The following is a 107,123-nucleotide window of genomic DNA, read 5'->3' as shown; positions in this document are numbered from 1 at the left end:
GCCGTCCAACGCTTGATCTCTTCTTCCATTACCGCGCTCATTCGTGTCTCCTTGGAAAGGTTACACCTGAGCAGGAAATCACTGGGTCATTACATGGACACGCTCAACCGCCTGCACGACCGGCTGCACGCCTACGGCGACCTGGTCTTCGGCGTCGAGCGGATCGACCTGGCCGACGGCACGCTGACGATGCTGGGCGATGCGATCTTCGAAGTGGCCGAAGCCGCAAGCGACCTCATGGACAAGGTGGCCGGCCAAGCGCTTCCCGATGCGTCCAGGCGGCGAAACCACGTACGCGAGGCGCCGGCGGTCTACGGCGTACCGGCCAGCCCGGGCCTGACGCGTGATGCAGCCATGCCGATGCTGCCGCCGCCCGCGGACGCGGGCTGGCGCCCGCAGGCGGCCACCCGCCACTGATCGGGCAGGGCGCGGTGCCGGGCTCGGTCACGATCCCCGGCACCGCGTTCGTGCGATCCGTAGGCGTTTGTGTAGGCACAAAAACCGGGGTCAGGTTCGCCTACCGGCGGCCCCGCCGGACGGACCGATGGGCTGCTGGCGCGAGCGCCAGCCAGTTGGCTTGCTGGTCTCCGCGCGGGTAGGTTGCCAGCCCGGGCCCGCGATAGTCGGTACTGGGCAAGGGGTGCGGGCTGGCCTATATTCCGGCCGTGCCCAGGAAGGACTCAGGGGGAGTCATATGGATATCGACCAGCGCCGCACCACCCGCGGCATGCATCTCGGTTCTGGCGTGAGCGCCAAGCCGCCCACACCCGCCTGGCGGGGTAGCCAAGCGAAGGGCCTCGCAGCCCGCGCTGTCGTCCTGATGCTCGTCCTGCTGGCTGGGTGCTTGCTCCCCGCCGGCGCCGCGTTCGCGCAAACCACGGTGAAGTACATCCACACCGATGCGCTGGGCTCGGTGGTCGCGGTGACCGACCAGAACCGGAACGTGCTCGAGCGCCGAGAGTACGAACCCTACGGCCAGCAGCTCATACCGGCGCTGGCGGACGGGCCGGGCTACACCGGGCACGTGCAGGACGCGGCGACCGGCCTGACGTACATGCAGCAGCGCTACTACGATCCGCAGCTGGGAGTGTTCCTAAGTGTCGATCCTGTGGCGGCTTACCAGAGTCCGACAAGTCAGTTCCACCGCTACCGTTACGCGAACAACAACCCCTACAGGTTCACCGATCCGGACGGGCGAGCCGTCGAGACACCATGGGACATGTTCAGCTTTGGCGTTGGGGTTCATAGCCTTTCTGGGAACTTGCGGGAAGGGAACTGGGGAGCTGCTGGGCTCGATGCCGTAGGTGTCATTGCCGATGGTGCTGCTGTACTGCTACCGGGTTTGCCCGGAGGGGCAAGCGTAGGAATCAAAGCTGCAAGAGGCGCCGATGCAGCAATCGGTGCCGTCAATAGGACTGGTGCTGCTGCAGATGGTGCAAAGGGAGCAGATTTCGTCGTGACCCCGGGTGGTACGGCAGTTCCTACAAGTCAATCGCGCATGACGGATGGATTCGAGGCCGCGGGTATGCAGGGCACGCCGCTTCCAGACGGAAAAGGCACGTCCTATACCATGCCGGATGGCATGAATGTTAGGGCGATGGAACCATCTGGCCAGGCGCCACGCCGCGCATCGTTCACGAATTCGAACGGGGGACCCGTGACGCCAGACGGGAAAGTTCCTCAGCCGCCGCGTGGAGCCTCAGCTGCTGAGAGGCGCGATTACGTCCGTGATCGAACCCATGTGGAGCAGAACAAATGAGCAGTGTGGTACCTGCCATTCAAGCATTCATGAGCAAGTTGCCAGCTGCGATTCTCAACATCGAGTGGAACGGAGCAAGTCTTATAGTCGGCGGGCTCGGTTGGAGCCTTGCGGTCACAAGCCCATGGAGAGTTGTCGCCGAAGAGCGGATGTTGCTTGGGTCGGATGATGCTACCCATGAGTTGGTGGTCGAGCTTCTTCAGGACAAGATGGTGATTGGGTGCGAGACCCAGGGCCGGCACGCACCGCTCGATCTCGCTTTGATGCTTGAAGGCGGGAAGGTGCTAGAGGTGTTTTCAGTGGCGTACTTGGAGCCTTGGACATTGTCGTTGTCCGGCTCAGGTGTGTATGTGGCCTCTCCGTCAGAGTGACCTCTCGCCAACATCACGCACTTCGAACTCATGATAATTCTGCCCTTGTCGGAGCCAGGCATGAGGCTGAAAACCGGGGTCGGGTTCGCTTTTCGGACAGCTCGCGTGGCGAGGGGAAGGGCGCGCGGCCGCGCAGCGGACAAAGCCGTGGGTCTTGCCCCGTTTGGGCCGCCCCGATTCCGCCGTCCCGCGGCGGTGACCTGCCAGGCGATCCTCGGCGGCGCCGTGGCGGTGCGCGACCTCCTCGACCCGCGGAAACCGGGGTCAGATTCGCTTTTCGGCCGGCCTGACCTGCCGAATGCTCCGATGTGCTCCGGCTCCATCGATCAAGGCCACCCAGGCGCGCGGCCCCACGGGCCGGCGCCAGTGGCGCGCCGGGCTCACGCCATCCGCGTCGGCGTGGCCAAGCGGCCCGGTTGAAGCATCGCCAGCATTTCGCCACCATCTGCTCTGCTCGCCCCTGGCGGATGGGGAGCAAGGTCATCTCGTTCAAGTGCCCGCTTCGAGTCGTGATCGAGTGGAGGAGGCCCGCAGATGTTCAGGGCGGCGATGTCCATCGCGATCGCGGCTGTCGGACTGATGGGTTGTGACCGGGCGGAAGTGGTAGACGGTGGCACTGGCCGGTACACGCATGTGGATGTGCACTATCGAAGCTTCGATTCTCTCGCGCCCGTCTCGTACTCGAAATCCGACCTAGTCAGCCGGGCCCCGGTGAAGTTCAGCACGGATGACACCGCGACGGTAGACAGGCTGAACTCGGCGATTCCGAGCCAATGCCGTCAGGTTCGAGCACCGGTCGAGTCGTCGCTTGACTACTACTTGCTGGTCGAATTCTTCGATGGAGATCGGCTGAAGAAGGAGTTCGGGGCATCCGGGCTCCATTTCGTCGAGAAAGATGGCGTCTCGGAACGGGTGTGCGAGCTTCTTCCGGGTGATCGACAGCAGCTGGCCGAGGTGCTTGCAAGCTTCTCTGCTGCAAACTAGCGGGTCGATTCGGCGGATTCGCCTGACATCGCCTGCGGATGTCGCGTTAGACAACACCATCCAGGTGCCCAGGCGCATCGCCGGAGCAGCGATCCCGGGGGGCATAGAATGCCCTCAGAGCCGCGCGGGAGTGCCGGGATGAGTAGCCTCAGTCAGCAGGTCCACCAATTGGCCGACCAGTTGCCGCCGGAGGCGACCTGGGACGACGTGATCGAGCAGGCGCGCTTCCGCAAGGCGGTGCAGGAAGGCGTTGCGGCAGCCGACCGCGGCGAATTCGCCAGCGACGAAGATGTGTGGCGCGTCTTCCGGAAGTGGGGCGTGGACGTTGAAGGGCGGCGGGACTGGTTGGACGGGGACTGATCCGGAAAGGAAACGGACGGCGAACAGACCGCTTGGACAGGAGGCTTGCCATGCTCGCGAAACTGACCTCGAAGAACCGGATCACCCTGCCGAAAGCGGCCGTTGCCCAGGCGGATGCCGCGGAGTACTTCGCCGTCACCGTCGAGCAGGGCCGGATCGTACTCACGCCGGTGCGTGCGCAGCAGGCCGAGGCGCGCGACAAGCTGGAACAGCTCGGCATCGAGGAGCAGGATGTCGAAGATGCCATCGCCTGGGCCCGCCGATGAGGCGGCGCATGCGGCAATCGTGTCATGGATATCGAGAAGAGCAATGAACGGATCCAGCGCTTCGTCGATTGGGACGGCCCGACGCCGACGTCAAGGGACGGGATTAGGATGCCCATGGCAACACCCTTCGGAGGCTCAGCCATGTCTGCCCAGACACTACGCCAGCAAGTGCATCGCATCGCGGATGAGCTGCCGCCCGAAGCGACATGGGATGACGTGCTGTGTCAGGTCGAACTGCACGCCTCCATCGAGCGCGGTTTGGCGCAGGTCAGGGCGGGCAACACGATCCCGGCTGAAGACGTGCGGGCGCAGCTGCAGGCCGAACTGAAAGCCACGCAGTGAAGGCTGTTCCGGACGGAGGGGGTGGTGATCCGCCCGGAGTTCGCCAAGCGAAAAGGAAGCAAACCCGCACGCGCTAGCCGGTTTCCCGGGGCCGTCCCAAGTGGCACTTGGGCGTTCGCGCAATGCAGGGTCGCCCGCAGGATAGCCCACCCCGGTCGCGCGTGTACAGCCGGTATCTGCCTGCAAATCAGCTCGCCCCCTGCCATGCCTGCCAAAGATCATCCCAGGGATGTCCGGACCCAAAAAAGAGACGCCCGCGCGAGGCGGGCGTCGGGCCGGGGATGCTATCCCCGGCGGTGTTAGGCGCTCATTCTTGCACAACGATCTGACTGGCATTGCTGCCGCCGACTACATGAGCCCGGGTCCCTAGCGGCTCCAGGCGTGGGCTGAGGGAATCGAGGAAAGAAGCGAAACCCGGACCGAGCGTGATAAATACGGTGGTGACCGCCGTGGGAGGCTGCACGATGAGAAGACGGATTGCTGGCTTGATGGTCGCGCTGATGATCGCTGTGTCACCGGAGCTGGCGCGCGCTGCGGAGCCTCCAGCGCTGCTGGGAACCTGGTCGGCCGACGTGTCGCAGCTGCCGATGCCGCCCGAGGCACGCCCGAAGCGGGTCTTGATCTCCTTCGATGAGGCGGCCGGCGGTGCAAGGAAGATCAGGGTGGAGATCGTCCAGGCCGACGGGCAGGAGCGGATTTCCGAAGCCATCGTTCCGCTGGACGGAAGCACCGCCGCGATCGAGGGCGATCGCCTGGAAGCGGATGCCATTGCCGTGAAGCAGGCCGTCGCCGACGTGCTGGTGATGGCTCTGGCCAAGGGAGGTGTTCCGGCGTCGACTCGAGTCTATGCGGTGACCGCGGACGGGGAGCGGATGGTCGAGACGGCCGTGCATTTCGACGCAGACGGCAAGGCGGTCATGCGGACGTTTCTCTTCCGTCGGGTTGCCGCACGAAGCGACTGACAGAAGCTTCGTGCCAGTTCCGCCGTTCGCCCCGGGCGGATTGGCCGAGGGGACGTAGCGGTAGCTACGCTCAGGGGGTCGCTTGGCAGGCGGCCCACCTGGCCTGGTCGGCCACGGGGCCTGAAGTGATCTGATGCACCTGCCGCCCTTCGGGGCCTTCCGTCACGCAGAACGCACCCAGGTAGGAACGGTTGTTCCAGTGCGCCCCGTCCTGGATGTAGGCATTTATGAAGGCCGAGTAGCGCTTACCCGGCTGGACGGGTGCGGCTTCGACCAGCGCTTCCGCCCCCTCGGGCTGGGCGCCATATGGGAGGCACTGCGCCGGGTCCAGCATGACGGGCGGCATCCTGCCGGCCAGCGACCAGACCTCACGCACCACGTTCTCAGACGCGTCCAGCTCGGACACCACCATCGCGCCGAGCTTGATGGGGTAACGGCGCGCCTCGCGGGTATCGGCAACGCCGAAGCAGGGCAGCCCGCCCTGGTCCTGGATCGACATGTGGAGCATGCGTTGCCGGGCCTCGCAGGCGGGTGCGAAGAGCGCCAAGGCGCAGGCGAACAGGAGGCTGTTGCGTCTCATCCGGCAGGTGCCGATCCGATCAGCCCGCACCCGTCGGCGACTTGAAGCTCGATGGTAGCGAGCCGTTCCTGGCTCTCGGAGACATGCCAAAACGCGCCGAGCCCCGTCCTCTTCTCCAGCATGTAGACATCGAAGGAAGCCGTAACGAACTCGTCGACGGCGCTCTGGCCGGCAAAAAACCGCCCGAGCAGCTCCAGGTGATGGCGATGGAACGCATCGATGACGGGGAAGAAGAAAGATGGTCGAAGTCGTTTGTTGAACGCATGACATGCGGCTTCGTCTGGGGTGCCTTCCCGCATGGAAAAACGCGAGCCGATCGGTTCGATGATCTCGCACTCAATCGAGTCCGCCCTGATAAAAACGCAGTGCAGGGCGAACCCGTCGCAGCCAGGCAGCGTAAAGAAGAGATTGCCGGTGGACTCGCTTGGCGGGGCGCCGCTTCGGGCGCGCACCGCCTTCGCGTCTCGCGCAACCTGCAGCAGATCGATGGGCTGGCCCATGCGTTCTTGATGGGCGAACAGCCGCTGGAAGCAGGCCGCCAGGAACACGTCGCCGGAAACGGCGATTGCGCCGTACTTCCAGGGGTAGACCTTGCGATAGTTGCGGAGCACCAGGTCCGGCGGCCCCTGGTTTGACACCCGCGACAGCACTGCGCAATGATCCCCGGCGAGGATCAGGTGATCCTGCGCATCGGCGGCGACGATCAGCGTCATTGCTGTCAAACTCCATGGAAGCGCATCGCAGATAAGGGAACTATCTCATGCCTGGTAACTTCATCGTCAAGGCCAGCCAGCACCCGTTTCTGGCTGGAGAGAGCAGGCTCGTCGGCGTTCCGAGCCTGCCGGACACCCGGATCAAACTATTCGACGAAGGCTTCGTCCTGAAGGACAAGGCGACGGGCGAGCCGCTGCCCAACGTGCCTTACCGCATCCTCCTCAAGGACGGCAGCTACATGCAGGGCGTTACCGACAAGCTCGGACGCACTTTCGTCGTGGGCACGGCGGAGATCGAAACGCTGGTTCTGGAAGTGAAGGAGCACTGAGCCATGAGCACCGCGCCCGCCAGAGCCCTGTATCGCCGAATCGCGAATTCCGTCACCTCGCCAATAACGAACATAAGGCGCCGGGAAGTCCTGCTGGATAGACCGGCGGATGTATTACATGCGGACGCCGTAGAACTCGCGCCAGAAATCCTCGATGAGGATGGCGAGGTAGTCGACGGCTCGACCGAGTCGCAGGCCATTCCGCACAAGCACCCGATGGTCAAGGTCGAGCCCGCCACCAATCGCATCGCCCACCGGGAGGTCAAGGTCCGGGTCTGGAGCGAGGGACGCCCCGATGACCACCATGCCGGCAGGACGGTGACGTGGTCGATGGCCCCGCTGTTCGTGCGCCCGGTCGAAGAAGGCGAAGAGGAAAGCGATCCCGCTTTCCGGGGAGACTGGGCACAGGCGGCCGCCGGGCATCGCGACCGCTTCGAGGCTCCGGCAGAGTTCGCAGCCTCTGGGTTCAGCCGCATCGACCAGGAACAGGCCACGACTACGGTGAATGCCACCGGTCATACAGCCATCCGCGTCAACCTGCCGCCCATTGCGTTCAACGCGGCGCGCATCAGCGTGCAGCTCGAGGGTGAGGAGGCCGCGGTCGAGCTGATCGATCTCGAGGTGCCGGGGATCATCGTGATCGATCCGGGGCATGGCGGTGAGACTGATAGGCCAAGTTCAAGCGCCAACAACGCCACGTCCCACACCAGTGGAATTCTGGAGAAGGATCTCGCGCTCGATTTCGGTCTACGGGTCAGGACGGCCCTCCGTGCCCTGCGGGTCGGGGAGGATCGGAACCTATGGGTTCACTTGACTCGCGACGATGACACGAACATCGCCGGAGCAGAGCGCGCGAACCTCGGTCGCGATGTGGGTGCGGATGTCCTTGTGAGTATCCATTTCAACGGTTTCAACGGGGTCGCGAGAGGGACCGAAACCCTGGTGAGGCGACGCAGCGACAACGTGAACTACGATGAAGATGTCGCGCTGGCACAGCGGTTGAACGATGCGGTATACGGCGCCATTCTTGCTCGTGATGAGGGCGCGATAGATCGCGGGATCAAGGAGCGCCAGCTCGCCGTCTTGAGCGACGGCGATCTTGGGAACACCGCTGCTCATCATCCTTTGCGCTCCGCGCTGCTGGAGGTTGAGTTTATCGACAACGAGACTGTGGATGAGCTGCTCAGCATCAATGAAAACCACGAGCAGGTAAGGCAGGAAATTGCAGACGCCATCGCGAATGCCCTGGTCGATGACCTGATGAAGAGCTCATGATCACGCTTCGGTTCATTGAAGCAAGGTTGCTGGAGCGCGCTTTGCCCGTGATCGCCGCGATCGCTCTGGTTTTGCTGTTGGGGTGCACGCCAGGGGTCGGTCCGATTGAGCATCCGCCCACAGAAGCTGGGCAGGCAGCCGACTCTCCGCGAGCTGAACCAACAGAGGCGAGATCGCATCGTTATCGATTGGCCCCCGCACCCCATGATGAAGAAGCGATTCGGGACAAGTCGACGCCGCCGCCCTTGGTGCTGCGCGGTCGCGGGACTGCCGGAAAGATAGTGAATCGTCAGGGCGAGACGGTCATGGATGCGGCTAAGAGCGGGTCTATTTATGGGCTCGAGCTAAGCCCAAGTCGAGACAAGGCCCTCGTGTACTTCGGAGATGCGAATTACACGGTTCTTGATACGGACACGCTAGAGGAAGTGGCAGATCCACCGGCCAAGCCACCCAGATATCAGGACGCCACCGGATTCAGCTGGTGGTTTCTCGATGATGGCCGCCTGATAGGGCAGGCAGACCTGCCGTCAACAGACACGGCAGGGAAGACGGCCGCTGATATCGAGTCACTGCTGCCCCGGAGCACGTTGATCTATGTCTATGAGTTTGAAAGCGACTCACTTGCCTCTGTGGAGATCGATGGCCAGTTGCCCTCCATCTTCTCCATACACGAGATTCTTGGGGAGAAGATCATCCTGTTGACTCCGGATACCGAACTGCTGCACGCGGCGCTCGTTCGAGATACAGGGATCTGACCGTCCGGGTACACCGATGACCTTTCGGATACCGCTCTCGGGCACTTGAACGAGAAACACGGAAAAGAAGCGCTGGAGCGTGTGCGTCGAAAAAGCGGAGGGGCAAAGTCGTTTCGATCACACGATTGAACTGGTGGACTTCCAGTTGAAGGAACAAACGGGGGATGGCGGACTCTAGCCCGCGCTCGCGGGCCTACCCCTCGCCTGCTTCGGTGGTGCGCACCAGCGCCTGCAGGTCTTCTTCGAGCTGCGAGATGCGCGCCGCGAACTGGGTCGTGGCGCCCGGACCCAGGTGCGCCATGCCGTCGAGCAGTTCCGACAGCCGCTGCAGGCGCTGGCGCTGGTCGCGCATCTCGAGTCGGGTGCGCTGCTGATTCAGGTCGGTGGGATCCGACTGGTGGTGCTCCCGGCGCCAGCGTTCGCGCAGCACCAGCAGCAGGCGCCCGGCCATGCGCTGGTCGGCGTCGCTCCACGGAATGCTGGCGCCGCGCACCGTCTCGCTCCAGGCCGCGAAGCTGGCACGCGGGCCGATGTGCTGGCCGTCGGGATCCACGGTGAACGGCTGGTCGGGCCGGCCGGCCCAGCGCACTTCCTGGATCTGTTCGCAGCGGAAGAAGCACAGCCACTCGCCGCGCGCCGCGTCGAGCGGAAGCGCCAGGGCCCCGGCCAGACCGCCGGCGGCGTCGGGGCCGTCGGCCCAGTCCGCGGCGTTGGCGGTCGCCACCGGCCCCGCGCCGCCGTCCCGGCGCAGCCACGCCAGGAGTCCGGGAACGGCTGCCGCGGCCGGGGCACGCCCCGCGCTGTGCCACTCGTCGTGCAGCCACAGCCCGGCGCCGTCGCAGGGCAGGGCGCGGCGCAGCAGGTCGAGTTCGGTAGGCAGCGCCAGCCGCGCATCGCCGGCGTTGGCCAGGCGCAGCCCCAGGGCATCGCGCACGGCACGGGCGCCGTCCTCGGCAGCCACGGCGGCGCGCTGTTCGCGCGCGGCGATCCGCATCGAGACGAACAGCCCGAACATGTCGGCCACCGCGCGCACGCCCGGCGGCACCAGCCGCGGGCTGCGGTGGTGGCAGGCGATCAGGCCCCACAGCCGGCCGCCGGCGGTGATCGAGATCGACATCGACGCGGCCACGCCCATGTTGCGCAGGTATTCCAGGTGCACCGGCGACACGCTGCGCAGCGCCAGCTGGCCCAGGTCCAGCGGTGCGCCGTCCGGGCCGCGGTCGGGCAGCACCGGAACCGGGGCGTAGCCGGCGTCCGGAATCACCCGGATGCGGTTGCGCAGGTACAGCTTGCGCGCCTGCGCGGGAATGTCCGAGGCCGGATAGCGCAGGCCCAGGTAGGCGGGCATCTCCGCGGCGCAGGACTCGGCGATCACCTCGCCCGAGTCGTCGTGGCGGAAGCGGTACACCATCACCCGGTCGTAGCCGGTGAGCAGGCGGACCTGCTCGGCGACGCGCTGGTGGAAGTCGTGCTCGTCGTCGGTGGCGGCAACGCGCGCGATCATCGCCTGGCCCACCACCGCGGGCGAGCGCTCGCCCGCGCCCGGCGGCTGCGGCTCGATCTCGATGTGCACCAGCCCGCCGGCGACGTGCACGCTGAGGTCGCACAGCTGCGCGCCCGGCCCGATGTTGCCGACCGCGGCGCGCTGCGCGGGCCCGTCGGGCTCGCCGAAGCCGATGGTTTCCGACAGCGACTGCACCAGGTCCTCGGTGAGGAACTCGCGCAGCGAGCGCCGCGGCATGTCGGCGGCGGCGATGCCGGTCAGCGCCTCGATGTTCGCGGACACGTGGCGGATGCTCCAGTCCGGCAGCGCGCAGCTGATCAGGTAACCGTGCGGCTGGATCGCGCCGCTCAGGTGGATGGGCTCTTGGGCACAGCGGGCCAGGGCCTGGTCGAGATCCGGGCTCATGCCTGTTGTCGCTCCATGCCGGGGTGGGTCGATGCGAGCGCACGGCCGAAGCAACGATCCGCGAGCGCGAACGCAGCGAGCGCGCCCTGCGTGATCAGTGCCTGCTCCCGGGTGTCCTGAGGGTCGAACCGGGCCAGGCACGCCTGGACCGTCGGCCAGTCTTCGCTGACGGCATGGCGTGCAAGGAATGTGGCGCCGCGGTCGCCGTCGAAACCGAGCAGGCGCACATCGCGCAGCAGCCGGCGGGCGCCGATGCTGCTGCCCGCCATCACGTACTGCCAGCCGGCCCGTTCGCCGTGTCCGCGCACCCGTGGCGCGTTGGCGGCCGGTGGCAACGGCATCAGCCCGAGTGCGGCCAGGTCGGTGGCGAGCCAGGCCGACAGCCGCGGCGCGCACTGCAGTGCGCGTTCGAAGTCGCCGGCGAAGCGGTGCATGCCGCGGAGGTAGCCGGCATAGGTGGCGCGGTCGCGCATCCCGCCCGCGAACCGCACATCGAGACGGGCGTGAGCGGCGGAAGTGGCGAGGCGCAGGGCATGCCGGGATGAAGGCGGTATGGCGGCGGCAGTCATCCGGAAAGCATAGCGAGGAGAGTTCCGCTACGAATTCATCTTGGTGACTCGATCTTCATGATGGCCTTGCCGGCGCGGCTCCCGCCGGCATTCCGGCGTATAACGCATCTTCTACCGCGCCGGCTTCCGCGTGCATGGCACCTCCTGCGAGGGGCGTGGCGCGTGGCGGCCTTACTCCTTGACCACGCCCTGGCGCTTGCTCGCGGTGTGCTGCATCAGCTTGTCGGTCCAGGCGATGCCGACCGCGGAGAAGATGAAGATGGTGTGGATCACCGCCTGCCACAGCACGCCGTCGGCGCTGTAGGTGGTGCAGGTGCGGGCCGAGTCGCCGCCGGCCGCGGCGTAGGCGCGCGCGACGTCCAGGGCTTCCATGGTCCCGCACAGCGGCAGCCCGCCCACCATGCCGGCTTCGATGAAGGTCTTGAGCAGGTGGATCGAGCTGATGCCGATGATCGCCATCGCCAGCTTCACCTTCAGCACGCTGGCGTTGACGTGGCTCAGCCATTCCGGCTGGTCCGGGTGGCCTTCCAGGCGCAGCCGCGACACGAAGGTCTCGTAGCCGCCCACGATCACCATCACCAGCAGGTTGGAGATCATCACCACGTCGATCAGGCCCAGCACCAGCAGCATGATCGCCTGCTCGGACAGGTTGTTGACGTCCTGGATCAGGTGCCAGAGTTCCTTGACGAACAGGAACACGTACACGCCCTGGGCCACGATCAGCCCCAGGTACAGCGGCAGCTGCAGCCAGCGCGAGCTGAAGATCAGCGCGGGCAGCGGGTTCAGGCGGGGCTGGGAGGGGGTGGGCATGGTTGCACCGGCGCAAAGCGCGGCAGCGTAGCGGGCGGCGGGGGCCTTGCCAAGCGCGCCGGCCCGGCGGGCGGGTGCCCGCCCCGCCGCCAGGGTGCCCCGCGGGCAATGGCGGCCCCCGCGCCTGGCTTCGGCCGCGCCCGGCCAGTCGGGTCAGTCGGGCCAGTCGGTCCGCCCAGTCCGCCCAGTCCGCCCTGTCCGGCCAGCCCGCCCGGCCCGGCCGGGCGATGCCGGCCGCGCGGCCGCCGCGGCGCCGATTGCCTACAATGCCCGCCCCCGTCCCATCCCCGGCAGGCGCGTGCGGTTTCCAGACTATCCCTTCACCGGGCAGCGCCTTGAAGTCCGCCCGGGCATCGCCATGCACTATCTGGACGAGGGCCCGCGCGACGGCGAGGTGGTGCTGATGCTGCACGGCAACCCGTCGTGGAGCTTCTACTGGCGGCACCTGGTGCTGGGCCTGCGCGATCCGGGGCTCGGCAAGGGTTATCGATGCATCGTGCCGGACCACGTCGGCATGGGCCTGTCGGACCGGCCGGGCGACGGCCCCGGCGCGGCCCCCGGCTATCGCTACACCCTGCAGTCGCGCATCGAGGACATCGAGACCCTGCTGGCGCACCTGGGCATCGACGGCCCGCTGACCCTGGCGGTGCACGACTGGGGCGGGATGATCGGTTTCGGCTGGGCGCTCGGGCGCAGCGAACGGGTGCGGCGGCTGGTGATCCTCAACACCGCGGCGTTCCCGCTGCCGGCGGCCAAGCCGATGCCCTGGCAGCTGTCGCTGGGGCGCGACTCGCGGGTCGGCGGCTTCATGATCCGCGCCTTCAACCTGTTCGCGCGCGGTGCGGCCTGGCTGGGCACCGAACGCCGGCTGCCGGCGCCGGTGCGGCGCGCCTACATCGCCCCCTACCAAGGCTGGCGCAACGCCATCTCCACCCTGCGCTTCATGCAGGACATCCCGCTGGGCGAGGGCGATGCGGCCTGGCCGCTGCTGGTCGAGTCGGCGCGCCGGCTGCCCGGGTACGCGGACCGGCCGGCCTTCATCGGCTGGGGCCTGCGCGACTTCGTGTTCGACCGCCACTTCCTCGACGGCTTCCGCGCCGCGCTGCCGCAGGCCGAGGTGCACGCGTTCGAGGACGCCGGCCACTACGTGCTCGAGGACCGCCACGAGCTGCTGGTGCCGGAGATCCGCGGCTTCCTCGGCCGCCACCCCCTCTAGACCCGTCTGGCGCGTCAGTGCGGCGGCGGCTGGATGACGGCCTCGCCGGCGGCGGGCGCAGGTGTGGCCGCGGCGTCGTCGGGGACCACCGCGACCAGCACCGTGGCCGGGGTGCGCCAGTCCGCGGCCGTGAGCAGCGGCAGCCCGTGCGCGAGCCGCGCGCGGTCGCACTGCGGGCTGGCCGCGCCATGCTCCCAGGAAGCCGGCACCTCCCGGCACACGCTCGGCCGCAGCGGATGGATGGTGCAGCGCGAACGCACGCCGATCTCGGCATCGAGCGCCACGCAGCGCGGCTGCCGCGCCCAGGTGCCGCGCATCGCCAGGCGGTGCGCGTCGAGCGTTTCGGTGAGTTCGGCCGGCACCGTGCCGCCGAGTTCGGGCGCCGCTTCCGACCAGTGGAAGCCCACCCGGAACCAGGCGCAGCAGGCGCCGCAGGACAGGCAGGGATGCGACATGGTGGGCGCGGCCGGCAGGAAAAAGTCGCGCGATTCTGCCCGGTCCGCGGCAATTCGCAAGGGGGCCGGGCGCGGGGTGGGGCGGGTAAGCTGTGCGGGTGACGATGCCAGCCGATCCGGCGCCCGCCGGCGCCCCCCCAGACGCGCCCTGCAACATCGCCGCGGCGCTGCCGCGGCTGGCCGCCGAGCGGCCGCAGCAGGTGGCGATGCGCTGCCCCGGGAGGGGCGGCCGCTACCGCGTCGAACTGACCTATGGCGAACTGGACCGCCGCAGCGATGCGATCGCCGCCGGCCTGGCCCGGCACGGGATCGGCCGCGGCACCCGCACCGTGGTCATGGTGCGGCCCACGCCGGAGTTCTTCCTGCTGATGTTCGCGCTGTTCAAGGCCGGCGCGGTGCCGGTGCTGGTAGATCCTGGCATCGACCGCGCGGCGCTCCGGCAGTGCCTGGACGAGGCCGCGCCGGAGGCGTTCATCGGCATTCCGCTGGCGATGCTGGCGCGGCGGCTGCTGGGCTGGGCGAAGACGGCGCGGGTGCGCGTGACCACCGGGCGCCGCCCGTGGCTGGCCGATGCCGCGCTGGCGCGGGTGGAGCGCGCGGGTGCCGGTGCCGGGCCGCAGCTCGCCCACACCGCGCCCGACGAGGTCGCAGCGATCCTGTTCACCAGCGGCTCGACCGGGGTGCCGAAGGGCGTGGTGTACCGGCACCGCCACTTCGTGGCGCAGATCGCGATGATGCGCGAGGCGTTCGGGATCGTGCCCGGCGGCGTGGACCTGCCGACCTTCCCGCCGTTCGCGCTGTTCGACCCGGCGCTGGGGCTGACCTCGATCATTCCCGACATGGATCCCACCCGCCCGGCCCGCGCCGACCCGGCGAAACTGCACGCGGCGATCGAGCGCTTCGGCGTCGACCAGCTGTTCGGTTCGCCGGCGCTGATGCGGGTGCTGGCCGAGCACGGCGCACCGCTGCCGGGGCTGCGCCGGGTCACCTCGGCCGGCGCGCCGGTGCCGGCGGACGTGGTGGCGGCGATGCGCGCGCTGCTGCCGGAGGGTGCGAGTTTCTGGACCCCGTACGGCGCCACCGAGTGCCTGCCGGTGGCGGTGATCGAGGGGCGCGAGCTGGTCGCGCTGGCCGCGCGCACCGCGCAGGGCGCCGGCACCTGCGTGGGCCGGCCGGTGCCGCCCAACGCGGTGCGCATCATCGGCATCGACGACGGCGCGATCGAACACTGGGCCGCAGCGCTGCCGCTGCCGCCCGGGCAGGTGGGCGAGATCACCGTGGCCGGCCCCACCGCCACCGACGGCTACTACAACCGCGATGCGCAGACCCGCCTGGCCAAGATCCGCGAGGCGCTGCCCGGCGGCGGCGAGCGCATCGTCCACCGCATGGGGGATCTCGGCTATTTCGACGACGCCGGGCGGCTGTGGTTCTGCGGGCGCAAGACCCAGCGGGTCGAGACCGGCGCCGCGATGCTGTGCACCGAACAGGTCGAGCCGATCTTCAACGGCCACCCGGCGGTGCGGCGCAGCGCGCTGGTGGGCAACGGCCCGCGCGGCAGCCAGCGGCCGGTGCTGTGCGTGGAACTCTTGCAGCGGGCGCCGCGCGCGGACCGTGTGCGCATCGCCGGCGAACTTCGCCGCATCGCCCAGGGCCATGCGCAGACCGCGATGATCGAGGACTTCCTGTTCCACCCGCGGTTCCCGGTCGACATCCGCCACAACGCCAAGATCGGCCGCGAGCGGCTGGCGGCCTGGGCGGCCACCCGCCTGCACCCGGCGCCACCGGAACGCGAGGCAAGCACGAGATGAGAATACTGGTCACCGGCGGTGGCGGCTTCCTCGGCCAGGCGCTGTGCCGCGGCCTGGTCGAGCGCGGCCACGAGGTCGCCAGCTTCAACCGCGGCCACTACCCGGCGCTGGACGCGCTGGGCGTGCGCCAGCTGCGCGGCGACCTGGGCGAGGCCGATGCGGTCCTGGCCGCCGCGCGCGGCATGGAGGCGGTGTTCCACAACGCCGCCAAGGCCGGCGCCTGGGGCAGCCACGCCAGCTACCACCGCGCCAACGTCGCCGGCACCGCGCACGTGATCGCGGCCTGCCGCGCGCACGGCATCGGCCGGCTGGTCTACACCTCCACCCCCAGCGTCACCCACCGCGCCACCCATCCGGTCGAGGGCGGCACCGCCGACACCGTGCCCTACGGCGAGGATCTCAAGGCGCCCTATGCCGCGACCAAGGCCGTGGCCGAGCGCGCGGTGCTGGCGGCCAACGGGGCGGGGCTGGCGACGGTGGCGCTGCGCCCGCGGCTGATCTGGGGGCCGGGCGACAACCAGCTGCTGCCGCGGCTGGTCGAGCGCGCGCGCGCCGGGCGCCTGCGCTTCGTCGGCGGTGGCGACAACCGCATCGACACCACCTATGTGGACAACGCCGCGCAGGCGCATTTCGACGCGTTCGAACACCTGGCGCCGGGTGCGGCCTGCGCCGGCCGCGCCTACTTCATCAGCAACGGCGAGCCGATGCCGGTGCGCGAGATCGTCAACGCGCTGCTGCGCGCCGCCGGCGCCCCCGAGGTGACCGGCACGGTGCCGTTCCGGGTGGCCTATGCCGCCGGTGCGCTCTGCGAGGGCCTGTGGCCGCTGCTGCGGCTGCGCGGCGAGCCGCCGATGACCCGGTTCCTGGCCGAGCAGCTGGCGACCACCCACTGGTACGACATGGCGCCGGCCACCCGCGACTTCGGCTACCGGCCGCGGGTCGGCGTTCACGAGGGTCTCACGAGGCTGAAGGCGTGGTGGGACCGCGATGCCGCCGTCACCCGCTGACCACCGGGCCCTGGGGATGATCCGGTCACGCCACTAACGGCTCCCACCGGAGATTCGAGATGCTGAGTTACGCCGTCATCTTCTTCATCATCGCGATCATCGCCGCCGTGCTCGGTTTCAGCGGTATCGCCGGCGCCGCCACCAACATCGCCTGGATCCTGTTCGTCGTGTTCCTGATCCTGGCGGTGGTGTCGATGATCCGCGGCAGGAAGGTCTGACGCAGCAGCGCCGGACCGTGGAGGGCCCGCCGGCACAGGCGGGCCCTTCCTTTTTTCCGGAACCGGCGTTGGCGGCGATGGCTACAATGCCGGCATGGCCACTCCCCCCCCGAACACGCCCCTCGGCGCGCTGCGCCCGCTGGCCGGCCGCGCGCTGGAAGCCGCGCTCAACCGCGCCCTGGCCCTGGACCCCGCCACCCGCGACGCGCTCGCGCCGCTGGCCGGCCGCAGCGTCGCGCTGCGGCTGGACGCGCCGGCGCTGGCGCTGCGGCTGACGATCGCGGACGGGCGGATCGCGGTGGGCCCGGCGGACGCCGCGGGCGAACCGGACCTGTCGGTGCGCAGCACCCTCGGCGGGCTGCTCGCGCAGCTGCCCGGCATGCTGGGCGGCGCCGAGCGCGGCGCGGCCGCGCCGGTGGGGCGGGTGCGGATCGAGGGCGATGCGGAACTGGCGCGGCAGCTGCAGCGCCTGGCGCAGCGCTTCGATCCGGACTGGGAGCGGCCCTTCGCCAGCGCGTTCGGCGACGTGGCGGGGGTGCAGATCGCCCGCGCCATCGCCGCTGCGCTGCGCGGCGCGCGCGCCACCGGCGACAGCCTGGCGCGCAGCGCCGCGGAGTACCTGACCGAGGAATCGCGCGACGCGGTCGGCCGCGAGGAACTGCACGCGTTTCTCGACGACGTGGACGCGCTGCGCGACGACGTCGAACGGGTGGCGGCGCGGGTGCGGCGGCTGCAGGGCGCCGCCGGGGGCGCGGCGGCGGAACGCCCGGCGTGAGCGCGCTGCTGCGCGCCGCGCGCATCGGCCGGGTGCTGCTGCGCTACCGGCTGGACGCGCTGCTCGACCAGACCCCCGCCGAGCGCTGGCTCAAGCTGATGCGGCCGTTCGTGCCGCGCGCCAGCCGCGAGGTGGAGGCGATGCCGCGCGGCGCGCGGTTGCGCATGGCGCTGCAGGAGCTGGGGCCGATCTTCGTCAAGTTCGGGCAGATCCTCTCGACCCGGCGCGACCTGGTGCCGCCGGACGTGGCCGAGGAGCTGTCGCTGCTGCAGGACCGGGTGGCGCCGTTCGACGGCGACGCCGCGCGCGCGATCGTCGAGCGCGCGCTGGAGCGCGACATCGGCAGCGCCTTCGCCGCGTTCGACACCGTGCCGCTGGCCTCCGCATCGATCGCCCAGGTGCACGCGGCGACGCTGCACGGCGAAGGCGGCGCGCCCGGCCGCGAGGTGGTGGTCAAGGTGCTGCGGCCGGGCATCGAGAAGCAGATCGCCGCCGACGTGGGGCTGTTGCGCAACGTCGCGGCGCTGGTCGACCGCACCCATCCCAACGCCGACAAGATCCGCCCGCGCGAGATCGTCGCCGAGATCGAGAACACCCTGGCCGCGGAGCTCGACCTGCAGCGCGAGGGCGCCAACGCCTCGGTGCTGCGGCGCAACTGGCTCGACTCGGCCGACCTGTACGTGCCCGAGGTGATCTGGACCCACACCGCCGAGCGGGTGCTGACCCTGGAGCGGGTGCGCGGCATTCCCAGCGACGACGTCGCCGCGCTCGATGCCGCCGGCATCGACCGCAAGGCGCTCGCCGCCAAGGGCGTGCGGGTGTTCTACACCCAGGTGTTCCGCGACAACTTCTTCCACGCCGACGCCCACGCCGGCAACATCTGGGTGGACCAGGAGCGCCGGGAGAACCCGCGCTTCATCGCCCTGGACTTCGGGATCATGGGCCAGCTCTCCAGCGAGGACCAGTACTACCTCGCCGAGAACTTCATGGCGATCTTCAACCGCGACTACCGCCGCATCGCCGAGCTGCACGTGCAGGCCGGATGGATGCCCGCGCACATCCGCATCGACGAACTGGAGGCCGCCGCGCGCTCGGTCTGCGAGCCGTATTTCACCCGCCCGTTGTCGGAGATCTCGCTGGCCGAGGTGCTGGGCAAGCTGTTCCGCACCGCGCAGCGCTACGAGCTGACCCTGCAGCCGCAGCTGATGCTGCTGCAGAAGACCCTGCTCAGCATCGAGGGGGTGGGGCGGCTGCTGGATCCGAAGCTGGACATCTGGGCGGTGGCGCGGCCGGTGCTCGAGCGCATCCTGGTCGAGCGCTACAGCCCGCAGCGGCTGGCCGGGGAGTTCCGCAAGCGGCTGCCGGAGCTGATCACTCGCGCGCCGGACATGCCGCGGCTGCTGCACACCTGGCTGACCCAGCAGGTCGAGGGCCGCCACGAGCTGCGCCTGCGCTCGCACGACCTGGCCGAACTGACCCAGGTGATGCGGGCGCTGCAGCGGCGCACCGTGGCGGCGATCCTCGGCACCGGGCTGCTGATCGCGGCGGCGGTGCTGTACGCGCTGGAGGCCGGCGGGCCGAGCCTGGCCGGGGTGCCGGCCGCGGCCTGGGTGGCGGGGCTGGGCGGGCTGTGGGCGCTGCTCGCGGCCTGGCCGCGCAGGTAGCGCATGCGGACGCTCCTGGCCGGCGTCGGGCCGGCATGAGCGCCGCCGTGCCCCCGGCGCTCGGCGTGCTGCACGCCGACGATCTGCTGGCCGTGGTCGACAAGCCGGCCGGGATGATGGTGCACGACAGCCAGCTGGCCGGCGGCGAGACCGACTTCCTGGTCGATCACGCGCGCAGGCTGTTCGGCCGGCCGGTGTTCCTGGTCCATCGCCTGGACCGCGCCACCAGCGGCTGCCTGCTGCTGGCCTTCGACCGCGACGCCGCCGGCACGCTCGGCGAGCAGCTGATGGCGCGCACCGTGGAGAAGCACTACCTGGCGGTGTGCCGCGGCTGGCCGGAGGCGGCGTTCGAGATCGACCACCCGCTCGATGGCGGCCCCGGCAAGCGCCTGCGCAAGCCGGCGCTGACCCGCTTCGTGCGCCTGGCCACCGCCGAGCTGGCGCTGCCTTCGGCGGGGTTTCCGACCTCGCGCTACGCGCTGCTGCGGGCGACGCCGGAGACCGGCCGCTTCCGCCAGATCCGCCGCCATCTCAAGCACGCCTCGCACCACCTGATCGGCGACACCAGCCACGGCGACGGCCGCCACAACCGCCATTTCCGCATGCTCGGAGTGCACCGCATGCTGCTGCACGCGCAGCGGCTGTCGTTCCTGCATCCGGGCGACGGGCGCCGGGTGACGGTGGAGGCGCCACCGGACGCGCAGTTCGCCAGGGCGCTCGAGTTCTTCGGCGCCCCGGCCGCGTAGGCGCACCCGCCCGGCCGGGCGGGGCCCGGCTGCGGGGGTTGCGAGCCGGGAGCGGCGGAGCGAGTTCCGCTCAGCGGGGGACGGGCGGCCGCCGGAGCGGCCGCTGGATCACTTCGTGGCGTCCAGCTCGCGGATGTCCTGCTCGAGCTGCTGCAGCATCGGCATCACCAGCTGCTGCACCGCGACCATGGTGTTCTGCATCAGCTGCGGCATCTTGTCGAGCAGCTTCTGCCCGGCGGGGCTGGCGTAGAACTCGATCATCGCGTCCACGTCCTCGGGGCTGAAGGTCTGGGCGTAGATGTCGCTGTACAGCGGCTCGAGCTTGTCCCAGGTCAGGGTCTCGGCGATCCGCTGGTTGGAGCGGGCGACGACCGCGTCGAGCCGGGCGCGCTCCTCCTTGCCCAGTTCCTCGCCGGCGGTCAGCTGGGCGACCATCTGCTGCTGCGAGGCCTGCACCTGCGGCAGCATGGTCTCGACCGTCTGGCGGGCGCGCATCACCTCGAGGAGGCGGTCCACCTGGGCCTCGCTGGGCTGCTGGGCGAACGCCAGCGGGGCCGTCAACAGCAGCGCCATCAGCGCAAGTACGCGGGACATCTGCCTCATCGGGCCTCTCCTGGCTGGTCGGACCGGCATGGTCGATCCTGTGCCGCGGCGCGTCAACACGGCGCCATGGCGGGGTGACTACAATCCTCCGCGGAGGTGACATGACCGAGCCGATGCCAGAGATTCCCGAGCGCGAACTCGTCGAACGCTTCGTGCGCTCGGGCGGGCCGGGCGGGCAGAACGTCAACAAGGTCGCCACCGCGGTCGAGCTGCGTTTCGACATCGCCCGCTCGCCGTCGCTGCCCGAGGCGCTGCGCGAGCGGCTGCTGGCGCGGCGCGACCGCCGTGTCACCGACGACGGCGTGCTGGTGATCAGCGCGCAGCGCTTCCGCACCCAGGAGCGCAACCGCGAGGACGCGCGCGCGCGCCTGGACGCGTTCATCCGCGCCGCCCTGCAGCCGCCGCGGCCGCGCATCGCCACCCGCCCCAGCCGCGCCGCCAAGCGCCGGCGCCTGGAGGGCAAGCGCCAGCGCAGCCGGATCAAGCAGGGGCGCTCCTCGCCCGACCTGGAGTGAGCCCTTGGAGCGAACGCCGCCGTTGACCCCGCCGATCCCGCCGTCGATGCCGCGGGTCCGGCCCAATGCCTTCGCCCGCTGGGTGGGGCGCAGCGTGCTGCGGCTGGGCGGGTGGCGGGTGGTCGGCACCCTGCCGGATGTGCCGAAGCTGGTGCTGATCGCCGCGCCGCACTCGTCCAACTGGGACGGCCTGTGGGGGTTCGCCGCGAAGCTGGCGATGGGGCTGGAGGTGCGGGTGCTCGGCAAGCGGCAGCTGTTCTGGTGGCCGCTGGGCCCGCTGCTGCGGCGGCTGGGGGTGATCCCGATCGACCGCAGCGCGCCGCAGGGCACGGTGGGCCAGGCCGTCGAGATGCTGATGCGCGCCGACCGGATGTGGTTCGCGCTGGCTCCGGAGGGCACCCGCAGGCGCGTGCAGCGCTGGAAGACCGGCTTCTGGAAGATCGCCCACGCCGCACGGGTGCCGATCCTGCCGGCGTACTTCCACTACCCGGAGCGGGTGATCGGCATCGGCGAACCGTTCCACGTCGGCGACGACGCCGAGGCCGACATCGCCCGCCTGCGCGAATGGTACGCGCCGTGGATGGGCCGCAACCGCGGCACCGTGTGATCGCGGCCCGGCGCGCTCATCGTTCCGAGTGCCCGCTCTCGTAGTAGTCGCCGCGCACGAACAGGTCCGGCTTGATCAGTTCCACGAAGGCCCGCGCCTGTGGCGAGAGGTACTTGCCCTTGCGCACCACCACGCCGTAGCTGCGCTGCGGGAACCATTCGGCCACCGAGCGCGCGACCAGCTGCGCGCGGTCCGCCTCGTTGAGGCAGATCGCGGTGACGATGCTGATCCCCATGCCCATCGCCACGTAGCGCTTGATCACCTCCCAGCCGCCGACCTCGAAGGCGACGGTGTAGGGCACCCGGTGCTGGTGGAACACCATGTCGACCAGGCGGTAGGTGGTCAGGCGCCGCGGCGGCAGGATCAGCCCGTAGGGCGAGAGGTCCTCCAGTGCCAGCTCGGGCTTGTCCGCCAGCGGGTGGCCGGGCGGCACGATCAGCATCGGATCGAAGCGGTAGATCGGCGCGTAGTCGAGGTCGGCGGGCACGTCGAGCATCGACCCCACCGCCAGGTCGGCGGCATCCGAGCGCAGCAGGTCCAGCCCGCCGGCGCCGGTCACGTTGTGCAGGCTCAGGTGCACCCCGGGCTGGGCCCGGCGGAAGCTCTCGATGATCGGCGGCAGCAGGTGGAGGATGGTGGAGGTGCCGGCGGCGATGTGCAGTTCCCCCGCGTCCAGCCCGCGCAGCTGCTGCTGGAGGGCGGCGTGCAGCCCGTCGATGCCCTCCACCAGCGGGCGGGCGAGCTCGTAGAGGGCCTCGCCCTCGCGGGTGGGCAGCAGCCGCCGGCCGCTGCGCTCGAACAGGCGGACCCCCAGGTCCCGCTCCAGCGCCTGCAGCTGCAGGGTGATGGCCGGCTGGCTGACGAACAGTGCCTCTGCGGCCCGTGAGACGGAGCCGAGCCGGGCGGTCTGGCAGAACGCCCGGAGCGGCTTCAGCCGGTCGCCCTTGTAGGCGAACCGCGGCGTCCTGGCGGGCGTCTTGGCCATGGTTTTAACAAGTATTAGTTGATCTAATGGTATGCATTGAGAAAACTGTGTTGTCAAATACAGTACCGAGGCGGATGGTCATCTTGCAGCGCAACAATCGCAGGAGACCCCCAGATGTCCGCCGTACTCAAGGAACAAGCCCGACCCGAGGAGCAGCCCGTCCCCACCGGACCGGCCGCCCCCGCCGCGATCGCCTTCACCGCCGCGGCGCCGCCATCCGATCTGCTCGGGGCCCCGGTCCAGCAGTTCCTGGCCGACCTGCACCGGCGCTACGAGCCGCGCCGGCAGGAGCGGCTCGCCGCGCGGCAGCGGCGCCAGGCCCGCTTCGACGCAGGTGAATTGCCCGACTTCCGCGACGACACCCGCGCGATCCGCGAGGGCCAGTGGCGGGTCGCCGGGCTGCCGGACGCGCTGCGCGACCGGCGCGTGGAGATCACCGGGCCGGTCGATCCGAAGATGGTCATCAACGCGCTCAACTCCGGCGCCAGCTGCTTCATGGCCGATTTCGAGGATTCGACCGCCCCGACCTGGCACAACCTGCTGACCGGCCAGCGGGCGCTGCGCGAGGCGGTCGCCGGGACCCTGGCATTCACCAGCGAGACGGGCAAGCGCTACGCGCTGCGGCCGAGCGCCGAGCAGGCGGTGCTGCTGGTGCGGCCGCGCGGCTGGCACCTGGACGAGAAGCACGTCCTGGTCGACGGCGCGCCGATGTCGGCGGCGCTGTTCGATGCCGCGGTGTTCGCCTTCCACAACGCCGCCGCGCTGGCCGAGCGCGACCGCGGCCCCTACCTGTACCTGCCCAAGCTCGAGTCGATGGAGGAGGCGCAGCTGTGGCAGGACGCGCTGTCGCACATCGAGGCCGCGCTGGGCCTGGCCCACGGCCAGATCCGGGTGACGGTGCTGATCGAGACGCTGCCGGCGGCGTTCGAGATGGACGAGATCCTCTACGCGCTGCGCGACCGCGTCGCCGGGCTCAACTGCGGGCGCTGGGACTACATCTTCTCCTTCATCAAGACCTTCCGCCGGCACCGCGAGCGGGTCCTGCCCGAGCGCGGCCAGGTGACCATGGCCCAGCCGTTCCTCAAGGCGTATTCGGAGCTGCTGATCCAGACCTGCCACCGCCGCGGCGCCCACGCCATGGGCGGGATGGCGGCGCAGATCCCGATCGCCGGCGACGAGACCGCCAATGCCCAGGCGCTGGCGCGGGTGCGCGCCGACAAGCTGCGCGAGGTGACCGCCGGCCACGACGGGACCTGGGTCGCCCACCCGGCGCTGATCCCGGTGGCGCGCGCGGTCTTCGACGAGCGCATGCCGACCCAGCACCAGCACCACGTCGGCCGCGAGGACGTGCTGGTGGTGCGCGAGGACCTGGTGCAGGCGCCGCTGGGCACGATCACCCGCGCCGGCTTCGAGGGCAACGTCGAGGTCTGCGTGCGCTATCTCGCCGCCTGGCTCGACGGCAACGGCTGCGTGCCGATCCACTGGCTGATGGAGGATGCCGCCACCGCCGAGATCGCCCGCGCCCAGCTGTGGCAGTGGCTGCACCACGCCGACGCCGAGGAGGGCGACCCGGCCGGCGACGGCCCGGCGCGTGCGGGGCTGTCCCTGGACGACGGCAGCGCGGTCGACTGGGTGCTGTTCGAGGCGGCCCTGCTCAATCTGCCCTCGCGCCTGGCCGGGCAGCCGCTCCCCGGCGCCGGACGCGTGCCCGAGGCGATCGCGCTGCTCGAAGCGCTGACCCGCAGCGAGACCCTCGCCGACTTCCTGACCCTGTCCGCCTGCCAGCGGCTCGACTGAGCGCACCGCGCCGTCGCCCCGCCCGCCATTCAACGAGGATCCGAACATGAGCCAGCACCTGCGTACCGCCGAAGACATCGCCGCCGACTGGGCCGACAACCCGCGCTGGACCGGCATCACCCGCCCGTACTCGGCCGAGGACGTGGTGCGCCTGCGCGGCACCGTGGCGGTCGAGCACTCGCTGGCGCGGCTGGGCGCCGACAAGCTGTGGCGCAGCCTGCAGACCGAGGACTTCGTCAACGCGCTCGGCGCGCTCACCGGCAACCAGGCCATGCAGCAGGTCAAGGCCGGGCTGAAGGCGATCTACCTGTCCGGCTGGCAGGTGGCGGCCGACGCCAACATCGCCGGCGAGATGTACCCGGACCAGTCGCTGTACCCGGCCAATTCGGTGCCGCAGGTGGTCAAGCGGATCAACAACACCCTGCTGCGCGCCGACCAGCTGCACCATGCCGAGGGTGACGACAGCATCGACTTCCTGCAGCCGATCGTGGCCGACGCGGAGGCCGGCTTCGGCGGCGTGCTCAACGCCTTCGAGCTGATGAAGGGGATGATCGAGGCCGGCGCGGCCGGCGTGCACTTCGAGGACCAGCTGGCCTCGGTGAAGAAATGCGGCCACATGGGCGGCAAGGTGCTGGTGCCCAGCCGCGAGGCGGTGGACAAGCTGGTGGCGGCGCGGCTGGCCGCCGACGTGTGCGGCGTGCCGACCATCCTGATCGCCCGCACCGATGCCGAGGCCGCGGACCTGCTGACGTCCGACATCGACGACAACGACCGCCGGTTCTGCACCGGCGAGCGCACCGCCGAGGGGTTCTACAAGACCCGCAAGGGCCTGGACCAGGCGATCAGCCGGGGCCTGGCGTACGCGCCGTACGCCGACCTGATCTGGTGCGAGACCGGCAAGCCGGACCTGGCGTTCGCGCGCCGCTTCGCCGAGGCCATCCATGCGAAGTACCCCGGCAAGCTGCTGGCCTACAACTGCTCGCCGAGCTTCAACTGGAAGAAGAACCTGGACGACGCCACCATCGCCCGCTTCCAGAAGGAGATCGCCGCCTACGGCTACCGGTTCCAGTTCATCACCCTGGCCGGCTTCCACGCGCTGAACTACTCCATGTTCAATCTCGCCCACGGCTACGCGCGCCGGCAGATGAGCGCGTTCGTGGAGCTGCAGGAGGCGGAGTTCGACGCCGCCGACCGCGGCTTCACCGCGGTGCGCCACCAGCGCGAGGTCGGCACCGGCTATTTCGACACGGTGACCCAGACGATCCAGCGCGGGCAGTCCTCGACCACCGCGCTGAGCGGCTCGACCGAGGAGGAGCAGTTCGAAACCCGGGCGGCGTGAGCGCAGGCGGGGCCTATGGGCCCCGCGACGCACCGGCACGCCCGGCCGCGCGGATCGCCGCGGAGCGGCGGATCGCCACTGGCGCCTCGCCCCCGGCGGCCGCGGCCCATCCGCCGCGGCCGCCGGGGGGGGGGCGCCGCTACTTGCGGATCTGCGGCTCGTGGGTCTCCAGCGCCTCGGCCAGGCCGGGCACGCCCTCGGCGCCCGCCGGCACCGTGATGCTGGAGCCGGCGAAGTCCTCGCCGATGGGCTGGGCCCGCCCGCCCAGGCAGGTCGAGAGGAAGCCCTCGGCCACGGCGTTGAAGGCCTTGCTGTTCTCGGGGCGCGCGAACCCGTGGCCTTCGTCGGGAAACAGCACGTAGGTCACCGGGATGTCCTTTTCCTGCATCGCCGCGACGATCTGATCGCTCTCGGCCTGGACCACGCGCGGGTCGTTGGCGCCCTGGCCGATCAGCAGCGGCCGGCTGATCCGGTCGACGTGGGTGATCGGCGAACGGTCGAGCAGCAGCTTGCGCCCCTCCTCGGTACGCGGGTCGCCCACGCGCCGGTACCACTGCTCCATGAAGCTGGCCCAGTACGCCGGGAAGGTCTCGAACAGGGTGATCAGGTTGGACGGCCCGACGATGTCCACGCCGCACTTGAACGCTTCCGGGGTGAAGGTCATGCCCACCAGGGTGGCGTAGCCGCCGTAGCTGCCGCCCATGATCGCGACCTGGTCCTCGGTGGTGACGCCCTGCTGCACGGCCCACTGCACCGCGTCCATCAGGTCGTCGTGCATCTTGCCGGCCCATTCGTGGTTGGAGCGGTTGACGAAGTCCTTGCCGAAGCCGGTGGAGCCGCGGTAGTTCACCTGCAGCACCGCGTAGCCGCGGTTCGCCAGCCACTGCGGCCAGGCGCTGTAGCCGTAGCTGTCGCGCGCCCACGGACCGCCGTGCACGAACAGCACCATCGGCACCGCCGCGTCGGGGTTGCCGTCGGCGTCCGGGTCGGCATGCGCCGGCAGGGTGAGGTAGCTCACCAGGTCCAGGCCGTCGCGCGAGACGATCTCCTGCGGCCATTGCGGCACCAGCGGCTGGCCGTCCAGGGCCGGACGCGAGGAGAACAGCTCGGTCAGTTCGCCGCCGCCCTCGCCGCCGCGGTCGTAGCGGTAGTACACCGCCGGCCGTTCGGCCGCCGAGTAGGTGACGATCCAGGTGCTGTCGTCCTGGGTGCGCGCGCTGACCGAGGCCACGCCCGGCCCGATCGCCTCGAGCTTCTCCAGGTCCGCGGCGATCGCATCGTCGATCGCGGTCCATTCCTCGCGCAGGTAGTTGGACGATGCCGCCTGCACCTCGCCGGTCACCGGGTCGGTGAGCGCGTCGTCGACGTCGGCGCGCGGGTTCTCGAACACCACGGTCTTCTCGCCCGAGTCCATGTCGACCGCCACCAGCGCGGTGGTATTGCGCTCGCGCGATTCCAGCAGGTAGGCGGTCTCGCCGTCGGTGGTGAAACCGACGTAGCTGGTGCTCAGGAAATCGTCGAAGGGAATCTCCTCGGCCAGTTCCCAGCCGCCTTCGCCGTCGGGGCGCAGCACGTCCTGGCCGCCGTCGTCGCGCGCGCGCATCGCCAGCCGCACTTGGTAGTCGGCATCGGCCAGGTAGCCGGCGAACTGCTCGGTATTCTCCTCGACCAGGGTGCGCTCGCCGCTGGCCAGGTCGACCCGGTAGAGATCGTGCCACTGCGGGTCGCGGTCGTTCATCGACACCAGCACCGATTCGGGGTGCAGGTGGCTGACCCCGCTGACGAACGCGCGGGTGTTCTCGAACGGGGTCAGGTCGCGGCTCTCGCCGCTTTCCAGGTCGACCGCGTACAGGTGGAAGTTCTCGTCACCGCCCGAATCGCGCAGATAGAGCAGGGTATCCGGCTGGTGCGCCCAGAAGTACTGGCGGATGCCGCGGGCATCGTCGCTGGTGACCGCGCGCGCCGCGTCGACGTCGTCGGCCGGCGCCACCCAGACGTTGAGTACCCCATCGACCGGGGCGATCCAGCTCAGGTAGCGGCCGTCCGGGCTGATCTGCACGCTGGCGCGCTCGGGGTTGCCGAACAGCGCGTCGCGCGGGATCAGCGGTACGTCTTCGAGGTTGGTGGGCGCGGCGGCCGTTGCCGGCGCATCGGCCGCGGCGTTCCGCGCGGGCTCCTCCTGTCGGCCGCCGCAGGCGGCGAGGGCGAGGGCGAGGCTCGAGGCCAGGATCAGGCGGCAGGACATGGCGGTTCCCCAGACATTCGCTTCGGTAACGCCAACGCTAGCGCGCTGCGGCGCGCGGTGCGTTCGCAGCGCGTTAAATCGTGCAGTGACTGATGGCAGGGTCACCCGGTCCGGTGGTCGTTCCGGGGCCGCCACCGGCCCGCCCCGCAGCGCGGAGCCTGCTCCACGCTGCGGGGTTCGCCGGGGCGAGGGGTATGGCGACGGCGGCCCTCGCCGGAGCCGTCTACTTCCTCACTTCCTGGGTGTGGGCCTCGAGCGCCTCCGCCAGGCCCGGGACGTCCTCGGCGCCGGTCGGGACGGTGATGCTGGAGCCGGCGAAATCCTCGCCGATGGGCTGCGCCCGCCCGCCGAGGCAGGTGGACAGGAACCCTTCGGCCACCGCGTTGAAGGCCTTGCTGTTCTCCGGGCGCGCGAAACCGTGGCCCTCGTCGGGAAACAGCACGTAGGTCACCGGGATGCCTTTCTCCTGCATCGCCGCGACGATCTGGTCGCTCTCGGCCTGCTTGACCCTGGGATCGTTGGCGCCCTGGCCGATCAGCAGCGGCCTGGAGATCCGGTCGACGTGGGTCAGCGGAGAGCGCTCGGTCAGCCAGGCCTTGCCTTCCTCGGTGCGCGGATCGCCCATGCGCCGCGCCAGCTGCTCGAAGAAGCTGGCCCAGTACGGGGGGACCGTCGCGAGCAGGGTGTTGAGGTTGGCGGGGCCGACGATGTCGACGCCGCAGGCGAAGGTGTCGGGAGTGAAGGTGAGGCCGACCAGGGTGGCGTAGCCGCCGTAGCTGCCGCCCATGATCGCGACCCGGTCCTCGGTGGTGACGCCCTGCTGCACGGCCCATTGCACGGCATCGATCAGGTCGTCGTGCATCGTGCCGGCCCACTCGCCGTCGCCGGCATTGGTGAAGTCCTTGCCGAACCCGGTGGAGCCGCGGAAGTTGACCTGCAGCACCGAGTAGCCGCGGTTGGCGAGCCACTGGTTGTAGGTGGCGTAGCCGTAGGAGTCCCGGCCCCAGGGGCCGCCATGCACCAGCAGCACCATCGGGGTGGGCGCGTCCGGCTTGCCGTCGGCGTCGCCATCGGCATGCGCGGGCAGGGTGAGGTAGCTGACCAGGGTCTTGCCGTCGCGCGAGGCGATCTCCACCGGCCATTGCGGGACCAGCGGCTTGCCGTCCAGCGCCGGCCGCCCCGAGAACAGCTCGGTCAGCTCGCCGCCGCCGTCCCCGTCGCGGTCGTAGCGGTAGTACACCAGCGGCGACTCGGCGGCGGAGTAGGCGACGATCCAGGTGCGGTCGTCGAGGGTGCGGGTGTTGATCGAGACCTCGCCCGGGCCGATCGCCTCCAGCCGCTCCAGGTCGGCGAGGATCGCCGGGTCCAGCACCGCCCATTCCTCGCGCAGGTAGTCGACCGCGACCGCCTGCACCTGGCCGCTGCGCGGATCGGACAGGCTGCCGCCCAGATCCACCCGCGGGTCCTCGTGCACCAGGGTGCGCTCGCCGCTGGCGGTATCGATGGCGTACAGCGCCGCGGTGTTGCGATCGCGCGAATCCATCATGTAGAGCGTCCCGCCGTCGGTGGTCAGGCCGCCGGGCGAGGTGGTCAGGGCATCCTCGAATGGAATGCTGTCGTGCTCGACCCAGCCGTCGCCTTCGCGGCGCAGCACGTCGCTGCCGCCGTCCGGGCGCGAGCGGGTGGCATAGCGCAGTTCGAAATCGGCATCCGCCAGGTAGCCGGAGATCTGCTGCGTGTTCTCCTCCACCAGGGTGCGCTCGCCGCTGGCCAGGTCGACCAGGTAGAGGTCGTGCCACTGCGCATCGCGATCGTTCATGCCGACCAGGACCGCGTCGGGGCGGCGGTGGCTCAGCCCGGAGACCTGCGCCGTGGTGGCCTCGAAGGGCGTCAGGTCGCGGCTCTCGCCGCTGGCCAGGTCCACCGCGTAGAGGTGGAAGTTCTCGTCGCCGCCGGTGTCGCGCAGGTAGAGCAGGGTATCGGGGCGGTACGACCAGAAGTAGTTGCGGATGCCCCGTGCCGTGTCCTGGGTGACCGCGCGCGCGTCGCCGGGACTGTCGGCCGGCGCGACCCAGACGTTGAGCACGCCGTCGAGCGGCGCCACCCAGCTCAGGTGGCGGCCGTCGGGGCTGAGCTGGACGTTGGCGCGTTCCGGGTTTCCGAACAGGGCGTCGCGCGGGATCAGCTCGACCTCTTCGATCGAGGTCACGGCTGCTGGCGCATCCGACGCCGTTTCCGGGGTGTCGCTGGCGGGGCTGCCGCAAGCGGTCAGGGCGGTCGCGGCGCAGGCCGCAAGCAGGAGGGTTCGCATCGGTCGGGTCCCTGGAGTCGGCGCGAAGGTGTCGCGGCGTCCGCTACAGCCTAGCCCACCCGCCGGCGGCGGTGTTCCGCCGGCGTTAAAACCCCGGCATGACCGATGGCATGGCGCGTGGCCCTGCTCCGGCGCTTCAGCGTCCGGTGGCGCCGGTCCCGCTCAGGCGGCCAGGGCGGCCGGGCTGCGGTCCAGGCTGCGGTAGCCCAGGGCCTCGCCCAGGTGCGCGGTGGCGATCTCCGGGCTCCCGGCCAGGTCGGCGATGGTGCGCGCGACCCGCAGGATGCGATGCATCGAGCGGGCCGACAGCCGTAGCGATTCGACCGCCTGTTCGAGCAGGCGCTGGTCGCGTTCGCGCAGGCGGCAGCTGGCCATGGTCGCGGCCTGGTCGAGCCGGGCGTTGACCGTGCCGGCGCGCGCCGCCTGGATCGCGCGTGCGGCCGCGACGCGCTCGCGGATCGCCGCGCTGGGTTCGCCCTCCGGCGCATCCGGACGCAGCTGCGCCGCGGGAAGCCGCGGCACGTCGACGTGCAGGTCGATGCGGTCGAGCAGCGGCCCCGAGATGCGCGCGCGGTAGCGCCGGATCGCATCCGGCCCGCAGCTGCAGCGCCCGGAGGCGTCGCCCGCCCAGCCGCAGGGGCAGGGGTTCATCGCCGCGACCAGCTGGAAGCGCGCGGGGAACTCGCTCTGGCGTGCGGCGCGGGAGATCGTGACCACGCCCGATTCCAGCGGCTCGCGCAGCACCTCGAGGGCGCGGCGGTCCCACTCCGGCAGTTCGTCGAGGAACAGCACGCCCTGGTGCGCCAGCGAGATCTCGCCGGGACGCGGCTCGGCTCCGCCACCGACCAGCGCCACCGCGCTGGCGGTGTGGTGCGGCGCGCGGAACGGGCGTTCGCGCCAGCGCGCCGGGTCCAGCCCGCGGCCGCTGACCGAGGCGATCGCCGCCGCTTCCAGCGCCTCGGCGTCGGACGCGTCCGGCAGCAGGCCCGGCAGGCGCGATGCCAGCAGGGTCTTGCCGCACCCCGGCACGCCGACCAGCAGCAGGTGGTGGCCGCCGGCGGCGGCGATCTCGAGCGCGCGCCGCGCCTGGGCCTGGCCGCGGACGTCGCGCATGTCCGGCCCGGGGGAGCGCACGGCTTCCGGCGCCGCTGCGCGCGGCAGCTCGCGTCCGCGGGCGAGCAGGGCGCAGACCTCGAGCAGGGTGCGCGCGCAGCGCACGTCGACCTCGGCCGCCAGCGCCGCCTCGGCGCCGTTGCCCGCCGGCACCACCAGCCCGCGCCCGGTCGGCGCCACCGCCAGCGCCGCGGGGAGCGCGCCGTCGACCGCGCGCAGCTCGCCGGTCAGGCCGAGTTCGCCGATGAATTCGCAGTCGCGCAGCGGCTCCATCGGGATCTGGCCGCTGGCGGCGAGGATCCCGAGCGCGATCGGCAGGTCGAAGCGGCCGCCGTGCTTGGGCAGGTCGGCGGGGGCGAGGTTGACGGTGATGCGGCGCTGCGGGAATTCGTACTGGGCGCACTGGATCGCGGCGCGGACCCGGTCCTTGGCCTCGCGCACCGCGGCTTCGGGCAGGCCGACGATCGACATCGACGGCAGCCCGCCGCCCAGGTGAACCTCGATCTGCACCGGAGGGGCCGACACCCCGGCACGCGCGCGTCCGTGCACGAGTGCGAGTCCCATGGCGGCGGCGGCTAGTGCTGCTGGGCGACCGTCGGGTGGTCCTGCTTGGCCAGCTCGGCCTCGAGCCACTGCACCGCCTGCTCCAGGGCCTCGAGCTTCTCGCGGGTGCGCAACAGCACCGCGCGCTGCACCTCGAACTCCTCGCGGGTGACCAGGTCCAGCTTGGTCAGCCCGGACTGCAGCACCGCCTTGAAGTTCTCCTGCAGCTCCTCGCGGCTGTCGCGCATGGCCGGCGGTACCAGGCCGCTGAGGCGGCGGGCCAGGTCGTCGATGTGGTTGAGGTCGATCATCTGGTGCTTACTCCTGCGGCAATGCGCCAAGCATCGCCCGCCCCGGTGCGGTCGCGCAGTCGGGCGGGGGCGCGCCGCGACGTAGGAAAAATCCGACAGCAGGGTCGGTGGAGGGCGCGCATTGTAGCCGTTCGTGCCCGCTGCGGGGCGGTGGCGGTATGCTGCCGGGATTCAGGATGGAGACCACGTGATGAAGCTGGTCATGGCGATCATCAAGCCGTTCAAGCTCGACGACGTTCGCGAGGCGCTGGCCGAGGCGGGCGTGGCCGGCATCACCGTCACCGAGGTCAAGGGCTTCGGCCGGCAGAAGGGCCATACCGAGCTCTATCGCGGCGCCGAGTACGTGGTGGACTTCCTGCCCAAGCTGAAGCTCGAGATCGCGGTGGCGGACGAGCAGGCCGAGATGGTGGTGGAGGCGATCCTGAAGTCCGCCAACACCGGCAAGATCGGCGACGGCAAGGTGTTCGTCTACGACCTCGACCGCGCGGTGCGGATCAGGACCGGCGAGCTGGATGCCGACGCGCTGTAGCGGCACCTGCCGCAGGGCCCAGTGGGTGCAGGCGGCCACCGGGTGATTCGCGCCTGAACCGGCGGACCGAGGGGGATTGTGCCATTCGGGCTGCCATGCTATTGGCGCGGCCGGGATCCCGGGTTACCCTCTGCGGCCACTCGGCAAGGAACGGGGTTCACGATGAAGATGGCAGTGAGGGCGGCCGGCCTGGCCGCGATGCTCGCTTCGGCGGCGCTGTTGGCCAACGAGACCGAGCAGGTGCTGGTCGAAACGGATGCGCGCGCCATCGTCGCGCAGCAGCAGGAGATCCGCAGCGATGCGGTCGCGCGGACGGGCCGCTACAAGGACATGGACGAGCGCACCCGCACCGAGCTGCTCGCCAAGCAGGATCGGGTGTTCGCCCTGCTGGAGGGCCGCGAGCGCTCCACGGATCTGCCGCCGGGCGACCAGACGGCGTTGTTCAATTCCCTGGAATCGATCTCTGCGATCGTGAACAACGCCGAGGACGAACGCATGGTCTGCGAGCGCATCCGTCCGACCGGCAGCAACATGAGCCAGAACGTCTGCAAGACGGTGGCCCAGCGGCGCGCGGAGCGCGAAGCCGCGCGACAGGCCACTTCGATGCGCAACGTCAAGTGCCGCACGTCGTGCCGCGAAAGCCAACGAGTGGAAGGCTGGTAGGCGGAATCTGTCACTTGGGGCGGTGCGGCCGATAACCGAGCCGCCCCGCCGCGTCGGCGTCGTCTGAGCCAAATCCTCGCGCGGGCATCCACTAGCGCCGTGTGAAGACTGCCGTCCAGCGTCGGCGTTTTGTTAGCGGTCGGCGTGTCCGGCCCTATGGTCGGGCAGGCGTCAACTCGTCGGGCCGTTTAGTGCAGCTTCGACGAATGGCGGTAGCGCTTGCGCGCCGCGGTGGATGGAAACGCTGTAGTAGCGGGTCTCGAACGCCCGCTCGGCCGCGGCCTGCTCCCGGAACCCGAAGCCTCCCGACTTGCGCGCCAGGGTGCAGCTCCACCAGCCGGTGGGGTAGCAGGGCTGGGGGAACGGCAGGGTCTGGAAGGCGGTGAAGCCGGCCTTGGTCATCTCCGCGCGCATCTGCCGGATCAGCTCGAGCAGGGCCAGCGGCGACTCGGACTGCTGCACCAGGATGCCGTCCTCGCGCAGGGCGCGGAAGCAGCTTTCGTAGAAGGCGCGGTTGAACAGGCCCTCGGCCGGGCCGACCGGGTCGGTCGAGTCGACGATGACCACGTCCAGGCTGGCCGGCGCCGCGTTGCGCATCCAGGCGACGCCATCGTCGAACAGCAGCTCGGCGCGCGCATCGCCATTGGACTCGCACAGCTCCGGGAACCACTTCTCGGCCATGCGCGTCACCTGCTCGTCGATGTCGCACTGCACCGCGCTCGCCACGCCGCGGTGCCTGAGCACCTCGCGCAGGGTGCCGCAATCGCCGCCGCCGATGATCGCCACCTGCTTCGGATCGGGATGGGTGAACAGCGCCGGGTGCGACATCATCTCGTGGTAGAGGAAATTGTCGCGCGCGGTCAGCATCACCGCGCCGTCGATGAGCATCAGGTTGCCCCAGTCGGTGGTTTCGTAGATCTCGATCTTCTGGAATTCCGACTGCACCTCGTCCAGCTTGCGCACGATGCGATAGCCGATCGCCGAGCCGGTCGGCTCGAACTGCTCGTGGATCCAGGCGGGGTCGGTCATGGCGGATTCCTGTGGTGAAGCGGCACCGCGCCCGAGGGGCCGGCCGGTTGGGGCGGCAATTGTAGCCAAGTCGCTGCCGCCCAAGGAGCAGGCGGCACCGGCCGTGCCGGCCGTCCAGGCTGGTTCCGGTGGCCGCGCGTGGGTTCACGGCAACCTCATCACCGCGGTCGCCTACTCCACGATGTCGGACTGGATCTTTGCACGCATCGCGTCGTGGGGCCCGAATCGAGGCTCTCGCGCCATCGCGATGAACAGTAGCCCTGGTTCCGCAGCGAATGCGATGGGGGTCACAGTAGTGGCCCGGGAATGCAGTCACCGTTGCCGTAGAGGTTGCTCCGCGGATCCAGGCACACATTCGATTCACCGGGCCGAGGCCGGCCGGGCACGCTGCAATTCGTCGTCGGCACGTGTCATCCAGGCAGGCGACAACGCATTGCGATCCTCACTTCCCACCCGCTGTCGTGGGTGCGACCGGCGCCGCCAAAGCGCGTGCCACCAGACCGGAATCCTTCCGGCCAACCGCACCGAGCCAGATGCCACCGGATGACCCGGTGGACGCCCGCAACCGGCGAGACGGCATCGGGCGCTGTCTACGGCAGTAGACGCCACAGTCCCCCGCCGATCGGCTTCCGTCATCCCGGCGACGCATTGCTGCGACCGCTCGTTCTCCTGTTCGAGGTGAGCGGACTCGCGAACAGGAAACCAACCGATGAACATCACCATGAAACTCCTGCCCTTGGCGCTGCTGGCGCTGAGCCAGAGCCTGCTGGCGCAACAACTGCCCGGCGCGGGTAGCCAGTTGAAGCAGGTTCCGGCGCCGCCGGAAGTACGGAAAAGCGAACCGGAGATGCGCATCGAGGAAGCGACCACGCCGACGGTTGCCGGCGCCGACACGGTCCGCGTGCTGGTGACCAGGCTGGAGATTTCCGGCGCGCGTGTCTACACCGAGGCCGAGTTGATCGCGATCGCGGGCTTCACCCCGGGCGTGAAACTGACGTTGTCTCAGTTGCAGGCCATGGCCGCGCGCATCACCGAGCACTACCGCGCGAACGGCTACTTCGTCGCGCGCGCTTATCTGCCGGCGCAGGACATCTCCGACAACGTCGTGACCGTCGCGGTCAGCGAAGGCAACTACGGCGAGGTGATCCTGCGCAACCAGACCAACCTCGCCGACGGCCTTGCCAACGGGCTCCTCGGCGGGCTCGAAAGCGGTGAGGCGATCGAGCTCGACCCGCTGGAAAGTCGTCTGCTGCTGCTCTCGGATGTTCCGGGCGTCGAGCTGAGGTCGACGCTGGTGCCGGGGACGGTGCCGGGAAGCTCCGATCTGATCGTGGAGCTTACCCCCGGCCAGCGCGTGACCGGCAGCATCCATGCCGACAACGCCGGCAACCCGTACACCGGCGAGTACCGGCTGGGCGCTTCGGTGAATCTCAACAACCCGCTCGGACGCGGCGACGTGGCCTCGCTGCATCTCCTGACCTCGGGCTCGGGGCTTCAGTACGGCCGTGCGTCCTACCAGATGCAATTCGGCCGGGCGACCGCCGGCATCGCCTACAGCCGGCTGGATTACGAGCTCGGTGAACAGTTCGAGTCGCTCGGCGCCGATGGAACCGCGGAAGTCGCCAGCATCTTCGGCGCCTACCCGCTGGTCCGGTCGCGCGACACCAATCTGTATCTCGGGCTGGCAGCCGAGGACCGCACTTTCCAGGACCGGATCGACCTGGTCCCGAGCGTGACCGACCGCGAAGCCCGGGTATGGACACCGAGCCTGTACGGCAACCGGCAGGACGGCTTCGGCGGCGGCGGCTACAGCACCTTCATCCTCAGCTACTCGCGGGGCTCGCTCGACATCCTGACGCCCGCCGCTCTCGCGGCCGACGCGGCCAGCGCGCGGACCAACGGATCGTACGGCAGGCTCTGGTTCAACGCGACGCGGCAGCAGCGGGTCACCGATAGGCTGTCGCTGCATGCCTCGTTCAGCGCACAGCGCGCGTCGCAGAACCTCGATCCGTCGGAAAAGATGGTGCTGGGCGGCATCGCCGGGGTGCGCGCCTATCCGCAGGGCGAGGGGTTCGGCGACGAAGGCTATCTGGCGACGCTGGAAGGCCATCTGCTCCTCGCGGGATGGTCCGAGCGGATCCCGGGCCAGGTACACGTGCTGGGCTTCGTCGATGGCGGACGCATCACCGTCGACAAGGATCCCTGGTTCGCCGGGGACAACCACAGAACGCTCAGCGGCGCCGGCATCGGCGCCACCTGGAGCGAGTCTGGCAGCTTCGCGGTCCGGACCTACTACGCGGTAAAGCTCGGCAGCGAGGACGCGATCTCCGCGCCCGACAAGTCGGGACGCTTCTGGATACAGGCAGTCAAGCATTTCTGATCGATCGGTCAGCCCCTTACAGCCGGGTCCGAAGGGCCCACGAGGATCCACCCATGAACTGCACCCATCGATCCATCCGCGAAGACCGCTTCGTTCACCCGGGCACAGTCGGCGCGACGCCCACGCGCGCAGATTGCGAACGTGGCACGAGGCGCTTCGCGGTCCACGTGCTGTCCGGCTCGCTGATGCTGGCCATCGCCACGGCGGTGCAGGCCGGCCCCGGAGGCGGCGTGGTCACCGCGGGCGAAGGCACCATCTCCAGGAACGGCGCCAATACCACGATCCACCAGTCGACCCAGGGCATGGCGATCAACTGGCAGAGCTTCAACATCGCTGCCGGCGAAACCGTGCAGTTCGTGCAGCCCGGTACCAGCTCGGTGGCGCTGAACCGCGTGCTGGGTGCCGATCCGTCGGTGATCCTCGGCACGCTGAAGTCCAACGGCAAGGTCTTCCTGCTCAATCCCAATGGAATCCTGTTCGGCAAGGGCTCCTCGGTTAGTGTCGGCGGTCTGGTCGCGTCGACGATGGGCATCAGCGACGCGGATTTCGCGGCCGGAAACTACGCGTTCACCAATGCGGGCGCCGGGTCGATCGTGAACGAGGGCGCCATCCACGCCTCCAACGGCGGCTACGTGGCCTTGATGGGTCGAAGCGTCAGCAATCGGGGCGTGATCTCGGCGCGCCTGGGCAGCATTGCGCTGGCGGCCGGGGCGGCGGTCACCCTGGACGTGGCGGGCGACGGACTCTTGAGCGTCTCGGTCGCCACCGGAGCGGTCGACGCACTTGCCGAGAACGGCGGTCTGATCCGCGCCGATGGCGGCCACGTGCTGCTCACGGCGCAGGCCGCCGGCAACCTGCTGCATACCGTGGTCAACAACACCGGCATCGTCCAGGCGCGGTCGATCGAGAGCCGGGGCGGAACCATCCTGCTGCTGGGCGACATGCAGACCGGCACCGTCAACGCTGGCGGCGTGCTGGATGCCAGCGCTCCGACCGGCGGCAACGGCGGATTCATCGAAACCTCTGCGGCACGGGTCAATGTGCGCGGCGACGTGCGGGTCACCACCGCTTCGATCGGCGGAGACACGGGTCAGTGGCTGATAGACCCCCAGGATTTCACGATCGGCAGCGCCCCCGGCGACAACATCGCCGGCCCGACACTGTCGGCACAGCTCGTGACCAGCAACATCAGCATCACCACCGCTGGACCGGGCACCGGAAATGGCGACATCTTCGTCAACGATGCGGTGAGCTGGTCGGCCAGTGGCGACCCCACCACCCTGACCCTGACTGCCGATCGCAACGTCGACATCAACGCGGCGATCACCGCTACCAACGGCAACCTGCTGGTGTGCTGCGGCCAGGACGTCAACGTCAACGCGGCGATCACCACGACCAACGGCAGCGTCCTGCTGGCCGCCGGGCGCGACGTCAACCAGCGGGGGGACATCACCGTGACCGATGGCAACCTGATGATGTGCGCGGCCGACGACGTCAACATCTTCTCGGCGATCACCCTGACCCGTGGCACCTCGGACCCCACCCGCAGCCTGGCTTTGCCGCTGGGGTTGACCCTCAGCGCCGACACCGACGGCACCGGCCCGGGGATCGAGGGCGGTACCGTGGTGTTCGACCCGCTGGCCCCGCCAGCGACGGTGACCGCCGCTCCCGTCACCGTCTACTACAACCCGATCTCGTACACTGCGGCGACCGATTACTCCACCAGCTTCACCCTGACCGAAGGCGCCGCGCTGCGGCAGTTCATGCTGGTGTTCGCGGCCGGTGGCGACAAGGACTACGACGGCACCACGATCACGACGTTGTCCGGGCTCAAGGGCGACCCGGGCGGCGTGACGCTGGTGGCCGGGCCTGGAAGCAGCGCCAACTTCGATTCCCCGGAGGCCGGGACGGGCAAGGCGATCACCTTCACCGGGTACACCCTGGCCGGCACCGACGCCGGAGCCTATGCCCTGCCGGTCAACTGTTGCGGCCCCGTCGTGGCGCACACGACGGGCGACATCGCCGCGGTCGTCGCCCCGCCGCCGACCACCCCGCCGCCGACGACACCGCCGCCGACCACGCCGCCGCCGACGACACCGCCGCTCACCCCGCCACCACGAAGCGCGCCGCTGCCGAACGCGACGCCGTGGAATTCGGCGCCGGCCAGCTCGCGGATCTTGGGCGTACCGCAGTCGCTGCCATCGCTGCCGCCTCCGCCGCTGGCAACGCTGGTCGAGGTCGCGCCGGAAGCGCTGCCGCCGATGGTGCTGGAAGTGACTCCGGAGTCCCTCCCGGACGCGGACGCGCCTTACGTCGCGCCGGTGCGAGTGCCCAAGCCGTACCGGAACTGATCGATGCACGGCCCCACGCCCCGATCGAGCTCGCAGGCGCGCCCCGCAGCCCCGGCTCGCGCGGCGCTTGCCCGGGCGATTGCGATGGTGGCCCTGATCGGGGTACCGGCGAGTCTGGCCGTGGCGGTGAGTCCACAGGCGGGTCGGGACGGCACCGGCGCACCGCACAGCGCCGGCGCCGCGGGACACGTCGGCGGGGAGCGGGCTGCGCTTCAGCCGCGGCTGGCGCGGTTCCAGCAGCAGCCAGTGTCGCCCGAAGTCCGCCACATCGCGCACTGGGCGCTGGATTCTGGCGACAACGGCGGGCTGCCGTACCTGATCATCGACAAGGCCGGCGCCCGCGTGTTCGTGTTCGATGCCAGCGGCCGGCTCCAGGGCGCGGGGCCCGCGTTGCTTGGCATGGGCGTCGGTGACGTCGCCGTCGAGGGCCTCGGCGCACTGCGGCTTGCGGCGATTCGGCCGCAGGATCGCATCACGCCGGCGGGTCGTTTCGTCGCCTCGCTGGACCGGGACCTCAAAGGCCAGGAAATCATGTGGATCGACTATGACGACGCGCTCGCGCTGCACCGGGTGGCGAAGGGGCAGCCCAGCGAGCGGCGCGCCGAGCGGCTGCAAAGCCCGACCGTGGCGGACAACCGCATCTCCTACGGCTGCATCAACGTTCCGGTGCGCTTCTATGAGGAAGTGGTCAGTCCGGCGTTTCAAAGCACCGGCGGGGTGGTCTACATTCTTCCGGAAGTCGGCCAGGCACGCGACCTGTTCGGGTCGTATGACGTCCGCGTGGCTGCGGAAGCGGGTGAAATGCCGCGCTGACCGTCCGCCCTGTCGCCAGCCGCCGGCGTCCCTGCCGACGGCGCAGCGACGCCGGAGCGGCGAGGAACTCGCCGATCTCCGGCGTGCGCCTCAGCTGGTTTGGGCCGGGCGGCCCCTGGCGCTGGATTCGGGCCAGGGGCACAAGACGACGCCAGAGTCTGGCGCGGCGCCATCCGGGACATCCGGGGCACTGCCGTGGCAATCCGGCTAGCATTCCGCAGGGAATCGGAAGACGGGACGGACCATGGCATCGACGCGGGCGCACCGCGACCTGGCGCGCCGCCTGGAAGAGCAGGCGGTCCGCGCGCCGCGCGCCTATCTCGCGCGGCTGGCGCTGCTGGCGGCGCTGGGCTACGGGCTGCTGCTGGCGCTGCTGGCGATCGCCTTCGGGCTGCCGCTGCTGATGCTCTGGCACGCGCTGGTCAACGGCGCCGGCGGCGGTCCGCACCTCGCCTATGCGGTGCTGTTGCCGCTGGTGTTCGGCGCGGTGCTGCTGCGGGCGCTGTGGATCCGCCTCGGCGTGCCGGAAGGCTACGTGCTCGGCCCGGGCGAGGCGCCGGCGCTGCAGCAGGAAGTCGAACGCCTGCGCCGGGCGTCGGGGGCGCCGCCGTTGCACGGCATCGTCATCGACGGCGAGCTCAATGCCGCGGCGGCCAGCGTGCCGCGCGCGCTGGGCTTGCTCGGCCATCGCCACTACCTGGTGCTCGGGCTGCCGCTGATGCAGTTGTTCGACCGCGAGGAGCTGGCGGCGGTGATCGCCCACGAGTTCGGCCATTTCGGCGCCGGGCACGGCCGCTTCGGCGGCTGGATCTACCGCGTGCGGATGAGCTGGTACCGGGTGCTCGACGGCCTGGCCGGCAGCGGTTTCATGTTCAGCCGGCTGCTGTTCAAGTTCTACGAATGGTACGTGCCGTACTTCAACGCCTACAGCTTTGCGCTGGCGCGCCGCCACGAATACCAGGCCGATGCCGCGGCGGTGGCGGCGGTGGGACCGGAGGCGGCGGCCAGCGCGCTGATCCGCCTGGAGCTGGGCGCGCGGCGCCTGCACGGCCGGTTCTGGCCGCGATTGTTCGAACGCGCGCGCGCGCAGGGGCATCCGCCCGCCGGCGTGCATGCGCCGCTCGTGGAGGCGCTGCGCGCCGACGCGCCGGCCGACCTCGAACGCGTGCTCGAGGCCGCCGCGCGCGACACCGATCCCGACGACACCCACCCGACCCTGCCGCAGCGCCTGGCGGCCATCGCGGCCGCGCCGCACCTGCGCCGGCGCGGACCGGCGGCGGCGCCGGCGCTGCTGGGCGCGACGCTGCTGGCCGAGATCGAGCGCGGGTTGGACGGGTACTGGCGCGAGCGCCATCGCGCGCAATGGCGGGAACGCTACGAGGCGGCGGCGCCGGAGCGCGCGCGGCTGGCGGCGCTGGAGGGGGCGGGCGCGCCCACTGCGCAGGAGCAGCTGGAGCACGCCCGGCTGGTGGAGGCGTTGCGCGTCGACTTCGACGCCGAGCCGCTGTACGCACGGCTCATCGATGCGCACCCCGACAGCGCCATGGCCCACTACCGCGCCGGCGTGCTGGCGCTGCGCCGCGGCGACGCCGCGCTGGGCGGCGCCCGGCTGCGGCGGGCGGTGGCGCTGGATGCCGGCGCGGTCCGCCCGGTGCTGGCGGATCTGGAGACCCTGGCGGGCGATCCCGACCTCGACGCGGCCTGCGCCGAGACCGTGCAGGCCTTGCGCGATGAACTGGCCCCGGCCGCCGCCGAGCTCGCGGCCCGCGACGCGGCGGCGGCGGACGACGAACTGCTGCCGCACGGGCTCGACGCCGCAGCGCTGGCGGCACTGGCCGGGGCGCTTGCCGCGCAGCCGCGCGTCGCCCGCGCCTGGCTGGTGCGCAAGCGCATCGAGATGGCCGAGGCGCAGGCGCATTTCGTGCTGCTGCTGGACTGGCGCGGGCCGGTGGCGGGGGAGGAGGCCGGGCTGCGGCAGCTGGTGGCGGCGCTGTCGCTGCCGGGCAGCTTCACCGCCTTCACCGGCAGCAACGAGCGCGTCCTGGCGCGGCGGGTGCGCGCCCTGTGCGGCGCGCCGGTCTACCGCAAGGGCACGCGATGAGGGCGGCGCGGCGGCGACGCTAGAATGGGCGCCCCGCGCCGTTCCGGATGTCCCCATGCCCAGCTGGTCGCCCGACCGCGCCCGCAAGACCTATTCGATCCCGCACTGGTCCGAGGGCTACTTCGACGTCGACGACCGCGGCCGCGTGGCGGTGCGGCCCGGCGGCAGCGACTCGGCCATGCTGGCGCTGCCCGAGGTGGTGGACGCCGCCATCGCGCGCGGCGCGCAGCTGCCGCTGCTGGTGCGCTTCCCGCAGATCCTCGGCGATCGCCTGCGCACCCTGCAGGAGGCGTTCGCCCAGGCCCAGGCCGACTGGGACTACTCCGGCGGCTACACCGCCGTGTACCCGATCAAGGTCAACCAGCACCAGGGCGTGGCCGGCACCCTGGCCTCGCACGCCGGCGAGGGCTTCGGCCTGGAGGCCGGCAGCAAGCCCGAGCTGATGGCGGTGCTGGCGCTCAGCCGGCCGGGCGGCGTGGTGGTCTGCAACGGCTACAAGGACCGCGAGTACATCCGCCTGGCGCTGATCGGCCGCAAGCTGGGGCTGCAGACCTTCATCGTCATCGAGAAACCCTCGGAACTGCCGCTGGTGCTGGACGAGGCGGCCGCGCTCGGCGTGGCGCCGGTGCTCGGGGTGCGCATGCGCCTGGCCTCGCTGGGCGCCGGCAAGTGGCAGAACAGCGGCGGCGACAAGGCCAAGTTCGGGCTTTCGCCGCGGCAGCTGCTCGATCTGTGGAAGGCGCTGCGCGATGCCGGCATGTCAGACGCGCTGCGGCTGCTGCACTTCCACATGGGCTCGCAGATCTCCAACGTGCGCGACATCGCCAACGGGATGCGCGAGGCGACCCGCTATTTCGTCGAGCTGTCGCGGCTGGGCGCCCGCATCACCCACGTCGACGTCGGCGGCGGCCTCGGCATCGACTACGAGGGCACGCGTTCGCGCAGCTACAACTCGGTCAACTACGGCATCCGCCAGTACGCCGGCAGCATCGTCCAGCCGCTGGCCGACGCCTGCGCGCAGTACGGTCTGGCCCCCCCGCGCATCGTCACCGAATGCGGCCGGGCGATGACCGCGCACCACGCGGTGCTGGTGGCCAACGTCTCCGAGGTCGAGGTGGCCCCCGAGGGCCGGGTGCCGGACGCGCACGACGACGAGCCCGCGGTGATCCGCCACCTGCGCGAAATCCACGACGAGCTCGCCACCCGGCCCGCGGTGGAGCTGTTCCACGAGGCCCAGCACCACCATGCCGAGGGCCTGGCGCTGTACGCGCTCGGCCAGATCGACCTGGTGCACCGGGCCCGCATCGACGACCTGTTCTACGCCATCGCCCATGCGGTGCGCGGGCGGCTGAGCTACGACGAGAAGAGCCACCGGCCGCTGCTGGACGAGCTCAACGAGCGCCTGGTGGACAAGTACTTCGTCAACTTCAGCGTGTTCGAGTCGATGCCGGACGTGTGGGCGATCGACCAGGTGTTCCCGATCGTGCCGATCGCCCGGCTCGACGAGGCGCCGGACCGGCGCGGGGTGATCGCCGACCTGACCTGCGACTCGGACGGCAAGATCGACACCTACGTGGAGAACGAGGACCTGGACAGCTCGCTGCCGCTGCACGCCCCGCGCCCCGGGGAGTCCTACCGGCTCGGCTTCTTCCTGGTCGGCGCCTACCAGGAGATCCTCGGCGACATCCACAACCTGTTCGGCGACACCGACGCCATCGAGGTGCGCGCCGAGGACGATGGATTCGCGATCCAGCAGCAGCGCCGCGGCGACACCACCGACGTGATGCTGGACTACGTCGGTTACCGGCTGTCCGACCTGCGCGCCAGCTACGCCGCGCTGGTCGATCGCGCATCGCTGCCGGAAGACGAGGCGCAGCGCCTCAAGGCCGCGCTGGAAGCGGGATTGACCGGCTACACCTACCTGGACGACACGCCGGCGCCCTGAGCGGGTAGCCCGCTCCATCGCCGTCGCCGGCCCGGCGCCTCGATGCCGACCGCGGTGGCACGCAGCGGTGCGCCGGCGCCGTCGATGGCCGGCCATGCCCGGCCTATGCTCGGGGCCAGCCCGTCTCCCTTCTGCCACGGAGTTCCCGCATGCGCGCCTTCCATCCCGCCTCCCGCACCGTGCTGCACCTGGCTGCCGCACTGGCCGCCGCCTCGGCCCTCGCCGCCGGCTGCGCCCGGCCCGCTACGCCGGTCGCGCAGCAGGCCGCGGCGGAGCCGGGCGCCGCGGCAGCGGCAGCGCCGCCCGCGGCGCACCCGGATGTGCATCGCTTCAGGATCGGCACCCTCGACGCCGCGGTGCTGCGCGATGGCGACATCCGCTTTCCGAACGACGGGGCGATCCTCGGCCAGGGGCGGCCGAAGGCGGACATCGACGCCGTCCTCGCCGCGGCCGGCGAACCCGTGGACGTCGTGCACCTCAGCGTGCAGGCGCTGCTGGTGCGCAGCGGCGATCGCGTGGTCCTGTTCGATACCGGCGCGGGCGACGCGGCGTTCGCCGATGCCGGCCGCCTGCCGCGGTCGTTGCGCGCGGCGGGCGTGGAGCCGGCTGCGGTCACCGACATCTTCCTCAGTCACGCGCATGCCGACCACGCCGGCGGGCTGCTCGACGCGGAGGGCGCGCCGGCGTTCGCCAACGCGCGGATCCGGATGGCGGCACCCGAATGGCAGGCGCTGCAGGCGGATGCGGGGCGCGCGGCGCTGGCGACGGCGATCGCGGCGCAGGTCGAACCCTTCGACCCCGGGGTGGAGGTGCTGCCGGGCGTGACGGCGGTTGCGGTCGCGGGCCACACCCCCGGCCACAGCGCCTACCAGATCGCCGACGGCGCGGCGCGCCTGCTCTACATCGGCGACAGCGCCCACCACCACGTGGTGTCGGTGCAGCGGCCGCGGTGGACGATCCAGTTCGATGGCGATGCGCAGGCGGCCGAGGACAGCCGGGAAGCGCTGCTCGCGCGCGCCGCCGACAGCGGCATCGCCGTGCAGTCGCCGCACTTCCCGTTTCCGGGGCTGGGGCGGGTCGCCCGCCGCGACGGCGCCTTCGCCTGGGTGCCGGAACCCTGAGCCCCGCCGCTGCGCGCCCGCTCAGGCGTCGCGGTGGATCTGGAAGCCCGCGAACGACTGGCTGACCGGCATGACCTCGAGGCGGTTGATGTTGAGGTGCGGCGGCAGGTTGGCGACCCACCACAGGGTCTCGGCGATGTCCGCGGCGGTGATCGGCCGCGCCCCGGCGTAGAGCGCGTCGGAGGCGGAGACGTCGCCGCCGGTGCGTACCAGGGTGAACTCGGTCTCGGCCAGCCCCGGCTCGATCGAGGTCACGCGCACGCCGGTGCCGTGCAGGTCCGAGCGCAGCCCCAGCGAGAACTGGGTGACGAAGGCCTTGGTGCCGCCGTAGGCGTTGCCGCCCGGGTAGGGATAGCTGCCGGCGATCGAGCTGACGTTGAGGATCGCGCCGCGGCGGGCGATCAGCCCGGGCAGCAGCGCATGGGTGAGGGTCACCAGGGCGGTGACGTTGGTGTCGATCATCTGCCGCCACTGCGCCAGGTCGGCGCGCTGCGCCGGGGCGGTGCCGAGCGCCAGGCCGGCGTTGTTGACCAGCACGTCGATCCCGCCGAACCCGGCCGGGATCGCTTCCAGCGCGTCCGCCATCGCCGCCGCGTCGCGGATGTCGAAGGCGCAGCCGTGCACGCGCTCCGCGCCGTGCGCGTCGACCAGCGCCTGAAGCCGTTCGGCGCGGCGCCCGCAGGCCACCACGCGCCAGCCCGCGGTGGCGAAGCGCTCGACCGCGGCCCGGCCGAAGCCGGAGGTCGCGCCGGTGACGAGGATCGTTTGCTGTTCGCTGGCGTCGCGCATGCGCCGATTGTAGACGCGGCCCCGCGGAGATGCTTTCGCGACCGCAGGCGATCCGGAGCTTCGGGGGCCGCCCGTCGCGCGCCTCGCGGGTCGGCGTCACCCGACTCGGCGCGGTGCCGCGCGGGAAGGCGGGTTGCGTGGCGGCGCTTCGTCAACCGGCGCCGCTTGGTCCTGGCCCGCCACGACGCACGCCGGATCCTGCCGGAGCCTTCCTGGCGGCGCCGGGCGGCTCCGTGCGGCCCTTGCCCGCGGGGCGGACGCCGGCAGCCGCCATGGCCGCGCGGCGGCGCCCGGTCGCGCCCTTGCCGCGGGTGCGGGCGCTGGCGGCGCGGTGCTTCTCCAGCATCGCCTCGGCCAATACCACGTCCTCGCTGAGGATGCCGGCGGCGCGGGCGATCGCGATGCGCGCCGCGGTGCGGTTCTCGTTGGGGTTGGCCTGCAGCAGTTCGCGGATCGCCTCGCGCACCGCGGCTTCCGCGTCGCGCTTGAGGGTCAGGTCCTCGGCCTGCCGGAACAGCGCCAGCAGCACGTCGACCACGGGTTTGATGAGGACGGCTTCGATCGGCATGCGGGCGCTCTCCGGTGGTGCGCCAGCTTGCTCCGCGCGGCTCTCAGCGCCCGCGACCGCGGGCGACCGGCTTCACGGTTCCGCGGGGACCCGCAGGTAGCTGCCGTCCAGCGCCGCGCCGCAGCCCGGCGTCGTGCCCGCCACCGTGACCAGGTCCGGGGCGAAGCTCATCCGCAGCGCGCAGTCGCCGGCCTGGAACCCGCCCGCGCCCACCTGCTCGATGAATTCGCCCTCGGCCAGCGGTGCGGCCCCGTCGCCGGGCAAGATGCGCAGGCGGTAGCGCCGCTGCCCCAGCAGCTCCATCGACAGCGTGGCCGCGCCCTCGACCGGTCCGGCGGCGGTGTGCCGCCGGTACTCGCCCGGCAGCAGCAACAGCGGCCTTCCCGCGGCCAGCCGCGCCCGCAGGGCTTCGCGGCGGGTCCGGTAGGCGGTGTCCAGGCAGCGCACCGTGGTGCAGGGGTCGCGACCGGATTGGCGCCACTCGCGCGCCTCGGCCTCGACCGCGGCCGGGTCGTCGCTGCGCAGCAGCAGGTCGTGCTGCAACGCCCGCACCTCGGCATCGATGTCGCGCAGTTGCGCATTGCCGCAGATGGCGCGCTCTGTCCGGTCGGCGGGCGCGCCGCAGTCGGGTGCCTGCGCCGCCGCGGTCGGGGCGGCCGCGCAGGCTGCCAGGCACCACAGGAAACGCATCACGAGGCGGGGCCTCTGCGCGCTCCTTCGCCGCACCGGGCTCATTGCACCTTGATCGCCATCGCCGGCAGGCCGCCGGCGCCGAGCTTGCGCTTGGCCTCGGCCAGCTCGGTGGCGGTGCCATAGGGCCCCATGCGCACCCGGTACAGGGTGCGGCCGTCGATCTGCGCCGACTCCACCCGCGCGCTCAGGCCGAGCAGGGCGATGCGCGCCTTCAGCGCCTCGGCATCGCCGGACGCGCCGAATGCCCCGGCCTGCAGCAGGTAGCGCGCCGAGCTTTCGGCGGCCGCCGCCGGTTCCGGGGTGGTCGTGGGCGTGGCGATCGCGGCGGTGCCGGCATCGGCCGGTTCGGCGGCGTCCTCGTTGCGGCGGGCCTCGGCCTGGCGCGATTCCTCGGCGCGGGCGCTGGCGGCCAGTTCGGCGTCGGTCATCGGCACTTCCTGCCCGGGCAGCAGGGTGTAGAAATCGTAGTCGGCGCCGGGCTCGGGGAGCGGCGCGTCGCCCTGCGGCGGGGCATCGGCAGGCAGCGGGGCGCTGTCGCCCTCGTCGCTGCTCGCCGCCGGCGGCTGCGCGTCGGGGTTCGGGCGCGGCCGGTAGAAGCCGTCCTCGCCATCGGATTTCAACAGGCGCGGCGCCGCCAGGACCACCACCACCGTCAGCACCACGCCCAGCACCATCCAGGCCCAGCCGGGGAGCCCGCCGTTGCCGCCGCTGTTGCGTCGTGCCTGAGACTTGCCGCGTTTGACTGCCACTATTCCGGATTCCGTTGGGTGGGGCCGCTGGCGACCGCCGCGGCCTGCGCGCCGGGCGCGAGCGATCGCGCAAGTGTATGACGAAGGCCGTGGAGGCGAAGTGCGCCAGCGCCGGCGCGGCGGCGCCGGCCGGCCGCCATGCGCGGGGCGCGGCTCACATCTGCTCCGGCGCGGCCACGCCCAGCAGCGCCAGGCCGTTGGCCAGCACCTGCCTGACCGCCAGCGCCAGCGCCAGGCGCGCGTCGCGCAGGTCGGCCTCGTCGACCAGGAACTGGTGGTCGTTGTAGTAGCGCTGGAACGCCTGCGCCAGCTCCAGCAGGTGCGCGGCGAGCAGGTGCGGTTCGAGCTGGGCGCCCGCGGTCTGCACCGTCTCCGGCCAGCGCGAGAGCTCCGCCAGCAGTTCGCGGGTGGCGGGATTGTCGACGTCCTGCGGCTGCGCCAGGCCGTTGCCGAGATCGAACCCGAGGCCGCGCTCGCGCAGCTGCCGCAGCAACCCGCAGATGCGCGCGTGCGAGAGCTGCACGTAGTAGACCGGATTGTCCAGCGACTGCGAGCGCGCCAGGTCGATGTCGAACACCAGCTGCGAGTCCGGCCTGCGCGCCACCAGGAACCAGCGCACCGCGTCGCGGCCGACCTCGTCGATCAGGTCGCGCAGGGTCAGGTAGCTGCCGGCGCGCTTGGAGATCTTCACCTCCTCGCCGCCGCGCATCACCGTGACCATCTGGTGCAGCACGTACTCGGGATAGCCTTGCGGGATGCCGGCATCGAGCGCCTGCAGGCCGGCCTTCACCCGCGCCAGGGAGCCGTGGTGGTCGGCGCCCAGTTCGGTGATGGCGCGTTCGTAGCCGCGCTGCCACTTGGACAGGTGGTAGGCGACGTCCGGCACGAAATAGGTGTAGCTGCCGTCGGACTTGCGCATCACCCGGTCCTTGTCGTCGCCGAAGTCCGTGGTGCGCAGCCACAGCGCGCCGCCCTCCTCGTAGGTGTGGCCGCCCGCGACCAGGCGCCGTACCGTCTCCTCGACCTTGCCGTCGGAATACAGCGACGACTCGAGGAAGTACACGTCGAAGTCGACCCCGAACGCCGCCAGGTCGGCGTTCTGCTCGCGCCGCAGCCAGGCCACGGCGAAGCGCCGGATCGCGTCCAGGTCGTCGACGTCGCCGGCGGCGGTCACGGTCTGGCCGTCGAGTTCGACCGAGGCGCGATCGAGGTAGGCGCGGGCGACCTCGCGGATGTAGTCGCCGCGATAGCCGTCCTCGGGCCAGCCCGGGTCCTCCGGGGTGGTGCCGCGCGCGCGCGCCTGCACCGACCTGGCGAGGTTGTCGATCTGGGCGCCGGCGTCGTTGTAGTAGAACTCGCGCGCCACGTTCCAGCCGTTGGCTTCCAGCACCCGCGCGACGCAGTCGCCGATCGCCGCCGCGCGGCCGTGGCCGACGTGCAGCGGGCCGGTGGGATTGGCCGAGACGTATTCGATGCCGGCGCGGCGACCGCCGCCGGCATCGCCTCGGCCGTAGGCGTCGCCGCGTTCGTGCACCTCGCGCAGCTGGCGGTTCCAGGCTTCGCCGGCGAGCCGGAAATTGATGAACCCCGGCCCGGCGATCTCGATCGCCGACACCAGCCCGGCGCCCTGCATCGCCCCGACCAACGCCTGCGCCAGCGCGCGCGGGTTGCCGCGCGCCTGCCTGGCCAGCAGCATCGCCGCGTTGGTGGAGAAATCGCCGTGGCTGCGATCCTTGGGCCGCTCGACCACGAACTCGGGCACGGCGAGGTCGGACGGCAGCGCGCCAGTGTCGCGCAGCGAGGCGATGCCCTGTTCGATCAGGGCGCGGAGCTGGGATTTCACGGAGTGTCGGCGGCGTCGCGGGGCCGACCATTGTAGCCGAGCGGCGGGCGCGACCCGGATGGCGGGCCGGCGGGGCGGGACCGCGGCGGGGGCCGCGGGACCGGGCGGCGGCGCCGGGCCCCGAATGGCCAGGCGCCGCCAGCCCGGATGCCGGCCGACGGGCATCGTTCCGGTGCCGACCGCGCGACCCTCGAGCAGTCGACACGCTCCTGCTGCGGGCAGCGGAGTCGGTGGCCGGCGTGGCGCTACACCCAGCCGCGTGCGGCCAGCGAGACCGGCGCGCCGTCGCCGATCACGAAATGGTCGAGCAGGCGCACGTCGACCAGGGCCAGGGCCTGCTTGAGGCGGGCGGTGACGGCGCGGTCGGCGGCGCTGGGCTCGCGGCAGCCGCTGGGGTGGTTGTGGCCGACGATCAGCGCCGCGGCGTTGTGCGCCAGCGCGCGCCGCACCACCTCGCGCGGATGCACCTCGGCGCTGTTCACGGTCCCGTTGAACAGCTCCTCGAAGGCGAGCGCCCGGTGGCGGTGGTCGAGGAACAGCACCGCGAAGACCTCGTGCGCCCGCGCGCGCAGGCGCTGGGCGAAGTAGCGCCCGGCGGCGGCCGGATCGGTCATCGCCTCGCCGCGCGCCAGGTCCGCGGCCAGGTAGCGGGCGCACAGCTCCAGCGCCGCCGCCAGGCGCGAGGCGCGCGCCGGCCCCAGGCCCGGCAGCTCCGCGAGCTCGGCCGGCTCGCGCTCGAGCAGCGCGCGCAGCGGGCCGTGCGCCCCGAGCAGCTCGCGCGCGGTCGTCACCGCGTCGCGGCCGCGCAGCCCGGAGCCCAGGAAGATCGCCAGCAGTTCGGCGTCCGAGAGCACCCCGGCGCCCCGAACCAGCAGCTTTTCGCGGGGGCGTTCTTGGCTGGGCCAGTCGCGGATGTGCATGGCGGGCTCCGGAAACGGGCCGGCCCTGGCGGGCGCGGCACCAGGCATGCGAAGGGCGCTGACGGCCGGACGGCATCACGACAGGGGATGAGCCGTGAGACCGGAGCCGGGGAGCTGCGCCCGGCCGCCAGCGCGCTTCATTTCACGGCAGCCGGGGCGGCCGCGCAGCAGGGGCTTGCCGTGCCATCGGGTAAGCTGGACCCCCGCGCACCCGTAGGACTTTTCCCACGCCGATGGCCGCCGACCCTTCCAGCCTCAGCGGGCAGCGCGTGCTGCTGTGCGTGAGCGGCGGTATCGCCGCGTACAAGGCCCCCGAACTGGTGCGCCGGCTGCGCGATGCCGGGGCGGTGGTGCGGGTGGCGATGACCGAACACGCGCAGCGCTTCGTCGGCGGTGCCACCTTCCAGGCGGTGTCCGGCGAGCCGGTCCGCACCTCGCTCTGGGATGCCGCCGCCGAGGCGGCGATGGGGCACCTGGAGCTTGCGGCCTGGGCCGACCGGGTGCTGGTGGCGCCCGCCACCGCCGACATCATCGCGCGGCTGGCCCACGGCCTGGCCGACGATCTGGTCGCCACGCTGTGCCTGGCCACGGAGGCGCCGCTGGCGATCGCGCCGGCGATGAACCACCGCATGTGGCGTCACCCCGCCACCCGCGCCAACGTCGCGACCCTGCGGGGATGGGGCGTCCAGGTGATCGGCCCCGACGACGGGCCGCTCGCCGAGGGCGAATCCGGACCCGGGCGCCTGCGCGAGCCCGGCGCGATCGTCGCCGAACTGGCCGCGGCGGCAGGATGAGCGGCGCGCTGGCGGGCAGGCGCGTGGTGGTCAGCGCCGGGCCGACCTACGAGGACATCGACCCGGTGCGCTTCATCGGCAACCGCAGCAGCGGCAAGATGGGCTTCGCCGTGGCCGCCGCCGCGGCCGCGCGCGGCGCCGAGGTGGTGCTGGTGGCCGGCCCGGTGCACCTGCCCGCGCCCGAGGGGGTCCGCCGCGTCGACGTGCGCTCGGCCGCGCAGATGCGCGAGCAGGTGCTGGCGGCGCTGCCGGCCGAGGTGTACATCGGCGCCGCGGCGGTCGCCGACTATGCGCCGCGCAGCATCGCCCGGGGCAAGATGAAGAAGACCGGCGCCACCCTCACCCTCGAGCTGGTGCGCACGCCGGACATCCTCGCCGGGATCGCGGTCCACCCGCGGCGGCCGACACTGGTGGTCGGGTTCGCGGCCGAGACCGACGACGTCGAGCGCTACGCCCGCGGCAAGCTGGTGGACAAGAAGCTCGACATGATCGCCGCCAACCGCGTCGGCGTGCCCGGCAGCGGCTTCGAGTGCGACGACAACGCGCTGAGCGTCTACTGGCCGGGGGGGGCGCGCGAACTGGGCCCGGCGCCGAAGACGCAGCTGGCCGATGCGCTCCTCGACCTCATCGAGACGCGCCTGCAGGTACAAGGCTGCGCCTAGCCGTACATTCATGCCGCGCCGCGGCCGCTTCGACACGGAAACCCGCCGATGCAGCACACGCTCCAGGTCAGATGCCTCGATCCACGCCACGGCGGCGAATGGCCGCTGCCGCGCTACGCCACCGAAGGCAGCGCCGGCCTGGACCTGCGCGCCGCGCTCGACGCGCCGCTGACGCTGCAACCCGGCGATGCCGAGCTGGTGCCTTCCGGGATCGCCATCCACCTCGCCGACGCGACGCTGTGCGCGGTGGTGCTGCCGCGCTCCGGACTGGGCCACCGCCACGGCATCGTGCTCGGCAACGGCACCGGGCTGATCGACTCGGATTACCAGGGACCGCTGCTGATCAGCGTGTTCAACCGCGGCCGCGAGGCCTACAGCATCGCGCCGGGCGACCGCATCGCCCAGCTGGTGGTCCTGCCGGTCGTGCGGGCCACCCTCGAATTGGTGGATACTTTCGTCGACAGCGCGCGCGGCGCGGGCGGCTTCGGCCACACCGGCACCCGCTGACCAGGGGAGAGAGATGAGCGAGACGCAACCGCACAAGGCGCGCCAGACACTGGCGCAGATCCGGCCCTACCTGCCGTTCCTCGCGGTGCTGCTGGCGGCACTCGCGCTGTGGCTGGCGTGGAGCGGCTGGCGCCAGATGCAGGGCGACGCCAACCGTGCCGCCCTGGAGCAGACCCGCGACGCCACCGTCGACGCGACGGCGAGGGCGCTCGCCGGCGACCTCGAGAACCTCACCGGCCGCCTGCAGTCGGAGCGGGTGCAGCGCGCGCTCGCCGCCGACGACCTGGAAAGCGCGGCGGCGGCGCTGGCCGCCGACTGGCCGGGGCTGGAGGAAGCGGCGATCTACCTGCCCGACCTGGAAAGCGTCTATGCCGGTCTGGACGAGGGCGGCTTCGGCCGCGCCGCGGTGCTGGAAAGCGCGCTGGTCGAGGACCGGCCGGTGACCTGGGTGATCCGCGAGGCGGACGGCCCGCGGGTGGCCCTGGCCGCGCCGGCACGCGCCGGCGAACGGCTGGTCGGGGTGGCGTTCGTGCGCCTGCCGATGGCGCGCGCCACGCTGCCGCTGCAGCACGCCCATCTCGACGAGGGCAGCATGTACCTGGGCCTGCGCCAGGGCGGGGTGACCCTGCTCGAGCGCGGCAACCCGGAGTACATCGAGGCCGCCGAACGGATGGCCACCGCCGTGCCCGGCACCGGGCTGCGGGTGGTCGCGGCGTCGCCGCGGGCGGTGGCCGCGCCATTCGGGCTGGCCGGGATTCCCGCCTTCGCGGTGGCGGCGGTCCTGCTGCTGCTCGCGTTCTTCGTCTGGCGGGTGCTGCCGGGGATGGCCCGCGAGGCCAGCGCCGAGGACGACCAGTCGCCGACCCTCACCCAGGCGCTCACCGAGCCCACCGCCGAGCCGGCGGCCGCGAAGCTGGAGGTGCGCGACGCGCCGAAGCCGGCGCCGGTGCGCATCGACCGCGGGATCTTCCGCGCCTACGACATCCGCGGCGTGGTCGGCGAGTCGCTCGATGCCGGCGTGGCCGAACTGATCGGCCAGGCGATCGGTTCGCTGATGCGCGAGAAGGACCTCGGCGACATCGTGATCGGCCGCGACGGCCGGCTGTCCGGGCCGGACCTGGTGGCCGGCCTGGTCGAGGGCCTGCGCAAGGCCGGGCGCAACGTCATCGACATCGGCATGGTGCCGACCCCGGTGGTGTACTTCGGCGCCTTCCAGCTGCGCACCGGCTGCTGCATCTCGGTCACCGGCAGCCACAACCCGCCCGACTACAACGGCTTCAAGATCGTGGTCGGCGGCGAAACCCTGTCCGGCGACGCCATCACCGACCTCTACGCCCGCATCGCCGAGGACCGCCTGCACACCGCCAAGGCGCCCGGCGGCCTGTCCGAGCGCGACATCGCCGACGACTACGTCGACCGCATCGCCAACGACGTGCAGGTCGACCAGCGCCTCAAGGTGGTGGTCGACGCCGGCAACGGCGTGGCCGGCGAGATCGGCCCGCGCGTGCTCGAGGCGATCGGCGCCGAGGTGGTGCCGCTGTACTGCGAGATCGACGGCACCTTTCCCAACCACCACCCCGACCCCAGCGATCCGCACAACCTCGAGGACCTGGTGCGGATGGTGCAGCGCCTCGACGCCGACCTGGGCATCGCCTTCGACGGCGACGGCGACCGGCTCGGCGTGGTGACCCGGGAAGGCGACAACATCTATCCCGACCGCCTGCTGATGCTGTTCGCGGCCGACGTGCTCGAGCGCAACCCCGGCGCGGTGATCGTGTACGACGTCAAGTGCAGCGGGCGCCTGCCCGGCCACATCCTGCGCCACGGCGGCAGCCCGCTGATGTGGAAGACCGGCCATTCGCTGATCAAGGCCAAGATGCGCGAGACCGAGGCCGAGCTTGCCGGCGAGATGAGCGGCCATTTCTTCTTCCAGGAACGCTGGTACGGCTTCGACGACGGCATCTACGCCGCCGCGCGGCTGCTGGAGATCCTCGCTTCCCGCGACGAGGCGCCGGGCGAGGTGCTGCGCGCGCTGCCCAACGGCGTGTCCACCCCGGAGATCAAGGTCGAGGCCCCGGGCGGCGACCCGCACGCGTTCGTCGAGCGCTTCCACGACAGCGCCCGCCTCGAGGGCGCGCGGCTGTCGACCATCGACGGCGTGCGCGCCGACTGGGCCGACGGCTGGGGCCTGGTCCGCGCCTCCAACACCACGCCGGTACTGGTGCTGCGCTTCGACGCCGACGACGAGCAGGCGCTCTCGCGCATCAAGGAAGCGTTTCGCGAGCAGCTGCTGGCGGTGGATCCGCAGCTGCAGCTGCCGTTCTGAGCGTTCGGCGCGATCCGACTCGAAGATCGACCGAGCGGCCTCGGTGGTGAAGATCGGCATCGAGGCGCGCAACCTCCTCGTGGAGGTAGGCGATCACGACATCGATTGCAGGCTCGGCGGAATCGCCCCCGCGCAATCGAACTCGCAGTTCGTACGCAAGGCCTGACGGCCGGCGCGGGCCGGGAGATCCGCCCGGTCGGAGAGCGCGGGCAGGCGCGAAGCCCGGCTGCTGGGCCGAACGACGATTGTTTGTGCGCCGCGCCGCGAAGGCTGGCGGTTTTCCTACACCGGGTTCCGCCACGCGCCGACGGCGACGCGCCTGCCCCCACGCGAGGATGCGGCATCGCCTCCGTCACGGGTATCGATCGTGCGCCAGCCGTTCGCCGCGTTGTTGTCGCTGCTGCTTTGGACCGTCGTGCCGGCGGTATCGGCCGCCACGCCGCCGCGGCTGATGCTGGCGACGCGCTACGAGCCGGGCCTCCAGGTGGCCGACTACTGGGTCAGCGAGAAGCTCGACGGGGTGCGCGGGCGCTGGGACGGGCGCGCGCTGTGGACGCGCGGTGGAAACCCTGTCGACGCACCCGCCTGGTTCACCCGCGGCTGGCCGGCCGAACCCATGGACGGCGAACTGTGGATCGGCCGCGGCCGCTTCGAGGAGGTCAGCGGACTGGTGCGCGCTGGCGCGGCGGATGCCGCCGCCTGGCGGCGGGTGCGTTTCATGGTGTTCGACCTGCCGCAGGCCGGTGGGGCATTCGGCGGGCGGGTGGTGCGCATGCGCGAGTTGACGCACGCCGCGGGCGTCCCCTGGCTGCAGCCGGTCCCGCAGCGGCGGCTGCCCGATGCCGCGGCGCTCGAGGCGCGGCTGCGGGCGGTGGTGGCCGCCGGCGGCGAGGGGTTGATGCTGCACCACGGTGAAGCCCGCTACCGGGTGGGGCGTAGCGATCGCCTGCTCAAGCTCAAGCCGTTCGACGACGCGGAAGCGCGCGTGGTGGCGCACCTGCCCGGCCAGGGCAAGTACGCCGGCATGACCGGTTCGCTGCTGGTCGAGCGCGCCGACGGGATGCGTTTCCGGCTCGGCAGCGGCCTGAGCGACGCGCAGCGCGCGGCGCCGCCGCCGATCGGCAGCCACGTGACCTACCGCTACAGCGGGTTGACCGTGAACGGGGTGCCGCGTTTCGCCAGGTTCCTGCGGGTGAGACCGGAGTTGCCGCCGGCGGATCCGGAGTGAGCGGAGTGGTGGCGGCATCCGTGGGGGAGATCCGCGCGCAGGGATTCCTAGGTTGCGGCATCTCGCCCGAGACCAGGGCGGCGCGGGTCTTCGCGGCGATGGGCCGCTCCTGCGGGAGAACCGAGCCGCCGCGGGAACGGGTGGCGTCAGCCCTGGTCCGAGCCGGGGCGCTTGATCTCGCGGTAGCGCTCCAGCGCCTGTTCGAGATCGTCGTTGAGGTTGGCCTGTTCGCCGAGCTGCTGCTCCAGGATCGTCTGCTGGCGCAGCAGGTCGGCGTGCTGGCCGACGATGCTGTCGAGCAGCGGCTTTCGCACCGGCTGTTCCTGCAGTTCCAGCTCGGCGGCCTGGCGCAGCAGGGTCAGCAGGCTCTGGCGCAGGTTGCCCACGCCCATGCGGGAGGTCTTGACCGATTCCTCGACCAGGGTGATGCGCTCGCCGTAGGCGCGGCGCAGGTCGTCCTCGGTGGCGTAGGAATCCACCATCGCCAGGTCGCGGCGGCGGGCTGCGGTCTCGGCGTCGGCTTCGGCGGCGGCCTGCTGCGCGGCGCGGCGGGCGGCGGCGCGCTCCTCCTCGCTCATCGCCCGGTCCACCTCCGCCCGGCGCAGGCCGGTGGCGGCGCTGATCTCGGTCCGGGCGCTGTCCACGGCCGAGGCCGGCAGGGCGTCGCCGCAGACCTTGCGGCCATCCTCCTCCCAGCAGTACAGCCGCTTGGCCTGCTGGCCGCCGCGCTGCGCGCCGGCGGCCACGGGCGCCAGCAGCATCGCGAGGCAGGCGATCTGGATCAGGTTCTTCATCACGCTCCCGTCCCCCCGGTCGGTCGAATGAGTGGCGTCAGTCGCAGCCATAGCGCTCGCGGTAGCCGCGCAGCCGGCCGTGTTCGGCAGACAGTGTCGCGCTTTCGGCGGCGAACGCAAGCAGATCCGCCAGCGTTGCGACGGCGATCACCGGGATCCCGTGCGCCTGGGCGACCGCCTGGGCGGCCGAGCGGCGCGGACGGGCGTGCTCGTCCATCACTTCCTGGCGGTCGAGCGCGATCGCGATCCCGGCCGGCCGGCCGCCGCCGTGCTCGATCAGCGCCAGCGCCTCGCGGATCGCGGTGCCGGCGGTGATCACGTCGTCCACCACCAGCACCCGGCGGCCTTCGAGCGGCGCGCCGATCAGGGTCCCGCCCTCGCCGTGCGTCTTGGCCTCCTTGCGGTTGAAGGCCACCGGCAGGTCGCGGCCGCGCCGCGCGTACTCGCAGGCCAGCGCGGTGGCCAGGGGGATGCCCTTGTAGGCCGGGCCGTACAGCAGGTCGAACGCCGGCGCGGCGGCGTCCACGGCATCGGCGTAGCACCCCGCCAACTCCGCCAGTGCCGCCCCGGAATCGAACCGGCCGGCGTTGAAGAAGTAGGGGCTCGCGCGTCCGGACTTCAGGGTGAATTCGCCGAAGCGCAGGGCGTCGGCACGCAGGGCCAGCTGAAGGAAACGGGTCCGATGGTCGCTCATGCGCCGCATTCTCCCATGCCCAGGCGCCGGACCAGCAGGTGCTGGGGACCGGCGCTGCCGCCCTGGTGGAGTTCGCCGGTATCGGTGAAGCCCGCGCCGAGATAGGCGCGCACCGCGGCGCGGTTGGCGGCGTGCACGTTGAGCAGCAGCAGGCGCCGTGCCGGGCGCCGCCGCTCCAGGTCCGCGCAGCAGGCGGCGACCGCACGCGTCCCCAGGCCGCGGCCCTGCACGCAACGGTCCAGCACCAGGCTGCGCAGGCTGACCACGGCGCGGCCGGGCCACCGGCGCGCCGCCACGGTCAGGGCGTAGTCGAGCCGGTAGAAGCCCACGACCTCGTCGCCGAGCAGGATCGCCATCGCGTCGCAGCGCGGCTCGACCAGGGCGCGGCCGACGTTCAAGGCGATGTCGCCGACGTAGCGCTGCTGGCCGGCCGCGAGCCGCAGGCGCCGCGCGGCGTCGGCCTGGGCCGGCGCCAGCCGCGTCACGCGCAGTTCGGAAGACCGGTCCATGGCCGATCATACGGCCGCCGGGGCCGCGCGCGAATCCGGTAGGCTTGGCGCCGGACCCCGGCTTGCGTCATCCCATGAGAATCATCAGTTTCAACGCCAACGGCCTGCGCTCGGCCGCCACCAAGGGCTTCTTCGACTGGTTCGCCGGGCAGGATGCCGACGTCCTCTGCGTGCAGGAGACCAAGGCCCAGGAGCACCAGCTCGCCGGCGATGCGTTCCGCCCGCCCGGCTACAACGTGGTCTTCCGCGACGCCATCACCAAGAAGGGCTACAGCGGGGTGGCGATCTACAGCCGCCGCCAGCCCGACGAGATCCTGCCTGCCCTCGGCTGGGCGCCGTTCGACGACGAGGGGCGCTATCTGGAGGCGCGCTTCGGCAATCTCAGCGTGGTCTCGTTCTACATCCCCTCCGGATCCTCCGGCGAGCTGCGCCAGGGCTTCAAGTTCGAGGTGATGGAGTGGCTGCGGCCGATCCTCGACCAGTGGCTGGCGAGCGGCCGCGACTACGTGCTGTGCGGCGACTGGAACATCGTCCGCGCCCGCAACGACATCAAGAACTGGACCGGCAACCAGAAGAACTCCGGCTGCCTGCCGCCGGAGCGCGCCTGGCTCAACGGCATGATCGCCGACGCCTGCGGCGACGGATCGCCGCAGCCGGCGCACGGTTGGGTCGACAGCTTCCGCGCGCTCAAGCCCGACGCGGTGGAATACACCTGGTGGAGCCAGCGCGGCGCGGCGCGCGCCAACAACGTGGGGTGGCGGATCGACTACCAGCTGGTCACGCCGTCGCTGCGCGAACGGCTGGCCGGCTGTTCGGTCGCCCGCGAGCCACGCTTCTCCGACCACGCGCCCTACATCGTGGACTACCGCGAATGACGGCGGGCGGCAGCGGCGCGGTCGCGCCCTCCTACAAGGGCTGGGCCGGGATCCGCCGCGCCTTCGGCACGCCCTCGGCGCTGACCATGCTGCTGCTCGGCTTCGGTTCCGGCCTGCCGTTCCTGCTGATCGCCTCGATGACGCTGTCCACCCGCTTGCGCGACGTGGGCCTGGACCTGGGCAGCATCGGGCTGATCAGCCTGGCCAGCTTCTTCTATCTGCTCAAGTTCCTGTGGGCGCCCCTGATCGACCGCTACGCGTTCCCGCTCACCGCGTTCCTCGGCCGGCGGCGGTCGTGGCTTCTGGCCTCGCAGCTGCTGGTGGCGGTGAGCCTCGGGGCGCTGGCGCTGTCGCGGCCCGAGATGGGGGTCACCACGCTGGTGCTGTGGGTGCTGATCGGCTCGTTCGCCGGTGCCACCCAGGACTCTGTGGTGGATGCCTACCGCATCGAGGTCGCGCCGGCGGCCGCCCAGGCGGCGCTGGCGGCCACCTACACCCTGGGCTACCGTTTCGGCCTGATTCTCGGCGGCGCCGGGGCGTTGTACCTGGCCGAGTTCCAGGGCTGGCAGTGGGCCTACATGGCGATGGCGGCGCTGATGGCGCTGCCGATCGTCACCACCCTGGTCTGCCGCGAGCCGGTCGCGCCGGAGGCCACGGTGGTGCGGCGGATCGATTTCTTCGGCGCGTTCTGGCAGCCGTTCACCAGCTTCTTCTCGCACAACGGACTGCTGCTCGGGCTGGCGCTGCTCGCCTTCGTCGGGCTGTTCAAGTTCCCGGATCAGGTGATCGGGGTGATGGCCGGTCCGTTCTACCTCGACTCGGGCTACACCAAGGCCGACATCGCCACGGTGTCCAAGCTCTACGGGGTGTGGCTGGGAATCGGCGGGGCGTTCCTCGGCGGCGTGTGCGTGGCGGCGTTCGGGTTCCGCCGGATGCTGTTCCTGGCCGCGCTCGGGGTGGCGCTGTCGAATCTCGCGTTCCTGCTGATGGCACAGTACCCGGCGCAGATCTGGGCGTTCTACGCGGCGATCAGCGCCGACAACCTGTTCCAGGGTTTCGCCGGGGTGGTGCTGGTGGCGTTCATGTCGTCGCTGACCGACCGCAACTTCACCGCCACCCAGTACGCGCTGCTGGTGTCGCTGGCCAACCTGCCCGGCAAGTTCGTCGGCGGCGTCTCCGGATTCATCGTCGAGGCGAGCTCCTACAGCACCTTCTTCCTGCTCAGCGCGCTGACGGTGGTTCCGACCTTGCTGCTGCTCGCCTGGCTATGGCAGCGTATCGTCGAGCCGGTCCGGGAAGCCGGCGCGGCCGCCGCGGGCGGCGGGAGCGGCGCATGACCGACATCGTGCTCAGGGACGTCGACGACATCCTCGCCGACCGCATCCGCAGGGTCGCCGACCGCCGCGGCTGGGACCTGCCGCATACCCTGCTGCACCTGCTCGAGCGCGGCCTGCACGTGTGCGAGGACGAGGGCGCGGTGCGCTTCGACAGCGACGAATCCGAGGTGCTGCAGCAGGCGCTGGAGGCGTTGCGCGGCGTGCCGGACGATCCGGGCTACTCGCTGATCGGCCGGGTCCGCCCGCCGCCGGGGCGCGAAGGCGCCGAGAGCTGACGCCCGGATCCGCCCGGGCCGCCGCGGAACGGCGGGCACCGGCGGGGATCGGTTACGCTGCCCGCAACGCAACCGGAATTCCGAAGACATGGCCGACACCGAGCTGCGCATCGCGCTGCTGATCGATGCCGACAACGCCCCCTCCAGCAAGATCGAGCCGATCCTGACCGAACTGGCGCGGCACGGCGTGGCCAACGTGCGCCGCGCCTACGGCAACTGGAAGAACCCGCATCTCAAGGGCTGGGAGGAGGCCCTGCACGCCTACGCGATCCGGCCGATCCAGCAGTTCGCCTACACCAGCGGCAAGAACGCCTCGGACATGGCGATGGTGATCGACGCCATGGACCTGCTGTACGCGCGCACCCTCGACGGCTTCGCCATCGTCTCCAGCGATGCCGACTTCACCCCGCTGGTGATGCGCCTGCGCAACGAGAACATGCGCGTGTTCGGTTTCGGCCAGGAGAAGACCCCGGCGCCGTTCGTGAAGGCGTGCTCGACGTTCCTCTACGTCGAGAAGCTCGGGGTGTCGGACCAGGAAGACAGCGTGCGCGCGACCCGCCCCAAGCGCAGCGAGGACCTGCTGCGCGACGCCAATCTGGTGCACCTGTTGCGCAACGCGGTCAGCGCCACCGCCGACGATTCCGGCTGGTCGCACCTGGGCGTGGTCGGCAGCCACATCCGCAACCAGACCTCCTTCGACGAGCGCAACTACGGCTACCGCAACCTCAGCGCGCTGATCGAGGCCACCGGCCTGTTCGAACTGCGCCGCGAAGGCCAGATGGTGGAGATCCGCGAGCTGCCGAAGGCTGCGGCCAAACCCAAGTCCCGCTCGCGTGGGCGCAAGAAGGTCGCGGCGTAGCGCCGCCGTGGTGCTTGCAGGGCGCCTGCTCGCCTGGCCGATGCGCCCCGCCCGGCGCGAGACTTCCCGGCCGCGGCCGCCGCGCTAGACTGGAACCGATCCCATGCCATCGGGTCGGGGGGGCACGACCACCATGACGCTGCACCCGGTCGCACTCACGCCGGCCCTGATCGTCGAGGACGACGATGGCGATCGGCGGCGGATCCAGGGGCTGCTCGAGGGCCTGGTCGCTGGCGACCGCATCGACTGGGCCGGCGATCTGGCCTCGGCACGCGCCCGGCTCGCCGGTGGCGGGTATGCGCTCGCCCTGGTCGATGTGCAGCTGCCCGACGGATCCGGCATCGATCTGATCGGCTGGATCGGCGCGCATGCGCCGCATACCGCCGCGGTGATCGTCTCGTCCTGGGCGGCCGAGGACACCGTGCTGGCCGGCATCCGTGCCGGCGCCATCGGCTATCTGCTCAAGAGCGGCAGCGACGAGGAGCTGCGGATCGCATTGCGCAGCCTGGCGCGCGGTGGCGCGCCGGTCGATCCGCTGATCGCGCGACGGATCCTGGAGATGGTGTCCGCCGTGCCCCCCGCGCGCGGCGATCCGCACGGGCCGGAAGCCGCGCCGCCGCCGTTGTCGGGCCGCGAATCCGAGATTCTCCACCTGGTCGCCCGCGGACTGAGCAACCGCGAGATCGCCGAGGTACTGGACCTGTCCCGGTTGACCATCGAGGGCTATACCAAGGGGATCTATCGCAAGCTTGCGGTGGGCTCGCGTACCGCTGCGGTATTCGAGGCAAGGTCGCTGGGCCTGCTGGAGTGATGCGCGGCGCGGGAGGTTCGCGATGGCTGCTCCGCTGGCTGAGCCTGGCCTTCCTGATGGGTGCGCTCGGCCTCGCGTGCGCCCAGGCACCGGTTCCGGACGCGCGAACGCTCCGGCACGCCGAAGCCGTCCGCGGTACCTGGAGCGATACGGCACCGCCCGAGCAAGGCTGGGTGCCGGTCGAGCTGATGGACGTCTGGACCACCCGCTGGCCCGGCCACGACGGCGTGGTCTGGTATCGCATGCGCTGGCACCAGGACCACGCCGGGCCGACCGGCCTGCTGGTCGAGTACGCGAGCATGGCCGGCGCGGTGTACGTCAACGGCAGCCTGGTGGCGCGGGATGCGCACCTGGCCGAACCGCTGTCGCGCACCTGGGTGGCGCCGCGGTACTTTCTGCTGTCGCCGCCGCTGCTGCGTACCGGCGAGAACACGCTGCTGGTGCGGGTGTCGGGCCTGGCGGCCTATCAGCCCGGCTTCGGTACGGTGGCGCTGGGCGCCCCCTCCGCCGTGCACGCGCAGTACTCGCGCGAGCACGCGCGCCGCTACGACATCAAGCTGGTGAATCTCGGGATGACCGTCGTGCTCGGCGGGGTGTTTCTGATGATCTGGCTGCTGCGGCGGCAGGACAGCGTGTACGGCTGGTTCGCGCTGACCGAACTGTTCGCCGCGCTGTACGCCGCCAATTTCCTGGTGTCCAGCCCCTGGCCGTTTTCCACCACCGACGGCTGGCAGGCGTTCATCGCCGCGATGTACGTCTGCGCCGGCGCGAGCTACGCGATGTTCCTGCTGCGCTACTGCGAGCGCCGGTTTCCGCGGCTGGAGCGGGCCATGGCCCTGCTCTGCGGCGCGGCACTGGCGGCGGCCCTGCTCGCGCCGGGCTGGATGGGGCCGGGGCGCACCCCGTGGATCGTCGTCGGGGCCCTGTTCTACTACGGCTCGATCGGCTTTTTCCTGGTCCAGGCGTGGCGCCGCCGGCGGGTCGACACCACGGTGCTGGCGCTGTGCGTGGTCACGCCGGTGCTGGTGTCGTTCCACGATTTCGCGCTGTTCATGGGCTGGGCACGCGGCGATACCTACCTGCTCGGGCTGACCTCGGTGTTCACTCTGCTCGGCATCGGCTTCGTGCTCGCCTATCGGTTCGTCAGCGCGATGCGCCGCGTGGAGGGGTTCAATGTCGAACTGGGACAGCGGATCCGGCAGGCGACGGAGGAGTTGGCGCAGTCGCTGACGCGGCAGCACGCGCTGGAGCTTGCGCACAGCCGCGCCGGCGAGCGCCTGCAGCTGGTCCGCGACCTGCACGATGGATTCGGCGGCACGCTCGTCGGGGCGATCGCCCGACTGGAGCAGGCGCCGCAGGAGCTGCCTCCGGCGGCCGTCATGGCGATGTTGCGCGAGATGCGCGACGACCTCCGCCTGGTGATCGACAGCACCGCGCGCGAGTGCGGGGATCTCGAGGGCCTGATCGCACCCCTGCGCCACCGGAGTGCGCAGCTGCTGGAGGCGGCGGGCATCGACGCACGCTGGCATCTCGAAGGCCTGGCGGGCGCGGCGCTGGAGAGCCATCGCGCCCTGGATCTGCTGCGTCTGCTGCAGGAGGCGCTGACCAACGTGTTCCGGCACAGCCGCGCGCGGCGCGTCGACGTACGGCTGGTCCGCGAAGGCAGCCGGGTCCGGGTGGAAGTGCGCGACGACGGGTCCGGCATGGCGGCGTCCCCGGCGCCGGGCGGCGCCGGGCTGGCGAGCATGCGGCAGCGCGCCGCACGGCTCGGCGGAGCGCTGCGCGTGGATTCGAACGCGGCGGGCACGGTCGCGACCTTCGATTTCCCGCTGGCCGCGCCGCTGGCGCCCGGGGTCCAGACCCCCTGATTTCGGGGATAGGCGTCCCCCGGGGGTGTGGGGACACTGGCGGCATTCCGCTAGGGGGGCGGGTCGGTGCGGCGTGCTCCCTTCATCGCCCAGGGGTGCCTCCGTGTCGAACTCATGTCTCCGGGCCGTGCGCCCGCTCGTTCTCGGGGCGGCCGTTGCGGCAAGCCTCGCGTCGCTTCCAGCCGCGGCCGGGGTCACCTGCCAGCTGCTCGACCCCGACGGCAATGCCATCGGCGACGGTGGCGCCGATGCCGGAAACGACCTCGGGGGCCAGGCGAACGCGCTCGCCTGCGGCCGCAACGCGCTGTCCGCGCCCGGCGCGACGGCGGTGGGCGCGGATGCGCTCGCCAGTGGCGCCGGATCCGTCGCCCTGGGGCGTGAGGCGCGGGCCGAGGGGACCGTGAGCCTGGCGCTCGGGAATGGATCCCGCGCCTCGCATTTCCGGACCATCGCCCTGGGCGGGGCGGCCCAGGCGCTGAACTGGGGTGCCGTCGCCGTGGGTGGCGCCAGCGAGGCCAGCGGACTGTTCACGGTGGGGATCGGGCAGGGAGCGCTCGCCCACGGCGACAACAGCGTCGCCCTCGGGGGCTTTCTGGGCGATTCGTCGAGCCAGACCCGCGTGGAACTCTACACCCGGAGCCTCGCTGTCCAGGCGGTCGCCCTCGGTGCGGCCGCCTTCGGCGGCGCCGAGCGGGCCACGGCGCTGGGCACCGCAAGCCAGGCGCGCGGCGCGCGCAGCGTGGCGCTGGGCGCCTACTCGGCGGCGGACGAAGCCGATGTCGTCTCGCTGGGCCACGGCGCGGACGACCTTGACCATCTGGGCGTCGCCTACGGTACCGCGCTCACCCGGCGGCTGGTCAACGTGGCCGACGGCATCGCCGCCAGCGACGCGGCGACGCTGGGCCAGCTGCAAGGCATGGCCGGCGCGCTGGGCGGGGGTGCCGGCTTCAGCGGCGGCGTGTTCAACGCGCCCAGCTACGTCATCCAGGGAACGAGCCACGCCGACATCGGCTCGGCCTTTGCCGGGGTGGATGCCCGGCTGTCGTCGTTGCAGGACCAGATCGACACGATCGAGCTGACGCCCGGCCCGCAAGGCCCCGAAGGCCCGCAGGGGCCCCAGGGTCCGGTGGGGCCGGGGAGCGAGCTGGCCGCCGAATACGACGATCCGGGCCGCGCAGTGATGACGCTCGGCGGGAGTCAGGGGACGCGAGTGGCGAATGTCGCCGACGGGGAGGCTCCGGGGGACGCGGTCAACAGGGGGCAGATGGACGCCGGCGATGCGGCCACGCTGCAATCGGCCAATGGCTACACCCGGGCCAGCGCCGGGCGCACCCTGGACTCGGCGAATGCATACGCGCGGGGGACCGCGGACGCCGCGCTGCGTGCGGCCAACGAGTACACCGACAGCCAGCTGGCGATGATCGACGACCGTTTCGAGGGGTTCGCCGCCGATGTGGACGCGCGGCTGCGGGGGGTGGACCAGCGCCTGGACCGGATCGCCGCCATGAGCGGTGCGATGTCGGCCGCGGCGATGAACACCGCCGGCCTGGCGGGGCGCAACCGTCTCGGTGTCGGCGTCGGCACCCAGGGCGGCGAGGATGCGTTGGCGATGGGCTACCAGCGCCTGCTGGGCCGGCGGATGAGCGTTTCGCTTTCGGCCGGGTTCGCAGGTGGCGACAGCACCGCGGCCGCGGGCGCCGGCATCAGCTGGTAGGCCTGTCGGCCTGCCACCGCCGTTGCGGGCATTGCGGAGAAGGCCGGCCAGGAGCCTCTCGCGGCGGCGATCGATCCGTCGCGCGGGAGGGATGAGGTGATCCAGAACCCGGGGAGCGCGGGGGGCGGATCAGTAGAGATCCACCGGATCGACGTCCAGCGACCAGCGGGTGCGGCGCGCTTCGGGGAGTGCGTGGATGGCCGGCAGGGCGCGATCCAGCGCCAGGTGCAGGTCGCGGCGCTGCAGCGCCGACAGCGGCAGTTGTGCGCGGTACATTCCGGCGCGGCGCGCCATCGGCGCCGGCAGCGGCCCGTGCAGGACCAGGCCCCCGTCGACGCTGTCGCCGGATCGGGATGCGGCCTCGGCGAGCAGTGCACGCGCGCGCTGCAGGAACGCCATCGGCGGGTCCGCATGCCTGGACTCGGCGCGCAGCAGCGCCATGTGTGCGAACGGCGGGAACCCCGCTTCCTCGCGTTGCGCCAGCTCGCTGGCGGCGAAGGCGTGGTAGCCGCCGTTGATCAAGGTCTGGAGCAGCGGGTGGTCGGGATGATGGGTCTGCAGCAGCACCTCGCCGGCGCGCTCGGCGCGGCCGGCGCGGCCGGCCACCTGGATGAGCAGCTGCGCGAGCTTTTCGGCGGCGCGGAAATCGGCCGAGAACAGGCCCTCGTCGATCCCCACCACCGCCACCAGGGTCAGCCCCGCCAGGTCGTGGCCCTTGGCCAGCATCTGGGTGCCGACCAGCAACCCCGGGCGCTCGCCCAGGGTCTCGAAATGCTTCTGCAGGGCGTCGCGGCGGCGGGTGCTGCCGCGGTCGATGCGCAGCACCGGCACGCGTGCGCCGAAGCGCTGCATCAGCATCTCCTCCAGCCGCTCGGTCCCGACGCCCTGCGGCTGCAGCGCCAGGCCGGCGCAATCGGGGCAGGCCGGCGGGGCGGCCTGGCGATGGCCGCAATGGTGGCATTGCAGCCTGCGGCCGCCGCCGTGCACCGTCATCGCCGCGTCGCAGCGGCGGCACTGGGCGCTCCAGCCGCAATCGTGGCACAGCAGCACCGGTGCGTAGCCGCGGCGGTTGCGGAACACCAGCACCTGGCCGTCGGCCGCCAGCGCGGCATCGATCGCTTCGAGCAGCTCGCGCGACAGCCCGTTGTCGAGCGCTCGCTTGCGCACGTCGAGCACCCGCACCGGGGGCGGCCGGGCGTTGCCGGCGCGCTGCGAAAGCCGCAGGTGCAGATAGCGCCCGCTGCCGGCGTTGTGCAGCGACTCCAGCGATGGCGTGGCGCTGCCCAGCACCACCGGGACCTCCAGCGCCCTGGCGCGGACCAGGGCGAAGTCACGGGCGTGGTAGCGGATCCCGTCCTGCTGCTTGTAGCTGCCGTCGTGTTCCTCGTCGACCACGATCAGTCCGGCCTCCGGCAGCGGCGTGAACACCGCCGAGCGGGTCCCCACCACCACCCGCGCCTCGCCGCGCAGCGCCGCGCTCCAGACCCGGGCGCGCTCGGCGTCGTTGAGCCCCGAGTGGAGCGCATGCACCGGCACCCCGAGGCGGGCACGGAAGCGCGCCAGGGTCTGCGGGGTCAGGCCGATCTCCGGCACCAGCACCAGCGCCTGGCGGCCGCGCGCCAGGCAGTCGGCGATGGCGTGCAGGTAGACCTCGGTCTTGCCGCTGCCGGTGACGCCGTCGAGCAGTAGCGGTGCGAAGCCCGTGCTCGCCAGGACCGCGCCGATCGCCCGGGCCTGTTCGGGATTCGGCTCGGGTCCCGCCCCGGGCGCCGGCGCCAATTGCGAGGCCGGCACCGCGACCCGCTCGACCAGCCCGCGGCCGGCGAGGGTGCGCGCGGCGCCGCGCCAGCCTTCGAGCAGGTCGTCCAGCGCTTCCTCGTCGCGCGGGGCGGCGTGCAGCAGGTCGGCAAGGCGCTTGGGCCGCCCCGCGCGCATCGCCGCCTGGGCGGTGTTGCCCGCCTCGGTCAGCCGCCACGCCCAGGTGCGGGTGTCGGGCTGCGGCTCGCCGCGGCGCAGCGCAGCCGGCAGCGCGGTGGCGAGCACCTCGCCCAGCGGTGCATGGCAGTAGCGCGCCAGCCACTGCAGCGACGCGAACAGCTCCCCGTGCAGCAGCGGTTCCGGGTCGAGCCGCTCGAGCACCTCGCGCAGCTCCGGTGCGGCGGGGTCGGCCGGGCCGGTGGCGGCCACCACCCCGACCAGTTCGCGCGGCCCGAAGGGGACCCGCACCCGGCAGCCCACCGCCGCCTGGTCGGCGCGCCAGGCCGGCGGGGCACGGTAGTCGAACAGCCGCGGCAGCGGCAGCGGCAGGGCGACGCGAAGCACGGCTTCGACGGCTGCGGGGACGGCAGGCATCGCGCCAGTCTATGGGTTTTCGGGGCGCGACCCGACCCCCCCGGGCCCGCCCCGAGTTGCGGGCCAATGCTCCATCCGGCTGTGCGTTGTTGCGTGCAAGCCCCGGCCGCCAAAGAAGATTTCCCGTTATCCACACAACTTGTGGATAACCCTGTGCATGGCGGCCTCTCGGCGGGCCGTGCAGCCATCACGCATCGCGTGAACGCGATCTTGGCGAAAAAAGCGCCACATCTGGATATTCCTTTCTTATCAACGCGTTGGCCGTGAAACAGTCCCGAAACAATGCGTTCGGGCCGCGTGCAGGCGGCGTGGATGACGGTCGCGTGACCGCTGTGCACAACCGTTGTCGGCCGCCCCTGCCCGAGAGCGGTTTCCGGGCAGATGTCAAGGGCGCCGTGGCCGCGATGCGTGGCTATCATGCGGGCGCGATGACGCCCACCCACCCCCATTCCCGACTGTGACCGACGTCGCAACGGACTCCGCCGCGGTGAGCGCGTTCCTGCGCGGCGTCGAGCGCCGCGCCGCGGTGTTCGCGCACCTCCAGGGCGGCGATGCCGGGGCCGGCGATGCCGCCCTGGCCGCGGCCATGGAGACGTTCCGCGACACCGCCGCGCGGACCCCGTTCGGCGACTGGCCGCGCCGGTTCTGGGCGCAGCTGCTCGCCGCGCCGCCGCTGCGCGAGGCGCCCGCGGCGGCGCAGTGGCCCCCGCAGTTCGCGGCGCTGGCCAGGGTCGGGCACGGCCCGCGCGCCGCGCTGCTGCTGCGCCTGGTCGCCCATGTCTCCGAAGCGGAAGCGGCGGCGGTCCTGGGGATCTCGCGCCCGACCTACCGCCTGGCGCTGCGCCGGGCGCTGCCACGCGACGACCAGGGCCAGCCGGATGCCGGGTCGTGGCGCGCCCTGGGCGAGGCGGCGCAACAGGCGGTGCGGCAGTTGCCGCCGGCGCGCCTGGCCGAACTGGCGCGGATGCGCGAGGCGGTCCTGGCGGGCCGCGCCTACCTGCCGACCCCGCAGCGCGATGCCGTGCCTGGCGCCGCGCTGCGTCCGCGCTGGCTGTGGCCGGCGCTGGGTGCGGTGGCGCTGCTGACGCTGGCGGCGCTGGCGGCGACGTTCGTCCTGCCGGGGGCGGGGGGCGGTTCCGCCCCGCCCCCGGGAATCGTCTCCGAGCCGCTGCCGCCGGCGGAGCCGCCCGCCGCGGTCTACGACGCCGAGATCGCGCTGCTGACCCATCCCGACTTCGAACTGCTGAGCGCCGATGGAGGCGATGCCGCCGCCCGCGACCCCGCCTTCCATGCCTGGCTGGCGGTGCTGCTCGAGCGCGGCGGCGACCAGGACATCGCGCGCCCGCAGCGCGACGAGACCCCGGCCGATTCCGACCAGGCCACCCTCGAGCCGGCCGATGCGCGCTAGCCTGGTCGCGGCCGCGCTGGCGCTGCTGCTGGCTCCGGCGGCGCTGGCGCTGCCGCCTGCGCTGCAGCGCCACGCCGCTGCGCTGCCGTCCGCCGAACGGGCGCGGCTGGCCCAGCGCCACGCCCGGATGCGGGCGATGTCGCCGCAGCAAAGCGCCGAGCTGCGCCGGCGCGTCGCCGAATGGGATGCGCTGCCGCGGCAGGTGCAGCGCGAGCGGCGCGACGCCTGGGCGGCCTGGCAGGCGCTGCCCGAATCGGAGCGCGAGCGCCTGCGCGAGGCCGCGCGCACCTACGCCGCGCTCCCGCCCGAGCGGCAGCAGGCGCTCAACCAGCGCTGGGCCGAACTCGACGGCTACGAACGCGCCGGCTGGATGCTCGGGCCGGACCTGGGGGCCGACTGGCCGCAGCTGCACGGCCTGTTCGCGCTGGTCCCCGAATCGGAGCGCGCCCCGCTGCTCGAAGCGCTGCGCGGGCTCGGCGCCCGCGGCCGCGCCGACCTGGCGGTGCTGGCGCAGCGCATCCCGCCGGAACGGCGCGCCGATCTGCGCCGAGCGCTGCTGACCACACCGCCCGAGAACCGCGGCGCCTGGCTGCGGCGCCAGGTCGGCCCGGCGCCGTGAGCGGTCGCCGCCGCGCCGCTACATTCCCGCGATCGCGTACAGCCCGGTGCCGAGCGCCACGAACAGGAACATGAAGAGATAGATCTGGCCGAGGATGCAGTACTTGAGCAGGGTCTTCAGCCAGCCCTGCCGGTACACGCGCCGCTGCATCAGCAGCAGATACAGCGGCATCGATGCCAGCAGCAGGGCCTGCAGCCAGCTGACCGGGTGGATCGCCCAGGGCAGCGCCGGTGCCAGCCAGCCGCCCAGCAGCGCCAGCGCGAAGACCATCAGCAGCGCGAGCATCAGGAACGCGTGGCTGTAGAGCGCGACCACCACGTGTTCCAGGTAGGTTCGGGGATGGCGCACGTAGAGCAGCTTCAGCAGCGCGGCGAACAGCGGCACCAGGATGAACAGCGTCATCGGTGCGGCGCCGATCAGGGTGCGGGCCATGGCGGCGGCGCCGTCCCGGCGCGCGGAGTAGGCCTCGAGGTTGCGCTCCAGGCGCGCGTCGAAGCCGTCCTCGTCGCGCGGTTCCGGCTCCGCGCCCGCAGCGCCGTCGGCCCCATCGCGCGCGGCGCGCTCGAGCCGGCGGCGGCGGGCCGCCGCTTCGGCGTTCACCACGCGCTCGGCCGCGGCGATCCGCGCGCGCGCCGCGTCCGCCGCGTCCGCGCCCAGCGCCGCACGCTCGGCCGCGAGGCGTTCGAGTTCGCGATCGCGCAGCGCATCCACCGCCTCCACGGTCGGTGCCGCGGCGAAGCCGGCGCGGTCGATCTCGTAGGTCTCCACCGCGCTGGTCTCGGTGGCCCTGGCAGCGTCCTGCGGGGCGAACGCATCGCCGATCGCCAGCTTGGCCACGAACACGGTCAGCAGGCTGAGGATCACGAACAGGCGCATCGGCGCGACATAGCGCACCCGGTGCCCTGCGAGATAGCGGTTGGCCACCCGCCCCGGCACGAACATTTCGCGCAGGGTGCGGAAGATCCGGCCGTCCAGGTGCCAGAACGACTCGAACACCTCCTCGATCGCATGCCCCAGATGCCGGGTCGGGCTGTGCTCGGACTGCCCGCACAGGTGGCAGAACGCGCCCTGCAGGGCGGTGCCGCAGTTCTCGCAGGCGCGCAGCGGCGCGGGAGCGTCCGGGGACGGGCTGGGGACGGACATTCGCGGGGTTCCCTGGCATGGCCGCGCGGACGGGCATGCGTTCGTAGGCCTGGCCCATTAAGATAGCGGCCCGCCAGGACCCGGCGCCAGCGCCCGACATCCGCTCGGCCGCGCGGCCGCAGTCCGCAACGGACTTCCCCATGTCCCCGTCCGCTCCCGCCGCGCCGCGCTTCGGCAGTGAAGTGCGCACCACCGCCGTGTTGGCCGGGCCGCTCGTCGCCGGCCACGTCGCCACCGGCATGATCGGCCTGGTCGACAGCATGATCGCCGGGCGCCACGGCACCACCACCCTGGCCGCGGTCTCGGTGGGCACGGCGATGTTCTGGCTGCCGATCATGATCCCGATGGGCACGCTGATGGCGCTGCCGCCTTCGGTGTCGCAGCTCGACGGCGCCGGCCGCCGCGGCGGGATCGGCGCGCTGTTCCGGCAATCGCTGTGGCTGGGCCTGGCGCTGGGGCTGCTGCTGTTCGTCTTCATGACCTTGAGCGTGCACGCGCTCGCGCCGCTGGGCATCGCCGCGGGCATCCGCCCGGGTGCCGCCGAGTTCCTGCACGCGATCCGCTGGGGCGTGCCGGCGCTGACGCTCTACTACTGCATGCGCTATCTCAGCGACGGCCTGCACTGGACCCTGCCGACGATGCTGTTCGGCTTCGGCGGCCTGCTGCTGCTGGTGCCGGTGGGGATCGTGCTCACCTTCGGTCTGTACGGGCTGCCGGAACTGGGCGCGGCCGGGATCGGTTATGCCTCCTCGGTGATGCTGTGGGCGCAGGCGGCCGGCTTCGCGCTCTATCTCGCCCGCGCACGCCGCTTCGCCGACCTCGGCCTGTTCGCGCGTTTCGACCCGCCGCGCTGGGCGCCGATCCGCGAGATGCTGCGCGTCGGCCTGCCGATCGGGGTGACCGTGGCGATGGAGGGCGGGCTGTTCATCGCCACCGCGCTGCTGATCGGCCGTCTCGGCGAGGTGCCGGCGGCGGCGCACCAGATCGCGATCAACGTGGCGGCGCTGTGCTTCATGGTGCCGTTCGGCCTGGCCGAGGCCACCACGGTGCGGGTGGGGCACGCGATCGGCGGCGGGCTGGGGGCGCCGGGCGTGCGCCGCGCCGCCTTCGCCGGGCTGGCGCTGGTGCTGGGCACCCAGACCCTGACCGGCATCGGCCTGCTGACCGGCAACGAATTCATCGCCGGTCTCTACACCGGCGACGCCGCGGTCGCGGCCCTGGCCGCCTCGTTGCTGCTGCTGGCGGCCGCCTTCCAGTTCCCCGACGGCATCCAGGTGCTGTCCGCGGGGGCGCTGCGCGGGCTCAAGGACACCCGGGTGCCGATGCTGCTGGCGGCGCTGGCCTACTGGGGCGTGGGCATGGCGCTCGGCGCCGGGCTGGGCCTGGGGCTGGGCTGGGGGCCGCGCGGGATGTGGATCGGGCTGATCGCCGGCCTCACCGTGGCGGCGCTGCTGCTGGGGTTGCGGTTCCTGCGCAGCAGCCGGCGGGTGGCCGCGCCGCCAGGCACGGTGACCTCCGGCGCATGAATCCCCGGCGCCGGACGGCTAAGCTGTGGCCAGACCCGATCTCTTTCCGGAGCACAATCCGATGAACGAACCGCGCCGTCGCGGTCCCGTGGCCCGCCTGCTGGGGGGCATCTGGGATGCGATGAACTTCACCCGGCGGCTGGTGTTCAACCTGCTGTTCTTCGCTCTGCTGCTGTTCGTGCTGGCGGTGCTGGCGGCCGGCGACACCACCCGTCCGATGCTCGACCGCACCACCCTGGTGATCGCCCCGGAGGGGCGCATCGTCGAGCAATACACCACCGACCCGGCCTCGCGCGCGCTGGCGCGCATGCTCGGCGACGACAGTGCGCCGGAGGTGCAGCTGCGCGACCTGCTGCGCGCGATCGAGGCCGCCGCCGCCGACGAGAACGTCGAGCGCGTCTACCTGCGCGTCGACCGGCTGCAGCCCTCCGGCATCGCCATCCTGCGCGAGGTCGCCGGCGCGCTGCGCGACCTGCGCGCCGGCGGCAAGCAGATCGTCGCCTACGGCGAGTCGTTCTCGCAGGGCGCCTATCTGCTGGCGGCGCAGGCCGACGAGATCTACATCGACCCGATGGGCAGCGGCGTCGGCCTCGAGGGCTTCGCCAGCTACGGGCCGTACTTCGGCGAGGCCCTGCAGGACAAGCTCGGCGTCGACGTCCACGTGTTCAAGGTCGGCGAGTTCAAGTCGGCGGTCGAGCCCTACGTGCTCAACGCCGCTTCGCCGGAGGCCAAGCAGGCCGACCTGTACTGGCTCAACGACCTGTGGCAGCGCCACCTGGCCGACATCGCCGAGGCGCGGGGGCTGAGCGTGGAGCAGCTCGAGGCCGGCATCGACGGCATGGCCGACGGCGTCGCCGCGCTCGGCGGGGACCTGGCGCGCTACGCGCTGGAGCAGGGCCTGGTCGACGGTCTCAAGACCAGCCGCGAGGTCGAGGACCTGCTGGTCGAGCGGGGCGTGGCCGACGAGGACGCCGAGGCCGGTTTCCGCAGCGTCGACCTGGACGGCTACCTCGCGCACGTCGACGGCGGCCTGCCGCGCACGCCACGCGAGCGCCAGGTGGCGGTGGTGGTGGCCGAGGGTGCGATCAGCGACGGCATCCAGCCGCCGGGCAGCGTCGGCGGCGAATCGACCGCGGCGCTGCTGCGCGAGGCGCTAGAGGACGAGCACGTCAAGGCGGTGGTGCTGCGGGTCAACTCGCCGGGCGGTTCGGCCTATGCCTCCGAGCAGATCAACCGCGAAGTCGTGGCGTTGAAGGCGGCCGGCAAGCCGGTGGTCGCGTCGATGGGCCACGTGGCCGCCTCGGGCGGCTACTGGATCAGCATGAACGCCGACCGCATCTTCGCCGATCCGTCGACCATCACCGGATCGATCGGGGTGTTCGGGCTGTTCCCCAACATCACCCGCACCCTGGATCGCATCGGCGTGCATACCGACGGCGTCGGCACCACCCGGCTGGCCGGCGCGTTCGACATCACCCGGCCGCTGGAGCCGGACGTGGGCCGGTTGATCCAGGCCAGCATCGAGAAGATCTACAACGATTTCGTCGACAAGGTCGCCGCCGGTCGCGGCGCCCGCCCGGCGGCGATCGACCGGGTCGCGCGTGGCCGGGTATGGAGCGGTGCGCAGGCCAGGGACCGCGGCCTGGTCGACGAACTCGGCGGCTTCCGCGCCGCCATCGCCGATGCCGCGCGCCGCGCCGAGCTCGGCGAGGGCGACTACCGGGTCCGCTACATCGAGAAGGAGGCCTCGCCGTTCGCCAAGTTCATGGCCGACCTGGCGGGCACCCGCGCCGGCGCGGTACTGCTGCGCGATGCCGGCCTGGCGCAGCTGCTGCTCGCCCGCACGGTGCCCGAGCTCGAGCGCCACGTGCGCGTGTTCGAACAGGCGCTGGCCAACGATCGCGGCGTCGCGGCGCGCGGCATGGCCTACTGTTTCTGCCCGGTGTTCTGACCACCCTCGCGATCGGGTTTCCGCGGCGCCCGGCCAACGCCGGGCGCCGTCCGTTGCGGTCCCGTGCGGGTCAGCGCCTGACGTCCAGGCGCTCCTCGCGCGCGCAGGCCGCGATCTCGTCGGCCGAGGCCAGATGCGCGTCGCCCGGCTGGGCGTGCTTGAGGCAGGCCGCGGCCAGCCCGAAGCGCAGCGCGCCGCGGTCGTCCATGCCGGTGAGCAGGCCGTGCAGCACCCCGGCGGCGAAGGCGTCGCCGGCGCCGATGCGGTCGACGATCCCCTCCAGCTGGCGCGCCGGCGCGCGTTCCACCCCGCCGCCGCGGGCCACCATCAGTGCGCCGAGCGAGTGCCGGTCGACGCTGTGCTGGACCCGCAACGTGGTGGCGATACGCTGCAGCCGCGGAAACGCGGCGAAGGCGCGGGCGGCGGCCGCGACGATGCGCGTCTCGTGGTCGTCCGCGGCGGCCGCGGGGTTCTCGCCCAGCACCACGCCGATGTCGCGGTGGTCGGCGAAGGCGAGGTCGGCCTCCGCCAGCAGCTGCTGCAGGATCGCCGCCGGGTCGCCGTCCCACGCGGCCCACAGGCGCGGCCGGAAGTTGCCGTCGAACGACACCAGCGCGCCGGCGGCGCGGCCGGCGCGCGCGGCGGCGATGGCCGCCTCGGCCGCAGGTTGGCCGAGGGCGGGCGTGACCCCCGACAGGTGCAGGCAGTCGACGCCCTCCAGCAGCGCCGGCCAGTCGTGGCCGGTGGCCGGGGCCGTGGCGAACGCCGAGCCGGCGCGGTCGTACAGCACCTCGCTCGGGCGCAACCCGGCACCGGTGGACAGGAAGTAGAGGCCCATGCGCCCCGCAGCGCGGCGCACCGCGCCGGTGTCGACGCCGTGGCGGCGCAACTCCCCAAGCGCGGCGTCGCCGAGCGCATCGTCGGAGACCGTACCGGCGAGCGCGGCGGCATGCCCCAGGCGCGCCAGCGACACCGCCACGTTGGCCTCGGCCCCGCCCACGTGCACGTCGAAGCGCGGCGACTGCAGCAGCCGTTCGCGGCCGGGGGCGCCGAGCCGCAGCAGCAGCTCGCCGAAGCAGAGGATCCGTCGTTGGGTCATGTCGTCTCCGATGCCGCGGGACCGGCGCGTGGGACCGCCCGGAAGCCTTGCCGCAACGCAGCATGCTTCGCCGACGGAGTTTTGCTACGGTTTTGACCAGCGGTGTCATTCCGGCCGCAGACCACACGATAGCAAGCGGGTTCACCCAGTCAAGAACCGCCACACAGAGCGGAACGACGCCAGAGGAGGGGATGCAATGCGGTATCGACTCGAGACAAAAAAGACACCGGTTACCTTGCTGGCTGCGGCGATCGGCGTGGCGCTGCAGGTCGCTGCCGCCACGGCCCTGGCGCAGCAGCCGCCGCAGCAGCAGCCCGACCAGGCCCCGGCCACGCCGGCCGCCAGCCCGGCGCCGGACGCCACCGAACTGGACGCCATCCAGGTGGTCGGCTACCGCGCCAGCCTGGTCCGCGCGCTGGATCTCAAGCGCGACAGCGTCGGCTCGATCGATGCGATCGTCGCCGAGGACATCGCCGACTTCCCCGACCAGAACCTGGCCGAGTCGCTGCAGCGCATCCCCGGCATCACCATCACCCGCGACTCCGGCGAGGGCCGCAACATCTCCGTGCGCGGCCTGTCCGGCGAATTCACCCGGGTCCGGGTCAACGGCATGGAGGCGATCGCCGCCACCGGCGGCGAGGGCGGCCCCAACCGCGGCCGCGATTTCGACTACAACGTGTTCGCCTCCGAGCTGTTCAACTCGATCATCGTCCACAAGACCGCATCGGCCGGCCTCGACGAGGGATCGCTGGGCGCGGTGGTCGACCTCAACACCGGCAACCCGTTCGGCTACGAGCACGGCCGCACCTTCGTGGTCTCGGGCGAAGGCCAGTACAACGACGTCACCGAGGACGCCGGTCCGCGCGCGGCTGCGCTGTTCGCCTATCGCGATCCAGGAGACGTCTGGGGGGTGTCGTTCTCGGCCGCCTATTCTGACAACACCACGCAGGAACTCGGCCAGAACACGGTGCGCTGGCAGCAGGCCGAGTTCCGCTCGGTGGGGGGCGTGGTGTGCGCCGACAACCCGGCCGACCCAGGCTGCGCCGAGGTCGCCGAAGCGTTCCATCCGCGTATTCCCCGCTACGGCATGATCGAGGTCGAGCGCGAGCGCCTCGGGCTCACCGGCAGTTTCGAGCTGCGGCCGAGCGATTCCACCCGGCTCAGTGTCGATGTCCTGCATTCCAAGCTCGACGCGGCCCGTCGCGAGAAGTGGCTGGAGGTGCTGTTCCGCGGCAACGAGGACGGCATGGACGTCACCGACTACGCCATCGACCCGGTCACCAACAACCTCGACATGATGGAGGTCGACAACGCCTGGGTGCGCTCGGAGAACTTCGAGAAGGCCTGGACCACCGAGTTCACCCAGTGGAGCGTCGATCTCGAACAGCACTTCACCGACGCGGTCTCGGGTCACATGATGATCGGCCGCTCGACCTCCAAGCTCGAGTTCCCGCACGAAATCACCTTCATGTACGACGACCGCGACTACGACGGGTTCGTGTACGACTACACCGACGACGAATACCCGGTGATCGCGTACAACGGCGCCGACGTCAACGATCCGGCGATCTTCCAGATGTCGGAGTTCCGCGACCGGCCGAGCCGCACCGACCATACCTTCGACACGGTCTCGGCCGACGTGGAGTGGGCCTTCAGCCCTTCCTACTGGCTGCAGGCCGGCGCGACGTACCGCAAGTTCGAATTCGAGACCTGGGGCGGCATCCGCGATTCGGGCGTCTGCGCGGCCGGGCTCTACGACTGCGATCCGGACGGCGACGGCGTCGACGACTTCTACGGCATCCCCGCCACCGGCGATCTGTCGGAAGGCTATCGTTTCGACGACGACACCGGCCCGGGCTCGACCACCCAGTGGGTCGTGCCAGACCTCGATGCCTGGAGCGATTTCATCGGCCTGCGCGGCCTGCCGATGCGCCTGGACCAGGGCAACGTCCGCGGTGTCGTGGAAGAGGACATGGCGTATTTCCTGCAGTTCAACGGCGCCACCGAACTGGCCGGGCGCGACCTTCGCTTCGACCTGGGCGTGCGCTACGTCGAGACCGACCAGTCGTCGGGCGGCTACAACTCGGGCGTGTACGTGATCGTCGACCGGCCCACCTACACCGACACGCTTCCTTCGGCCAACTTCGCCTGGTCGCTCACGCCGGACCTGATCTGGCGCGTGTCGGCGGCGAAGGTGATGACCCGGCCGGGGTTGGGCAGCCTCACCCCTGGCGGCAGCGTCGACAGCTTCAACTACCGCGTCTCGTTCCAGAACCCGTTCCTCGATCCGACCCGCGCCAGCGCCTTCGACACGGCATTGGAGTGGTACTTCGCGCCGGAGTCGATCCTTTCGCTGGCGGTGTTCTACAAGGACATCGACTCGCGACCGATCCGCACCGAGCGCACCGGTACCTACGCCTCCACCGGGCTGCCGCTGTCGCTGCTGGTGCCGACCTCCCCGGCCGAGCAGGATCCGGAAGGCCGGCCGTGGACCATTTCCACCGTCGACAACGGTCCCGGCGGCAAGCTGAAGGGCTTCGAACTCGGCTTCCAGATGCCGTTGTCGCTGTTCGCCGAGGGCGTGCCGCTGCTGCGCAACATGGGCGTGATCGGCAATTACACCTGGGTCGACTCCGAGGTCGATTACACCTTCGGCGACGAAATCGTGACCGAACGCCTGTTCGGCCTGTCGAAGAACTCGTACAACTTCACCCTGTTCTACGAGAACCAGCGCTTCGACGCCCGCGTTTCCGCGGCCTATCGCAGCGACTACATCGACGGGACCAGCGGCACCGGCAACCGCTTCGAGGGCTACGAGGGCACGTTGAACGTGGACGCTTCGCTGGGCTACAAGTTCAACGAGCGCTTCGAGATGACCCTCGAGGGTCTGAACCTGACCGATGACTACCAGGACCGCTGGACCGATATCACCGCCCGCCGGCGCTACGAGTACGACCACACCGGCCGGGTCTACAAGCTCGGGTTCCGCTACCGGTTCTGAGCGGCCGCCACCGCCGGGCCCCCGGGCCCGGCGGAGCACGCGGTTCGCAGCCGCGGGCATGGTCGTCCTGGCCGCCGCCTCCGCGTCCGCGGCGGTGCCGATGGCGGCCTCCCCGGCGCCGGAGCGGGATGGCCCGGGGGCCCGGGTGCTGGTGTTCACCGCCACGCGCGGCTGGCGGCACGACTCCATCGGGCAGGCGGTGGAGACGCTGCGCGGCCTGGCCGGCGAAGCCGGGCTGCGATTCGCGCATACCGAGGATCCGGCGCGGTTCACCGCGGCGGAACTGGCCCGCTACCGCGCCGTGGTGTTCGCCAACACCACCGGCGACGTTCTCGACGAGGCGCAACAGGCCGCGCTGCAGCAGTTCGTGCGCGCGGGAGGCGGCTTCATGGGCGTGCATTCGGCCGCGGACACCGAACACGGCTGGCCGTGGTACGGCGAGCTGGTCGGCGCCTGGTTCGAGAGCCATCCGCCCGGACTGCAGACCGCGCGCGTGCGCTTCGTCGATCCGCCGGGAGCGGCGGACGGGACCTGGCGGGTCACCGACGAGTTCTACAACTTCAAGCGCGATCCGCGCGACCGGGTCCGGCTGATCGCGACGCTGGCGAGCGGCGACTACGAGGGCGGCACGATGGGCGTGGACCACCCGATCGCCTGGTGCCGGGAGTTCGACGGTGGCCGCAGCTGGTACACCGGCCTGGGGCACGCCCCGGGCCTGTACGCCGACCCGGTGTTCCGCGCGCACCTGGCGCGTGGCCTGCGCTACGCGGCCGGCGCCGACGACGACTGCTGATCGCGCGGCGGGGCAGGACCGCAGCGGTCATGCCCGCTGCAGCGCGCCGTCTTCGCCCCGGTGCAGCGTCGCGTGTTCCCCGGCCTCCAGCACGACGGCCAGCGCGCTGCCGCGCCACGAGACGCGGTACTCGCCGCCGCGATCGCTGGTCAGCCGCGCCGAATCCAGCGCGCCGTCGCGCCACGCCAGGTCCAGTCGCGCGGCGCCGCGCAGGCGCGCGCCCTCGAAGCGCCCGTTCGGCCACCGCGGCGGCAGCGCCGGCAGCAGGAAGATCTCCCCGCCCCAGTCCTGCACCACCATCTCGGCGATGCCCGCCGCACCGCCGAAGTTGCCGTCGATCTGGAACGGCGGGTGTGCATCGAAGAGATTGGGATAGGTCCGCGCATGGCTGAGCAGCATCTCCAGCACGCGGTAGGCATGGGCCCCGTCGCCCAGCCGCGCCCACAGGTTGATGCGCCAGCCGATGCCCCAGCCGGTCGCCTCGTCGCCGCGCAGCCGCAGCGAGGTGCGCGCCGCGGCCGCCAACCCTGGGGTGTCGCGCACGTTGATCGCGTGCCCCGGGTGCAACGCATACAGGTGCGAGACGTGGCGATGATCCGGCTCCGGAGCGTCGAGGTCCCAGTCCTGGCGCCACTCCTGCAGCTGGCCGCCACGGCCGATGCGGTCGGCGGGCAGCCGCGCCGCGGCCGCGTCCGCCCGTTCGACAAGCTCGCGATCGACCTTCAGGCGCATCGCGGCCTCGGCGAACTGGGCGAACAGATCGCGCAGCAACTGCGAGTCCATCGCCGGCCCCGCGCACAGCGACGAGCCGTGCGGGTGCCGGTTCTCGGGGGACAGCGAAGGATTGGTGACCAGCTCGCCGGTGGCCGGGTCCTCGACCAGGAAGGCCAGGTAGAACTCGACCGCGCCGCGGAACAGCGGATAGATCCGCCGCAGGTAGCCGGGGTCGCGGCCGTAGTCCCAGCGATCCCAGAGATGTCGCAGCAGCCAGGCGCCACCCATCGGCCACAGGCCGAAGCGCGCGCCGTCGATCGGCGCGGTCTGCCGCCACAGGTCGGTGTTGTGGTGAACCACCCACCCCGGGGCGCCGTACATCCGGCGCGCGGTGCGCGCGCCGGCCTCGGCCAGCTCGAACACCATCCGTTCCAGCGGTTCCACGCACTCGGGCAGCGCACCGACCTCGGCCGGCCAGTAGTTCATCTGGGTGTTGATGTTGAGCGTCCACTTGCTCGACCACGGCGGGTCCTGCAGGTCGTTCCAGATGCCCTGCAGGTTGGCCGGTTGCGACCCGGGCCGCGAGCTCGAGATCAGCAGGTAGCGCCCGTACTGGAAATACAGCGCCGCCAGCGCCGGGTCGTCCTCGCTCGCGAACCGCTCCACCCGTTCGTGCGTGGGGCGCTCGGCGGCAGGGGTGCGGCCCAGGTCGAGCGTGACGCGGCGGAACAGGCGCCGGTGTTCGGCGACATGCTCGCTGCGCAGCGCCTCGTAGCCGCGCGCGGCAGCGGTTTCGATCTGGTGGCGGGTGATGGCTTCGGGGTCGCCGCTCACATCGTCGTAGCGCACGTGGCTGGTGGCCAGCGCGATCATCAGCACGATCTCGTCCGCACCTTCGAAACGCAGCCGCCCGTCGCGGACCGCCGCGCGGCCGCCGCGTTGCAGCAAGCGGGTGCGCACGGCGAAGCGCAGCGCGCCGGCGATGCCGTGGCGGCTGCCGTTGCGGCCGGCCAGCAACAGCCCGTCGGGCGAGGCGGTCACGGTATGGTCCAGGTCGCAGGTCGCCGAGAGCAGGCCGGTCAGTCCGCCGGGCCGATCGCATGCGAGCCGCATCACCACGCACCGGTCCACCGCCGAGACGAACGTTTCGCGCACGTGCGTCGCCGGGCCGGCGGTGAAGCGCGAGCTGGCGATCGCGGTGTCGAGGTCGAGCGTGCGCGAATAGCCGGCGACATCGTCGATGCCGTCGAAGTCGATCCACAGGTCGCCGGGCGCCTGGTACGGCATCTGCCGCAGCGGCACCGCCATCAGGGTGTCCGACGCCAGGGCCTCGGCCTCCGCGTAGCGGCCGGCGAAGATCAGCCTGCGCACCTCGGGCAGCGCCGCGCGCGCGCGGGGATTGACCGCATCGTGCGGACCGCCGGCGAACAGCGTGTCTTCGTTGAGCTGCAGCCGCTCCCGGGCCGTGCCGCCCCAGACCATGGCGCCGATCCGGCCGTTGCCCAGCGGCAGTGCGTCGACCCATTGCCGTGCGGGCACCCGGTAGCGCAGCTGCAGGTCCTGCGGGGTCATCGGCACGAATCCCGCTTCGCCGCGGCCGGCCGCGGCCGCAGCCGCAGCCGGCAGCAGCCCGAGCGCCGCCGAACCGCACGCGGCCTGCAGCATCCGGCGTCGGGAGAGATCGAGCATCGCGGGCCTCCTTGGGAACGGTGGTCGTGGACCGATGGCGGGCGAGAGGCGGGCGGGCATCGGCGAGCCGCCCGGCAGGATCGCCGCCCTACATCGTGCCGCGCTGGATGAACGGAGCGCGCTGGTACAGCGCACGCTCGGCACCGCGCGGATCGTGCTCTAGCCGGGGGGCGGCGCCGAAGACCATCGTCTCGCGGCGCGCGAGCGAGTAGGGCGTCCAACCGGCGGTCGCGCCGCTGCGCGGGTCGCCGTCGCGCGCGAATGCGAGCAGCGCACCGCTCATCGCGTCGGCGACCCGCCGCGCGTCCGCTGCCGTTCCGGTCCGCGATCCCGGTCGGGCGATGTTGTCGAACACCAGCGGGATGTCGAGCGTATGGAACGCGCGCAGGCGCCGGCCCTCGTCGGTGTCGGGGTACCAGTCGAGCTGATAGGCCCAGGTCGGGGCGGCGCCCTGCGCCTGGCGCGCGCGCGCCTCCGCCTCCTCCACCGCGCCGCGCCAGGAGCGCCCGGCGGTGGTGGCGGCGAAGAACACTTCCGACGGGGTGTAGTCGGGATACAGCCGCCGGTACTCGGCGACCACCACGCCCGGGTCGAGGTCGACGTACTGCTGGGTGCGCAGCTTCGCCGGCAGCGACTCCCAGGTCAGGGCGAAGTTGTCCGCGTCGCCGCCTAGGAAGGCGCGGGTCTCGTCGCGGGTGTTGCCGATCACCATCGGCACGTCCGCCGACTGCGGCGGGGCATCGGGCCAGAACGGATGCCGCGGCAGCGAGACGGTATCGACCACCGGGCCGAAGTACAGGCTGCTGTCCTCCACCCGCGACGGGTCGCGCACCGACTGCGCATCGAGCAGTGCCTGCAGCGGCAGGGTGCGCAGCCGGTCGAGATCGGCCGGCGCGATCGCGAGCGCGTCGAGGAACAGCTGCGCGCGCTGGGTCGCCGCGCGCGGCCCGGCCGCGGTCACCTGCTGGCCGCTCATGGTCCAGGCGCGATGGAACAGGCCGCGCGCGGCCGGCATCGCCATCAGCGTGGCGATCTTGGCGCCGCCCCCCGATTGCCCGAACAGGGTGACGTTGCCGGCGTCGCCGCCGAACTCGGCGGCGTGTTCGGCCACCCAGCGCAGCGCCTGCACCAGGTCGAGCTGGCCGACGTTGCCCGAGTGCGCGAGCGACGCGTCGCCGAGGTCGCGCAGGTAGAGATAGCCGAAGGCGTTGAGCCGGTGATTCAGCGTCACCACCACGACGTCGCCGCGCCGGCACAGGTTGCCGCCGTCGTACAGCGGGTCGCTGCCCGAGCCGTTGTCGAAGCCGCCGCCGTGGAGGTAGACCAGGACCGGGCGGCGGGCGCCGTCGCGCAGGCCCGGGGTCCACACGTTGAGGAACAGGCAGTCCTCGCTGCCCGGGCCTGCGGCGCTGCGCTGCGGCGCCGGCGCGCCGTAGGCCAGCGCGTCGCGCACGCCGCGCCACGGTGCCTCCGGCAGGCCCGGCTGGAAGCGGCGCGGGGCGGTGTCGGCGCCATAGGGCACCCCGCGGAACACGTGCACGTCCTGCTCGATCGCGCCGCCGATGCGGCCGCCGCGGGTGCGCGCGGTGGTGGTGCGCGCCGGGGTCGCGAATGCCGCCGGCGCCGGCAGCGCGGCGGCGGCCGCCACCGAGACCGCCGCGCCGAGCAGTCGGCGGCGATGCGGGTCATGGGGCCGCTGTAGAAAGCCCGGGGGGAAACCGTTCATGGGCGGGCCTGCTCCTGGATCCAGTCGATGGCGAGCCGCGGCCAGGCCGCGAGGGCGCCGTGGGCCGCGCGCGTGCCGAAGCCGTGGCCGCCGCGGGGAAAGACATGCAGGGAAGCTGGCACCTCCGCGCGCAGCGCTGCGGCGTGGATCGCCAGGCTGTTGGCGACCGGCACCGCGTCGTCGTCCTGCGCGTGCAGCACGAACAGCGGCGGCGTGTCCGGGCCCACGTGGAGGTCCGGCGAGTAGCGCCGCTCGCGCGCGCGGACGTCGCCGTTCCCTGCCGAGGCGTCGAGGATCTCCCGCCGCGAGCCGGCGTGGGCGACGTCCGGCGCCATCGAAATCACCGGATAGACCAGCAGCGCGAAATCCGGGCGTGCCGACCGGCGGTCGATCCCGTCGACCGGGGCGTATGCGGCCGTTCGCGCGGTCGCCAGCCGCGCGGCGACGTGGCCGCCGGCGGAGAAGCCCATCACCCCGACGCGCTGCGGGTCCAGGCCGAGCGCGGCGGCGCGTTCGCGGATGATGCGCAGCGCCCGCTGCGCGTCCGCCAGCGGGGCGTCGGCGCCCTCGAGGTGGCCGTCGCCCGGCAGGCGGTAGCGCAGCACGAACAGGGTGATGCCGGCGGTGTCGACGAAGTCGGGCACCAGCGCGGTGCCTTCCTTGTCGAGCACGACCCGCACGTAGCCGCCGCCGGGGATCACCAGCAGCGCGGTGCCGTGACCGCACGGGGGGCGCTGGCGACCGCCGTCGCTCCCGCAGGCGGGCGCGTACACCGCCAGGTAGGGGTCGCGCACGTGCTCGATGAAGCGGTCGGGCACCCGGGGATCGGCGCTGCGTTCGACGATGCGCTGGGCCGGGACGCCGGCCGTGCCCGCGCCCGCCCCGGCGGCGGCGGATCGCGCCGGCCACAGCGCGATCCGCGATGCCCGTTCCTGCGCGGTTTCGGCGCCCGGCGCCCACCCCTGCGCGCCCGCGGCCACCGGCGGCAGGCACAGCGCGAGGGCGAGCGCCACCGCGCGGATGCGCCCATGCCGCCAAGGCCGCCGTTGCGAACGCGAAGCGCCGCCCGTCATCGTTCCGCTCCGGCGCTAGCGCAGCGGTTCGCCGCGCGGCAGCGGGCGCAGCGGCTCCATGGTCTCCAGGTCCCAGTCGGCCTCGACGAACGGCTGGCGGGTCTGGGCATGGTCGGGATAGCCGCCGACCGCCCGCTCGCTGTCGATGATCGCGCCGCGCGCCTCGATGACGTCGGCGACGATGCGCCGGTCGATCTGGTCGCGGTCCCAGGGGCGCGCGCCGGCGTCGGCGATCACCGCATCCTGCACCCGGGCCGCCGGCAGCGGCTCGACGCCGAACGGCAGGTCCGGCGCCCGCCGCAGCCGGACCAGCCCGGCCGGCGCCGTGGTGTAGCGGCCGGTCTGCGGCAGCGGTTCGCCGATGCGGTCGACCACCAGGTTGTCCTCGGCGTACAGTTCCACGTCGCCGGAACCGCCGAGCATGAAGAACGCCAGCTCGCCGGTGTCCGGGCCGGCGCGCATCACGTTGCCGCGCAGCACCATCTGCCCGGGTTGGTAGGGCTGGTGGCCGATCCACTCCTCGGCGATCAGGTTGTAGTGCACCGCCTTCTGGCCGGGGTTGTAGATCAGGTTGTTGATCACCTGGCCGCGGGCGCCGCCCTTAAACAGCGGGTTGCGCTCCATGTTGTGGGCGTACAGGTTGCCGACGATCAGCACGTCGTTGACGTGGTCGTGGATCAGCGAGCCCTTGGAGTGCTCGCCCTTGGGGTGTACCGAGTCGGCCAGGCCCTCGGCGAGGATGTTGTTGCTGAAGGTGATCCGCCGCGATGCGTTCCGCAGCCATTCCTCCGGGGTCTCGCCGGCGAAACGGGTGCTCGAGGCGGAGAGGTTCTCGTCGGTGGCCCAGGTCAGCGAACAATGGTCGACGATCACGTCGCGGGCGCCGCGCACCGTGGTGATGGCATCGAAGTCGGGGCCTTCGCGCTTGGCCCGCCCGGCCTCGCCGGGGCGCACGCGGATGTGGCGCACCACCACGTCGTGGGCGGCGATCACCAGGCCGCCGCGGATCAGGGTGATGCCGGGCTGGGGCGCGGTCTGCCCGGCGATGGTCAGGAAGGGCTCGTCGATGCGGACCGTCTCGACCCCGAGATCGATCACGCCGCCGACTTCGAACACCACGATGCGCGGGCCGGTGGCCTGCACCGCCTCGGTGAACGAGCCGGGCCCCTTGGCGTCGAGGGTGGTGACGCGGATGATCCGCCCGCCACGCCCGCCCGGCGTGTGCGCGGCCCAGCCCTGCGCCCCGGGGAACGCCAGCGCCCGGTCGGCGGCGGGCGCCGCGTGCGCCGGCGCGAGCAGCGCGGCCGCGAACAGCATGGCGAGGACGCGCGGCAGCATCGCCGGCGCTGGTGTGATCGACTGCATGGTCTCCCTCCGGATCGTGGAACCGCCGTCCGTGCCGCCAGCTTATGCCGCACTGCACATTGAAAATGACACCGGTTTACCATATACGAACATCGGAGGGCGGCGCCATGTGCACCGCAACATCGGCAGGCAGGGAGAACACGGACTTGAGCAACGGCAACGACAGCGCGGCGAACGCTCCGCGCCAGGGACAGGACGCGGAGGCGATCGCCGGCGCGTTCGTGCGGGCGCGGCTGGCGGGGGCGGCGCTGCCGGCGTTCCCCGGCGAGATTCCCGCGGACCTGGTGGCGGCCTACGCGGTGCAGGACCTGGCGATCGCGCGGTGGCCGGACGAGGTGGTGGGCTGGAAGGTCGGCTACATCCAACCCGCGCGCCGCGACGGCTCCGGCGACGAGCGCCTGCTCGGGCCGATCTTCCGGCGCAACCTGTGGCAGGTCGAGGACGCGGCGCGGCCGGTGGAGCTGCCGGTGTTTTCCGGGGGCTTCGCCGCGGTCGAGGCCGAGTACGTGCTGCGGCTGCTGGAGGACGCGCCGCCGGACCAGACCGACTGGACCCCGGAGCAGGCCGCGGCGCTGCCCGCCAGCCTGCACACCGGCATCGAGATCGCCAGCAGCCCGCTGGCCACCATCAATGCGCTCGGCCCGCGCGTGGTGGTCTCCGATTTCGGCAACAACAACGGGTTGGTGATGGGCCGCGAGATCCACGGCTGGCGCGGCATCGCCGAGGCGGACCTGGTGGCTTCCACCTGGATCGAGGAAGAATGCGTCGGCCGCGGCGGCGCCACCACCCTGCCGGGCGGGCTGCTGGCGGCGTATGCGTTCGCGCTGTCGCGCTCGGCCCGGCGCGGCCGCCCGCTGCGCCGCGGCGAGCTGATCGCGACCGGCAATGCCACCGGCATCCACGACATCGCAGTCGGACAGGCCGCCCGGGTGGAGTTCGAGCAGTGCGGCACGATCGAGGGGCGCGCGGTGGCGGCGCGGGAGCGGACGTGATCGACAGGCGCCGCTTCCTTGCCGCCGGACTCGGCGCTGCCTGCGCGCCGCTGCTGCCGCGGTCCGCGCAGGCGGGTGCGCCGGGGCGGCTCACCGCCACCGACGTGCACGTCGACGGCTACCCCACCGTCGAGGCGGTGAAGTGGATCGGCCAGGTCCTCGAGCGCGAGACCGGCGGCCGCCTGCGCATCCGCCTGTACCACTCCGGCCAGCTCGGGCGCGAATCGGAGGCCATCGACATGGCGCGCTTCGGCGCCATCGACATCACCCGGGTCTACAGCGGCGCGCTCAACAACGCCTTCCCGCTGACCGAGGCGCTGTGCCTGCCGTACGTGTTCGACTCGGTGGCGCATCTGCGCCGCGCACTCGATGGCGGGGTCGGCCGCGCGGTGCTGGACGGCTTCGCCGCGCGGGGCCTGATGGGGCTGGCGGTGTACGACTCCGGCGCGCGCTGTTTCTACAACACCCGGCGCGCGTTGCGCAGCCCCGCCGACATGCGCGGCCTGAAGTTCCGGGTGCCACTCTCGGACATCTTCATCCGGCTGCTGCGGCTGTTCGGCGCCAACCCGACGCCGCTGGCGTTCGGCGCGGTGTTCTCGGCGCTGGAAACGCGGCTGATCGATGGCGCCGAGAACAACATGCGCAGCTTCCACTCCAGCCGTCATTTCGAGACGGCCGGCTACTGGTCGGAGAGCGAACATTCCTACGCGCCCGACATCCTGCTGATCTCGCGCCGCAGCCTGGACGCGCTGGCACCGTCCGACCGCGAGCTGCTGGTCGAGACCGCGCGTGCGTCGGTGGCGGTGATGCGCGAACTCTGGGACGCCTCGGAGAGCGCCGCGCGCGAGGCGGTCGCCGCCCACGGCGTGCGCTTCAACGACGTCGACCACGCCGCCTTCCGCGCCGCGGCCGCGCCGCTGCTCGACGAATACCTCGCCAAGCCGGACATCGCGCCGCTGTTCCGCCAGATCCGCGCACTCGCCTGAGGAGCACGATGAGCCACCCAGCCCCCGATCCAGCCCCCGCCCCGTCCCCGCTGCAGCGTGCCCTTGGGCGCCTGTCGTCCGCCGCCGTCGCCGTCGCCGGGGTGGCGATGCTCGGCCTGGTCGCCGTGCAGGGATGGCAGGTGTTCGCGCGCTACGTGCTCAACGATTCGCCCAGCTGGACCGAGCCGGTCACCCTGCTGCTGCTGAGCACGGCGATGAGCTTCGGCGCCGCCGCCGGCGTGCACGAGCAGCGCCACTTCCGCTTCCACCTGCTGGCCGAGGCGATGCCGGTACCGCTGCGGCGCGCCAGCGAGGCGATCGCGGCGCTGGTGATCGTGGCGATCGGTGCCACCCTGGCGTGGTGGGGCGCGCGGCTGCTGCTGGACGGATTGGACATCCGCATGGCCGGGGCGCCGCTGCCGCAGAGCATCGGCTTCCTGCCGCTGGCGCTGGGCGGGCTGCTGATGGCCGGGTTCGCGCTGCCGCGCCTGGCCGCTGCGTTCGCCGCCGGCGAAGGCGGGCGCTGACATGGCGATCGCCCTGCTGTTCTTCGGCTTCATCCTGCTGCTGCTGATCGGCGTGCCGGTGGCCTATGCGCTCGCCGCCGCCTCGCTGCTGGCGCTGCTGTACCTGGACCTGCCCTCGGTGGTGCTGGTGCAGCAGGTCGGCGCCGGCATCGGCACCGCCTCGCTGATCGCGATTCCGCTGTTCATCTTCGCCGGCGAGATCATGATGCGCGGCGGCATCTCCGAGCGCCTGATCGCGCTGGCGGCGGCGCTGGTCGGGCGCATCCGCGGCGGCCTGGGCCAAGTCAGCATTCTCTCGTCGCTGTTCTTCGGCGGCGTGTCGGGCTCGGCGATCGCCGACGTGTCGGCGGTCGGCGGCACCATGATCCCGCAGATGGTCAAGCGCGGCTACGACCGCGACTTCGCGGTCAACGTGAGCATCACCGGCGCGCTGGTGGCGCTGCTGGTGCCGCCCTCGCACAACCTGATCCTGTATTCGGCCGCGGTCGGCGGCGGCATCTCCATCGCCGACCTGTTCGCCGCCGGCATCCTCCCGGCGCTGCTGATGACGCTGACGCTGATGTTCACCGGCTATCTGGTGGCGCGCCGGCGCGGCTACGGGGTGGAGGCGTTCCCGGGGATGCGCGCGGTGCTGCTGCGGCTGGTCTCGGCGCTGCCGGGGCTGGGCCTGGTGGCGCTGATCTTCATCGGCATCCGCGCCGGCGTGTTCACCGCGGTGGAGAGCGCGGCGGTGGCGGTGGTCTACGCGCTGCTGGTGACGGTGGCGATCTACCGGATGCTCGACTGGGCGGCGTTCCGCCAGGCGGTGGCGCACGCGGCGCGCACCACCGGGGTGATCCTGTTCGTGATCGCCACCGCGGCGCTGTTCGGCTGGCTGCTGGCCTACCTGGAGGTGCCCGCGGCGGCGGTGGAGCTGATCGGCGCGCTCGCCGACAACCGCTACACGGTGCTGCTGGTGATCGCGGCGATCCTGCTGCTGCTGGGGACCTTCATGGACCTGGCGCCGATGATCCTGATCTGCACGCCGATCTTCCTGCCGGTGGCGAAGGCCTTCGGCGTGGACCCGCTGCACTTCGGGGTGGTGCTGGTGCTGGCCGGCGGCATCGGCCTGGTCACGCCGCCGGTGGGTTCGGTGCTGTTCGTCGGTGCGGCGATCGGCAAGATCGGCATCGGCGAGTCGCTCAGGTCGATCTGGCCGTTCTGGCTGGCCGCGCTGGCGGTGCTGCTGGTGGTCACCGTGTTTCCGCAGCTGTCGCTCTGGCTGCCGGCGCTGTTCCGGGCCTGACGCAGCAGCGCCCGCGCCATCCCGCGCGCGCTCCCGCAGGAGCATCCGACGGACGCGAATGCCCGCGGCCTGGCGGCTGCGGTGATGCGGGACGGCTTCGGTGGCGTGGCGGCGAGGCCCGGCACCGACCGCGGCGCCGGCTTTCGCGGGCGTGGCCCGCTCCTGCGAAGGCGGGGGCCTGCGCGGCGCTCCCGTAGGAGCGACCCATGGACGCGAAGGCCCGCGTGCCTTGGTGGCGGTGGTGATGCCGCATGGCGTCGGTGGCGTGGGGCCGATATCCGGCGCCGGCCTCGCGCCGGCCTTCGAGGGCGTGGCCCGCTCCTGCGCCACGACGGGAGCACCTTGCACGCCGCCGGCGGGCGGGATGGTGCAGCGCACGATGGCGGCCGCGCGGGGGCTTTGCTAGGGTCGGATGACTATCGGTGTCATCGGCGCGAAGCCGCGCCGTGGCGCCGCCGTTAGCGCTACCATCCGACCGAGGAAAACGCATGCTCCCTAGGACCCTCCCCGCCGCCGTCCTGCTGGCCAGCCTCGGCTTCGCCGGCCCGGCGGCGCTCGCAACGGATGCCGCTGCGGCGACGCCCGCCCCGGCTGCCGGTCCGGTCGCCCGGGGCGCTTCGCCGGGCTCCGCGCGCGGCGGCGCGCCCGAGTGGGCGCGCGGCATCGAGGGCCAGCGCCAGGCCGACCTGGGCGACGGCAGCTTCCTCAACCCGATCCTCGCCGGCGACCACCCCGACCCCTCGGTGCTGCGCGACGGCGACGACTACTACCTCACCCTGTCCTCGTTCGACGCCTATCCGGGCCTGCCGCTGTGGCACTCGCGCGACCTGGTGAACTGGCAGCCGCTCGGCCATGCCATCACCACCAGCGTCGGCTCGATCTGGGCGCCGGACCTGGTGCGCCACGAGGGCCGCTACTACATCTACTTCCCCGGCCGCACCGACGCGGGCCGGAGCAACTACGTGGTCTGGGCCGACGACATCCGCGGCCCGTGGAGCGAACCGGTCGACCTGCACCTGCCCGACCACATCGACCCCGGCCACGCCGTGGGCGAGGACGGCAGGCGCTACCTGTTCCTGAGCGGCGGCGACTACGTGCAGCTGGCCGACGACGGCCTGGCCACGGCCGGCGAGGTGAAGCACGTCTACGACGGCTGGCGCTACCCGGAGACGTGGGTGGTCGAGAGCTACTCGCAGGAAGGCCCCAAGATCACCCGGCACAACGGCTGGTACTACATGATCACCGCGGTCGGCGGCACCGCCGGGCCGCCGACCGGGCACATGGTGATCGTGGCCCGCTCGCGCTCGATCCACGGCCCCTGGGAGAACGACCCGGACAACCCGGTGGTGCGGACCGAGTCGGCGGAGGAGCAGTGGTGGTCGCGCGGCCACGCCACCCTGGTCGAGGACGCCGCGGGCAAGTGGTGGATGATGTACCACGGCTACGAACGCGGCTTCTGGACGCTGGGCCGGCAGGCGCTGCTCGATCCGGTGGCGTGGACCGGCGACGGCTGGTTCGAAGCGCGCGGCGGCGATCTCGGCCAGCCCCTGCCCAAGCCCGCCGGAGCGCCGATCGGCCGCCACGGCATGGCGCTGTCCGACGACTTCGAGGGCGACCGTCTCGGCCACCAGTGGGCGTTCTACTCCCCCGGACCCGACGAGATGGCGCGGATCTCGTTCGAGGACGGCGCGCTGGTGCTGCAGGGCAAGGGCAACGCGCCGCGCGACGCCTCGCCGCTGACCGCGATCGCCGGGGACCGGGCCTACCAGGTCGAGGTGGAGATGGAGATCGAGCCGGGCGCGGTCGGCGGGGCGCTGCTGTTCTACAGCGACCGGCTGTACGCCGGGCTGGGCTCCAACGGCGAGGACTTCATCATGCACCGCTACGGCGAGGAGCGCCCGGCGCGCCTTGCGCCCGGCCCCGGCGGGCGGCTGTGGCTGCGCCTGACCCACGACCGCCACGTGCTGACCATCCACCACAGCCGCGACGGCCGGGCCTGGGAGAAGTACGGCGTGCAGATGGAAGTCTCCGGCTACCACCACAATACCGTGGGCCGGTTCCTGTCGCTGCGGCCCGGCGTGTACGCCGCGGGCGAGGGCCGGGTGCGTTTCCACGATTTCCGCTATCGCGCGCTCGACTGAGGCGAAGGGCTAGAATCGAACGCTTGCACTTCCACCGGCACGGAACCCGCCGAATGCCCGTATCCAAGACATCGAAGCAGGGCGCCACGTCGCAGGGACCCACGCGGGCGGCGACGATCAACGACATCGCGCGCCTGGCCGGGGTGTCGAAGAAAACGGTGTCGCGGATCATCAACCATTCGCCGCTGGTGCGGAAGGACACCCGCGAGAAGGTCGAGGCGCTGATGCGCGAAGTCGGCTACTCGCCCGATCCCATGGCACGCGGGCTGGCGTTCCGGCGCTCGTTCCTGATCGGCATGGTCTACGACAATCCCACCGCCCAGTTCATCGTCAACATGCAGTACGGCGCGCTGGACGCGCTGCGCGGCTCCGGGTTCGAACTGGTGGTGCACCCCTGCGACAGCCGCAGCCCGGGCTACATCGACGGGGTGCGCCGCTTCGTGCAGCAGCAGAAGCTGCACGGGGTGATGCTGGTGCCGCGCGTGTCCGAGGACCAGGCGCTGGCCGACATGCTCGACGAGATCGGCTGCCGCTATACCCGCATCGCCGCGGTGGCGATGGACGACCACTCGCGCATGGTCATCACCCACGACCGCGATGGCGCCGCCGAGGCCGCCGACTACCTGCAGACCCTGGGCCATCGCGACATCGCCCTGATCACCGGCCCGGCCAGCTACCGCTCGGCGATCGAGCGCACCGGCGGCTTCGTCGACGCGCTGGCCAGGCGCGGCATCGAGCTGCCGAAGGCGCGCATCGTGGAGGCGGGCTACACCTTCGAATCCGGCGTGGCGGCGGCCGAGAAGCTGCTGTCCGGCAAGCGCCGCCCGACCGCGATCTTCTGCGGCAACGACGAGATGGCCGCGGGCGTGTACCGGGTGGCGCTGCGCGCCGGCATCAGCATCCCGCGGCAGCTGTCGGTGGTCGGCTACGACGACAGCCCGCTGGCCTCGCGGCTGTGGCCGCCGCTGACCTCGGTGCGCCGCGACACCCGCGACACCGGCCGGGTCGCCGCGGCGATGCTGATCCAGGCCGAGGAGGGCGCGGCCGCGCGGCCGGTCGCCAGCGTCCGCCCGCACCTGATCGTCCGCGACTCCTGCCAGCCGCCGGGCTGAGCGGGCCGCCGCTTCGCAGGAGCGACGTCGGCAGGAGCGGGCCATGCCCGCGAAGGCCGGCGCCATGCCGCAGAAGCCATGCGGCCTCAGCGGCGCGTCGGCCCACGCGGGCCCAGCGTCCCCGGGACGCTTCTGCGGTTCCGTGGTTCCGTGGCGATGCTGCGCCGCGATATGACACCGGTTACCAAGCCGCGTAGAATCGGCTCATCCACCCACGGAAGCGGCCCGCTCGCGGGCCCATCGGCACGGGAGACTCCCCGATGTACCAGAAGACCTACCACGCCACCCACCCAGGCGTGATGCACGGGATCAGCAACGACGAACTGCGCGATCTGTACCTGCTCGACGGCCTGTTCGCCGCCGACGAGGTGCGGCTGAGCTACACCCACTACGAGCGATTCGTGATCGGCGGTGCCGCCCCGGTCGGCAAGACCGTGTCGCTGCCCAGGCAGACCGAGCCGGAGTCGGCCAAGGGCCATGCATTCCTGGAACGGCGCGAGCTGGGCATCGTCAACGTCGGCAGCGGCGCCGGCACCGTCACCGTCGACGGCACCGCGCACGCGCTGGCGCCCAAGGACGGCCTGTACGTGCCGATGGGCAGCGAGCAGGTCGACTTCGCCTCCGACGACGCCGGCAGCCCGGCGCGCTTCTACCTGGCCTCGACCCCGGCGCATGCGCGCTACGAGGTCAGGCACATCTCGATCGACCAGGCCGTGCCGCTCGAGCGCGGCGCGCTGGAGACCAGCAACGAGCGCACCATCTACCAGTACATCGTGCCGGCCACCTGCAAGTCCTCGCAGCTGCTGCTCGGCCTGACCATCCTCAAGCCGGGCAGCGTCTGGAACACCATGCCGCCGCACCTGCACGACCGCCGCTCCGAGGTGTATTTCTACTTCGACCTGGGCCAGAACGACCGCGTCTACCACTTCATGGGCCGGCCCGACGCGCAGCGCCACATCGTGGTCGCCGACGGCGAGGCGGTGGTGTCGCCGCCCTGGTCGATCCACATGGGGTCGGGCACCAGCAACTACTGTTTCATCTGGGCGATGGGCGGCGAGAATCTCGACTACGCCGACATGCACGTACTCGACATCTGCCAGCTGAAATAGCTCGACGGCCTCTCCCGCCCCCGCGGGCGGCGCGGGCCGGCTGCTCCAGTCCCTCCCTCCAACGGCGCAAGCCGCGACGGACCGGGCCGGCCGCTTCGCGACGTCTCCGCGGGGGATTTTCTCCACCAGCGGCCGCGTTGGCGGCCATGCAGGAATCGACGCCATGACCCACCCTTTCGACCTCGGCGGCCGCGTGGCGCTCGTTACCGGCGCAAATACCGGCCTGGGCCAGGGCATCGCGGTGGCGCTGGCCGAAGCGGGCGCCGACGTGGCCGCGGTCGGCCGCAGCGCCCCGGCCGAAACCGAAGCGCGGGTGGCCGCGCTCGGCCGCCGCTTCGCCTGGATCGAGGCTTCGCTCGACACCCACGCGCCGGTGCAGGGCGTGGTGGACGCGGCGCGCGAGCGCCTCGGCGGCATCGATATCCTGGTCAACAACGCTGGGACCATCCGCCGCAACGACGCCCTCGACTTCACCGAGGACGACTGGGATGCGGTGATGGGCGTGAACCTGAAAACCCTGTTCTTTCTATCGCAGGCGGTGGCGCGCGGCTGGGTAGCGGGCAAGCGTGGCGGCAAGATCATCAACATCGCCTCGATGCTGTCCTTCCAGGGCGGCATCCGCGTGGCCTCCTACACCGCCAGCAAGTCCGCGGTGCTCGGCGTGACCCGGCTGTTGGCCAACGAATGGGCGGGCAAGGGCATCAACGTCAACGCCATCGCGCCGGGCTACTTCGCCACCAACAACACCGAGGCGCTGCGCACCGACCAGGCCCGCAACGCGGCGATCCTGGACCGCATCCCGGCCGGCCGCTGGGGCGAGCCCGCGGACCTGGGCGGCGCCGCGGTGTTCCTGTCCTCGTCGGCGTCCGACTACGTCCACGGCGCGGTGCTGCCCGTGGACGGCGGCTGGCTGGCGCGCTGAACGGTCGCGCTGCGATGCACGCGCCCCGGATCTCCTTCCGCCTCGTGGAGCGGAGCAAGCTCCGCTCCACGGTGGGAGGACGGCGCCCGCTCGACGCTGGCGGGCCCATGCGGCGGTGGCTGCCGGGGCTGCTGCTGGCGGCGTGCGCGGCGCTGGGCGCGCACGCCGAAGCCGCGCCGCGGCGGGTGTTCATCGCCGGCGACTCCACGGCCGCCGAGTACGGCCCCGAGCGGGCGCCGCAAGCCGGCTGGGGCCAGGTCCTGCAGGGGTATCTCGATCCGGGCGCGTACGAGGTCCGCAACCATGCGCGCGGCGGCCGCAGCGCCCGCAGCTTCATCGAGCAGGGCTTGCTGGATCCCGTCGCCGAGGGGTTGCGCGAAGGCGACGTGCTGCTGGTCCAGTTCGGTCACAACGACGCCAAGTTCGAGGATCCCGCCCGCTACAACGAACCCGAGCGCGCCTATCCGCAGTGGCTGATGCGCTACGTGGCGCTGGCGCGCGAGCGCGGAGCCACGCCCATCCTCATCACCCCGGTGGCGCGGCGGTTGTTCGACTTCGGCGCGCTGCTGGACACGCACGTGCGCTACAGCGAGGCGGTACGGACGCTGGCTCGCCGCGAATCGCTCGCGCTGATCGACCTGGATACCGCCAGCCGCGACTGGCTGCGCGCCCTGGGCGATGAGGCCTCGAAGCCGTACTTCATGCACGTGCCGGCGCAGGGCAAGGCCGACGACACCCATTTCAGCACCGCCGGCGCGACCCAGGTGGCATGCCTGGTCGTGCGCGAGTGGAAGCGCCTGGATCCCGAACTCGCCCCGCACGTGATACGCGATACGGACTGCGGCGCGCCGCCGGATGCGTTGGCGCTCCGGGCGTCCCAGCCGCGGCCTTCCGGGGTGCTGCGCGCGGCCGATGTGGCCGCCGTGTCGCAGCCCGGCCCGCACGGCGGCCCCGGTCCGACCACCGCGTGGCCGTACTTCGCCGATGCCGAAGGGCTGCCGTTCGCGTTCCGCAAGCGCGTGCTGCACCCCGGCGCCGGCATCGGCCTGCATCCGCACCACAAGGACGAGGTGTACTACGTCCTGTCCGGGCGCGGCCGGTTCGTGCTCGATGGCGAAGTGCACCAGGTCGGCCCCGGCGACGCCATGCTCACCCGCCCCGGCAGCACCCACGCCCTGCAGCAGGACGGCGACGCCGACCTGGAGATCCTGATCGTCTACCCGACCACGCCGTAGCGCCCGCGCGCGCCGGCGCGGCCGCATCCGGCAGAATGCCCGTGGACCGGGCTGGCCGGGAGGCTCACGTTGGGACTGCACCTGCTGCTGATCGGACTCGCGCTGCTGGCGGATGCGCGGCCGTCGCCGAGCGTAGCGACGCCCGAATACCGGATCGTGCCGCGCTACTTCACCGCCGACGACGGTCTTCCGCAATCGGGGGTGAACGCCATCGTGCAGAGTGCCGACGGCTACCTTTGGATCGGCACCTTCGGCGGTCTCGCCCGCTTCGACGGCGAGCGTTTCGAGGTCTTCCGGGCGCACACCGGCGCCGCCAGATCCGCTGCCGGCGGCCCCGGCAGCGACCGGATCCTCGCCCTGTACGAGGACGGCACCGGCCGGCTGTGGATCGGGACCCAGGACGCGGGCCTGAGCGTGTTCGAGCGCGGCGCGTTCCGGCATCTGCCCGTCTGCGGCGGGGGCTGCGAGGTCTACGACATCCTGCAGACCCGGGACGGCCGGGTGTGGTTCACGAGCGACGAAGGGCTTTTCCGGTTGGAGCCGGGCGGAGGACGCGCGGAACGGCTCGCCGATACGCGGGATGCGCACCATCTGGAGACCGACGGCGAAGGCCGCCTGTTGGTCGGCGGCCGGGAAGGACTGCATCTGCTCGAGGGCGACCGGCTGCGGCCGGTGCAGCCGCCGCATCCACGGGCCCGGATCGAGATGCTCGAAGCGGAATCGGGCGATACGCTGCTGGTGGCGACCGATCGCGAACTGTACCGCTACCACGTCCGACGCCGGCGGTGGGAGGCGCTCGGGATCGAGGGCGCGATCTACGCCACCCGGGACGACGACGGCCGATGGTGGGTGTCGCGCACGGCCAGGCAGGTGGTGCGGCAGGACGGCGCGGGCGGCTGGCAGGAGGTTCCGGAACTGGACGGGGTGGGCGTCAGCAGTTTGGCGTCGGACGATGAAGGGAACCTCTGGATCGGCGGCAGCAGCCGCGGTCTGCTGCGCCTGCGCGAGCCGCTGTTCGGCCTCTTCGGCGAGACCCAGCTCGGCACCGGCCGCCCCGGGCGCGCGGTGGTCGGCGACGGCCGCGGAGGCATGTGGTTCGGATTGGCCTGCAGCGGCCTGCGCCACTGGCAGGAGGATGGGCGGCTGCGCACCGTGGAGTTGGCCGACGCGCTGAGCACCGACTGCGTCGCGAGCCTGCTGCTGGACCGCGACGACACGGTCTGGGTCGGGAACAACGATGGGCGACTGGCGAGGGTGGTCGACGGCCGGGTGGAGCAGGTGGCCGCCTTCAAGCCCGGGTCCTCCGTCGGCATCTGGCAGCAGGCCAGCGGCAGCTACCTGGTCAGCGCCGGGCGCTCCACCTATCGGCTCGATGTCGACGCCGCGGGCCGGGCGCGAACGCCGCGCCGGATCCTGATGCTGGAAGGCATCGCGATCAATCAGGTGGTCCCGTCGCACCGCGGCGGCAGCTGGTTCGTGGGCGATCACGGGGCGCTGCGCCTGGTGGACGATGCGATCGTCGAGCGCTGGACGCCCGCGGAGGGGCTCTCGTCGCGATTCGCGCGGGCTCTCTACGAGGACCCTGAGACCGGCGTGCTCTGGATCGGGACCTACGGCGGAGGGTTGAACCGGATCGCCTACGGCCAGGTGCGGCACTACGATCGGGGCAACGGGCTGTTCGACGACACGGTCTCCTGCATCCTTCCAGACGCCCGCGGCCGGCTCTGGCTGGGGGGCAACCGCGGCGTGACGCTGCTGCCTTCCCCGCAGGCTTCGGGCGAGGAGATCGCCTCGGTGGGCTACGCGGCCAGCGACGGGCTCGTCCCCGCCGAGGTCAACGGCGGCGTGCCCGCGGCCTGCCATCGCGACGCCCGCGGACGGCTCTGGTTCTCGCTGGTCGAGGGCTTCGCGTTCGTGGACCCGGCGTCCGTGGTGAACGGGGCACAGGCGACATTGCGGCCGCACATCGAGCACGTGGCGGTCGCCGGAAGCGCCCGGGAACTCGACGGCTCGACCTTGGAACTCGCGCCGTTCGCGCGCAACCTGGAGATCCGCTACACCGCCATCAACCTCAGCCAGCCGCAGAACACCCGTTTCCGCTTCCGCCTGTCCGGCTTCGACGAGGACTGGGTGGAGGCGGGAAGCAACCGCAGCATCCTCTACCCGTCGGTGCCCTGGGGGCGGCACCTGTTCGAGGTGCAGGCGAGCCTGCAGGGCGGGGCGTGGTCGCTTCCTGCCAGCCTGCGGATCAGCCACCCGCAACCGTGGTACCAGCGCCCTTGGATCTGGACGCTCGCCACGGCGCTGGGGTTGCTGGTGCTGGTGGGCAGTACGCGGGCCGGACGCGAGGAGCCGGAGTTGCCGCGCACGCGGCGTAGGCCTCCTGCGGCGCCGACCTAGGCCAGTGCGCCGGTGGCGCTGGCCGGCGCGGGGACGTCGCCCCGCCCGAGCGCCTCGGTCAGCCGCTCGGCCGAGAACGGGGCCGCCAGCGGCACGATGCCAGCCGTCTCCGGCGCCGTGGCCCCCGGTTCGAGCAGCAATACGCGGCGGGCCGCCGGAAGCACGGCGCCGATCTGGCGCAGGAGCATCAGTCCGTCCGCATCCGCGAGCCGCCGCGCGACGAAGACGGCGTCGAATCCGGCCGGCCCCAGCACCCGCGCCAGCGCGTCGTCGACACCGGCGGCGGCGGCGACCTCGTAGCCCTGGGCCAGGAGCGTCGCGCCCAGCGCGCGCGCCGTCGCCTCATCGCCGGTCGCCAGCAGGATCCGGCGGCGGGTCGCGAGCGGGACCGCGGACGGTGTCGTCAACGGCAGCCAGAGCGTGAAACGGGTGCCCCGGCCGGGCGCGGTGTCGATCCCGATGCGCCCGCCGGCATCGGTCACGAAGCGGTGCACGATGCTCATGCCGATGCCGGTGCCGCTGTCGCGCGGCTTGGTGGTGAAGAACGGCTCGAACACCCGCCTCGCCACTTCGGCGGACATGCCCACGCCGGTGTCGGCGGCGACGATCACCGCATGGCCTTCCCGTTCCTCGACCGCGAGCGTGAAACGGCCGCCGTCGAGCATCGCGTCGCAAGCGTTGCTGGCGATATTGAGGAGGGCGAGCTCCAGCTCGTCGCGGTCCAGCTCCACCGGCAGCGCGCACGCGGCCGGTTCCAGGTGCACCTCGATCGAACGCGGAAACATCGGCTGGATCAGCGCGCGCGCGTCCTCGATGGCCTCGCCCAGATCGAAGCGCGTCACTTCGCCCACCCGGGTGCGGCCGAAGCTGAGCAGCCGGCGGGTGAGCATCGCGCCCCGGCGCGCGGCCTTGCGAACGCCCTCGACTCCGGTCGCCGGGGTCGCGACGCCGGCCGCCGCGGCGTCGGCATGGCCGAGGATGACGTTGAGGATGTTGTTGAAATCGTGGGCGACGCCGGCCGAGAGCCGGCCGATCGCCTCCATCCTCTGGGTATGCAGGAGGCGCGCGTAGGCCTGCTCCTTCTCCGCGATCTCGCGCTCCAGCTCGATGCAGGCCTCGTCCAGCGCCTCGCTGCGGCGCACGGCCTTCTGCGAGATCGAGATCAGGCGATCGAGGATGACCGCGAGCGCCAGGAAATTCAGCGCCGCCAGCAGCAGGTCCGGTACCACCTCCGCCGCCGCCGCACCGTTGTGGGCCTGCCCGGCATCGACAAGGGCGCCCACCATCAGGGCGGCTGCGTAGGCCGCGGCCGTCCACCACACCGCGGTCCTGCCCAGCAGCAGGCCGGCGAACAGCAGCGGCATCAGATGGGTCATCTGCAGGCCGGACTGCGCCTGCAGGCCGTAGGCCTGGTAGCTCAGGCCCACCAGCAGCATGCTTCCCGCCACCGTGGCGCCCGCCACCACCCGGTAGTGGCCGCGCTGCAGCAGCAGGAAGCAGATCCAGGCGCAGGCCCCGATCAGGGCGGTGCCGACGAACTCGCCGCTGACCGGTGCGGTGGCCGAGGTCGCGGCCATGACCGTGGCGGCGACGCCGATCACCACCAGGATCGTGCGCAGCATCAGCGCGTTGCGGCGGTCGGGATTGCGACGCTCCCGCGGCGGCGGCGTCTCGCCCGGGCGCACGGGACCAGGCGGTTCGTCGGGTCCGGCGGGAACCCCCGCGCCGATGGCGCACGCCCCGGCCGCGTGCTCAGGGGTTGAACGCATATCCGATTCCGCGGATGGCGAGCAGGGGCAGCGCCGTGCCGGTGGCGCGCTGTACCTTGCGCCGCAGCCGGTGCACCAGCATCTCCAGCCGGGGCGCGGCGAAACCGGGAACCTCGCCCTCCAGCGCTGCGACCAGGTCGTCGCGCCTGACCTTCGCCCCGCGCGCGCCGAGGAACGCCCCCATGAGCACCCGCTCGGCCGCCGAGAGCGTGACGCTTGCCCCGTCGGGCGTCAGCAGGCGCCAGCCGCCGTCGACCAGCCGCCAGGAAAGCGCAGCCGGCCCGGCGTTCGCCCCGCCGGCGCCGCCCGCTCTGCGCAGCACGCTTTCGACCCACGCGAGCAGCACGTCCGCCTCGATCGGCTTGCACAGATAGGCATCGGCGCCGTTGCCGAGCCCGCGGATGCGGTCGGCATCGCTATCCATTCCGCTGAGCACCACCACCGCCGCACGCGTGAGCTGCCGCAGATGCTGGATCGATACGAAGCCGTCCTCGTCGGGCAGGCCCATGTCGATGAGAATGAGGTCGTACGGGCGCGCCGCGAGATTGCGGTACATCTCCAGCGCCGAGCCGACCGCGGTACAGGCGTAGCCCGCCCCCGCGATCGTCGGCAGCAGGATCTCCTCGCGCAGCTGCGGATCGTCCTCCACCAGGAGCACGCGGTGGCGGTGACGCTGCCCGTGCACGGGCCGCTCGCCAACGCCGCTGCCCGCCCTGGCGCTCATGGCCTCCATTGCCACCGTCCCCGCTGCTCCGGCCCCGCGCGGCCGAGTCTCGGCGCGCGGATGCCGCATCTTCCCGACTGCCTCGACACGTCTCCTTCCCCCTACCCGAAGCGCCTGCTCCGGGGAACACCGTGCGGCTGCCGTGGCCCCGGCAGTCGCGTCGCCCGCGCAATCATGCCGCGGAAATGCTCGAGCGCGGGCAGAACAGCCCCGCCGCCACCTTGCACTTTATACCCGAAAGGCACCGTCTTCGCGCGTGCTGCCGGGTCGGCCGAGGCCTGAACAGGCATTCGCGCGGCGCCGTATGGCGCGAGCCGAAGCCGGATCGCCGGGGTCGCTGCCCACGGTGCCGACGAAGGAAATGAAATGCAATTCAAGGCAAGCATCATTTCCTTGTGATCGCGCTCACACCGCTCGTACATTGCGCCCCCGGCAGCGACCGGCGCGGGATCACCGAACTCCCTGCACGGCCCACGCACCCACGGTACCGGAAACGGTCGCGCGGTGGCGGGCCTGCCGGGCGCGGACGTGCCCCGGGCTGCCACTTCGTGTCAATCGAGGGAATCTGCGTGGCCGTCACGACCAAGTCCGAAGCAGCAATGCGCTGCCGCAAGAACGTCCTGTCGCTGATGCTGCTGCTGTCGGCGCTCGCCGGCGCGTTCGGCACCATGGCCGCGCTGGCGCAGTCGGTGGTGACCAACACCGCGACGGTCGCGCCACCGGCCGGCACCGCCGATCCCGATCCCGACAACGACAGCGACGACGCGGTGCTTTCGGTCGCGCCGCTCGCCGCCGCGTACGACTTCTGCCCGGCCGGACCGGGCGCGATCTTCAGCCTCGTCAACGGGGTGGGGATCTGGCGCTACGACGCCGGTGCGGGCGCGGACGCGGCGGTTCCCGAACTGGACGCTGCGATCTCCGGCGACCTCAACGGGTTGATGATCGACCCGGTCCGCAACCGCCTGCTGTTCATCAGCCGCAGCGGCACCGATATCGTGCTGTGGGCCTACGACGCCGCCAACGGCGGCTGGTACCAGGCGGCGCCCGCGTTCTCCGCGCCCGACTTCCCGCGCGCCGGCATGACGTCCGGCGGCGTCGGCTACCTGATCGCCGGCAACAACACCACGCCGGAGGTCTGGGAGGTCACCGCCGACCCGACCCCCGGCAGCTTCGGTTACGCGGTGAACAACATCGGCAACCTGAGCTACGACCAGGCGCCCAGCAACACCAGCTCGGGCGACATCGCCTTCGACGGCAACGGCGTGGCCTGGCTGTCGGCCGGCGTCGATCTCTACAAGGTGGACCTGGCCGGCGGCAGCCTGGTCGCCGAGCGCCAGGTGCGGCCGCTGCTCAACGGTGCGCCCAGCGGCATCAACTGGGCCGGCGTGGCGTTCGCCGCCGACGGCACGCTCTACGTGGCCGACAACACCGCCAGCAGCGCCTACTACGCCTACGACCCGGCCACCGGCGTGCTGACCCAGGCGGTGAGCACCGGCGCCGGCGGCTCGCGCGATCTCGCCTCCTGCGCCTTCCCGGTGCTGGCCGATCCGCAACTGTCGGTGGCCAAGACCCTGGCCGAAGTGAACGGTGCCGCGCCCACGCCGGGCGCTCCGGTGCAGGCCGGCGACGTGCTGACCTATGCGATCACCGTGGCCAACACCGGCGGTACCGTCGGCACCCTGTTCGAGGGCGACGTGGTGGAGACGCTGCCCGACGGCACCGCCTACGTGGCCGCCGGCAACGACTTCACCTGCGCGGGCAGCAGCTGCCCCAACTCCGGCGCGTTCAACATCGCCGCCGGCGCCGACGTGACGCTCGACTTCGTCGTCGAGATCGACGAGCCCCTGCCGCCCGGCGTGGACAGCATCGCCAACGCGGTGACCGTCGTCGGCGTTGACTGCGACGCCCCTGGAAACGACTGCGAGGAAACCACGCCGATCGGTTCGGCGGTGGCGGTGGTCAAGAGCGCCGAGCCGGCGACCGGCGCGTCGGTCGCCGCTGGCGACACCATCACCTACACCCTGACCGCCACGATCCTGGGCGGCGCGACCACCGGGCTCTTCGAGCTCACCGATACCCTCGACGCCGGGCTGAGCTTCGGTGCGGTGACCGACGCCGGCGACTTCGCCTGCACCGGCGCGCTGCAGTGTTCGCTGCCGACCGGCACGGTGCAGGGTACATACACGGTGACCTATACCGCGACGGTCGATGCCGACGCCACCGGCACCGTGGGCAACAGCGTCGCCATCACCGGCGATGGCGGCGACCCGGATCCCGAGTGCACCACCTGCAGCACCACCCACGGCATCGGGCTGCCGGTCATTTCCACCGTCAAGAGCGCCGATCCGGCCGATGGCAGCCGGGTGCAGGCGGGCCAGTTGCTCACCTACACCTTGACCACCACGGTCGCCACCTCGGCGACGACCGAGCCGTATCTGCTGACCGACACGCTCGGCGCCGGGCTCACCCTGGTGGAAGTGACCGATGCCGGCGCCTATACCTGCAGCGATGCGCTGGTGTGTACGCTGCCCGCCGGCACCGTACCGGGTACCTACGCGGTTACCTACACCGCCACGGTCGACGCGGACGCCACCGATGCGGTCGCGAACAGCGTGGTCGGAGTGGGCGGCGGCGACCCGGATCCGGAGTGCACCGACTGCAGCACCGAGCACGACATCGCGCTGCCCGGGATCGCGACGGTCAAGACCGCCGATCCGGCCGACGGCGCCGAGGTCAGCGCCGGCGACGTCCTCACCTATACCCTCACCACCACGGTGGCGATGTCCGCCACCACCGCACCGTACGTCCTGACCGATACCCTCGGCGAGGGTCTCACCCTGCTGCCGGATTCCATCGAGGTTGGCGAGGGCGGCAGCTGCGAGCCCACCGGCAACGGTCTGGTCTGCACACTCGCGGCGGGCGCGCTGCCGGGCAACCATGTGTTCACCTACCAGGCCCGCGTCGACGCGGACGCGGTGGGCGCGGTTGGCAACAGCGTGACCGGCGCCGGCGGCGGCGACCCGGATCCCGAGTGCGCCGACTGCAGCACCGAGCATCCGCTGGCCGAGCCGGTGGTCACCGTGGCCAAGACCTCCGATCCGGGCGACGGCGCCGAGGTCCGGGTGGGCGACACCATCGTCTACACCCTGTCGGTGACGGTCGAGAATGCGGCCATCACCACGCCGGTGCTGCTGACCGACACCCCCGGGGCGGGGCTGACCGTGGGCGCGCTGCCCGCGGGATGCACCGGCGGCGACGGCGCGATCGTGTGCACGCTGGCGGCCGGCGCGGTGCCGGGCACCCATGCCTTCAGCTACCCCACGACGGTGGACGCCAACGCCGCGGGCGAGGTGACCAATGCGGTGGTCAGCGAGTACGGCGGCGCCATCGAAGCGGTCTGCCAGCCCTGCGGAACCAGCCACCGGGTGCTGGACGACACCGAGCTTCGCATCGTCAAGACCGCCGGGGTGCGCAGCGCGCGCATCGGCGACCTGGTGCGCTACACCCTGACGGTCGAGAACGTCGGCGTGGTGAACCTGGTCGGCGGCACCGTGGTGGACACCCCGCCGCAGGGCTTCAGCTACGTCGAAGGCTCGATGACGGTGGAAGACGGCGACGACGCCTTCGAGCTGGCGGCCGGGCGGCATCCGCTGGGCATCGGCGGGCTGGACATCGCGGTCGGCGAGCGGGCGACGATCGTCTACCTGCTGCGGGTCGGTGCCGGCGTGCGCCATGGCATCCAGGTCAACGAGGCGCTGGCGCGGAACGGTTCGGGCAACCCGATCTCCAACGTGGCCACCGCACAGGTGACGATCGAGAGCGACCCGCTGCTCGACGACAGCCTGGTGTTCGGCACGGTCTTCGACGACCGCGATGGCGACGGCTGGCAGGACAGCGCCGCCCTGAGCGGGGTGCGGGTGCAGGGCGGGTTCGCGCCGGGCGCCTACGTCGCCGGCTCCACCACCCTCGAACGCGGTGTCGGTACGGAGCCGGTGGCCGACGCCAGCGCGCCGCTGCTGCATGGCATCGAGGTGGGCCGCATCGCCGCGCGCCAGTCCGCGGCCGACCCGGCCGACGCGCGCCAGGTGGTGATCCGCCAGCGCCTGAACGAGGCCGCGTTCACCGACGACTTCGTGCTGACCAGCGACCAGGGCGTGACCGTGCGCATGGACGCCGCCGGCCGCACCACGGTCGAGCGGTCCGGCGCCGCCGCCAGGGGGCTGAACGCGGCCGAGCCGACGGTCGAGCGGCGCATCGCCCAGGGCGAGGGCGGAGTGGTGGTCGACTACGTGATCGGCAACGCCGGCATCGACGAGCGCGGCATCCCCGGGGTGCGCATCGCCTCGGTGGAGGGTCTGCTGGTCGAGACCGACCAGTACGGCCGCTATCACCTGCTCGACGTGCAGGGCGGCGAGCGCGACTACCGCAACTTCATCCTCAAGGTGGATCCGTCGACGCTGCCGCCCGGCACCGCCTTCACCACCGACAACCCGCTGCTGCGGCGAATCACCTCCGGCGTGCCGGTGCGCTTCGACTTCGGCGTGCAGTTGCCGGTGGTGGCGATCCCCGGCGGCAGCCACACCGTGGAGCTGAACCTGGGCGAGGTGATCTTCGCCCCGGACAGCGCCGAGGTGCGGCCCGAATACCTGCCGGCGATCGCGGAGATGGCCGGACAGGTGAATGCCCACGGCGGCGGGGCGGTCGCGATCACCGCCGACGGCGACAGCCAGGCGCTGGCCTTCGACCGCGCCGGCGCGGTACGCGACCTGCTGCTGGCGCAGGTCGCGCCGGAGCACCGCGACACGCTCACGGTGGAGGTGCGCACCGAGGTGCACGACGCGCTGGTGGCCGGGGTGAACCAGAGCGGGGCGCTGCTCGGCACGGTGCTGTTCGATACCGACAGCGCCGGGCTGCGACCCGAGTTCCAGCCGCTGCTCGACCGCGTTGCGGCGCGGCTGGAGCAGCTCGGCGGCGGCGCGGTGGCGCTGGTCGGGCATACCGACGCGCGCGGCAGCCACGCCTACAACGCCGAACTCGGCCTGAGGCGGGCGCGGGCGGTGTACCAGGCCCTGGCCGAACGATTGAGTCCAGAACTGCGCGCCCGGGTGCGCGTGGAATCCAGCAACGATCCGACAGCCCCTGTCGGTCCGGAAAGCAAGTGAGAGGGGGCCGGATCATGAAGATGAAGCTGCTCGATACCGCGCTGATCGGCATCCTGGCCGGCATGGCGTCCACCGCGCTGGCGCAGGAGGAAACCTCGGTGCCCGCCGCCACCGTGACCGACGCCACCGGCATGCCGGGCGCCGGCCAGCCCGCCACCCCGGCCGCGGCCGCGGGCGAAGCGCTCGACTGCGGCGCCGAGGGCTGCGTCTCGGACGAAGGCCTGGTGTTCAAGCTGCGCACGCGCAGCTACGACCGGCCGGTGACCGAGGGCACCACGGCGCAGTCGCCGTCCGAGGCGCTGCAGCCGGAC

Annotated in this window: 88 protein-coding genes and 2 pseudogenes; 59 read left to right on the top strand and 31 right to left on the bottom strand. The window is 71.8% G+C overall.

Features of this window, described 5'->3' with window-relative positions; all coding sequences use genetic code 11:
- From QFW77_RS05745 to QFW77_RS05710, 8 genes are all read left to right on the top strand, one after another.
- Window positions 1-417, top strand: a 417-nt coding sequence (locus QFW77_RS05745; protein ID WP_425603285.1) for a hypothetical protein, incomplete at its 5' end; no start/stop codon positions are given.
- A 277-nt stretch (window positions 418-694) separates the two neighbouring features.
- On the top strand, window positions 695-1,759 hold the full coding sequence (locus tag QFW77_RS05740) for an RHS repeat-associated core domain-containing protein (RefSeq protein WP_331487869.1): 1,065 nt from the start codon (window positions 695-697) through the stop codon (window positions 1,757-1,759).
- 29 nt (window positions 1,760-1,788) lie between these two features.
- The gene (locus QFW77_RS05735; protein WP_280573414.1) at window positions 1,789-2,130 is read left to right on the top strand and encodes a hypothetical protein; all 342 of its coding nucleotides are present in this window, start codon (window positions 1,789-1,791) and stop codon (window positions 2,128-2,130) included.
- A 534-nt stretch (window positions 2,131-2,664) separates the two neighbouring features.
- Window positions 2,665-3,114, top strand: a complete 450-nt coding sequence (locus tag QFW77_RS05730; RefSeq protein ID WP_280573412.1) for a hypothetical protein — start codon at window positions 2,665-2,667, stop codon at window positions 3,112-3,114.
- Between the two features lie 138 nt (window positions 3,115-3,252).
- A complete protein-coding gene (locus QFW77_RS05725; protein WP_280573411.1) occupies window positions 3,253-3,474 on the top strand; it encodes a hypothetical protein in 222 nt (73 codons plus the stop codon).
- Between the two features lie 50 nt (window positions 3,475-3,524).
- Window positions 3,525-3,740, top strand: coding sequence for an AbrB/MazE/SpoVT family DNA-binding domain-containing protein (locus QFW77_RS05720; protein WP_280573410.1), 216 nt, complete (start codon window positions 3,525-3,527; stop codon window positions 3,738-3,740).
- A 24-nt stretch (window positions 3,741-3,764) separates the two neighbouring features.
- Complete coding sequence (locus QFW77_RS05715) at window positions 3,765-4,082, top strand: hypothetical protein (RefSeq protein WP_280573409.1); 318 nt, start codon at window positions 3,765-3,767, stop codon at window positions 4,080-4,082.
- A 488-nt stretch (window positions 4,083-4,570) separates the two neighbouring features.
- On the top strand, window positions 4,571-5,044 hold the full coding sequence (locus QFW77_RS05710) for a hypothetical protein (protein WP_280573408.1): 474 nt from the start codon (window positions 4,571-4,573) through the stop codon (window positions 5,042-5,044).
- Between the two features lie 70 nt (window positions 5,045-5,114).
- Here the strand turns inward: QFW77_RS05710 and QFW77_RS05705 are convergent, their stop codons facing one another.
- Together QFW77_RS05705 and QFW77_RS05700 are read right to left on the bottom strand one after the other, a co-directional pair.
- Window positions 5,115-5,624, bottom strand: coding sequence for a hypothetical protein (locus QFW77_RS05705; RefSeq protein ID WP_280573406.1), 510 nt, complete (start codon window positions 5,622-5,624; stop codon window positions 5,115-5,117).
- Window positions 5,621-6,337, bottom strand: a complete 717-nt coding sequence (locus QFW77_RS05700; protein WP_280573404.1) for a hypothetical protein — start codon at window positions 6,335-6,337, stop codon at window positions 5,621-5,623. Before QFW77_RS05700 ends, QFW77_RS05705 begins: the two co-directional genes overlap by 4 nt.
- Window positions 6,338-6,384: 47 nt before the next feature.
- Here QFW77_RS05700 and QFW77_RS05695 point away from each other — a divergent pair, with 47 nt between their 5' ends.
- The 3 genes from QFW77_RS05695 to QFW77_RS05685 are packed head-to-tail and all read left to right on the top strand — an operon-like array spanning window position 6,385 to window position 8,696.
- Window positions 6,385-6,666, top strand: a complete 282-nt coding sequence (locus QFW77_RS05695; protein ID WP_280573402.1) for a hypothetical protein — start codon at window positions 6,385-6,387, stop codon at window positions 6,664-6,666.
- Between the two features lie 3 nt (window positions 6,667-6,669).
- Window positions 6,670-7,941, top strand: coding sequence for an N-acetylmuramoyl-L-alanine amidase (locus QFW77_RS05690; protein WP_280573401.1), 1,272 nt, complete (start codon window positions 6,670-6,672; stop codon window positions 7,939-7,941).
- Window positions 7,938-8,696 (top strand): hypothetical protein, encoded by a 759-nt coding sequence (locus QFW77_RS05685; RefSeq protein ID WP_280573400.1) that lies wholly within the window; start codon window positions 7,938-7,940, stop codon window positions 8,694-8,696. The genes QFW77_RS05690 and QFW77_RS05685 overlap by 4 nt, the downstream gene beginning before the upstream one ends.
- A 193-nt stretch (window positions 8,697-8,889) precedes the next feature.
- Here QFW77_RS05685 and QFW77_RS05680 read toward each other — a convergent pair whose 3' ends face one another.
- The 3 genes from QFW77_RS05680 to QFW77_RS05670 form a co-directional block, all read right to left on the bottom strand.
- Complete coding sequence (locus QFW77_RS05680) at window positions 8,890-10,605, bottom strand: GAF domain-containing protein (protein ID WP_280573399.1); 1,716 nt, start codon at window positions 10,603-10,605, stop codon at window positions 8,890-8,892.
- A complete protein-coding gene (locus tag QFW77_RS05675) occupies window positions 10,602-11,078 on the bottom strand; it encodes a heme oxygenase-like domain-containing protein (protein ID WP_280573398.1) in 477 nt (158 codons plus the stop codon). Before QFW77_RS05675 ends, QFW77_RS05680 begins: the two co-directional genes overlap by 4 nt.
- A 267-nt stretch (window positions 11,079-11,345) precedes the next feature.
- Window positions 11,346-11,984, bottom strand: coding sequence for a TIGR00645 family protein (locus QFW77_RS05670; protein ID WP_280573397.1), 639 nt, complete (start codon window positions 11,982-11,984; stop codon window positions 11,346-11,348).
- Window positions 11,985-12,282: 298 nt separating this feature from the next.
- On the opposite strand from QFW77_RS05670, the gene QFW77_RS05665 reads away from it, so the two are divergent.
- Entirely contained in the window at window positions 12,283-13,200 is a 918-nt protein-coding gene (locus QFW77_RS05665) for an alpha/beta fold hydrolase (protein WP_280573396.1), read from the top strand.
- Window positions 13,201-13,214: 14 nt separating this feature from the next.
- Here QFW77_RS05665 and QFW77_RS05660 read toward each other — a convergent pair whose 3' ends face one another.
- The gene (locus QFW77_RS05660) at window positions 13,215-13,655 is read right to left on the bottom strand and encodes a YkgJ family cysteine cluster protein (protein ID WP_280573395.1); all 441 of its coding nucleotides are present in this window, start codon (window positions 13,653-13,655) and stop codon (window positions 13,215-13,217) included.
- A gap of 104 nt (window positions 13,656-13,759) precedes the next feature.
- Between QFW77_RS05660 and oleC the strand changes: the two genes are divergently transcribed.
- From oleC to QFW77_RS05630, 6 genes are all read left to right on the top strand, one after another.
- The gene (oleC, locus tag QFW77_RS05655; RefSeq protein ID WP_280573394.1) at window positions 13,760-15,463 is read left to right on the top strand and encodes an olefin beta-lactone synthetase; all 1,704 of its coding nucleotides are present in this window, start codon (window positions 13,760-13,762) and stop codon (window positions 15,461-15,463) included.
- The gene (gene oleD, locus QFW77_RS05650; RefSeq protein ID WP_280573393.1) at window positions 15,460-16,470 is read left to right on the top strand and encodes a 2-alkyl-3-oxoalkanoate reductase; all 1,011 of its coding nucleotides are present in this window, start codon (window positions 15,460-15,462) and stop codon (window positions 16,468-16,470) included. The genes oleC and oleD overlap by 4 nt, the downstream gene beginning before the upstream one ends.
- Window positions 16,471-16,529: 59 nt before the next feature.
- Window positions 16,530-16,688: a DUF1328 domain-containing protein gene (locus QFW77_RS05645; protein ID WP_180676577.1), complete on the top strand. Its 159-nt coding sequence runs from the start codon at window positions 16,530-16,532 to the stop codon at window positions 16,686-16,688.
- Window positions 16,689-16,782: 94 nt separating this feature from the next.
- Entirely contained in the window at window positions 16,783-17,463 is a 681-nt protein-coding gene (locus QFW77_RS05640; RefSeq protein ID WP_280573392.1) for a ubiquinone biosynthesis accessory factor UbiJ, read from the top strand.
- Window positions 17,460-19,127 carry a ubiquinone biosynthesis regulatory protein kinase UbiB gene (ubiB, locus tag QFW77_RS05635; RefSeq protein WP_280573391.1) on the top strand — a complete coding sequence of 556 codons (1,668 nt, stop codon included), beginning with the start codon at window positions 17,460-17,462 and terminating at the stop codon, window positions 19,125-19,127. Before QFW77_RS05640 ends, ubiB begins: the two co-directional genes overlap by 4 nt.
- Window positions 19,128-19,162: 35 nt before the next feature.
- Complete coding sequence (locus tag QFW77_RS05630; RefSeq protein WP_280573390.1) at window positions 19,163-19,873, top strand: pseudouridine synthase; 711 nt, start codon at window positions 19,163-19,165, stop codon at window positions 19,871-19,873.
- 108 nt (window positions 19,874-19,981) lie between these two features.
- Here QFW77_RS05630 and QFW77_RS05625 read toward each other — a convergent pair whose 3' ends face one another.
- Window positions 19,982-20,476, bottom strand: coding sequence for a DUF2059 domain-containing protein (locus tag QFW77_RS05625; RefSeq protein WP_280573389.1), 495 nt, complete (start codon window positions 20,474-20,476; stop codon window positions 19,982-19,984).
- 101 nt (window positions 20,477-20,577) lie between these two features.
- Here QFW77_RS05625 and arfB point away from each other — a divergent pair, with 101 nt between their 5' ends.
- Window positions 20,578-20,991, top strand: a complete 414-nt coding sequence (gene arfB / locus QFW77_RS05620; RefSeq protein ID WP_280573387.1) for an alternative ribosome rescue aminoacyl-tRNA hydrolase ArfB — start codon at window positions 20,578-20,580, stop codon at window positions 20,989-20,991.
- 46 nt (window positions 20,992-21,037) lie between these two features.
- Window positions 21,038-21,598, top strand: coding sequence for a lysophospholipid acyltransferase family protein (locus QFW77_RS05615; RefSeq protein WP_280573415.1), 561 nt, complete (start codon window positions 21,038-21,040; stop codon window positions 21,596-21,598).
- Between the two features lie 16 nt (window positions 21,599-21,614).
- On the opposite strand, the gene QFW77_RS05610 is transcribed toward QFW77_RS05615, so the two are convergent.
- Window positions 21,615-22,583, bottom strand: a complete 969-nt coding sequence (locus QFW77_RS05610; RefSeq protein WP_280573386.1) for a LysR family transcriptional regulator — start codon at window positions 22,581-22,583, stop codon at window positions 21,615-21,617.
- A gap of 114 nt (window positions 22,584-22,697) precedes the next feature.
- On the opposite strand from QFW77_RS05610, the gene aceB reads away from it, so the two are divergent.
- Together aceB and aceA are read left to right on the top strand one after the other, a co-directional pair.
- Window positions 22,698-24,380 (top strand): malate synthase A, encoded by a 1,683-nt coding sequence (gene aceB / locus QFW77_RS05605; RefSeq protein WP_280573385.1) that lies wholly within the window; start codon window positions 22,698-22,700, stop codon window positions 24,378-24,380.
- A gap of 46 nt (window positions 24,381-24,426) precedes the next feature.
- Complete coding sequence (gene aceA, locus QFW77_RS05600) at window positions 24,427-25,719, top strand: isocitrate lyase (protein ID WP_280573384.1); 1,293 nt, start codon at window positions 24,427-24,429, stop codon at window positions 25,717-25,719.
- Between the two features lie 139 nt (window positions 25,720-25,858).
- On the opposite strand, the gene QFW77_RS05595 is transcribed toward aceA, so the two are convergent.
- The 4 genes from QFW77_RS05595 to ubiK form a co-directional block, all read right to left on the bottom strand.
- Complete coding sequence (locus QFW77_RS05595; protein WP_280573383.1) at window positions 25,859-27,964, bottom strand: S9 family peptidase; 2,106 nt, start codon at window positions 27,962-27,964, stop codon at window positions 25,859-25,861.
- A 223-nt stretch (window positions 27,965-28,187) separates the two neighbouring features.
- Window positions 28,188-30,275: a S9 family peptidase gene (locus QFW77_RS05590; RefSeq protein WP_280573382.1), complete on the bottom strand. Its 2,088-nt coding sequence runs from the start codon at window positions 30,273-30,275 to the stop codon at window positions 28,188-28,190.
- Between the two features lie 162 nt (window positions 30,276-30,437).
- Complete coding sequence (locus QFW77_RS05585; protein ID WP_280573380.1) at window positions 30,438-31,952, bottom strand: YifB family Mg chelatase-like AAA ATPase; 1,515 nt, start codon at window positions 31,950-31,952, stop codon at window positions 30,438-30,440.
- Window positions 31,953-31,963: 11 nt separating this feature from the next.
- A complete protein-coding gene (gene ubiK, locus QFW77_RS05580) occupies window positions 31,964-32,242 on the bottom strand; it encodes a ubiquinone biosynthesis accessory factor UbiK (protein ID WP_280573379.1) in 279 nt (92 codons plus the stop codon).
- A 190-nt stretch (window positions 32,243-32,432) separates the two neighbouring features.
- Between ubiK and QFW77_RS05575 the strand changes: the two genes are divergently transcribed.
- On the top strand, window positions 32,433-32,771 hold the full coding sequence (locus tag QFW77_RS05575) for a P-II family nitrogen regulator (RefSeq protein WP_180678640.1): 339 nt from the start codon (window positions 32,433-32,435) through the stop codon (window positions 32,769-32,771).
- Between the two features lie 162 nt (window positions 32,772-32,933).
- Entirely contained in the window at window positions 32,934-33,434 is a 501-nt protein-coding gene (locus QFW77_RS05570; protein ID WP_280573376.1) for a hypothetical protein, read from the top strand.
- Window positions 33,435-33,605: 171 nt separating this feature from the next.
- Here the strand turns inward: QFW77_RS05570 and speE are convergent, their stop codons facing one another.
- A complete protein-coding gene (gene speE / locus QFW77_RS05565) occupies window positions 33,606-34,463 on the bottom strand; it encodes a polyamine aminopropyltransferase (RefSeq protein ID WP_280573375.1) in 858 nt (285 codons plus the stop codon).
- A gap of 709 nt (window positions 34,464-35,172) precedes the next feature.
- On the opposite strand from speE, the gene QFW77_RS05560 reads away from it, so the two are divergent.
- The 6 genes from QFW77_RS05560 to QFW77_RS05535 all read left to right on the top strand — a co-directional run bounded on the left by QFW77_RS05560 (window position 35,173) and on the right by QFW77_RS05535 (window position 45,174).
- Window positions 35,173-36,843 carry a ShlB/FhaC/HecB family hemolysin secretion/activation protein gene (locus QFW77_RS05560; protein ID WP_280573374.1) on the top strand — a complete coding sequence of 557 codons (1,671 nt, stop codon included), beginning with the start codon at window positions 35,173-35,175 and terminating at the stop codon, window positions 36,841-36,843.
- Between the two features lie 53 nt (window positions 36,844-36,896).
- Window positions 36,897-39,194: a two-partner secretion domain-containing protein gene (locus QFW77_RS05555; protein WP_280573373.1), complete on the top strand. Its 2,298-nt coding sequence runs from the start codon at window positions 36,897-36,899 to the stop codon at window positions 39,192-39,194.
- 84 nt (window positions 39,195-39,278) lie between these two features.
- Window positions 39,279-40,007 (top strand): hypothetical protein, encoded by a 729-nt coding sequence (locus QFW77_RS05550; protein WP_280573372.1) that lies wholly within the window; start codon window positions 39,279-39,281, stop codon window positions 40,005-40,007.
- A 244-nt stretch (window positions 40,008-40,251) separates the two neighbouring features.
- Entirely contained in the window at window positions 40,252-42,108 is a 1,857-nt protein-coding gene (locus QFW77_RS05545; RefSeq protein ID WP_280573370.1) for a M48 family metallopeptidase, read from the top strand.
- A gap of 55 nt (window positions 42,109-42,163) precedes the next feature.
- Window positions 42,164-44,053: an arginine decarboxylase gene (gene speA, locus QFW77_RS05540; RefSeq protein WP_280573368.1), complete on the top strand. Its 1,890-nt coding sequence runs from the start codon at window positions 42,164-42,166 to the stop codon at window positions 44,051-44,053.
- A gap of 149 nt (window positions 44,054-44,202) precedes the next feature.
- Window positions 44,203-45,174 carry an MBL fold metallo-hydrolase gene (locus QFW77_RS05535; protein WP_280573367.1) on the top strand — a complete coding sequence of 324 codons (972 nt, stop codon included), beginning with the start codon at window positions 44,203-44,205 and terminating at the stop codon, window positions 45,172-45,174.
- A 21-nt stretch (window positions 45,175-45,195) separates the two neighbouring features.
- Here QFW77_RS05535 and QFW77_RS05530 read toward each other — a convergent pair whose 3' ends face one another.
- The 6 genes from QFW77_RS05530 to radC all read right to left on the bottom strand — a co-directional run bounded on the left by QFW77_RS05530 (window position 45,196) and on the right by radC (window position 50,736).
- Window positions 45,196-45,963 (bottom strand): SDR family NAD(P)-dependent oxidoreductase, encoded by a 768-nt coding sequence (locus QFW77_RS05530; RefSeq protein WP_280573365.1) that lies wholly within the window; start codon window positions 45,961-45,963, stop codon window positions 45,196-45,198.
- Window positions 45,964-46,114: 151 nt separating this feature from the next.
- Window positions 46,115-46,531, bottom strand: a complete 417-nt coding sequence (locus QFW77_RS05525) for a hypothetical protein (protein WP_280573364.1) — start codon at window positions 46,529-46,531, stop codon at window positions 46,115-46,117.
- A 72-nt stretch (window positions 46,532-46,603) separates the two neighbouring features.
- Window positions 46,604-47,224 carry a lysozyme inhibitor LprI family protein gene (locus tag QFW77_RS05520; RefSeq protein WP_280573363.1) on the bottom strand — a complete coding sequence of 207 codons (621 nt, stop codon included), beginning with the start codon at window positions 47,222-47,224 and terminating at the stop codon, window positions 46,604-46,606.
- 38 nt (window positions 47,225-47,262) lie between these two features.
- The gene (locus tag QFW77_RS05515) at window positions 47,263-47,973 is read right to left on the bottom strand and encodes an SPOR domain-containing protein (RefSeq protein WP_280573362.1); all 711 of its coding nucleotides are present in this window, start codon (window positions 47,971-47,973) and stop codon (window positions 47,263-47,265) included.
- A 154-nt stretch (window positions 47,974-48,127) separates the two neighbouring features.
- The gene (gene argS, locus QFW77_RS05510) at window positions 48,128-49,816 is read right to left on the bottom strand and encodes an arginine--tRNA ligase (protein ID WP_280573361.1); all 1,689 of its coding nucleotides are present in this window, start codon (window positions 49,814-49,816) and stop codon (window positions 48,128-48,130) included.
- 245 nt (window positions 49,817-50,061) lie between these two features.
- On the bottom strand, window positions 50,062-50,736 hold the full coding sequence (gene radC / locus QFW77_RS05505; RefSeq protein ID WP_280573360.1) for a RadC family protein: 675 nt from the start codon (window positions 50,734-50,736) through the stop codon (window positions 50,062-50,064).
- A 233-nt stretch (window positions 50,737-50,969) separates the two neighbouring features.
- Between radC and coaBC the strand changes: the two are divergent.
- The 4 genes and pseudogenes from coaBC to QFW77_RS05485 all read left to right on the top strand — a co-directional run bounded on the left by coaBC (window position 50,970) and on the right by QFW77_RS05485 (window position 56,253).
- Window positions 50,970-52,192 (top strand): annotated as a pseudogene (gene coaBC / locus QFW77_RS05500) (bifunctional phosphopantothenoylcysteine decarboxylase/phosphopantothenate--cysteine ligase CoaBC).
- A gap of 48 nt (window positions 52,193-52,240) precedes the next feature.
- Window positions 52,241-52,699, top strand: a complete 459-nt coding sequence (dut, locus tag QFW77_RS05495) for a dUTP diphosphatase (protein ID WP_280573359.1) — start codon at window positions 52,241-52,243, stop codon at window positions 52,697-52,699.
- Window positions 52,700-52,712: 13 nt separating this feature from the next.
- Entirely contained in the window at window positions 52,713-55,025 is a 2,313-nt protein-coding gene (locus QFW77_RS05490; RefSeq protein ID WP_280573357.1) for a phosphomannomutase/phosphoglucomutase, read from the top strand.
- A gap of 367 nt (window positions 55,026-55,392) precedes the next feature.
- On the top strand, window positions 55,393-56,253 hold the full coding sequence (locus QFW77_RS05485; protein ID WP_280573356.1) for a DNA ligase: 861 nt from the start codon (window positions 55,393-55,395) through the stop codon (window positions 56,251-56,253).
- Between the two features lie 146 nt (window positions 56,254-56,399).
- On the opposite strand, the gene QFW77_RS05480 is transcribed toward QFW77_RS05485, so the two are convergent.
- The 3 genes from QFW77_RS05480 to QFW77_RS05470 are packed head-to-tail and all read right to left on the bottom strand — an operon-like array spanning window position 56,400 to window position 58,250.
- Window positions 56,400-57,047: a hypothetical protein gene (locus QFW77_RS05480; protein WP_280573355.1), complete on the bottom strand. Its 648-nt coding sequence runs from the start codon at window positions 57,045-57,047 to the stop codon at window positions 56,400-56,402.
- Window positions 57,048-57,084: 37 nt separating this feature from the next.
- Window positions 57,085-57,741 carry an orotate phosphoribosyltransferase gene (gene pyrE, locus QFW77_RS05475; RefSeq protein WP_280573354.1) on the bottom strand — a complete coding sequence of 219 codons (657 nt, stop codon included), beginning with the start codon at window positions 57,739-57,741 and terminating at the stop codon, window positions 57,085-57,087.
- On the bottom strand, window positions 57,738-58,250 hold the full coding sequence (locus QFW77_RS05470) for a GNAT family N-acetyltransferase (protein ID WP_280573353.1): 513 nt from the start codon (window positions 58,248-58,250) through the stop codon (window positions 57,738-57,740). Before QFW77_RS05470 ends, pyrE begins: the two co-directional genes overlap by 4 nt.
- Window positions 58,251-58,324: 74 nt before the next feature.
- Here QFW77_RS05470 and QFW77_RS05465 point away from each other — a divergent pair, with 74 nt between their 5' ends.
- The 7 genes from QFW77_RS05465 to QFW77_RS05435 all read left to right on the top strand — a co-directional run bounded on the left by QFW77_RS05465 (window position 58,325) and on the right by QFW77_RS05435 (window position 65,989).
- A complete protein-coding gene (locus QFW77_RS05465; RefSeq protein ID WP_280573352.1) occupies window positions 58,325-59,125 on the top strand; it encodes an exodeoxyribonuclease III in 801 nt (266 codons plus the stop codon).
- Entirely contained in the window at window positions 59,122-60,462 is a 1,341-nt protein-coding gene (locus QFW77_RS05460; RefSeq protein WP_280573351.1) for an AmpG family muropeptide MFS transporter, read from the top strand. Before QFW77_RS05465 ends, QFW77_RS05460 begins: the two co-directional genes overlap by 4 nt.
- Entirely contained in the window at window positions 60,459-60,737 is a 279-nt protein-coding gene (locus QFW77_RS05455) for a hypothetical protein (RefSeq protein ID WP_280573350.1), read from the top strand. The genes QFW77_RS05460 and QFW77_RS05455 overlap by 4 nt, the downstream gene beginning before the upstream one ends.
- Window positions 60,738-60,825: 88 nt before the next feature.
- Window positions 60,826-61,596: an NYN domain-containing protein gene (locus tag QFW77_RS05450; protein ID WP_280573348.1), complete on the top strand. Its 771-nt coding sequence runs from the start codon at window positions 60,826-60,828 to the stop codon at window positions 61,594-61,596.
- Between the two features lie 133 nt (window positions 61,597-61,729).
- On the top strand, window positions 61,730-62,407 hold the full coding sequence (locus QFW77_RS05445) for a response regulator (protein ID WP_280573347.1): 678 nt from the start codon (window positions 61,730-61,732) through the stop codon (window positions 62,405-62,407).
- 188 nt (window positions 62,408-62,595) lie between these two features.
- Window positions 62,596-64,275: a sensor histidine kinase gene (locus QFW77_RS05440; RefSeq protein ID WP_280573346.1), complete on the top strand. Its 1,680-nt coding sequence runs from the start codon at window positions 62,596-62,598 to the stop codon at window positions 64,273-64,275.
- Between the two features lie 127 nt (window positions 64,276-64,402).
- A complete protein-coding gene (locus QFW77_RS05435; RefSeq protein WP_280573345.1) occupies window positions 64,403-65,989 on the top strand; it encodes a YadA-like family protein in 1,587 nt (528 codons plus the stop codon).
- A gap of 129 nt (window positions 65,990-66,118) precedes the next feature.
- Here QFW77_RS05435 and QFW77_RS05430 read toward each other — a convergent pair whose 3' ends face one another.
- Window positions 66,119-68,341 (bottom strand): primosomal protein N', encoded by a 2,223-nt coding sequence (locus tag QFW77_RS05430; protein WP_280573344.1) that lies wholly within the window; start codon window positions 68,339-68,341, stop codon window positions 66,119-66,121.
- 487 nt (window positions 68,342-68,828) lie between these two features.
- On the opposite strand from QFW77_RS05430, the gene QFW77_RS05425 reads away from it, so the two are divergent.
- On the top strand, window positions 68,829-69,749 hold the full coding sequence (locus QFW77_RS05425; RefSeq protein ID WP_280573342.1) for an RNA polymerase sigma factor sigma-70 region 4 domain-containing protein: 921 nt from the start codon (window positions 68,829-68,831) through the stop codon (window positions 69,747-69,749).
- Window positions 69,739-70,368: a DUF3106 domain-containing protein gene (locus QFW77_RS05420; RefSeq protein ID WP_280573341.1), complete on the top strand. Its 630-nt coding sequence runs from the start codon at window positions 69,739-69,741 to the stop codon at window positions 70,366-70,368. Before QFW77_RS05425 ends, QFW77_RS05420 begins: the two co-directional genes overlap by 11 nt.
- Before the next feature lie 18 nt (window positions 70,369-70,386).
- Here the strand turns inward: QFW77_RS05420 and QFW77_RS05415 are convergent, their stop codons facing one another.
- Window positions 70,387-71,511: a DUF3667 domain-containing protein gene (locus tag QFW77_RS05415; RefSeq protein ID WP_280573340.1), complete on the bottom strand. Its 1,125-nt coding sequence runs from the start codon at window positions 71,509-71,511 to the stop codon at window positions 70,387-70,389.
- A gap of 140 nt (window positions 71,512-71,651) precedes the next feature.
- On the opposite strand from QFW77_RS05415, the gene QFW77_RS05410 reads away from it, so the two are divergent.
- Together QFW77_RS05410 and sppA are read left to right on the top strand one after the other, a co-directional pair.
- On the top strand, window positions 71,652-73,037 hold the full coding sequence (locus tag QFW77_RS05410; protein ID WP_280573339.1) for an MATE family efflux transporter: 1,386 nt from the start codon (window positions 71,652-71,654) through the stop codon (window positions 73,035-73,037).
- 61 nt (window positions 73,038-73,098) lie between these two features.
- Complete coding sequence (sppA, locus tag QFW77_RS05405) at window positions 73,099-74,988, top strand: signal peptide peptidase SppA (RefSeq protein WP_280573338.1); 1,890 nt, start codon at window positions 73,099-73,101, stop codon at window positions 74,986-74,988.
- Window positions 74,989-75,058: 70 nt separating this feature from the next.
- Here the strand turns inward: sppA and QFW77_RS05400 are convergent, their stop codons facing one another.
- Complete coding sequence (locus QFW77_RS05400; RefSeq protein WP_280573337.1) at window positions 75,059-76,087, bottom strand: sugar kinase; 1,029 nt, start codon at window positions 76,085-76,087, stop codon at window positions 75,059-75,061.
- 196 nt (window positions 76,088-76,283) lie between these two features.
- Here QFW77_RS05400 and QFW77_RS05395 point away from each other — a divergent pair, with 196 nt between their 5' ends.
- Window positions 76,284-79,088 carry a TonB-dependent receptor gene (locus QFW77_RS05395; RefSeq protein ID WP_280573336.1) on the top strand — a complete coding sequence of 935 codons (2,805 nt, stop codon included), beginning with the start codon at window positions 76,284-76,286 and terminating at the stop codon, window positions 79,086-79,088.
- 58 nt (window positions 79,089-79,146) lie between these two features.
- On the top strand, window positions 79,147-79,881 hold the full coding sequence (locus QFW77_RS05390) for a ThuA domain-containing protein (RefSeq protein ID WP_280573335.1): 735 nt from the start codon (window positions 79,147-79,149) through the stop codon (window positions 79,879-79,881).
- A gap of 27 nt (window positions 79,882-79,908) precedes the next feature.
- On the opposite strand, the gene QFW77_RS05385 is transcribed toward QFW77_RS05390, so the two are convergent.
- From QFW77_RS05385 to QFW77_RS05370, 4 genes are all read right to left on the bottom strand, one after another.
- The gene (locus tag QFW77_RS05385; protein ID WP_280573334.1) at window positions 79,909-82,284 is read right to left on the bottom strand and encodes a glycoside hydrolase family 95 protein; all 2,376 of its coding nucleotides are present in this window, start codon (window positions 82,282-82,284) and stop codon (window positions 79,909-79,911) included.
- Window positions 82,285-82,372: 88 nt separating this feature from the next.
- Window positions 82,373-84,010: a carboxylesterase/lipase family protein gene (locus QFW77_RS05380; protein ID WP_280573333.1), complete on the bottom strand. Its 1,638-nt coding sequence runs from the start codon at window positions 84,008-84,010 to the stop codon at window positions 82,373-82,375.
- Window positions 84,007-85,083: an alpha/beta hydrolase gene (locus QFW77_RS05375; protein WP_425603283.1), complete on the bottom strand. Its 1,077-nt coding sequence runs from the start codon at window positions 85,081-85,083 to the stop codon at window positions 84,007-84,009. Before QFW77_RS05375 ends, QFW77_RS05380 begins: the two co-directional genes overlap by 4 nt.
- 15 nt (window positions 85,084-85,098) lie before the next feature.
- The gene (locus tag QFW77_RS05370; protein WP_280573331.1) at window positions 85,099-86,448 is read right to left on the bottom strand and encodes a pectate lyase family protein; all 1,350 of its coding nucleotides are present in this window, start codon (window positions 86,446-86,448) and stop codon (window positions 85,099-85,101) included.
- Window positions 86,449-86,555: 107 nt separating this feature from the next.
- Between QFW77_RS05370 and QFW77_RS05365 the strand changes: the two genes are divergently transcribed.
- From QFW77_RS05365 to QFW77_RS05320, 10 genes and pseudogenes are all read left to right on the top strand, one after another.
- Complete coding sequence (locus QFW77_RS05365; RefSeq protein ID WP_425603282.1) at window positions 86,556-87,440, top strand: 2-keto-4-pentenoate hydratase; 885 nt, start codon at window positions 86,556-86,558, stop codon at window positions 87,438-87,440.
- Window positions 87,437-88,426 (top strand): TRAP transporter substrate-binding protein, encoded by a 990-nt coding sequence (locus QFW77_RS05360; RefSeq protein WP_280573329.1) that lies wholly within the window; start codon window positions 87,437-87,439, stop codon window positions 88,424-88,426. Before QFW77_RS05365 ends, QFW77_RS05360 begins: the two co-directional genes overlap by 4 nt.
- Window positions 88,427-88,434: 8 nt before the next feature.
- Complete coding sequence (locus tag QFW77_RS05355) at window positions 88,435-88,953, top strand: TRAP transporter small permease (protein ID WP_280573328.1); 519 nt, start codon at window positions 88,435-88,437, stop codon at window positions 88,951-88,953.
- Window position 88,954: 1 nt separating this feature from the next.
- On the top strand, window positions 88,955-90,238 hold the full coding sequence (locus QFW77_RS05350) for a TRAP transporter large permease (protein WP_280573327.1): 1,284 nt from the start codon (window positions 88,955-88,957) through the stop codon (window positions 90,236-90,238).
- A 647-nt stretch (window positions 90,239-90,885) separates the two neighbouring features.
- Window positions 90,886-92,379: pseudogene (locus tag QFW77_RS05345) on the top strand (family 43 glycosylhydrolase); the annotation flags it as partial.
- A 53-nt stretch (window positions 92,380-92,432) separates the two neighbouring features.
- A complete protein-coding gene (locus tag QFW77_RS05340; protein WP_280573325.1) occupies window positions 92,433-93,491 on the top strand; it encodes a LacI family DNA-binding transcriptional regulator in 1,059 nt (352 codons plus the stop codon).
- 260 nt (window positions 93,492-93,751) lie between these two features.
- Window positions 93,752-94,600: a 5-dehydro-4-deoxy-D-glucuronate isomerase gene (kduI, locus tag QFW77_RS05335; RefSeq protein WP_280573323.1), complete on the top strand. Its 849-nt coding sequence runs from the start codon at window positions 93,752-93,754 to the stop codon at window positions 94,598-94,600.
- Window positions 94,601-94,763: 163 nt separating this feature from the next.
- Window positions 94,764-95,522: a 2-dehydro-3-deoxy-D-gluconate 5-dehydrogenase KduD gene (gene kduD, locus QFW77_RS05330; RefSeq protein ID WP_280573322.1), complete on the top strand. Its 759-nt coding sequence runs from the start codon at window positions 94,764-94,766 to the stop codon at window positions 95,520-95,522.
- 107 nt (window positions 95,523-95,629) lie between these two features.
- Window positions 95,630-96,757 (top strand): cupin domain-containing protein, encoded by a 1,128-nt coding sequence (locus tag QFW77_RS05325; protein ID WP_280573320.1) that lies wholly within the window; start codon window positions 95,630-95,632, stop codon window positions 96,755-96,757.
- 69 nt (window positions 96,758-96,826) lie between these two features.
- Window positions 96,827-99,157, top strand: a complete 2,331-nt coding sequence (locus tag QFW77_RS05320; RefSeq protein ID WP_280573318.1) for a ligand-binding sensor domain-containing protein — start codon at window positions 96,827-96,829, stop codon at window positions 99,155-99,157.
- Here the strand turns inward: QFW77_RS05320 and QFW77_RS05315 are convergent.
- A complete protein-coding gene (locus QFW77_RS05315) occupies window positions 99,154-100,926 on the bottom strand; it encodes a sensor histidine kinase (RefSeq protein ID WP_280573316.1) in 1,773 nt (590 codons plus the stop codon). The genes QFW77_RS05320 and QFW77_RS05315 overlap by 4 nt on opposite strands.
- Window positions 100,910-101,650 (bottom strand): response regulator transcription factor, encoded by a 741-nt coding sequence (locus tag QFW77_RS05310; RefSeq protein ID WP_280573314.1) that lies wholly within the window; start codon window positions 101,648-101,650, stop codon window positions 100,910-100,912. The genes QFW77_RS05315 and QFW77_RS05310 overlap by 17 nt, the downstream gene beginning before the upstream one ends.
- A gap of 569 nt (window positions 101,651-102,219) precedes the next feature.
- Between QFW77_RS05310 and QFW77_RS05305 the strand changes: the two genes are divergently transcribed.
- Window positions 102,220-106,812 (top strand): isopeptide-forming domain-containing fimbrial protein, encoded by a 4,593-nt coding sequence (locus QFW77_RS05305; RefSeq protein ID WP_280573312.1) that lies wholly within the window; start codon window positions 102,220-102,222, stop codon window positions 106,810-106,812.
- 14 nt (window positions 106,813-106,826) lie between these two features.
- Window positions 106,827-107,123, top strand: a 297-nt coding sequence (locus tag QFW77_RS05300; RefSeq protein ID WP_280573311.1) for a hypothetical protein, incomplete at its 3' end; no start/stop codon positions are given.

Origin of the sequence: Luteimonas endophytica (genome assembly GCF_029887875.1) — a bacterium.
In the GTDB taxonomy this organism is placed as follows: Bacteria; Pseudomonadota; Gammaproteobacteria; order Xanthomonadales; family Xanthomonadaceae; genus Luteimonas; species Luteimonas endophytica.
Note: the sequence above shows the minus strand (reverse complement) of the source record. Positions and strands in the feature narration are given on the sequence as shown.

What these genes read in the sequence shown, in the direction of transcription:
- QFW77_RS05740 (WP_331487869.1), top strand. Translation starts at nt 695, where the DNA reads ATGGATATCGACCAGCGCCGCACCACCCGCGGCATGCATCTCGGTTCT.
- QFW77_RS05735 (WP_280573414.1), top strand. Translation starts at nt 1,789, where the DNA reads ATGAGCAAGTTGCCAGCTGCGATTCTCAACATCGAGTGGAACGGAGCA.
- QFW77_RS05730 (WP_280573412.1), top strand. Translation starts at nt 2,665, where the DNA reads ATGTTCAGGGCGGCGATGTCCATCGCGATCGCGGCTGTCGGACTGATG.
- QFW77_RS05725 (WP_280573411.1), top strand. Translation starts at nt 3,253, where the DNA reads ATGAGTAGCCTCAGTCAGCAGGTCCACCAATTGGCCGACCAGTTGCCG.
- QFW77_RS05720 (WP_280573410.1), top strand. Translation starts at nt 3,525, where the DNA reads ATGCTCGCGAAACTGACCTCGAAGAACCGGATCACCCTGCCGAAAGCG.
- QFW77_RS05715 (WP_280573409.1), top strand. Translation starts at nt 3,765, where the DNA reads ATGGATATCGAGAAGAGCAATGAACGGATCCAGCGCTTCGTCGATTGG.
- QFW77_RS05710 (WP_280573408.1), top strand. Translation starts at nt 4,571, where the DNA reads ATGGTCGCGCTGATGATCGCTGTGTCACCGGAGCTGGCGCGCGCTGCG.
- QFW77_RS05705 (WP_280573406.1), bottom strand. Translation starts at nt 5,624, where the DNA reads ATGAGACGCAACAGCCTCCTGTTCGCCTGCGCCTTGGCGCTCTTCGCA.
- QFW77_RS05700 (WP_280573404.1), bottom strand. Translation starts at nt 6,337, where the DNA reads ATGACGCTGATCGTCGCCGCCGATGCGCAGGATCACCTGATCCTCGCC.
- QFW77_RS05695 (WP_280573402.1), top strand. Translation starts at nt 6,385, where the DNA reads ATGCCTGGTAACTTCATCGTCAAGGCCAGCCAGCACCCGTTTCTGGCT.
- QFW77_RS05690 (WP_280573401.1), top strand. Translation starts at nt 6,670, where the DNA reads ATGAGCACCGCGCCCGCCAGAGCCCTGTATCGCCGAATCGCGAATTCC.
- QFW77_RS05685 (WP_280573400.1), top strand. Translation starts at nt 7,938, where the DNA reads ATGATCACGCTTCGGTTCATTGAAGCAAGGTTGCTGGAGCGCGCTTTG.
- QFW77_RS05680 (WP_280573399.1), bottom strand. Translation starts at nt 10,605, where the DNA reads ATGAGCCCGGATCTCGACCAGGCCCTGGCCCGCTGTGCCCAAGAGCCC.
- QFW77_RS05675 (WP_280573398.1), bottom strand. Translation starts at nt 11,078, where the DNA reads ATGCGCGACCGCGCCACCTATGCCGGCTACCTCCGCGGCATGCACCGC.
- QFW77_RS05670 (WP_280573397.1), bottom strand. Translation starts at nt 11,984, where the DNA reads ATGCCCACCCCCTCCCAGCCCCGCCTGAACCCGCTGCCCGCGCTGATC.
- QFW77_RS05660 (WP_280573395.1), bottom strand. Translation starts at nt 13,655, where the DNA reads ATGTCGCATCCCTGCCTGTCCTGCGGCGCCTGCTGCGCCTGGTTCCGG.
- oleC (WP_280573394.1), top strand. Translation starts at nt 13,760, where the DNA reads ATGCCAGCCGATCCGGCGCCCGCCGGCGCCCCCCCAGACGCGCCCTGC.
- oleD (WP_280573393.1), top strand. Translation starts at nt 15,460, where the DNA reads ATGAGAATACTGGTCACCGGCGGTGGCGGCTTCCTCGGCCAGGCGCTG.
- QFW77_RS05645 (WP_180676577.1), top strand. Translation starts at nt 16,530, where the DNA reads ATGCTGAGTTACGCCGTCATCTTCTTCATCATCGCGATCATCGCCGCC.
- QFW77_RS05640 (WP_280573392.1), top strand. Translation starts at nt 16,783, where the DNA reads ATGGCCACTCCCCCCCCGAACACGCCCCTCGGCGCGCTGCGCCCGCTG.
- QFW77_RS05630 (WP_280573390.1), top strand. Translation starts at nt 19,163, where the DNA reads ATGAGCGCCGCCGTGCCCCCGGCGCTCGGCGTGCTGCACGCCGACGAT.
- QFW77_RS05625 (WP_280573389.1), bottom strand. Translation starts at nt 20,476, where the DNA reads ATGAGGCAGATGTCCCGCGTACTTGCGCTGATGGCGCTGCTGTTGACG.
- arfB (WP_280573387.1), top strand. Translation starts at nt 20,578, where the DNA reads ATGACCGAGCCGATGCCAGAGATTCCCGAGCGCGAACTCGTCGAACGC.
- QFW77_RS05615 (WP_280573415.1), top strand. Translation starts at nt 21,038, where the DNA reads ATGCCGCGGGTCCGGCCCAATGCCTTCGCCCGCTGGGTGGGGCGCAGC.
- QFW77_RS05610 (WP_280573386.1), bottom strand. Translation starts at nt 22,583, where the DNA reads ATGGCCAAGACGCCCGCCAGGACGCCGCGGTTCGCCTACAAGGGCGAC.
- aceB (WP_280573385.1), top strand. Translation starts at nt 22,698, where the DNA reads ATGTCCGCCGTACTCAAGGAACAAGCCCGACCCGAGGAGCAGCCCGTC.
- aceA (WP_280573384.1), top strand. Translation starts at nt 24,427, where the DNA reads ATGAGCCAGCACCTGCGTACCGCCGAAGACATCGCCGCCGACTGGGCC.
- QFW77_RS05595 (WP_280573383.1), bottom strand. Translation starts at nt 27,964, where the DNA reads ATGTCCTGCCGCCTGATCCTGGCCTCGAGCCTCGCCCTCGCCCTCGCC.
- QFW77_RS05590 (WP_280573382.1), bottom strand. Translation starts at nt 30,275, where the DNA reads ATGCGAACCCTCCTGCTTGCGGCCTGCGCCGCGACCGCCCTGACCGCT.
- QFW77_RS05585 (WP_280573380.1), bottom strand. Translation starts at nt 31,952, where the DNA reads ATGGGACTCGCACTCGTGCACGGACGCGCGCGTGCCGGGGTGTCGGCC.
- ubiK (WP_280573379.1), bottom strand. Translation starts at nt 32,242, where the DNA reads ATGATCGACCTCAACCACATCGACGACCTGGCCCGCCGCCTCAGCGGC.
- QFW77_RS05575 (WP_180678640.1), top strand. Translation starts at nt 32,433, where the DNA reads ATGAAGCTGGTCATGGCGATCATCAAGCCGTTCAAGCTCGACGACGTT.
- QFW77_RS05570 (WP_280573376.1), top strand. Translation starts at nt 32,934, where the DNA reads ATGAAGATGGCAGTGAGGGCGGCCGGCCTGGCCGCGATGCTCGCTTCG.
- speE (WP_280573375.1), bottom strand. Translation starts at nt 34,463, where the DNA reads ATGACCGACCCCGCCTGGATCCACGAGCAGTTCGAGCCGACCGGCTCG.
- QFW77_RS05560 (WP_280573374.1), top strand. Translation starts at nt 35,173, where the DNA reads ATGAACATCACCATGAAACTCCTGCCCTTGGCGCTGCTGGCGCTGAGC.
- QFW77_RS05555 (WP_280573373.1), top strand. Translation starts at nt 36,897, where the DNA reads ATGAACTGCACCCATCGATCCATCCGCGAAGACCGCTTCGTTCACCCG.
- QFW77_RS05550 (WP_280573372.1), top strand. Translation starts at nt 39,279, where the DNA reads ATGGTGGCCCTGATCGGGGTACCGGCGAGTCTGGCCGTGGCGGTGAGT.
- QFW77_RS05545 (WP_280573370.1), top strand. Translation starts at nt 40,252, where the DNA reads ATGGCATCGACGCGGGCGCACCGCGACCTGGCGCGCCGCCTGGAAGAG.
- speA (WP_280573368.1), top strand. Translation starts at nt 42,164, where the DNA reads ATGCCCAGCTGGTCGCCCGACCGCGCCCGCAAGACCTATTCGATCCCG.
- QFW77_RS05535 (WP_280573367.1), top strand. Translation starts at nt 44,203, where the DNA reads ATGCGCGCCTTCCATCCCGCCTCCCGCACCGTGCTGCACCTGGCTGCC.
- QFW77_RS05530 (WP_280573365.1), bottom strand. Translation starts at nt 45,963, where the DNA reads ATGCGCGACGCCAGCGAACAGCAAACGATCCTCGTCACCGGCGCGACC.
- QFW77_RS05525 (WP_280573364.1), bottom strand. Translation starts at nt 46,531, where the DNA reads ATGCCGATCGAAGCCGTCCTCATCAAACCCGTGGTCGACGTGCTGCTG.
- radC (WP_280573360.1), bottom strand. Translation starts at nt 50,736, where the DNA reads ATGCACATCCGCGACTGGCCCAGCCAAGAACGCCCCCGCGAAAAGCTG.
- dut (WP_280573359.1), top strand. Translation starts at nt 52,241, where the DNA reads ATGCAGCACACGCTCCAGGTCAGATGCCTCGATCCACGCCACGGCGGC.
- QFW77_RS05490 (WP_280573357.1), top strand. Translation starts at nt 52,713, where the DNA reads ATGAGCGAGACGCAACCGCACAAGGCGCGCCAGACACTGGCGCAGATC.
- QFW77_RS05480 (WP_280573355.1), bottom strand. Translation starts at nt 57,047, where the DNA reads ATGAAGAACCTGATCCAGATCGCCTGCCTCGCGATGCTGCTGGCGCCC.
- pyrE (WP_280573354.1), bottom strand. Translation starts at nt 57,741, where the DNA reads ATGAGCGACCATCGGACCCGTTTCCTTCAGCTGGCCCTGCGTGCCGAC.
- QFW77_RS05470 (WP_280573353.1), bottom strand. Translation starts at nt 58,250, where the DNA reads ATGGACCGGTCTTCCGAACTGCGCGTGACGCGGCTGGCGCCGGCCCAG.
- QFW77_RS05465 (WP_280573352.1), top strand. Translation starts at nt 58,325, where the DNA reads ATGAGAATCATCAGTTTCAACGCCAACGGCCTGCGCTCGGCCGCCACC.
- QFW77_RS05460 (WP_280573351.1), top strand. Translation starts at nt 59,122, where the DNA reads ATGACGGCGGGCGGCAGCGGCGCGGTCGCGCCCTCCTACAAGGGCTGG.
- QFW77_RS05455 (WP_280573350.1), top strand. Translation starts at nt 60,459, where the DNA reads ATGACCGACATCGTGCTCAGGGACGTCGACGACATCCTCGCCGACCGC.
- QFW77_RS05450 (WP_280573348.1), top strand. Translation starts at nt 60,826, where the DNA reads ATGGCCGACACCGAGCTGCGCATCGCGCTGCTGATCGATGCCGACAAC.
- QFW77_RS05445 (WP_280573347.1), top strand. Translation starts at nt 61,730, where the DNA reads ATGACGCTGCACCCGGTCGCACTCACGCCGGCCCTGATCGTCGAGGAC.
- QFW77_RS05440 (WP_280573346.1), top strand. Translation starts at nt 62,596, where the DNA reads ATGGACGTCTGGACCACCCGCTGGCCCGGCCACGACGGCGTGGTCTGG.
- QFW77_RS05430 (WP_280573344.1), bottom strand. Translation starts at nt 68,341, where the DNA reads ATGCCTGCCGTCCCCGCAGCCGTCGAAGCCGTGCTTCGCGTCGCCCTG.
- QFW77_RS05420 (WP_280573341.1), top strand. Translation starts at nt 69,739, where the DNA reads ATGCGCGCTAGCCTGGTCGCGGCCGCGCTGGCGCTGCTGCTGGCTCCG.
- QFW77_RS05415 (WP_280573340.1), bottom strand. Translation starts at nt 71,511, where the DNA reads ATGTCCGTCCCCAGCCCGTCCCCGGACGCTCCCGCGCCGCTGCGCGCC.
- QFW77_RS05410 (WP_280573339.1), top strand. Translation starts at nt 71,652, where the DNA reads ATGTCCCCGTCCGCTCCCGCCGCGCCGCGCTTCGGCAGTGAAGTGCGC.
- sppA (WP_280573338.1), top strand. Translation starts at nt 73,099, where the DNA reads ATGAACGAACCGCGCCGTCGCGGTCCCGTGGCCCGCCTGCTGGGGGGC.
- QFW77_RS05400 (WP_280573337.1), bottom strand. Translation starts at nt 76,087, where the DNA reads ATGACCCAACGACGGATCCTCTGCTTCGGCGAGCTGCTGCTGCGGCTC.
- QFW77_RS05395 (WP_280573336.1), top strand. Translation starts at nt 76,284, where the DNA reads ATGCGGTATCGACTCGAGACAAAAAAGACACCGGTTACCTTGCTGGCT.
- QFW77_RS05390 (WP_280573335.1), top strand. Translation starts at nt 79,147, where the DNA reads ATGGTCGTCCTGGCCGCCGCCTCCGCGTCCGCGGCGGTGCCGATGGCG.
- QFW77_RS05385 (WP_280573334.1), bottom strand. Translation starts at nt 82,284, where the DNA reads ATGCTCGATCTCTCCCGACGCCGGATGCTGCAGGCCGCGTGCGGTTCG.
- QFW77_RS05380 (WP_280573333.1), bottom strand. Translation starts at nt 84,010, where the DNA reads ATGAACGGTTTCCCCCCGGGCTTTCTACAGCGGCCCCATGACCCGCAT.
- QFW77_RS05375 (WP_425603283.1), bottom strand. Translation starts at nt 85,083, where the DNA reads ATGACGGGCGGCGCTTCGCGTTCGCAACGGCGGCCTTGGCGGCATGGG.
- QFW77_RS05370 (WP_280573331.1), bottom strand. Translation starts at nt 86,448, where the DNA reads ATGCAGTCGATCACACCAGCGCCGGCGATGCTGCCGCGCGTCCTCGCC.
- QFW77_RS05365 (WP_425603282.1), top strand. Translation starts at nt 86,556, where the DNA reads ATGTGCACCGCAACATCGGCAGGCAGGGAGAACACGGACTTGAGCAAC.
- QFW77_RS05355 (WP_280573328.1), top strand. Translation starts at nt 88,435, where the DNA reads ATGAGCCACCCAGCCCCCGATCCAGCCCCCGCCCCGTCCCCGCTGCAG.
- QFW77_RS05350 (WP_280573327.1), top strand. Translation starts at nt 88,955, where the DNA reads ATGGCGATCGCCCTGCTGTTCTTCGGCTTCATCCTGCTGCTGCTGATC.
- QFW77_RS05340 (WP_280573325.1), top strand. Translation starts at nt 92,433, where the DNA reads ATGCCCGTATCCAAGACATCGAAGCAGGGCGCCACGTCGCAGGGACCC.
- kduI (WP_280573323.1), top strand. Translation starts at nt 93,752, where the DNA reads ATGTACCAGAAGACCTACCACGCCACCCACCCAGGCGTGATGCACGGG.
- kduD (WP_280573322.1), top strand. Translation starts at nt 94,764, where the DNA reads ATGACCCACCCTTTCGACCTCGGCGGCCGCGTGGCGCTCGTTACCGGC.
- QFW77_RS05325 (WP_280573320.1), top strand. Translation starts at nt 95,630, where the DNA reads ATGCGGCGGTGGCTGCCGGGGCTGCTGCTGGCGGCGTGCGCGGCGCTG.
- QFW77_RS05315 (WP_280573316.1), bottom strand. Translation starts at nt 100,926, where the DNA reads ATGCGTTCAACCCCTGAGCACGCGGCCGGGGCGTGCGCCATCGGCGCG.
- QFW77_RS05310 (WP_280573314.1), bottom strand. Translation starts at nt 101,650, where the DNA reads ATGAGCGCCAGGGCGGGCAGCGGCGTTGGCGAGCGGCCCGTGCACGGG.